The organism is Mesobacillus sp. LC4 (genome assembly GCF_053543455.1).
Window position 1 is genome coordinate 56,506 of record NZ_JBGCUB010000007.1, and the last position, 97,004, is coordinate 153,509.

The following is a 97,004-nucleotide window of genomic DNA, read 5'->3' on the forward strand; positions in this document are numbered from 1 at the left end:
GGCAAAAGCGGTGCCTGCCTTCCAGACGGCTGTAGATGCGATGACCAATATACCTGGAAGCCCATTGATTGGGGCGGCAATCGCTGTCAGCGTCATTGCCGGAATGACTGGTTCAGCATCCGGGGGCCAGGCCATTGCGCTTCCATTGCTTGCACCTCACTACATGGATATGGGCGTCAATCCAGAAGCATTGCACAGGGTAGCCGCCATTTCCTCAGGAGCGCTTGATTCCCTGCCGCATAACGGTTACGTGGTCACGACGGTCAGGGCAATCTGTGGCGAGTCCCATCAGGATGCGTACAATCCAGTCGCCGCTGTGACTGTCATAGTGCCATTGATTGGTGTGGCAATCGCGATTGTTCTATTCTCTCTAGGATTAGGTATTTAAGAAAGGAGTTTCGGAATGGTAAAAGATAAAGCTGTCCTGATTACCGGTGCCGCCCAGGGAATCGGGTATGAGATCGCCAAGAGTTTTGCTGAGCAGGGCGCGAAAGTATTTTTAACAGATTTACAGGAAGAAGCCGTGGCAAAAGCGGCTGCCAGTCTGCAGGAATCAGGATATGAAGCGGCTGGTTTGAAATGTGATGTGACCAACGAAAAAGACATTGAGCAGACCGTTGCAAAATGCGTCGAGCATTTTGGCCGTGTTGATGTTCTGATTAACAATGCAGGCCTGCAATATGTCTCCATGATCGAAGACTTCCCGACGGAAAAATTTGAACTGTTGATAAAGGTGATGCTGACGGCTCCGTTTGTAGCCTTGAAACATGTGCTTCCAGTCATGAAAAAGCAGGGTTTTGGCCGGGTGATCAATATGGCTTCCATAAATGGGCTAGTCGGATTTGCTGGTAAGGCAGCCTATAACAGTGCCAAGCATGGAGTCATTGGGCTGACTAAAGTTGCTGCCCTTGAAAGTGCTGAGCATGGGATAACCGTCAATGCCGTCTGTCCCGGCTATGTTGATACGCCTCTGGTCCGCAATCAGCTATCAAGCCTTGCAGAAACAAGGAATGTCCCGCTTGAAAAAGTGCTCGAAGAAGTCATATTTCCGCTCGTGCCGCAAAAGCGGCTGCTGGATGTCGAAGAAATCGCCAGCTATGTGATGTTCCTTGCCAGCGATGCTGCGAAAGGAATCACCGGCCAGGCTGCGGTCATTGATGGAGGCTATACGATTCAATAATCCACAAAAGCTGGTTTCCTTTTTCACCGGAAGCCAGCTTTTTGTTTGATATGGTTTGAACTCTAATTTTCAGACTGGTTCATATATTTATGGAGAATAATTTCGACGTTCTCGATATGGCTGAGCATCACGCGTCTTGCCTCTTCTGCATTCTGTTCTTTTATCGCGTTGAAAATAGCATAGTGTTCCTCATAGAGGCGATCTGTTGTAGTTTGTTTCGAATAGAGCCAAAGCCGGCGGGTTTCCTTCATTGTTTCTCCCATCAGGCCGGAAACATGGTTCATCAAGCTGATCAATAGTGGATTATGCGAGCTTTCAGCAATGGCCATATGAAACTGGAGATCCGCTTTTTCACCAAGCTCCTCATCGCCGCTAGCACGCTTCATTTCTTCGAGCGCTTCTTTCATCGTCTGCAGCTGTATGTCAGTCCGTTTCTTTGCAGCAGAAAAGACAGTTCCAGTCTCAAGAATTTTCCGCACTTCCAACAGGTGAGCTGTGTCCTGTGCATTCATCAAGATGGCTGTCGATAAAGGAAAACTGATTTGCTCAGACTCGAACTGCTTCACATACGTTCCTTCTCCCTGCCTGATTTCAATGAGCCCCATTGCTCTCAAAGCAGTCAATGCTTCTCTGATGGCAGATCGCCCTACCTGGAAGTTCTCCGCCAGCTGCTGGACAGAATCGAGTTTATCGCCAGGCTTCAGTTGACCTGAACTGATCATAGTATGGATGGCTTCCGCAACTTCTTCATATATCTTTTTAGGTTTTATTTTATTGTATTGCAAGGTAGATCCTCCAAAGTTTGTTCTTTAGACTTCCATTATACAGTTTTATCCTAGTTCGATTATATTCTTTACCATTTTAAAAACTTCAAAAGACATTCCAAGAGCTTAACAATATTTTACTAAATGTAAATAAATATTGAAATTGTCCTTATCCACATCCTATAATTTAAGGTATGGTCATCTGATGACCATACCACATTTTTTGTAAGCGATTCCTATCAGCTTTTTTGGGGGATTTGTTTTTATCTAAAAATGTTTATCCTGCAAAATGGCTATTGTTCAAGAATGATTCCGTAAGGCCGATTTTGCATTGTTTAACTAACGGAGGGGGAACACTCATGTTTTCAAACACGGTCAAAGAAAAAATCATTTCAATCGTCAGTCCTGCTAATTTTGATGATTCCAAAGCGGGACGGCTAGTCTATTCATATGATGCAACACCTAACTTTCAGTCAATGGCGGATGCCGTTGTAAGTCCGCGAAATAAAGAAGAAATCTCACAAATTGTGAAAATATGCAATGAGAATCAAATTCCGATTGTCCCTCGTGGATCTGGAACGAACCTATGTGCAGGCACTTGTCCAACAGAAGGCGGTATCGTAATTCTTTTTAAACACATGAACAAAATCCTTGAGGTGGATGAAGAGAATCTTACCGCTACTGTTCAGCCTGGGGTAGTGACCCTTGATTTGATCAATGCAGTCGAGCCAAAAGGGTTGTTTTATCCACCTGATCCAAGTTCTATGAAAATATCCACTATCGGCGGCAATATCAATGAAAATTCTGGCGGTCTCCGCGGATTGAAATATGGAGTCACAAGGGACTACGTGATTGGGCTTGAGGCAGTACTGCCAAACGGGGATATCATCACCACAGGCGGGAAATTGGCGAAAGATGTTGCCGGATATGATTTTACCAGGCTTTTGGTTGGCTCGGAGGGGACATTGGCTGTCATCACTGAAGCAACTCTTAAGCTAATTCCGATGCCAGAAACAAAACAAACCATGCTTGCTTTATATCAAGATCTAGAAGCAGCTGCTAAATCAGTATCCAAGATTATCGCCAGCAAAATCATTCCGGCTACCCTTGAATTCCTGGACCAGCCGACATTGAAGGTAGTAGAGGATTTTGCGAAAATCGGGCTGCCAACAGATGTCAAAGCCGTGCTATTGATTGAGCAGGATGGCCCCCTCGAAGTGGTCGAACGTGACATGGCCAGGATTGCCGAAGTTTGTAAACAGGAAAACGCTGTATCTGTGCAACTGGCGCAAACGGAAGCAGAGGCTGAAGCACTGAGGACTGCACGCAGAAGTGCATTGTCCGCACTCGCGAGATTAGCACCGACGACAATATTGGAGGACGCGACCGTACCAAGGTCTGAGATTGCGAGAATGGTGAATGCCATCAACGATATTGCGAATAAGTATAGTTTGAATATCTGTACCTTTGGCCATGCAGGAGACGGAAACCTTCACCCTACATGTGCGACAGATTCACGTAACCATGATGAAATGGAAAGAGTCGAAAAGGCATTTGCTGAAATTTTTGAAAAGGCCATCGAATTCGGCGGGACGATTACTGGTGAGCACGGCGTCGGCGTCATGAAAGCACCGTACCTCGAGTTGAAATTAGGCGAAGCAGGAATTGCGGCAATGAAGGCAGTGAAAATGGCCCTGGATCCCAACAATATCATGAATCCTGGTAAGGTTTTTGCGAAGGACAGCAGGAAACGGGTGGTGGTTTAAAAATGACAACGATTCAAGAACAGCAGAGAATCCAAGCAGAATTCCAGGGAAAGATGAACCAGGACGAACTATTGAACTGCATGCGCTGCGGGTTCTGCCTCCCTACCTGTCCGACCTATATCGAATCGGGCTATCAGGAATCACATTCACCACGCGGGCGGATCGCTTTGATGAAGGCGGTCGTCGATGGGATTATTGAACCGGATGAGGACTTTGAACGATCACTAGACCTTTGCCTTGGCTGCCGTGCGTGTGAACCGGTCTGTCCATCAGGAGTGAACTATGGACACCTTCTTGAAGAGGCCCGTGATATTGTCAATCAAAACAAGAAGTTTTCAATGCCTGTAAAAGTGGTCAGAAATGCAGTCTTCAAAGGGCTTTTTCCGCATCAGGAGCGCATGAGGGGACTGACTGGACTCATTGGATTCTATCAACGTTCCGGCCTCCAAAAATTGGCGCGCGGAACAGGTGTGATGAAGCTGTTTCCTGAGTCTCTCGCCACGATGGAAAAGGTCCTTCCCCAGGTGCCGACAATGAAGGAAATGAAAAATCGTCCTGAGCACCTTGAAGCAATCGGGACAAAGACGCATAAGGTCGCATTCTTTAGCGGCTGCTTGATGGATACCATGTTCCTGGAAACAAACAATGCAACGATGAAGCTTTTGCAGCTTGCAGGCTGTGAAATTATCATTCCGAAAGACCAGGCTTGCTGTGGAGCGCTTCACGGGCATAGTGGTGAAAAGGAAGATGCGAAAGCACTTGCACGCCGGAATATTAAAGCATTTGAGGATTCCGGGGTCGATTTCATCATCACCAATGCTGGAGGCTGTGGCGCGTTTTTAATCGACTATGATCATTTGCTTAAGGATGATCCGGAATGGAAGGTAAAGGCCCAGGAATTTTCCGATAAAATCATGGATATCTCGCAAATATTGGTCGAAGTCGGCTTTCATGAAAAAGTGAACCTCGAACTGCACCATCAAATCATTACGTATCAGGATTCATGCCATCTTCGCAATGTCATGAAAACAGCTTCAGCACCAAGGACATTGCTGCAGTCCATCAAGGGAGCACAATACCAAGAGATGGAGAATGCTGACCGTTGCTGTGGTTCAGCAGGAATCTACAATATAGTCGAGAGTGAAATGTCCATGCAGCTCCTAGATTCCAAAATGGTCCAGGCAAAGGCCACACATGCAACAACGATTGTTACCGCTAATCCAGGCTGTCTTCTTCAAATGAAGCTCGGAATTGAGCGTGAAGGACTTTCTGGCAAAATGAGAGGCGTGCATATTGTTGACCTGCTTTTGGAGGCAGCACAAACTAAGTAATCGATAAGGCCTTTCTGAAATTTTACAGATTGGCCAGAAGGATGGTTGCTGGCTGCCGGCATAGAAAAAGCCTGCACCAGCAGCAGAAACCATCATATAATACTCTCTATATCATTTATTTCATCTACGCTTGCATATAGAAGGGAATTTTATTACAATATCTCTATATTCATAACGAAAGACTTCGACAAGGAGTAGTAGTGGTGCAAAACCTGATTAGAGAGCTGGCGGTTGGTGCAAGCCAGACGGGTCCATCATGAACTCGCCTTTGAGTCGCAAGCGCGAACTCTTCAGTAGTGCTTGCCGTTTTCCGCGTTAAGGATGAATGAAGCGAGTGTTGCACACTAATTTGGGTGGTACCGCGGGAGATCATACATAACCTCTCGTCCCTTTTACAGGGACGGGAGTTTTTTATTTTTTAAAAGAAATTCCATCCGCAAAAATAAATCGAAACCAAACAGGAGGATATTGACGATGAGTTTTAACCATCAGGAAATCGAGAAAAAATGGCAAACGCATTGGGAAGAAAACAAAACGTTCAAAACAACTGAAGATAAAGGTAAAGAGAAATTCTACGCGCTGGATATGTTCCCGTATCCATCTGGTGCCGGTCTTCACGTTGGCCACCCGGAAGGATACACGGCGACTGACATCCTATCCCGCATGAAAAGAATGCAGGGCTTCAATGTCCTTCATCCAATGGGCTGGGATGCGTTCGGGCTTCCTGCAGAGCAGTACGCTCTTGATACAGGGAATGATCCGGCAGAATTCACGGAGCAGAACATCAACACGTTCCGCCGCCAGATCAAGGCACTAGGTTTTTCATACGACTGGGATCGTGAAGTCAACACAACAGATCCGGAATACTACAAGTGGACGCAATGGATTTTCTTAAAGCTATATGAAAAAGGCTTGGCGTACATTGATGAAGTAGCGGTTAACTGGTGCCCGGCACTTGGAACGGTTTTAGCGAATGAAGAAGTAATCGACGGAAAAAGTGAGCGCGGTGGCCACCCGGTCGAGCGCCGTCCGATGAGACAGTGGATGCTTAAAATCACTGCTTATGCAGATCGCCTGCTTGAGGATCTGGATGTGCTTGATTGGCCGGAAAGCTTGAAAGATATGCAGCGAAACTGGATCGGCCGATCTGAAGGTGCTGAAATCACGTTCAACATCGAGGGCCATGAAGGAACATTCACAGTTTTCACAACGCGTCCTGATACACTTTTCGGTGCAACTTATGCGGTGCTTGCACCAGAACACCAGCTTGTTGATTCAATCACGACAGCTGAACAGAAGGCTGCAGTCGAAAAATATATCGATGAAATCAAGAGCAAGAGCGACCTAGAGCGTACGGACCTTGCGAAGGACAAAACAGGGGTCTTCACTGGCGCTTACGCAATCAATCCAGCAAATGGCGAAAAAATGCCAATCTGGATCGCCGACTATGTTCTGGCTTCATACGGAACAGGAGCAATCATGGCAGTACCTGGCCATGACGAGCGCGACTACGAGTTTGCGAAAAAGTTCGATTTGGAGATCAAGGAAGTCGTTGCCGGAGGAGACATTGAAAAAGAAGCTTACACTGGCGACGGGGACCATGTTAATTCTGAATTCCTAAATGGCATGAACAAAGAAGAGGGCATCAGCAAGATGATATCCTGGCTTGAGGAAAAAGGCATCGGAACGAAGAAGGTCACTTACCGCCTTCGTGACTGGCTGTTCAGCCGCCAGCGTTACTGGGGCGAACCGATTCCGATCATTCACTGGGAAGATGGCACAATGTCAGCAGTTCCAGAAGACCAGTTGCCTTTAGTTCTTCCTAAAACGAAGGATATCAAGCCATCTGGTACAGGCGAGTCTCCACTTGCCAATATCGATGACTGGGTGAATGTCGTTGACCCTGAAACAGGTAAAAAAGGCCGCAGGGAAACGAATACGATGCCGCAATGGGGTGGCAGCTGCTGGTACTACCTTCGCTATATCGATCCAAAAAACGACAAGGCACTTGCTGATGAGGAAAAATTAAAGCAATGGCTTCCGGTTGATATTTATATCGGTGGAGCGGAACACGCAGTATTGCACTTGCTTTACGCTCGTTTCTGGCACAAAGTTCTTTACGATGTAGGCGTCGTCCACACGAAAGAGCCCTTCCAGAAGCTTTTCAACCAGGGAATGATCCTTGGTGAAAACAATGAAAAAATGAGCAAATCAAAGGGCAATGTCGTCAATCCGGATGAGATCGTTGAAAGCCATGGAGCAGATACGCTTCGTCTTTATGAAATGTTCATGGGACCTCTTGAAGCTTCCATCGCTTGGTCAACCAACGGACTTGATGGATCACGACGCTTCCTTGACCGCATCTGGCGCTTGTTCGTCAACGAAAATGGCAGCTTAAGCGAAAAAATCAAAGATGCAGATAACGCGAATCTCGAGAAGGTCTACCACCAGACGGTCAAAAAGGTGACTGAGGATTACGAAGGTCTTCGTTTCAACACAGCGATTTCTCAGATGATGGTCTTCATCAATGAAGCATATAAAGCGGAAGAGTTGCCTAAAGCATACGTTGAAGGCTTTGTGAAAATGCTGGCGCCAATCACGCCGCATATCGCTGAAGAACTCTGGGCAAAGCTAGGACACAGTGAATCCATCACTTATGCAGCATGGCCTGCTTATGATGAAGCCAAGCTTGTTGATGACGAAGTAGAAATCGTGGTCCAGGTGAATGGAAAAATCAAGGCGAAGATGATGGTACCGGTAGATGCAAATAGAGAAACATTAGAGCAGATCGCAATGGGCGATGATGCCGTTAAGGAACAAATCGACGGCAAAACAGTCCGTAAAGTGATTGCGGTTCCTGGAAAGCTCGTTAATATTGTTGCTAATTAAATCGACGCAAAGGATCGCTTTGGCGATCCTTTTTTTAATGGTATAAATACCCCGTTAGGTTTTTTCTTTGTATTATAAAAAGAGTTTTTATATAATAAATAGGGGAAAATAAAATATAGTATTGAATCCTTTAATAAGGGTTAATTATACTTTAAAAATTGGAGGAAATGACTTATGAATAAAGTTGAAACAATCACAACAGAAGAACTTCAAAAGAAGCTGGAAGCAGGCGAAAAGCCAGAAATGGTTGATGTACGTGAACATGATGAAGTGGAATCCGGCATGATTCCTGGAGCTAAGCACGTACCAATGGGCGAAATCCCTGAAAGACTGAACGAATTCGACAAAGATAAGGAATACATCTTCATCTGCCGTTCAAGCGCACGCAGCGGGAACGTCTGCCACTACATGAATGAGCAGGGCTACAAAACACGCAACATGGTTGGCGGCATGATGAGCTGGGGCGGAGAAACAAAACGTCCATAATTATAAAATTCTGAAAATCTGGCCAGAATGGATGCTAAAAAGGAAGGACGACTTACCTTGATCCAGGTCAGAGTATTTGATCACGAACATGAAAAAGATTTAGAACAGGATATGAACCGGTTTCTGGAAAAGCTCGATGAAAAAAAGCTTTTAGACATTAAATACAATGTCGCGGTACTGCCTGAAGAAGAGGACGAAGAACAAATCTACTGTTTTTCAGCCATGGTTGTGTACAGAGCCTGAGTGTTATCACTCAGGCTCTGTTTTAGTTTGTGATCGTTATGGGTAAAAACAACTGGAACGTGAGCAAAAGAGTTCGTCGTGGAGGCTATGATGGACAAAAACAGATGGATGAAAAACAAAAGTGTCCATCATGGACGCTATGATGGACAAAAATAGAAGGAATATGAGCAAAAGTGTCAATCAGGGCGATGACGGACAAAAATAGGTGGAATATGAGCAAAAGTGTCCATCATCAGGGCCATGACGGACGAAAAAAGCTGGAAAACAACTTAAAGTGTCCGTCACCATGACGGACACTTAGTCATTTACTCTATTTCTGCAGCGCGAATTCTGCGGCATTGGTTCCGGCGAGACGTCCGGTGACAAGGGCGGAGGTAATATTGTAGCCTCCTGTATAGCCGTGGATGTCGAGGATTTCTCCGCAGAAATATAGACCATCAGCTTTTTTTGAAGCCATTGTTTGCGGCTCGACTTCTTTGACGGACACGCCGCCTCCGGTAACGAAGGCTTTATCAAGCGGGAGGGTGCCGTTGACTTTGAATTCGAATTGCTTGGCTGACTTGGTGAAGTTTCTTATTTTTTCATGGCCGAGCTGTCCTCCCTGCATAGTAGGATCGATCTCATTGCGCTCCAGCAGGAACATCAAGTAACGTTCAGGCAGCAGCCCTTTAAGCAAATTCTTCACGGCTTTTTTTGGCTCGGCTTTGATCAGTTTATTGATCTCCTGGAACAATTCTTCCTCTTTCATGTCAGGAAGGGCATCCAGGGACATGACAACTTCTTTCAGGTTCCATTTCTGCATCGCTTTTACGACGAACTGGCTGCAGCGAAGAACCGCAGGCCCGCTGACACCAATGTGTGTAAAAATCATATCCATTTTATGCGTAATCAGCGCTTTCCCTTTTGGATTCAGGACGCTAAGCGCCACTCCTCTCAGCGATAGCCCCTGCAAAACCTTTTCTTTTATAAATGGTTCAGACGAGGTCAATGGAACTTCAGTTGGGAACAACGCAGTGATTGTATGGCCCGCTTTTTCCGCCCAGGCATACCCATCACCAGTTGAACCAGTATGGGGCACAGATTTTCCGCCGACAGCGATAATGACGCTTTCAGCATAGAATCTTTCACCATTTTTCAGTTCAACCGACTCAGCTTTGCCATCCTTGTAATGTACATGAGCAACTGGAGTGTTCGTCTTGATTTCTACCTTTAATTCTTTCAGCTTTGATAAAAGGGCGTCAACGACAGATTGTGCTTTGTCACTGACTGGGAACATCCGGCCGTGATCCTCTTCTTTCAGCTGGATGCCGAGCCTTTCAAAAAATGAAATAATATCTTCATTGCTAAAAATCGACAGGGCGCTGTATAAGAACCGTCCATTTCCGGGTATATGTTTAATGATTTCATCTACAGGCAGCCGGTTGGTCACATTACAGCGCCCGCCGCCGGAGATCGCCAGCTTTCGACCAAGCTTGTCTCCTTTGTCAATCAGCAGCACCTTCGCTCCCTTTTCACCAGCAGCAATAGCTGCCATTAAGCCAGACGGACCGCCGCCAAGGACGATTACATCGTATTTCATTGCTTCACCAACTTTTCGTATTACTTTTTAAAATCATTTGAGCACTTTTATTATTATAATGTATCTCTTCATTAAAAACATTGCCATGAATGAGATCCTTCAAACGAAATCCAACCGGAAAACTGGCAGTCAGCACCGAGAAGGAGTAAACTAGGGAATGCAGGAAAACTCTGCAGCATGGATACAGGGAAATTCTGCATCCATTGATAAATATCACTGTATCGGAATGTGTTTATGGTAAAATACAAGTTTGTAATCTGTTTTTATTATATAGATTGAAAAGTAGGGATCTTATGTCATCAAAGCTTTTAAGAGGGACGTTCATACTGACGCTTGGTACGATCTTATCCAAGGTCCTTGGACTGTTTTATGTTATCCCTTTTTATGCGATTATCGATAAATACGGGACGGTACTATATTCTTATTCATATATTCCATATACAATTTTCATTAGCGTGGCAACAGCTGGAGTGCCGCTCGCGGTTTCAAAATTCATTGCCAAGTATAATGCTCTTGGTGAATATGCGGTCGGGAGGAAGTTATTCAAGTCAGGTATAGCTGTCATGTTGGGAACGGGAATATTGTCGTTCCTGGTGATGTATTTGACAGCACCGATTTTAGCGGATATTACCATCAGTTCAAGTGACAGCAATGTTAAAATTAGGCCAGAGGATGTCACTACTGTAATCAGGGCTGTTAGCTTTGCGTTAATAATTGTGCCATTCATGAGTTTGATCAGAGGCTTTTTTCAAGGACATCAATCAATGGGGCCATCTGCTGTTTCACAGGTTGTTGAGCAAGTTGTCAGGATTGTCTTTTTGCTGGCAGGTGCTTATATTGTTTTAGCCATCATGAAAGGAAGTATGGTTACGGCTGTCAGTGTCGCAACTTTTGCTGCGTTCATTGGGGCAATTGGCAGCCTTGGTGTTCTTGGATGGTACTGGTTTAAACGTAAGCCGCATCTCGATGAATTGTTAAAAGAAGACAAGGGCACAATGGATATCTCCTTAAAAGAAATTTATAAGGAAATATTGATTTACGCTGCTCCTTTTGTCTTTGTCGGCATTGCTAATCCATTGTTCCAGTTCATTGATATGATCACTTTTGAAAAGGCGATGGTTTCTACAGGGTTGGACCCGAATGACGCCCAGGCAGCCTTTGGTGTATTGAATTTCCAAACACATAAACTCGTCATTATTCCAGTATCGCTGGCTACCGCATTTTCTTTGACTTTGGTTCCTAGCATTACGAAGGCATTTACTGACAATGACCGCAAAGGGATGAGAAGGCAGTTAGACCAAACTTTCCAAGTGCTCATGTATTTGACGGTTCCCGCAGCTATTGGACTGTCTTTACTTGCACAGCCCATGTTTACCGTGTTCTATGAAAATGATCCTTTAGGAACTGAGATTTTGAGAACCTATGCGCCAGTAGCCATCTTATTTGCACTTTATTCCGTTACAGCAGCTATCCTGCAAGGAATAAACGAACAGCGTTTCACGATCTTGAGTTTGCTGACGGGACTATTGGTGAAGCTTACTCTCAATATTCCAATGATTAAAATGTTCGAAACGCAAGGTGCTGTTTTTTCAACTGCGTTGGGTTATGTGGCAGCGATCCTCATCAATATGTACGTAATCAAAAAGTACGCAAGGTATCCAATGGGCTTTGTGACCAGAAGGGTTATACTGATTCTTGTGTTTTCAGGTTTGATGGCAGGTGTAACATTGGCATTCTATGAAGTGCTCGTACAATTCCTGTCACCGGCTGCGAAGTTCCAGTCAATAATTATTATTGGAATTTCTGCACTGGTAGGAGCTGCGGTATACTTTTACCTTGGTTTCCGGACCAAACTGGTGGACAGGCTCTTCGGGGACCGTGTCACCAAGATCAAGCGCAAATTAAGGCTGCCGGTATAATAGGAAAATGGCCTTCGGTTATGAAGGCCATTTTTAATGCAACCTAATAAAAAAACTGTTGGTCATCGCGGATATTCAAACGGCGCTCAATTCTGTCGACCCTGCGGTCCAAGCGGTCGATTTGATTGTTCAGCCTCTGGACTTGCCGTTCCAGCCGGTCGAGTCTTTGGTCAAATTGGCCGCCTCCGCCAGGGTAACCGCCACCTGGGTATCCACCACCCGGGTAACCTCCGCCTGGCAGGCCGGGAAGCGGAATGTACAAGCCTTGTCCTTGCTGTCGATGGTTCATTCAGGTCATCTCCTCATATCTGTAGTAAAGTATGATATTAGTCTATGTATGGAAACTAGAAATGGAATGGGCACCTGCCCATATGAATATAGGAGGTACAGAAATGCGAATCGATAAAGTGCTTTCCAACCTAGGATACGGAAGCAGGAAAGACGTGAAGAAACTTTTAAAAGACGGTGCTGTAAAAGTGAACAATGCAATAGTCAAGGATGCAAAGCACCATGTAAATCCTGAAAATGATTCGATCACATTAAACGGGGAAGAGATCCATTATAGAGAATTTATTTATTTAATGATGAACAAGCCTCCTGGTGTCATCTCAGCAACGGAGGACAACCGTGATGAGACGGTGATTGATTTACTGGAAATCGAAGACCAGGTATTCGAGCCCTTCCCGGTAGGGAGGCTTGATAAGGATACCGAGGGCCTGCTGTTGATCACGAATGATGGACAGCTATCTCACAGGCTTTTATCACCAAAAAAACATGTTCCTAAAACCTATTTTGCGGTAATAGAAGGAGAAGTGACGGAAGAGGATATAGAGGCATTCAAGAAAGGTGTCACTCTCGATGATGGTTATGAAACAAAACCGGGTGAACTCGTTATTTTAAAATCCGGCTTAACTTCTGATATCGAGCTGACGATTACCGAAGGCAAATTCCATCAGGTGAAGCGGATGTTCGAAGCAGTCGGGAAAAGAGTCATTTACCTGAAGCGATTGTCTATGGGACCGCTTAAGCTCGATGACACGCTGGAGCTCGGGGAATACAGGGAGCTGACGGACGAAGAAGTGGAAATGCTGCAAACTTATGTGGTATAAAAAAGAAATCGCCGAGACAAGCTCAGGCGATTTCTTTTTATTAGTAAGCATACATTTACTTCGAGTGTTGTCCAGCTCCAGCGCCTAGACCCTCTAGACGCTTCGATCCTGCCAATGAAGTCAAAGAACGACTTCACGGTCAGGACCTCCAGCGCTTGTCGGGTCTGATCAAGGCACTTCCGCTTTTCGTATTATGAAGACATCTTCACCTTTTTCTGGGTCGTTGTCCATTTACCTCGGCTCGGACTTTTCACTAAGTCGTTATAAGCCAGGACATTCAAATCCCTCTGGATGGTTCGAGGAGTAATTCCGAATTCCTCTACAAGATCTTGAGTTGTGACAGTACCATTCTGACATATATACATGTAGATGGATTTGATGCGGTTTATCATCCGGTTAGTCGAAGGTTTCAAACAACCACTCCCTATCCTTTTTTAAACCCCTTTGTCATTTTCCTGCAACCGACTATAGATTGAAGACGAATCCTCAAGTATGTAGTTTTCTTCTTTCCAGACAGCTCCTTTTGCGTCCATTTTTAAAAGGCAATCATAAGATGTCTTACCTTTTGGACTATTTTACACTTTAATAAGATAAAATTCCAGATTATTAACTGTTTTTTATGAAAAATTAATAATTTATTAGATAACTGCCTCCTTTGTAATCGTTTATATACTTAACAATATGGTTTTAAACAGGTTAAATATGACAGTTGTTAGAAAATTAAGAAAAAATATCTAAAGTGACTTTGTTTACGGAATGTGTTAAACAGGAGTAAAATATAAAACAAGTTTTCAACTGGCTATTTAAGGTACAATAATGATATTGCAGAGCTTAAATGTACTGCTTAAGGGAAATACATATAGAACAAGATATGGAGGTTTGGATGAATGACTTCAATTAATTGGATGAAGGAAGTAGAAAAAAGAGAATCGGACTTAATTAAGGATGCTCAGGACCTGCTGAAAATCAAGAGTGTTTTGGATGAGGAAAACTCTACAGATGAGGCACCGCTTGGTGAGGGGGTAAGAGAAGCATTGGATTACATGCTGCAACTTGGTGAAAAGGATGGATTTACGGCTAAGAATGTCGGTGATCTGGCCGGTCACCTTGAATTCGGGCAAGGAGACGAAATCGTCGGTGTCCTCTGCCATGTGGATGTCGTGCCAGAAGGGGATGGCTGGACAAGTGACCCTTATGGAGCAGAAATTCGCGACGGGAAAATTTTCGCTCGAGGAGCCATCGACGATAAAGGGCCAACCATGGCGGCATATTATGCGATGAAAATCGTTAAAGAATTAGGTTTGCCACTTAATAAGCGAGTCCGAATGATCATTGGTACTGATGAGGAAAGCGACTGGCGCTGTGTAGACCATTATTTTGAACATGAGGAAATGCCGGCAATGGGCTTTGCTCCGGACGCTGACTTTCCGATCATTTACGCTGAAAAAGGGATTGCGGATTATGATATAGTTTCAAAAGCAGCCGGAATGGAAAAAGAAGATTTCGATGCGGAGGTAATCGAGTTTTCTTCTGGACGCCGCTATAATATGGTACCTGATTTTGCAAAGGTTGAACTGGTTGTTGAGCAAGGGCAAACGGATATTGTCCAGCGATTTGAGGAATTCAGAAGGAACAACGAATTAGACGGCAGAGCTGTAGTTGAAAGCGGCAAGCTGATCCTTGAACTTGAAGGTGTTTCAGCCCATGGCATGGAGCCAGACAATGGGAAAAATGCCGGCCTTTATATGGCAAGCTTCCTCTCCGAGATGAAGCTGGATGGAAGCAGTGAAAAGTACTTTCAATTCGTTGCCAAGTTCCTGGGCAAGGATTCACGCGGCAGAGCGCTTGGAGTTGCATATACCGATGATATTACCGGGGATTTGACAATCAATGTCGGGAAACTTTCCTACTCCAAGGAAAAAGGCGGCAGAGCGGGATTGAACATGCGTTATCCGGTAACGACTGACCTTGAGAAGACAAAGGGAATATTGAATCAGGTGTTAGAGGCTGAAGGGTTAGTGATCGAGAACTTCTCAAACTCCAATCCGCACCATGTCGATGAAAATGACTTCCTGATCCAGACTTTGAAAAAAGTTTATGAAGAGCAGGTTGGTGAAAAAGCAGAACTTATTTCAATAGGCGGCGGAACATATGCAAGGTCTCTGAAATCAGGTGTCGCATTTGGCCCGCTTTTCCCAGGAAGACCTGACATTGCTCACCAGAAGGATGAATATATGATTATTGAAGACCTTCTCAGAGCAACTGCGATTTATGCACAAGCAATTTATGAACTGGCTAAATAAAGAAGGGTGACCGAACAACAAGGAGGGGAAAAGGATGGAATATGTAATTGTAGACGGAGAGATTCTTGACAGGACGGCTGCCAAGGTCGACATCGAAGATAGAGGCTATCAGTTTGGCGATGGTGTATATGAAGTGATTAGGGTTTATAACGGTAAGATGTTCACTGGAAAAGAGCATTTGAACAGGCTTGTCGAAAGCGCCGGAAAAATCAGGATGGAGCTTCCATATAGCCCTGAAGAGCTTGAATCCAAAATGGAAGAGCTGATTTCGAAAAACGAACTGGACACGGGTATTGTTTATATGCAGTTTACAAGAGGAACTTCACCGCGTAATCATGTTTTCCCGGGAGGAGATGTGGTTCCAACTTTTGTCGCGTATACGCGTAAAGTGGTACGACCAGTGGAATCCATGGAAAAAGGGGCCAGATCCATCCTTGATGAAGACATCCGATGGCTTCGCTGTGACATTAAAAGCTTGAATCTGCTAGGGAATTTGCTTTCGAAACAAAAGGCAGCAGAGGCCGGCTGCTTCGAGGCAATCCTTCATCGCGGAGAAACCGTCACAGAGGGAAGCCACTCTAACATTTCAATTGTTAAAGACGGCGTGATCATCACGCATCAGGCAGACAATTTAATCCTTAATGGAATCACAAGACAAAAGGTGCTCGAGATTTGCAGCAACGAAAACATTGCATTTGAGGAGCGAGCCTATACCCTTGATGAATTGTCATCTGCTGATGAAGTCTTTTCCTCTGGCACGACCGTCGAAGTCATGCCAATCGTAGAAGTCGATGGAAAATCTGTTGGAACAGGGAATCCTGGACCCGTCACAAGGAACCTGCAAAACCTTTTTAAAGCAGAAATTGAACGCCAGTGCGGCAAACTATAAGTATAATTCTGAACCTGCAGCTGTATGCTGCAGGTTTTTTACTTTTTGAACATGGTCTTGAGGGAGGAAGTTGGCCAGAACCTTTCTTTGTTTTTTCTCAGTAGTAAATGGGTATCATAAAAATATTTAAATCATCCGGAAACCTGCTTTTTGTTCAAAGTACAACACAATACAGCAGAATACCGAACAGGGGGAACAGAAATGAAATTCACTTCTGAACAGCATATAGAATTGCATGGATTCAATAATTTGACGAAATCATTAAGTTTTAATATGTATGACATCTGTTATACGAAAACAAAAGAAGAGCGTGAAGCTTATATTGAATATATTGATGAACAGTATAGTGCCGATCGGCTGACGAAAATACTTACCAATGTATCCGACATCATTGGTGCCCATGTACTTAATGTGGCCAAGCAGGATTATGTGCCTCAGGGAGCGAGTGTGACAATCTTAGTTTCCGAAGGACCGGTCGTCGAGGTTCCTGATGAAGCGTATGATGAGTCGCCTGGACCGCTTCCGGACAATGTCGTGTTGCAGTTGGATAAAAGTCATATCACTGTTCATACGTATCCGGAATTCCATCCGGATGAAGGAATCAGTACATTCCGCGCGGATATCGATGTTTCCACTTGTGGCGAGATCACGCCGCTGAAAGCCTTGAATTACCTGATTCACTCATTCGAAACAGATGTCATGACGATTGATTATAGGGTGAGAGGCTTCACGAGGGACAAAGATGGCAACAAGCTATTCATCGATCACGACATAAGTTCCATTCAAAACTACATCCCGGAAAATGTAAAAGAACAATATGATATGGTCGATATCAATGTTTATCAGGAAAATATCTTTCATACGAAATGCAAGCTAAGAGAATTCGATTTAGATAATTATCTATTCGGGTATACGAAGGATTCGCTTTCACCAGAAGAACGAGAGGAAATCGCCGAGAGAATCCAGGCTGAAATGGAAGAAATCGTTTCCGGAGTAACGCTCCACTCAGGAACCATTTTTGATGAGGAAGACGGAGATGAAGGTGAAGTAGAAAAATAAAACAATAAAGGCATAAGAAGGGACTGCAGACGAACTGTAACGTTGAGTTTGTCTGCAGTTTTTTTGAATTCAAGGATAGATACCTTAATAGAAGTGGAACCCATTGCATAAGGGTAAGAAACTGTCCGAATGGTAACCTTATGGGGGAGAAACCGGACGCATAAGGATACGAAACCGAGCGAACGGTACCCTTCCTGCCGCATAAGGATACGAAACCGCAAGAAAGACTCCTTTCAAAAGGGTCTTCTTTTAAACAGTAAAAAACTCGCCATCAAAGGGCGAGTCTCTTAAAGTTTAGTCTTCAAACTTGAACAAATCACTTGATAGATATCTTTCGCCTGTATCGCAGGCAATGCAGATGACAACTTCATCCGGCTTGAGGTTCTTGGCGACATTGATGGCGGCGAAGCATGCGGCTCCTGATGACGGTCCTACAAGGATGCCTTCTTCTCTGGCGAGTCTACGGGCTGTTTCGTATGCGTCCTCGTCCTCAATTTTATGGATTTTTTCATAGACATCCTGATTGAGGATTTTCGGGATGAAGCCTGGACTTGTGCCGACCAGTTTGTGTTTCCCAGGCTTGCCGCCGGAAAGTACAGGCGACCCGGCAGGTTCGACGACGTGTACGGCCAATTCAGGGAACTCTTCTTTCAGCGCTTCGCCTGTTCCTGTAATTGTTCCGCCGGTTCCAGCTGTGGCTACGAAAGCGCTGAGCGGCTTTTTCAGCTCTTCCATTGCCTCTATGATTTCTCTTGCTGTTGTTTGCCTGTGAGCGTCTGGATTCGCTCCATTTTCAAACTGCATTGGCATGAAGCTGTCCGGGATTTCTTTTACTAGCTCTTCTGCTTTCTTGATTGCACCAGGCATTTTCTCATCGCCAGGTGTCAGCACGACTTCTGCTCCATATGCTTTTAACAAATTGATTCTCTCTTCTGTCATCGTGTCCGGCATGACGAGGATGGCTTTATATCCTCTCGCCGCAGCGTTCATTGCCAGGCCGATGCCAGTGTTGCCGCTTGTAGGCTCAATGATTGTTGAACCAGGTTTCAGCTTTCCTTCATTTTCTGCAGAAACAATCATGTTGAATGCAGCCCTGTCTTTTACGCTTTTGCTAGGATTGAAGTATTCAAGCTTGAGGTAGATCGATGCCCCTCCCTCAGGTGCCAGTACGTTCAATTTAACAAGAGGTGTCTCCCCGATTAATGCTGCGATATTATTAACGACTCTCATGTGATAGCCTCCTTGATCGTTGTTGCCTTGCTTTAGTATTCCAATTAAGTGAATAATTGATGATTAGCAACTGAAAAATAACTTTAGCTTCTTTTTATCATATAAAAAAAGACTATTCCTATCAACTTGAATGGATTATAAATGTTTATAAGGAATTTCTGCCAATATGACAAACCATTTGCTACAATAAATTCAAGTGGACACGAAAGGGTGTATTTCTTTGCATACGCATTATTTCTATGCTCTTGAACTTCCCGGTGAGATAAAAGAAATACTGAAGGACACAATCCACGTTTTAAAAGGGGAAATGCCTTTTAAAACATGGGTACATCCACAGGATTTACATATTACACTTGCATTCCTCGGAAATGCACCTGAAGTAAAAATAAAGGCTGCCAATGAATTGATTGGGGCAGCACTTAATAATACAACAATATTTAAACTGGAGATCAACCATTTGGGCATATTCGGCCGAAAGGATTCTCCAAGAATTTTTTGGGCAGGATTGGAAAAATCCAGCGAATTGACCGAAGTAAGAGAAGCGGTGTTTTCTTCTTGTACGACCGCTGGTTTTTCCCTGGAAACAAGGCCATTCAGTCCGCATATCACCATCGCCAGAAAGTGGCTTGGGGAGGAAGCATTTGAGGCTGGCCAGCTGGAGGCCGTCAACCCTTTTAGAAAAGAACTGGCTTTTCATGCTGAAAGGGTCGTTTTGTACAAGACTCATTTGGGGAAAAGTCCAAAATATGAACCCATCACACTATTCCCGCTTGCTAAGCAGGAATAAAAGGCAGGTACAACAATGGCACAATTAATCAAACTCCAAGACTATGTATCCCGCTATGCCCAGGACATTTACCTTTATCCCTCCAGATACGTCCGCCTGAAGAAACAGCAATGGGAGGGGATTAAGGCAAAATGGGAGAATGGTCCTGAAGAACCCATTGGGAAACTAATTGATTCACAACAGGAGGAGCAGTCAAATACGAATATCCTTCATAAACTCAAAAGCATGGTCCGCCAGCAAGAGCCTGTCAGGGAGGATGCACCACAAGAGCTCGAAGATCAGGACGATATGATGGACGACGGTAGTTTGGATTCCATCAGCAACTTAAAATCCATTGAGGAATTAAAGCAGCATTTCCTTGACGGATTGCTGCCATTCCAGCTGAAATGGGCTAGCTCGACTTTGACGGAAAGGTCATTCATTGCAAAAGAATTCGTCAACGATCCTACACTGAAATTCCTGCTGCAGCGCTTTCCCGACACCTTCCTTATTTTATATAAACCTATATTTTTACTAAAAAAAGCGCCTGTCGAGGCGGAGTTAATCATCATCACTCCAGCGGCAGCGATGTGCATTTCATTCATTGAAGCTGAAGAGGATGCAGCTTTTGTCGGCTTAAAGGATCGCTTTTGGATCAAGAAAACGAGAAATAAGGAAAAGAAAATCCTCAATCCGCTGATCGCGCTCAACCGGACGGAAAAAATCGTCAAGACCCTTTTTGACATGTACGGAGTGGATCTTCCAGTCCAAAAACTATTGATCAGCAGGAATGGGTTCATCGACTATCCCCTTCCGCCATATGGCGTACAATTCATTGAAAAACGAAATTTCGAGGAATGGTTCATGACCCTAAGAGGCATGAAATCTCCATTGAAGCATATGCAATTAAAAGCAGCGCAGGTTCTCTTGCAGTACGGCCAGACAACATCTGTCAGAAGGCTTGAGTGGGGGAACAATCCGAAGGGCCAAGAATAAAGAACCTATTAAATAGATAAAGGTTGATCATATGGAGAAGATCTATTTTATCGTCAATCCCAATGCGAAAAATGGGAGTTGCCGGGAGATTTGGAGAAACATAGAGATAGAGCTGGAAAACCTGGACATTGCGTATCTTGCTTTTTTTACTGAATATCCAGGACATGCCAAAGAGCTGGCAGAGTCACTGGCCCGGAAGGCTGCAGGTAACCCGGGAGTCATTGCGGCAGTCGGAGGGGACGGCACTCTGCATGAAGTGGTGAATGGCACGGCATCCTATCCAAACATTACGGTTAGCTTCATTCCAGGCGGTTCAGGAAACGATTTTTCAAGAGGCTTCTTCATCCCTAAAAAGTCAGCTGATGCATTACGTTTGATCATTGATAAACGGAATGGTAGTCCGGAAGAAATCGATATTGGAAAAATTCTTCACGACGAATTACAGGAAACCTATTTTATGAATAATATGGGAGTAGGCTTTGATGCTGCGGTCGCAAAGGATTCTAATGAGTCCCGGATGAAAGCGCTTCTGAACCGTGTCTCGTTGGGAAGGCTGGTCTATGTTTATATTCTCGTCAAAAAACTGCTCACATTCAGGACATTTCCAATCGAAGTGACGGTTGATGGCAAAATGTATAAATATAGCAATGCCTGGTTTGTCACAGTTTCGAACCAGCCATACTACGGAGGGGGCATGAAGATTGCTCCCGCTGCTCTCCCGGATGACGGTATTCTCGACATTACGGTCGTGCACCGGATTTCCAGACTGAAACTGCTTTTGGTTTTCATCAGTGTATTCTGGGGAAAACATACAAAGTTTCAGGAGGTAGAGCAGTTTACCGGAAAATCGATCACGATTAAATCCACTTCAAAGGTTTTAGCGCACGCAGACGGTGAAGCAATCGGACATACACCGCTGAAAGTCCAGGCATGTCCAAAAGCCTTGAACATTATATCTGGAACAAGCAATCCAGGACATACCGAGGAGTTGAAAATGAATGATTGCCATTGAAAGGGAATTTAACGCCTATCTTGATCAAATGGATGTTATTACCGTTCTGCTTCCTTATTCTTATTTTGAAGGGGACTCCAGTGAATTTCGTCTTAAAGGAGAAGGCGTTGATTTGCCATTGGCGATCCAAGAGAAGGTATTGCTGGAGGATGCAGTAAAATACATTTGCTTATGTAGTTTCAAGCCTGATTTAGGCAAAATATATACAGTTTTAGATGAGCACGGCGGTCAAACGGACCTCCAAATCGGTGCAGTCATCCGAACGGATGAATTTGATTCTTTATTTTTTTACGGTGGGAATGACCTCGGTGTCAGTTACACCCCTGAAAATACAAATTTCAAGTTATGGGCTCCGACCGCTACAAAAGTAAAACTGAGATTGTTTAAAGAAGATGCCCAAAGCCCTGAGATATTCGAGATGGACCGGGGAGATAAAGGCGTCTGGAGTATCAAGGTAGGCCGGAACCTGGAGCTTTATAGGTATTCGTTCCTCGTTTGCATCAACCTTGAATGGAGAGAAGCAGTCGATCCATATGCAACGACATTATCGGTCAATGGCGAATATGGTGTCGTCATCGATCCAGTAAAAGCGAAAGTAAACGACCATGTTGGTCCAAAATTAAGGAACCCGGTTGACGCCATCATCTATGAAGTTCATATAAGAGATCTTACGATACACCCGGGGAGCGGGGCTGTCAGGAAAGGAACTTATCTGGGCGCCGCAGAAACGGGAACACAAAGTCCAGCCGGGGTTGAAACGGGCCTTTCCTATATTAAAAATCTTGGTGTCACACATATAGAACTTCTTCCAGTCCACGATTTTGAGGGAGTAGACGAATTGGATAGGGAGCGGGACTATAATTGGGGATATAACCCTGTTCATTACAATGTCCCGGATGGAAGCTATGCGTCTGATCCGAGGGCACCTTATAACCGGATCATCGAGCTGAAGCAGTTAATTTCTGCGATACACTCCCTGGGGATGGGCGTTATTATGGACGTGGTCTATAATCATGTATACATCCGTGAGGATTCTCCTTTTGAAAAAATCGTACCAGGCTACTTTTTTCGCCATGATGCATATGGCCTTCCTTCCAATGGAACTGGTGTGGGAAACGATATTGCCTCTGAAAGGCTGATGGCGAGAAAATACATTGTTGACTCTGTCATGTACTGGCTGAACGAATATCAAGTCGATGGCTTCCGCTTTGATTTGATGGGCATTTTGGATATCGATACAATGACGGCAGTCCGGAATGCAGTGAATAGCGTGAGGTCCGATGTGTTGATCATAGGGGAAGGGTGGGACCTGAATACTCCGCTCCCGCCTGATCGGAAGGCCAATATCTCGAATCAGGCAAAACTCCCTGGAATCGGCCAGTTCAATGATTGGTTCCGCGATTGTATCAAGGGCAGTACCTTTAATATTTATGATAGAGGCTATGCTTTAGGCAATGAGCGCTATCTGGAGGCGGCGAAGCAAGTGATGGCGGGCAGCATCGGAATAGGCAAAAGGAAGAATGGATTATTCTTGCAGCCGGGACAATCCGTCAATTATATTGAATCGCATGATAACCATACATTGTGGGATAAGCTGAAAATCATTGAACCAGACAAAGATGAAGCCTTTTTAAAAAAGCAGCACAGACTTGCGACTTCAATGGTCTTGCTGGCACAGGGGATTCCCTTCCTGCACAGCGGACAGGAATTTTACAGGTCAAAAAAAGGGGTTGGCAACAGCTATCGGTCACCTGATGATATAAATTGGCTGGATTGGGACCTGCGTGATGCCAATTTAGATAATGTGCAATACATCAAGGGACTCATCGATATTCGCAAATCAAATGAGGCATTTCGCCTACAGGATAACGAACAGATCCGAAGGCATATGGAATTCTTGCCAGTGCCAGCTCCGCTAGTGTGCTATTCGCTGAAGGAAATAAATCCAAAAGGGGATTGGGAAAAAATATTGGTGTTTTTTAACCCTTCGCCGGATCAACAGCTTGTTCAACTGATCGAAGAGGGGAGATGGAATGTCCTGGCTGACCATGAAAAAGCTTCAGCCCAGCCATTTCGCCATATAGAGGGAGATAAGCTCCTGCTTGAGCCATGCTCTTTGTTTGTGGTGGCAAAATAGGAAGTGAACTGTGCCGGGAACCTTGGTTGTTCAATCGATGACACTGAACGGTTGTAAGATTATTTCTGGAGTACTTTTTCGCAATATTAATTTAGACATGATGGGGTTGACGTAGTAAGCATCTAGGAGATAAAATTTATAAGATAGCTATTGTGTGTGTTTTACTATCAATAGCTGTCTTTTTATTTCCGATAATAAAGACAACAGTGATTATAAAATCCATTTCCGGTTTTTAGCATAAGGGAAATAGTGATAAATGAAGGTGACTAACTTTGGAACATTTATTTGGACAGGATTGGGAGATCGTTCCTGCAGGCGGTGCAACCGGTGCCGCTTATTTTGCACAGCATGAAGAACAAAGGCTGTTTCTAAAACGTAATTCATCCCCTTTTCTTGCTGTGCTCTCCGCAGAAGGAATTGTACCCAAGCTTGTTTGGACAAAAAGGTTAGAAAACGGAGATGTCATTACGGCGCAGCAATGGATGAACGGACGAGAGCTGAAGCCCGGGGATATGAACAAAGACCGTGTGGCCAAGCTATTGAAAAAAATCCATGCGTCAGAACCACTTCTTGGGATGCTTACCAGACTGGGGAAAAGCCCGCTGAAACCTGAGATGTTCCTTCACGCCCTGAACGAGGAATTGGATGAGGAGCTTCGTACAAAGCAGGCTGTCATAGATTCAATGGAGTTTTTAAATGCAAACGTTGGCGATATTGATGTTGACGAAAAAGTTGTCTGCCATTGTGATGTGAATCATAACAACTGGCTGCTTACTGAAGACAACCAGTTGTATTTAATCGACTGGGATGGCGCGATGATCGCCGACCCTGCCATTGACCTTGGACTTCTCTTGTATTCCTATATACCAGTAGAAGAATGGGAGGACTGGCTGGAGAAATACGGCATCATCCTGACCGAAAATCTCAAGCTGCGCATGAAATGGTATGCACTTGCACAGTCACTTTCAGCGATTCAATGGCATAAAAACCAGAATCGCATTCCAGAGATGGAAAAATGGATTGATTTTCTAAAAGCACTTATTTAATTAATATCATGAAAACTGACCGATATCATCGACCCATTGGGTTAACTGACCCCGGTTTGTCTGGATGTGCTGTTCCAGGTCAGAGGCATTTACACCGTTCTGGCTATACTGGTAAACATCCTGCAGAATCGATTTGATGTTGCCGTCGACATTTGTGTTGACCATCAACGACTTAATGAGGCGCTCCAATTGCTGATACTCCGCAACCGAACCGCAGCAGTCAGTCTGCTGGTTGCTTAATATATCCTTTAATAAATTTACCTGGTCATGGTGGCTTAAAGGCACAATGATCACCCTTTCTTTTAAAAGGAATTCACCTATAGATTGTGGATTCCTTTTTGTGTTTATGCAGCACCGATAAATTTCACCTTGAAAACATATGGTTTGCATGATATTGTTTGAAACGAATGAAAATAGTACAGAGGTGTCGGTATGAGACTAAGAAACAAGCCTTGGGCTAAAGATAAATTACTTCAGTATTCGAATTTTGTGATTCATGAACCTGAACAGCACCGTGGGAATTGGGGAAAAGTGTTTGAAAAAGATCAGCCCCTCCACATTGAGATTGGTACGGGAAAAGGGCAGTTCATCACGGGAATGGCCAAAGCCAATCCGGACATTAACTATATTGGCATCGAACTGCAGGAAAGTGTCATCGTCAGTGCACTGGACAAGCTGATTGAAGTAGATTTGCCAAACTGCAAGCTGATGAACGTTAATGGAGCAGAGCTTGCCAAGTACTTTGAGAGCGGAGATGTCAGCCGTGTTTATTTGAACTTCTCTGATCCATGGCCAAAAACTCGCCATGAAAAGAGAAGATTGACTTTCAAATCATTCCTTGAAGTATATGAATCCATACTTGTGAAAAATGGAGAAATCCACTTCAAGACAGATAACCAGGGATTATTCGAGTACTCCCTAGTCAGCTTCTCACATTACGGAATGAAGCTGAACTATGTCAGCCTCGACCTTCACAACAGTGATTATGAAGGCAATATCATGACCGAATACGAAGAGAAATTCTCCTCACGCGGCAGCCGCATTTACCGCTGTGAAGTCCAATTCCTTTCTGAATAATGAAGATGAACAAACCGGCCGATTTTTTTGCATCGACCGGTTTTTTAATTGGAAAAAAAGAGCGAGAATTTCCAGTTCGCCAATAAATAGGTGAATATCGCCAATAAAAAGATTTTTTCGCCAATAAAAATTTTATTATCGCCAATAAAAATAAAATTTCGCCAATAAAATTGTGAACTCCGCCAATAAAATTGATTGATAATAAAGGTATGACCATATTTTTCGCTAATCGATCACATTAGAAGCTGAATTATTTAAAAATTTCAAACACGAGTGGTACAATCAAGTAAAAAAGGGGGCTGAAAGATGGAAAAGCTGGAACTTCGGAATGTAAAACTGCAGTGGCTGAATGGCGGGGTCACTCATCTTGATGGCGGCGCGATGTTCGGGGTTGTTCCGAAACCGTTATGGTCGCGAAAATATGCTGTGAATGACAAAAATCAGATTGAACTGCGTACAGATCCAATCTTAATCCAGGCTGAGGGAATGAATTTCCTTGTTGAAAGCGGCATGGGGAATGGAAAATTGAATGAAAAGCAAAAACGCAACTTTGGAGTCCTTGAGGAATCTAGCCTGGAGTCAGAGCTGGAAAAGCTGGGCTTGAAGCCTGAAGATATCGATTACATATTGATGACTCATATGCATTTTGACCATGCCTGCGGGTTAACGAAGGATTTTAAAGGAGAATTTGTCTCCGTTTTTCCGAATGCGAAGATCATTACTTCCCAGGTCGAGTGGGATGAAATGCGCAATCCGAATATTCGGTCCAAGAGTACATACTGGAAAGAAAATTGGCAAGGTATAGAACATCAGGTCGCGACTTTTGAGAAGGAATGGTCTTTTGGTCCGATCAGAATGATCCATACCGGTGGCCATAGTGATGGACATTCCATCCTGGTCATTGAAGATGAAGACATAACAATTGTCCATATGGCTGATATCATGCCTACTCATGCCCATCAAAATCCGCTTTGGGTGATGGCGTATGACGATTACCCAATGAATTCGATTTTTGCAAAAGAGAAATGGCTTGAGTTTGGAATCAGCAAGGACTCCTGGTTCACTTTTTACCATGATGCAGTTTATCGTGCAGTAAAGTTTGATCGGGATGGGAAAATAACACAGACAATGGAACGAAAAAAATAGACCTGCGCTAAGCAGGTCTGAATTTCAACTGATGTTAATTTAGCGGATAGGCATCGAGAATGGCTCCTGTGGCTGCATCCGCGATAAATTCATATTGCTCCACCTTGCCGTCGACATTGCGGGAAATCCCACCTTTATATACCTGGTAATCAACCGGTGGTTTTGAATAAGGTTCAGCAGTCATATTAATCCATGAGCCACTGATTGGCCCTGATTTTTTAAACGCTGCCTTCGCTTGATTCAGTACTTTATCAGCTGAAACGGTTTCTTTTTGTGACGCAAGTTCCTTTACAGCATACGCACCAGCCAGTCCGGCGCCAACGCCAATGAAAAAGGCTTTCCAGTTCATAGTCAAGGACCTCCAAGATTATATATGGAATTTCATGTTAACTTCATCATAACAAATCACACAGGTGGAGCAAAGGAATAATGCCCGCAAAAAATGCGTATGACAGGATTAAGACTGGCAAGCATAATGAATGTTCTGTAAAATGGAATGTATAAATACATAATCTTTAGTAAAACTAAATTTTTCATGAGAAGGAGAAGTTATATGAACGAGCAAACATTGAGTCTGTTTAAAACACTGACAGAATTACCAGGAGCCCCAGGCAACGAGCATGCAGTCCGCAAATTCATGCGCGAGCAATTGGAACAGTATTCTGACGAGCTGATCCAGGATAAACTGGGCAGTGTGTTCGGCGTTAAAAAAGGGGATCCAAACGGTCCGAAAATCATGGTTGCCGGCCATATGGATGAAGTTGGCTTCATGGTTACATCCATTACGAAAAACGGGATGATCAGATTCCAGACTCTTGGCGGCTGGTGGAGCCAAGTCTTGCTGGCACAGCGCGTGCAAATCATGACGAACAATGGACCGGTAACAGGTGTAATCGGCTCGATTCCGCCTCATCTGCTGGATGAGTCAAAGCGCAATAAGCCGATGGAAATCAAGAACATGCTGATTGATATTGGTGCAGATGATAAGGAAGATGCCATCAAGATCGGCATCAAACCAGGCCAGCAAATCGTGCCAATCTGTCCGTTCACTCCAATGGCAAATGAAAAGAAAATCCTTGCTAAAGCATGGGATAACCGATATGGCTGCGGACTGGCAATCGAGCTGTTGAAAGAAACGAAGGATATTCAGCTGCCAAACATGCTGTACTCAGGCGCTACAGTCCAGGAAGAGGTCGGCTTAAGAGGAGCACAGACAGCGGCTAACATGATCGACCCAGACATCTTCTTCGCAATGGATGCAAGCCCGGCTAATGATATGTCAGGTGATAAGAACGAGTTCGGCCAGCTAGGGAAGGGAACTCTGTTAAGGATTCTTGACCGTTCAATGGTCACGCACAGGGGCATGAGAGAGTTCATCCTCGATATGGCGGAAACTCATGATATTCCATACCAGTACTTCGTTTCCCAGGGCGGAACGGATGCAGGAAGAGTTCATACATCCAATCAGGGAGTTCCGAGTGCTGTAATCGGCATCTGCTCACGCTACATCCATACAGCAGCTTCCATGATCCACGTCGATGACTATGCGGCTGCCAAGGAACTTCTTGTCAAGCTTGTAAAAGCAGCAGATAAAACAACTGTTGATACAATCAAGCAAAATAGCTAATCAAGATTGAAATGAGGGGCAGGTGTAAACTGCTCCTTTTTCATGGAATGAAAGGTGGCAAAAATTATGAGAATAGCGGTAGGTTCAAAGAATCCGGCTAAAATCAATGCAGTGAAGGCTGCGTTCCTGGGCGATCCATACGAAATCGTTCCTGTTGATGCTGAATCAGGTGTCAGCGACCAACCGATGTCTGATGATGAAACAATAAAAGGGGCAGTCAACAGGGCAATACAAGCAGCAGAACTCGGGGAGGCAGACATTGGTGTTGGCCTCGAGGGTGGCGTCCATCAAACTCCGTACGGATTGATGCTATGCAATTGGGGAGCTCTTGCTGTCAAAGGGATGGAGCCAATCATTGCCGGAGGCGCAAGGATTCCACTCCCAGACGAGATCGCCAGACAGCTATTGACGGGAGCCGAGTTGGGACCAGTAATGGACGACTACGCCAAAAAACAAAATGTCCGCAAAAACGAAGGTGCAGTCGGTATTTTCACGAATGGACAAATCAACAGAAGTGAAATGTTCACACATGTAATGAAACTGCTGGCCGGACAATATGAGTATCAAATAGGACAAGGTAAAAAGACAGTCTAATCGGCTGTCTTTTTGCTTGACTACTTTTATGCATTCAGACTCTCAGAAAAAGGCCTAAATGCGTATTGGCGCCCTAAAACTCCAGATAATGGAAAAACAGGTCACCAATAAGAGGTATCGGCGCCCTAAAACTCCAGATAATGGGAAAACAGGTCACCAATAAGGGGTATTGGCGCTCTAAAACTCCAGATAGTGGAAAAACAGGTCACCAATAAGGGGTATTGGCGCTCTAAAACTCCAGATAATGGGAAAACAGGTCACCAATAAGGGGGATTGGCGCTCTAAAACTCCAGATAGTGGAAAAACAGGTCACCAATGAAAACAATATTGGAAAATAAACCTCTGACAAATTTTACGAAATTATCCTAAAAACAAAATTTCTCGACAAATTTCTGAAAAATGTCTTAATTTCCAACAAAAAATGCTTGCGAAGCCTTGTCACCCATTAAATAAGAAAGGTATGATAGAAAGGGAGTGGTTAAGTCCTTAGCAAGGGGGAAAAAAGTATGATAAAGTTCAGAAGGGCATTTGGGCTTGTTATTGCAGGAGTATTCCTGCTGAGCGCTTGTTCTGCCTCGTTTTCCGAACAGAAGGCTGAAATAAAAGAGGAAGTAAGTACTAACTTTGAAAGCCAACCAGAAAAAACAAACACTAGTTCAAAAGATATAGAGTATTACTTGCCATCGGGTGTCGATGTAGAAAAAGAAACGCCTAATAATGTACTGCTCAAAAACGAATCAAAAACATATATTCTTTTTTATAATCAGCATGAAAGTGAAGACAGTAAAGTCGTTTATGAGTCTACTGTGAACCAGCAGAAGGAATGGGATGCTAACGAGACTTTCAGTAAAGATGGTAAATTCGGCTATATGCTAGTTAAGCAGCTGAAAGAAGACCAATATCAGCTGATCGTCGGAATTGGCGGAGTCAAGTTGACTACCGAAACGGAGAATGTTAAAGAAGACGCAGAAGCTATGATGGAAATCGCCAACTCTGTTAAAATTAAGTGACGCCATCCAATATGATGGCGTTTTTTTATACCAGTTTAAGATCTTTCCCATGATCTTGTTTCCTTGTCCAGCAATAAGCTAAAGCTGTTTTAGCATTGATTGTTGCTTTTTGTACACTAATTGAATTATAAAAGCTGTCGGGGTCCTTTTCGCAGGAGACTTCAGAATACAGAGTGCTCTCATACTCGCCGGTTTTTACTCTTATTTAAGAAAGCATGAAAGAGCCATCCAATCAGATTAGTTTCTTTTTTAACAGCGCATGGGTAAAATAAGTGTAGTAAAATGAGATTTTCCCAGGAGGATTCGTGATGAAAAACTTAGAATCAATGGAACAGTTTGAGGCGTTGAAAAACGATGGTAAACATATATTCTTATTTACGGCTGGCTGGTGCCCGGATTGCCGTGTGATCGAACCGGTGCTGCCTGAAATCGAAAGCAAATACAGTGATTACGGATTTGTATCTGTTGACCGTGATGATTTTATCGATCTTTGCATACAGCTTGATGTTTTCGGCATCCCTAGCTTTGTCGCTTTTGAAAATGGCAAAGAGCTTGGCCGTTTTGTCAGCAAGAACAGAAAGACACAGACTGAAATCGAAAACTTCATTGAAGGTCTTGCTTAAATCTTTCCCTCCATCTTTTGAGGTGGAGGGAAATTTCATGTAAAATGAGTGGCAGAAACTCCTGAAGAAATGGAGGGGAGCAGTATGGATAGCAGAAAAATGCGAAAAGAGCTGGAGAATCGCCTTCAACATCCCGACCGTACTTTTTCCTACGACCGGGAAAAGGACCAGCTGAGAATTGAAAATAAGAATACTGGCCGCGGCATCACCATCGCCTTACCTGGTATTGTTGCCAAATGGCAGGATCAAAAGGAAAAAGCGATTGATGAGGTAGTCTATTATGTGTCAGAGGGCCTGAATGCAATGGATAGCCAGCTCGAGTTGTCAGGAAAGGAAAAAAATATCTTTCCTGTCATCCGTGCGACGTCATTTCCATCCGAAGCTGAGGAAGGGGTCCCTTTCCTTTACGATGATCATACAGCGGAAACAAGGATCTACTATGCTTTGGATTTAGGCACAACATACAGGCTGATTGATTCAAAGCTATTGAAAAAAGAAGGATGGTCAGCTGACCAGGTTCGCGAAACAGCTTTGTTCAATGTCCGTTCACTCTCCGTCAAACTGAAAGAGGACCGTGTGGCCGAGAACACTTTTTATTTCCTTAATTCAAATGACGGTTATGATGCGAGCAGAATTTTGAATACGAGCTTCTTGAATGAAATGAAGAAAAGAATGAAGGGAACCATGGCTGTGGCCGTACCGCATCAAGATGTCTTGATCATCGCCGATGTGGAAAATAACACTGGTTATGATATTTTGGCACAGATGACAATGAGCTTTTTTGCGAGTGGGAGAGTGCCAATCACGGCCCTGAGCTTCCTATATGAAGATGGAGAACTGGAACCAATCTTTATTTTAGGAAAAACAAAAAAGGAATAGCAAGGAATGAAGCGAAAGCCCGGAATTATCGGGCTTTTTCCTTTTTGTCCATCTGATGCCATGTTTTGTAAAAAACTGAGCCTAAAGTTGATTGTTCCAATAAATTTCTTCTCGTAAAAAATGCTCATTCTTTCAATTTATCTCGAAAAATATGGATTTACTGTTAAAATAATAATGAAATGCGAAAGAAAGAGTGATTTAAATTGAGTTGGATTAAAAGAATTTTTACTATGTTCCAAAACGATAATGATGATGAAATTACTGATATCGACCGTGAGAAGCCTGCTTCAAAGCCCATAATTAGAGAGCAGAATGAAAAAAAGAATGTAGAAGCAAAAGTTTTATACCAATATCCAAAAGGGCAGTTTCGTTTCCCTCTGATTCCGGATGAGAAAACCACTCCTGAAAAAACAAAGCCAAAAAAAGGGCGACAGGAAAAAGCCAGCCAAGTTGATGAAATCAAACCTTTCATTAAAGAGCAAGGCTCGTTGAGAATGACGAAATTTGAAAATGATCTACTTCAAGATCCACACGGGAATTCTGTTGTGGATGCTAGAACCACATTCAAACGTGAACCTGACAGGAAGACTAATGAAGTATCCAGGACCAAAAAGGCCAAGGAACCTTCACCGAAATTCCATTACGAACCAAGGAAGGACAACGGACCTAAATTCAGGCAGCCCTTCAAGCCAACAGAAATCCCGTCACCGATTTATGCATTTAACAGGCCTCCTAGAAAAAGCCAGACTCAAACGGATCTGGAGGATGTTGAATATGAACTGACTGGTTTCGAAAGAAGTCAGGCCAGTATGGTGGAACAATCGATTCAAACCAATAGAGCTCCTGCTGTAGAGGAACAGCCTGAATCAACTCAAGTGCATAATGAGGAACTGATGCAAGAATTATACATAGAAGATGATCTTGCTGAAACACTAGATCCAGAATCCAGTGACATTATGGAGGCTCAGCTAGAACAGGCGGAATTGGAAACTGAGGCACTTGAAATGATCCTCAATGATCGTTCTGAGCTAATTAGTGAAGAGTCTCAAATGGAAACACAGACTGATGCCAAACATCGTCTCGAAGTATCAGAAGAGAACGACTTCGAACAAACCGAAGTACATCGAACAATAGATTTCGAACAAACCGAAGTACATGGAACGATAGACGTCGAACAAACCGAAGTACATGGAACGATAGACTTCCAAACCGAGGAAAGTTCTGAAACAAATGAATCAGAACAAAGTGATTTCCTACAAACTGAAGAAGTGCATGAACCGACAGACTTCCCACTAACCGAAGAAAGTTCAGGAACATCGGCACATCTAGAAAAAGCAAGAGAGCTAAGTGCCCTGTCTTCAAATGTGGATTCTCAAGAAAACCAGGAAATAGAAGTTTCATATGAGGAGCCACAAATAGAACAAAGTCTTGACGCTGAACCAATAGAGGCTAAACCTGCAGAACCTAAAAGGCAGCTTCCATTTAATGTTCTCATGCTTAAGCAGGACAAGAGGAAATGGGAAGCGCGCAATATGTCTAAATATCCCTCCTTTATGACGGAGGAAAGAAAGACGGGTGCTTCTGAACAGTCAGAAAGGGATCAGCAATCTGATGTTGATCAGATTTCAGTTATTGATCAGATTCATTCATCTTCAGACGAAAATCCATCAGATGTTCAGCTTATTCAGCAGGAAGAGCCGTCAACGGCTTATTCATCTGCTGCAGCAGCGCCAGTGAAATCTCAAATCGAACCGGCAGAAAACCGTTCACATACCCAAGATGAGCCTGTGCAGACAGAAGTTCATCCAGCTGCGGTATACGATTTCCCTCCGCTGGAATTGCTGAGTCCTCCTGTATTCAAGGCACCGGATCCTGAATGGCTTTCAGAGCAGGAGCAGATGCTGAATGATACGCTAAGGAATTTCAACGTAGGCGCAAGGGTGGTCAATGTGACACAGGGGCCGTCCGTTACCCGCTTCGAGGTGCAGCCGGAGCCTGGAGTGAAAGTAAATAAAATTACTAATCTATCAGATGATATTAAACTAAGCCTGGCGGCGAAGGATATCCGGATCGAGGCACCAATTCCCGGAAAGCATACCATCGGGATCGAAGTGCCGAACCATTCGAGCAGGCCGGTATTATTAAGTGAAATTTTACAATCGGCAGATTTCATGGATCTTGAATCTCCATTATCGGTGGCTCTGGGACTTGATATCGCCGGAAATCCAATTGTGACTGACCTGAAAAAGATGCCACATGGATTGATTGCCGGTGCCACTGGCTCGGGAAAAAGTGTCTGCATCAATACGATGCTTGTCAGCTTGCTTTATAAAGCACATCCAGATGAGGTGAAGCTGTTGCTAATCGACCCGAAAATGGTTGAATTGGCACCATATAACCGCATTCCGCACCTTGTCAGCCCAGTCATCACAGATGTAAAAGCAGCGACAGCCTCGCTGAAGTGGGCAGTTGAGGAAATGGAAAGACGTTATGAATTGTTCGCTCATACAGGTGTTCGTGATATAGGCAGGTTCAATGAACTTGCTGAGAAGCACCGCAGATTTTCTGAAAAGCTTCCATACATCGTCATTGTGATTGACGAGCTTGCGGATCTGATGATGATGGCACCAGGTGATGTAGAAGAGGCTATTTGCCGGATCGCTCAAAAAGCACGTGCATGTGGCATCCACTTGATCATTGCAACACAGCGTCCATCCGTTGATGTTATAACTGGTCTGATCAAAGCGAATGTTCCTACAAGAATTGCGTTCTCTGTTTCCTCACAGGTGGATTCCAGGACGATCATTGATATCAGCGGGGCAGAAAAGCTTCTTGGCCGTGGGGATATGCTGTTCCTGGAAAATGGGTCATCAAAGCCATTCCGTCTGCAGGGAACCTACGTGACGGACAATGAGATCGATGCCATTGTTGCCTTTGTAAGGGAGCAGCGAGCTCCGCAATACTTGTTTGAACAGGATGAACTGCTGAAGAAAGCTCAGGTGACGGAAGACGAAGATGAACTTTTCTATGAAGCCTGTGAATTTGTCATTGATCAGGGCGGCGCTTCTACTTCAAGCGTCCAGCGCCGTTTTAAAATCGGCTATAACCGCGCGGCGAGACTGATTGAAATGATGGAGCAACAAGGGTTCATTTCTGAAGGAAAGGGAAGCAAGCCAAGGGATGTCCTTATCACTGCTGCTGACCTTGAGGCCTTCCAGGAAACTAGTGCATTCAATTAATAAGTGGTATTCTTTATTTGCATGTACTTATAATAAGGAAAAATGACTATAGATGTTGGGTTGTTATTGAAGGAGCTTTTTGGATGAAAGAAATAGAATTGAAAATGCAGGGGAAAATCAGCCGCCTGACCAATCATACATTTAAATTTGATGAAAGGATCCGGGATGGCTGGTTTTCAGCCGTGTATTTTCTTAAGACGCGGGAGCTTGTGAAGAAATACCATGAAGACAATGTCATCACCATGCAGTTCTTCCAGAAGGACGAAGCTGTTTTGTGCGGCACAGATGAAGTGATCGCCCTGGTAAAAACATTTGCGGATCGCCCCGAGGAACTAGAGATCCATTCACTTAAGGATGGAGATAAAATTTCTCCATTTGAAACGGTCTTGACCATTACTGGCCCTTACCAGAGTTTTGGCTATCTTGAGGGAATTATCGATGGCATTCTGGCAAGAAGGACTTCTGTCTCGACGAATGTTTATAATGTCGTCAAAGCAGCCAGTTTTTCAGGTCAGCAAAAGCCGGTCATCTTCATGGGAGACCGTGACGATCATTATACTACACAGGCTGGTGATGGATATGCTGCCTATATTGGCGGCGCTACTGCCCAGGCCACACATGCGATGAATGAATGGTGGGGCAAGCAAGGTATGGGGACGATGCCGCACGCCTTGATCCAAATGTTCAATGGTGATATCGTCGCAGCAACCCGGGCTTACCACGAAACCTTTCCAAATGATGATTTGATCGCTCTTGTTGATTATAATAATGATGCCATTACTGACTCCTTGAAGGTGGCAAGAGAATTTGGCGCAAAGTTGAAGGGTGTCAGGGTAGACACATCCCGTACACTGATCGACCAGTATTTCCTGCGCAACCAGCACTTGCTCGGAACATTCGATCCTCGCGGTGTGAATGCAGAATTAATTTTCGCGCTAAGAAAAGCACTGGATGACGAAGGTTTTGACCATGTTAAAATTGTTGTCAGCGGCGGCTTCAGTGAAAAAAGGATTCTCGAGTTCGAAAAGCATAATGTGCCAGTCGACATGTATGGGGTAGGCGGCAGTCTGTTAAAATTACAGATAGGCTTTACTGGTGATAATGTCATGTTGAACGGAAAACACCAGGCAAAGTCTGGCAGAAAGTTCAGGCCGAATCCACGACTTGAAAGAGTTGAGATTTAACAAGTTTGAAAGTTACTGACTAAGGGAATAAGTAATTTTATTCATGATTGCGGTATTAAGGTAGAGCATGACCATATTTGGAAGATCCTGCGGAAAAAAGCTGAACCTTTTGGAAGCAGCATCGATGAAACTGTGTTATTTACCGTAATGATGTTATAATGATTCAATACATGAAAGACAGATACAAATTTTTATTGAATTTGCTCTGTTTGATACAGTGAATAGGCGAAATGAGCAAATCAGGATATCTGTCATATACTGTGTTACATACAGACGTTGTTGGAGGTTCTTTATATGACTATTTACCATTTTGTAGGTATAAAGGGGTCTGGAATGAGTGCGTTAGCTCAAGTTCTCCATGATATGGATTATCAGGTACAGGGCTCCGATTATGATAAGCACTTTTTTACCCAGGTAGCCCTTGAGAAATCTGGAATAAAGATCCTTCCGTTTAACAAGGAAAATATACAGCCTGGAATGACGATCATTGCAGGCAATGCCTATCCGGATACTCATGAGGAGATCCAGGAGGCAATGAAGCATGGCCTTCCGATCATCAGGTACCACCGATTCCTGGGTGATTTCATGCAAAACTTTACGAGTGTTGCGATTACAGGGGCTCATGGAAAAACTTCGACTACGGGATTGCTCGCGCATGTGATGAGGGGCGCTAAGCCTACATCCTTCCTGATTGGCGATGGAACTGGAAAAGGTGACAGAGATGCTCAATACTTTGTGTTTGAAGCTTGTGAGTATCGCCGTCATTTCCTTTCTTACTTCCCGGATTACGCCATCATGACGAATATCGATTTTGACCACCCGGATTACTTTGCCAATATTGAGGATGTTTTCTCTGCATTCCAGGAGATGTCATGGCAAGTCAAAAAGGGGATTTTCGCATGCGGTGACGATGAGCAGCTGCAAAAAATCCAGGCCAAGGTACCGGTCGTATTTTATGGCTTTGGCGAAGAAAATGATTTCCAAGCTCGCAATATCGTCAAGTCAACTGAGGGCACTACGTTCGACGTTTTTGTGCGGAATACATTCTATGATACATTCTCGATTCCGGCTTATGGGGACCATAATGTCCTGAATTCACTGGCTGTCATCGCTTTATGCCATTATGAAAACATCGAATCAAAAGTGATCCAGGCCCAGCTTGAAACATTCGAAGGCGTGAAAAGGAGATTTTCTGAAAAGAAAATTGCCGAGCAGGTCATCATTGATGATTACGCGCATCATCCTACAGAAATCAAAGTAACAATTGAAGCGGCAAAGCAGAAGTATCCTGATCGAGAAATCGTCGCGGTCTTCCAGCCGCACACATTCACCAGGACTCAGGCCTTCCTGAATGAGTTTGCGGAAAGCTTGAATAAGGCTGATAAGGTGTATTTGTGCGAAATCTTCGGTTCAGCCCGTGAAATTCATGGGAAACTATCGATTACCGATTTAAAAGAAAAGATCGACGACGCTGAAATCATCGCTGAGGAAGATACATCACGTCTGAAAGAGCATGACAATGGCGTCATCCTGTTCATGGGCGCTGGTGATATCCAGAAGTTCCAGGAAGCATATGAAAAGCAATTGCAAGCTTAAAACAAAGAAGGATGCGGCCAAATGGTCCGCATCCTTTTGTATGTCTTATTTAAGATTCTCTGGGTTCAATCCTTCTAGTTCAGCAATGACAAAACGTCCATCTTTACGAATCAGTACGTCATCGAAATAGATCTCACCTCCGCCGTATTCAGGGCGCTGTATGTTGACCATATCCCAGTGGATATTTGAATGGTTGCCATTGAAAGCATCGTCATAACATTGACCAGGTGTAAAATGGAAGCTTCCATCGATTTTTTCATCGAACAGGATGTCCTGCATTGGATGGAGGATATAAGGATTCACGCCAATCGCAAATTCTCCGACAAAACGAGCTCCTTCATCTGTATCGAAAATCTTGTTGATGCGCTCAGAATCATTTGCAGAAGCTTCAACGATTTTTCCATCCTTGAAAGTCAGCTTCACATTTTCAAAAGTGAATCCCTGATATGGAGACGGCGTATTGTAGGTAATGACGCCATTGACTGAATCACGGACAGGGGCAGTGTAAACTTCGCCATCAGGAATATTTAGCTCGCCGGCACATTTCACAGCCGGGATATCTTTGATGGAGAAAGTCAAATCAGTTCCTGGTCCGGTGATCCGTACCTTATCTGTGCGGTTCATCAAGTCTGCCAGGCTGTCCATTGCCTTGTCCATTTTTCCATAATCAAGGTTGCAAACATCGAAGTAGAAATCTTCGAAGGCTTCAGTACTCATCTTCGCCAGCTGTGCCATTGCAGAGTTAGGGTAACGAAGGACAACCCATTTTGTTTTTGGAACACGAATACCCCTGTGGACTTTTTTGCCGATCGTGTTGCCGTGGATTTTCATTTTGTCAGCCGGAACATCCGCGTGTTCATTGATGTTATCTCCAGATCGAAGGCCTATGTATGCATCCATTTTGCTCATCACATTTGCTTCGAACTCAGCAATCATCTCGAATTGCTCCTCCTGGGCACCCATGAGCAATGAACGATCCACCTGGTGATCCTTCAAGGACACAAATGGATAGCCGCCAGCTTCGTATGCTTCTTTCACTAGAGCCGTAACAAGCTCACGCTGAAGCCCAAAGTTCTCAATCAGTACCTTTTCCCCTTTTTGAAGCTTGACCGAGTAATTGATCAGATTCTTTGCCAATTTTTGAATACGAGGGTCTTTCATCAAAATCACTCCTATGTATAAAAATAAAACACATAACCATATTGTAACCGAAACGGTAATGTTTGTACCCATTTCCTTTCAGGAGATTGAGGATAATCAATTTAGTTTAGCTGCTAAAAGATTTGAACGATTGCCGGTTGACGCCCAGGAATAGAAGTAAATAGAAAAATAGGTCATCAATAAATTCTATATTTGCTGGATTCTTAATTTGTAGAAAGATATTCTTATTCAGGAAGGAAAAGGGTATGCTTATATTGAAATACATATTAGACAAGGTGGTTTATGTCGCTTACTGCGGGGTAAAATGTACATATGCTAACGGAGGTGTTCAACAGTGGAAATTATTTTGTATTTAAGTGTTGCTGTTATAGCAATCGCATTTTTAGTTTTGGTAGTGTCGTTGTCCAAAACTCTTAAATCCTTACAAACAACTTTAGACAGTGTATCAGGCACACTTGATGGCCTTGAGAAACAGTTGGATGGAGTGACTCGTGAAACGACGGAGCTTCTGCACAAAACAAACAATTTGGCAGACGATATTTCCAGAAAATCTGAGAGCTTGAACGGTGTGGTTAATGCTGTGAGGGATATAGGGAATTCTGTTCAGAGATTCAATCAATCTATTCATAATGTCCAAACAATGGTGGATCTTCAGATTGACAAGAATAAGGACAAGATTTCACAGGTTGTTCAGTGGAGCAACGTATTCCTAGAGTTGAAGGATAAGTGGCAATCAAAAAAAACAGCCAAGATTGACCATCAGCTAGAGGGCGAAGAGATGGTTACCAGGCAGCGTGAACGTGTTCGGTATTAATGAAAGGTGGAGATAAAATGAACAGAGAACAAAGCCAGTATGATGTTAATGGATCAATGAGGGAGACAAACAGCAATTCCAAGGACTTTGTAGCTGGAGCCATTGTTGGCGGACTTGCAGGGGCATTAGCGGCACTATTGCTTGCTCCTAAATCAGGAAAAGAGTTAAGAGGCTCTCTTAATGAGCAAACCTCTACACTCAAGAACAAGAGTGTGGATCTTGCTTCTGTAGCCAAAGAGAAAGCAAGCGGCTTAAAAGACACTGTATCCCAACAGTCTTCAACCATTGTCAACAAAGTGAAGGACATGAAGAACAAGAGCGAAAATACTTCAGAGAATTCAAATGGCGAGGAAGTTCTTGAAGAAGTACCTACTTCAATGGCAGAGACAAGCTCTATGGAAAACACGCATACTGCCACTGGGGAAGAAATTCAAAAGAAGCTTGAAGAAACACAAAAAGCTTTCGATGATACTGAAAGCAAGCTGAATCAGTAAAATTGTCAATGAAACGGTGAAGTGGTAAGATAACTTCACCGTTTATTTTTTTAGGAGATTGTTCCAGAAAGAGTAAAACAATATATCTAAGGAGGAAGTTGGATGAAAAAGATAGATTCAATTGAACAATTTGATCAGCTTGTCGATTCTGCTGAAACGTTTTTTATGTTGAAGCACAGTACGACTTGCCCAATCAGTGCCGCAGGATATGATGAATTTGCAAAGTTTGAAAACAATGGAAACGATCATTTATATTATCTAACGGTCCAAGATTCACGTGACCTTTCCAATCATATTGCTGAGAAATTCCATGTTAAGCATGAGTCTCCGCAGGCTATTTTATTTGCGAATTCCGATGTTGTATGGCATGCTTCCCATTTTAAAATCACCGCGAAATCATTGGCGGCAGCTAAAGAAGAAAATGTAAAGTAAAAAAACATCCATGTGGATGTTTTTTTACTTTAGGCCTATAGGGCTTTCAAAGGTTATATTCAACTCATCTCCCGGTGCCAGGCGGTCGTCAAACGCGGCTTTTTCCCCATTTTTTAGTAAGGAGAATCCTCGGCTGTCCTTTGGGATGTCAAACTGAACAAAGTTGAATACATCCTGGAAGATGAAGTGCTGAGTATCCTTCTGTTCAGTGGAAAGCTCATCCCCGCTATGGATGCGGTCGTCCATTCCCAGTTTAATGCCCTCTCGGGTGAATTGGATTAGTTCCTGCTGCAGATGGATCTGCTGGCCGTTGAAAAAAATCGGCATGGATTCAGCGGCAGGTACCTCAAGTGTTTTTACTAGACTTCTAAGTGAAGGTTCCATTCCTTTTTCAATACGGATATCGTCGAGATGGTCTATTCTAGTTTGTAGATTTGCTGCCAGCCCGTTTATATACATTTTGCCCATGAAATCTGTAACCTTATGTTCCATTCCATCGATCTTGATAAAAAATGGGCGAGCATCGCTTAACATTTCTGCGAGATTCAGTTCCTTCAGAACGCTTTCGGTTGTATCCGGCATTTCAAAAATGATCTCATCCCTATCCTCAACTGGCTTAGACAAAGAAGCAGGAAGGCTATTGCAGGTCATCTTCGCGCTGACTTCATGCCTTTGGCCATTGATGATCACCGTTTTGGTTGGAAGTTCGCCGATCAACTCGCCAAGAGTCAATTCTGGTCTGACTCCATCCTCTCCCTTTTGGACAGTGAGTTGATCTCCTCCATTCACATGATCATCGAATGAGCAGGCGATCCCATTTTTTAAAAGCACAGGCTGTTGTCCATGCTTTCCTGGTATCGTCACATTTTTTCCGTTCAGGCTGACAATCATGGCGAGTCCTGGCCTGCCGTAAAGCTTGTTCATCTTTATCCCGGCAGCAAGCAGACAGTCTCCCACAGTCAATTTGTTCACTTCGAAAAGCCTTACCGGCTGGCCATTCACATAAACAGTATGATATTGGACAGGAGATTGCTTGGCGGCGATGGCAATTCCGATTGGTGTAACAAGTTCCGGCCCTTTCGTCATATGTTCTGCAAATGAAACCGAGTTAATGGCATCAAGCCCACGGATGGCGACCCTGTTTTCCGGGAGGTTCAATATAGCGGCAAGCCTCCTGGGTAAATCAGGCGTCTGGCTTCCACCGCCCACAAGCATGACTGCTTTAGGCGGCTTATTGCCATTCAGCTTCAGTATTTCTTCTCCAATGGTTCCTGCCAAACGATCAATCGCAGGGGCAATTCGTTCAACGGCTTCATTTTTGCTGACCATTGTTTCAAATCCTAATATGTCTGTGATCGTGATTGATTGGTTTTCTAGCAGATCCCGCTTTGCTTTTTCAGCAAGAGGGAAGTCAAGCAAAAACTCATCACTGACAGCTTCAGTGATTTCATCTCCTGCAACTGGAACCATTCCATATGCAACGACTGTTCCAGAGTCAGTAATCGCGATATCTGAAGTCCCGGCGCCTATATCAACAAGAGCGACATTCAATCTCCTCATCGAGGCAGGGATCAGAACATTGATCGCAGCAATCGGCTCCAGAGTAAGGGCGTCCATTTCAAGTCCGGCTCTGTCCAGAGCAGCCAGCAATGATTCAACGACTACTTTAGGCAGGAAGGTCGCAATGATTTCCACAGAGGCTTCATTTCCTCGCTGGTCAATCAGGCTTCCGATCACTTCTCCATCAAGCTGGTAATAAAGAACCGAGTATCCGACACAATAATAGTGATGCTCATTGTTTTTTTCACCAGCAACAGCAGCCTGTGCCTTTTGGACAGCACTTAATTCTAGGTGGAGGATATCTTGCTTGGAGAACATCGGCTTGCCGGAAATATCGATGACCGCTTTTGTCTGTTCTGTTTTCAGGGCACGGCCAGCAGCAGCGACACAGACCTTATTCAAGGGACCATGTGTCACTTCCAGCGCCTCTTTAATTTCAGCGATGATTTCGGATACTGACAAAACATCATGGATCTGGCCATCCAGCATCGATCTTTCCTTATGTTCCCGGACCACGATGTCGACTGCTTGATAGCGATCATCAGATTCTTCCAGGATGATCCCTACAACAGACCTGGTTCCTATATCTAATGCAAACAATTTATTATTCACATGCACTTCATGCACCCTCTAACTTAATTTCTCATACGATGCTTTATCACTTAAAAGCGTTTAATTATTAAAGAATTTTACGTGACAATCCAAATTATTTCAGATATAATTACCCTTATCATATTATACAGCTTGATTTATCACTCTGTAACTGCATTTCATCTCGGGCATCCATTCTTACTATCGGCTTTGGTATGACATTGCTTTAGGCTGGAGCCAAAGAAAGCTATTTTTAAAAATCGTGATGGAAAAAATCAGCTTACACACAATACTGCATGCCGTTACAGTCTTTTGCTTCGCACCTCTTTATTTGAAAAGTCTCAGTGTCAGGGCTAAAATGAATTCCGAAAGGACGGGACAGAAAATGAGTAAAAATCTTGACCAGCTTAGAAATCGTGTGGATGAATTAAATTTAGAGCTTTTATCATTAATTAATGAAAGAGCCCTGCTCGTCCAGGAAATTGGCCGTGCAAAAGAAACTCAGGGTGTGTATCGTTATGACCCTGTGCGTGAGAGGGAAATGCTTGATTTGATCAAGGAACAAAACAACGGCCCATTTGAAAATTCGACAATCGAACATATTTTCAAAGAAATTTTCAAAGCTGGACTGGAGCTTCAATCGGATGATCACCGAAAAGCACTTCTTGTTTCCAGAAAGAAAAAGCCTGATGATACAATCATTGATATCAAAGGTCTCAAAATCGGCGATGGTACACCGGACTTTGTTTTCGGTCCTTGTTCAGTTGAGTCGTATGAACAAGTGGCAACTGTTGCTGAAGCCGTCAAAGCGAAGGGCTTTAAATTGTTGCGCGGCGGAGCCTTCAAGCCTCGTACTTCACCATATGACTTCCAGGGACTAGGTGTGGAAGGACTTAAAATTTTGAAGAGAGTTGCGGATGAGTATGATCTTGCTGTCATCAGCGAAATTGTCACTCCAGCTGATATCGAGATTGCTGTCGACTACCTTGATGTAATCCAGATTGGTGCCCGCAATATGCAGAACTTCGAGCTTTTGAAAGCGGCAGGAGCCGTGAATAAACCGATTTTACTAAAACGTGGACTTGCCGCTACAATTGAAGAATTTATCAATGCGGCTGAATATATCATGGCACAGGGCAATGGACAGATCATCCTGTGTGAACGCGGAATCCGGACATACGAAAGAGCTACACGGAACACACTTGATATTTCTGCAGTGCCAATTTTGAAAAAGGAAACGCATCTGCCAGTCATGGTTGACGTTACCCACTCAACAGGCAGAAGAGACCTGCTCCTGCCGGCTGCTAAAGCCGCACTTGCCATTGGAGCAGATGGAGTCATGGCTGAAGTTCATCCAGATCCTGCAGTTGCATTATCCGATAATGCCCAGCAAATGGATCTGAAGCAGTTCGATGAATTTTTAGAAGGGTTAAAATCCACTCCCTTTGTAAGAGTATAGAGTTCTGAAACCTTCCTATTTGTAGGAGGGTTTTTTTATGGACGATTTCAGGGTAACTTATAGAAGAGGACAAAACTACAGGGGATAAGTAATTTAAACAGGCTTTTGTGATAAAAATGTATGAATTTAAGCTGTTCAGATTGCGGGATTGATAAGGATGTCGTATGATTAATAACATAATTATGCTTGTACATATAATCACAAACTTAAAATATGATTATTGTGGCAATTTTTGCTGTAAACTAACTGAAAAGCGCCGTTTATTACCTGAAGGAGTGAAATAGATGAATATTACAATATATGATGTAGCACGGGAAGCGAACGTTTCAATGGCAACGGTTTCACGTGTCGTCAACGGAAATCCGAATGTGAAGCCTGCTACAAGGAAGAAAGTCATGGAGGTCATTGACCGTCTTGGATACCGTCCGAATGCCGTAGCTAGGGGACTTGCCAGCAAAAAGACAACGACTGTCGGCGTGATCATCCCTGACATTGCGAGCCCATTTTTTGCTGAGCTGGCAAGGGGAATTGAAGATATCGCGACAATGTACAAATACAATATTATCTTGAGCAACTCTGACCAAAATATCGAAAAAGAACTGCATTTGCTGAATACCATGCTTGGCAAACAAGTTGATGGAATTGTATTCATGGGCGGAAATATCAAGGCCGAGCATGTGGAGGAATTCAAGAAATCCCCTGTACCAATCGTCCTGGCTGGATCAATCGAGGAAACAGGTGAAATCCCATCCGTCAATATTGATTACGAACAGGCAACTTTTGATGCTGTATCTACTTTTATCGAAAAAGGCCATAAAGATATTGCCTTCGTTATTGGACCTCAGCTCGAGCCAATCAACAAGGATAAAAAGCTCGAAGGCTATAAGCGCGCATTAAAAGATGCGGAAATCCAGTACAACGAAGAGCTTGTGGTCGAAGGAGATTACACATATGACTCAGGCCTCGAGGCTATTGAAAGAATCCTTGAGCTTGATTCTAAGCCAACAGCCATCCTTGTTGGCTCGGATGAAATGGCACTGGGCGTAATCCATGGTGCATTTGACGCAGGCTACAGCGTTCCTGATGATTTTGAAGTAATCAGTTCAGACAACACAAGACTTACGCTTATGGTTCGTCCGCAGCTTACAACAATTGTCCAGCCTTTATACGATATCGGAGCAGTTGCCATGCGTTTGTTGACGAAATATATGAACAAAGAAAACGTTGAAGAGAATATCGTCGTACTGCCGCACAGAATCGAGAACAGAAAATCTACGAAGTAATTCAGGAGCCGTTTGCAGTTGATGCAAGCGGCTTTTTTTATAGAGAATGAAGACTGGTAATGCTATTAAGACTAAAATTAAAAAATAAATGGTAAAATCATTAATTTGAAGGAAGAAATTGACCTCTTTATCCATACAACATTTTTGCCCTTTTGAAAAAAACACAAAAAAAACCGGGTCAAATACTCCCGGTTTCTAACTTACACAGTTTCAGATTTTTTATTTGATCTAATTGGATACAAGGCTTTCTCCACTGTATGGGCATTTTTTTCCGTGATTTCCGGTTTGCGCGGAATTGGCGGATATAAATCTTCAGGATCGTCCCACTGCAGTGGCAATTCCACAGGTGCTTGATCCTTCCATTCGTCTAACCATTCCTGCGGCAAGCTGCCATAACAGTTTGAGTTTTCAATCATTTCAAGCCAGATCAGTGACCAGGCTCTTGGCACTACACGCCAAATATCGTAGCCGCCTCCGCCTACGGCTATCCATTTGCCGCCGCAATATTTATGGGCAACTTCATGGGCAAGCTTGGGGATTTCCCGGTAGATTTTCATCGTACTTGATAAATGCGTCAATGGATCGAGATAATGTGCATCTGCGCCATTCTGAGTCAGAATCACGTCAGGTTTGAAAAACTCAGCCACTTCCATCAGTGCATGTCTATAGGCATCGAGCCATGACTCATCCTCTGTGAAGGCATCGACAGGGATATTGAATGAATATCCATAGCCTTTGCCCTGGCCGCGCTCATTCACATTGCCAGTCCCCGGAAAAAGGTAGCGTCCCGTTTCATGGATCGATAGAGTGCAGACATTCGGATCATCGTAAAATGACCATTGTACACCATCGCCGTGATGGGCATCTGTGTCGACATATAATACGCGGGCATTGTATTTTTCCTGCAGGTATTTTATGGCCACAGAACTGTCATTATAAATACAAAAGCCCGATGCTTTTCCGCGGAAGCCGTGATGGAGGCCGCCGCCGAGATGAAGTGCGTGATTGGCCTTGCCGGTCATGACATAGTCTACGGCTGTCAGGGTGCCCCCGACAAGCAGTGCGCTTGCTTCATGCATATTAGCGAAAATAGGTGTGTCTTCCGTTCCCAATCCATAGCCTTCCGCTGATTCACCCTTAAGCTTTCCCTGGCCAGCAAGCTTAACAGCGTTTACAAAATTGGGATCATGAACGAGGTGCAGTTCCTCATCCGTTGCCATCCGAGGCGCGACAATCTGTTGATCTTCAATTGCACCAATCTTGCGCAGCAAATCCAGCGTAAGCTTCAACCGCATCTGGTTGAAGGGATGGTGGCTGCTGAAGCGATAGTTCAGCAGCTCTTCTGAAAAGACGAATACAGAGCGATCGCTCATGATGAGACACCCGGCAGGTTCGGCCAGAGTACATGATGACCGGCTTTCTTCAAGTCCTCGATCACCGCGATTGGATTCATCGTCTGGATCCTTACAACGAGGATTTTGTAACGCTCATCCTTTTGGTCAGGGTATACAAGCACGCTTTGGATATTGGCTTTCCTCATGCTGATGACAGAAGCGATTTCACAAAGCATGCCCGCTTTATTTGGCACCTTAACTTCTATTTGAGATCCCGGCTGATGGGCACCAGTAAGCTCAACAAGAGTATGGAGCAGGTCTGTTTCAGTAACGATGCCTACCAGCTTCTTATCCTTGATGATTGGCAGGCAGCTGATATTATGTTCATAAAAGATTGCCGAAATTTCCTCGACAAAATCGAGAGGGTGACCAGTGATCACATTAGTCGTCATAATGGACTTGACTGGATTCTCAAGTTCACCCTTATGTTCATCCCAATGAAAAACCGACGGAGCGGCATCCTTGATATCCCGGTCAGACACCAGGCCAATGACACCTTGATCCTTATCGACAATCGGAATATGGCGGATCTTTTTATCTGACATTAGCTTGATTGCATCCGCGATTGTATTTTCAGGGAAAAGTGTTGTGACCTCTCTTTTCATAATTTCCTCGACGATCATGATTCCTTCCTCCTTGCATGATGAGGCTTTTATTAATCATCAATACATAAAACGGTTCATGAACCGCAGCTGGTCGAATTTCTGAACGGATTCAGGCGGAATTCTTTTTCCAATCCGTGCCATCAGACAGTTTGCTGGATGGGAGCTGATTTCCGGATCATCTGTCGCGTACCAGGTTAGGCCGCCGGCATTCATCATTTTTTCCATTACCTTGCGATATTCCCAAACATTCAAGCCGGTTCCTTTCAGGTCCCAATGCCAGTAGTATTCAGTCGTGATAATGATATAATCTTCCATTGCGTCATCCATCATGGAAACGATCAGCAGGTTTTTGCCGACCGAGCTCCCCCGGAATTCAGGAATGACTTCGATAGCACCAAGTTCGATTAAATCTTCCATTTTTCCTTCAGACCATCTTTCAAGCGGGTCTGGGTACAGATAAGTAACATAGCCGACAATCATATGGCCTGAACGCGCTACAATGATCCTGCCCTCCGGCAGACCGGCAATCTCTACCAGCGCCTTGTGCTGTTGAGCAGGAGGCCGGAAAGCCACCAGATCTTTGTGGAATTCATAGCTTGCGAGTTTTTCAGGAGAAATCGGGCCTTCAATGATCAAACGGCCATGGGGAGTTTTTAATTCTTTTGCGTTATAAGTCTTTTTATGTTCCATTCAGTCACCACCCGTCAACATTTCAAACGATAACTCTATTATACATAAAATCTAACAAATAAAAGCGCTTTCACAAAATTTTCTGTATTTAGTTTATGACTTTTCAGTGTGGAAAAGCAAACCAAAAGTAGTCTTTTATCTACTATAAATATTTTAAAAATTGAGAAAATCGAATTTTTATACTATAATATATTTTAAATATAAAGCCAAGGGGGATGGATATATGAAAGTGGAAGCGCTACCAGTTACACAAGGGGATCATAATTTAAAGAATTATCAAGAGCTTCATGGCCAATTTGATTGGAGTGAAGCAGAGAAAGAGTTTTCCTGGTCTGAGACAGGCAGGGTCAATATGGCTTATGAAGCGATCGACCGACATGCTGAAGGATTCAGGAAAAATAAAGTTGCGCTTTATTATCAGGACGGGGTACGCAAAGAAAAATATACTTTTAAAGAAATGAAGGAGCTTTCCAATAAAGCAGGAAATGTCTTCAAAACTTATGGTGATGTAGAAAAAGGAGACCGCGTGTTTATCTTCATGCCTCGTTCTCCAGAACTGTATTTTGCAGTTCTCGGGGCAGTCAAGCTAGGCGCGATAGTTGGCCCTCTTTTCGAAGCATTCATGGAAGGTGCTGTACGTGACAGATTGCAGGACAGCGGGGCAAAGGTACTAGTAACGACGCCTGAGCTTCTTGAGCGTGTTCCTGTGGATGAGCTTCCTGACTTGAAGCATATTCTTCTTGTTGGTGACAATATTGAAGAAAACGATAAGTATGTTGATTTTAAGCAAAAGCTAGCTGAAGCCAGCAAAAAGCTTGATATCGAGTGGGTTGACCGTACAGACGGCCTGATCTTACATTATACTTCCGGCTCCACTGGAAAACCTAAGGGCGTACTTCATGTACATAATGCGATGATCCAGCATTATCAAACGGCCAAATGGGTACTTGACCTTAAAGAAGATGATGTTTACTGGTGCACCGCGGATCCTGGCTGGGTAACAGGAACATCATATGGAATTTTTGGTCCATGGCTTGCGGGAACATCCAATGTCATCATTGGCGGACGTTTCAATCCAGAGACATGGTATAAGATGATCGAAGAGTACGGAGTGACGGTTTGGTACAGTGCTCCAACAGCTTTCAGAATGCTGATGGGTGCAGGGGATGAGGTAGTGAAGAAGTTCGACCTTAGCTGTCTTCGCCATATCCTGAGTGTCGGCGAACCATTGAACCCAGAGGTAGTAAGATGGGGAATGAAGGTGTTCAACCTGCGTATCCATGATACTTGGTGGATGACAGAGACTGGAGCACAATTAATCTGTAACTATCCAAGCATGGAAATCAAGCCTGGATCAATGGGGAAACCAATCCCGGGCGTAAATGCTGCCATCGTCGATGATCAGGGCAATGAATTACCGCCATACAGAATGGGCAATTTGGCGATCAAAAAGGGCTGGCCATCGATGATGCATACAATCTGGAACAACCCGCAGAAGTATGAGTCTTACTTCATGCCTGGTGACTGGTACGTTTCCGGTGACTCAGCGTATATGGATGAAGATGGCTACTTCTGGTTCCAGGGGCGAATTGATGATGTCATCATGACTTCTGGTGAGCGTGTCGGACCATTTGAAGTTGAAAGCAAGCTTGTTGAACACCCTGCAGTAGCTGAAGCTGGTGTCATTGGCAAGCCGGACCCGGTCCGTGGTGAAATTATCAAGGCGTTCATCGCATTGCGTGACGGTTATGAGCAGTCGGATGAATTGATCGAAGAGATTCGCCAATTCGTTAAAAAAGGCCTTGCTGCACATGCTGCTCCACGCGAAATTGAATTCCGTGATAAGCTGCCTAAGACACGAAGCGGTAAGATTATGCGCCGTGTATTGAAGGCATGGGAATTGGATCTCCCTACTGGCGATCTGTCTACAATGGAAGATTAATAAAAGGTGGAGAAGAGCGTGAAACCGAGTTTCACGCTCTTTTTATGCCTGAAAAAGAAGAACACCGCTCCAATTTGGATGCGGTGTTTCTTTACTTATAGGCTAATTTCCATCGCCATTCCCATCTCCGTCTCCTTCTCCATCTCCGTTCCCATCTCCATCTCCATCTCCGTTCCCATCTCCATCTCCATCTCCAGGTGGTGGCGGCGGTGGCTTAGGAGGATCCTTTGGTTTAGGGTCAGTTGGCGGCGGGTCTTTCGGTTTAGGATCGGCCGGAGGATCCTTAGGCTCTGGCTTCTGCCCGATTTCAATGATATTGGATGGTGCTGATTCTTTTCCGGCAATATCGACTGCCGTAACATAGAATGATCCGTCACCTGCATTGAAGCTCAGGGCTTCTCCTGCCTTGATGCTGCCGACTTTTTTCTTGTTGTTATAGATTCTGTATCCGACAATATCATTTTCTGGGTGCTTGCCCCATGTAATAGTCTTGCCGGAAAGCTTGATTCCCAATGCTCCAGGAGTCTTGCCATTCTCACTCAGCTTATCGTCCGCAACAAGAATTTTGTTCCATGCATCCTTTTTAGGAATGAGTTGCTGCGGATCTCTTATTTTATGGCCGATGATGCTTTCCATATATTCTGGATTCAATATTACTCCAGTATCAGTGAATTCAGCCGGAGTTGAATCAAGTGCTATATAGCGCTTATCGCCGACAGTGACAAATTTGTTTTCAACGAGACTGTCGTCCACTTTAGTTGGTGCATATTTCGCTATGAAGTAATCTGATTCAACAAGTCCTGCTTTGGAGCAAGCACTTGAAGGGAGCAATCCGGATACTGCACAGTAAGATCTCTTGACGATTCCGCCAGGCATCTTGAATCGTTCTTCAGGATCGACTAGCTGTGGAGCAACGTCATAAGCGTCGTTCATCAGGTCTGCCCAGATGTATTGAGTACGGACTCCATAACTCAGTCCTTTGTAACTTCTTTGAAGGGCTTTTGGCGTATCGTATCCAAGCCACACACCGAAAGACACATTCGGGTTGGTTGCCACAAACCATGAATCGATATACTCATGACCAGTCCCTGTTTTGCCGGCCCAGTCAGAACCGAACTTCAGCCTGCCTTTTACAGCAGTCGCAGTACCTCGGTTAATAACATCACGCATCATATCAATCGTTAAGTAAGAGGTCTGTGGACTGAACACATCTACCGGTTCAGATTTATGCTGGAATACGATCTCACCATTTTTGTCGACGATCTTCTCGATCATGTAAGCATCGATGAATTTCCCGCCATTAGCGAATGTACCAAATGCGTTGGTGTTTTCTTCGACTGTAACACCGCCGCGCAATGAACCGATAGCGGTAGCCTTGTTGGTATAATCATCAGGTTGCAAATTCGAAAATCCCATTTTATCAAGGAAGTTAGCCGGACGTTGGTTCAATATATTTTTATACGCAAGAACTGCTGGTACGTTGTAGGATTTTGTCAGCGCATGTCTTGCTGTTGTCAAACCGCTGTATCTCATATCATAGTTATTAGGCCATGCCTTGTTAGGGCCATTTAAAAATACCTGTACGTCTGGAAGAATTGACCCTGGATGCAATGTCCCTAGCTCCATCGCTGGTGCATAAACAAGAAGCGGCTTCATCGTTGAGCCATTCTGTCTAGGAGCCCTTGTGGCATGGTTCGTCTGTTCACGCTTAAAGTTGCGGCCACCGACAAAGCTGATGATTTTACCAGATTTATTTTCAATCAAAGTGGCACCGATTTCAACTGGCTCCTGGATTACAACTGTTTTGTTTGGATCATCCGGATCAGGAACTTCCTGAGGTTTTTCACTTCCATAGTAAGGGTAATTCTTTGCAGTTTCCTGCATCTTTTCATAAATCTCTTTATTGATGGTCGTATAAATCTTATAACCATTCTGGCGGATGTCTCGGTCTGCAAGTGCATGATATTCTGCCAGTAATTTCTCATCTTTTTTCAAATCTTCGAGTTCATATCCATCTCTTTCTGCGAGAATATTAGCCAGAATTTCAACGGAACGTGCCTCGATTTCAAACGTCAAAAATGGATATTGCTCAACTGTGTTATCGCTTGGAACCTCTTTTACAAAGTCCTTTGTGATATCATAGTTGATGGCTTCCTTGAACTCATCATCCGTAATGAAGCCTGCTCCATGCATTCTTGTAATGACAGTTTTGTATCTTGATAGGCCAGGCTCTAGACCTGCAGGATCCTTCAACTTACCGTGGTCACTGCTAAACGGTGTATAGCCGAATGGACTCTGCGGAAGTCCGGCAATGAAAGCTGCCTGAGGCAGTGAAAGGTCCTTCGCATTTTTTCCGAAGATTCCCTTTGCTGCGGCCTGGACACCGGCAATGTTACTGCCGTTTGCGTTTCGACCGAATGTAGCGACATTCAGATAGGCTTCAAGGATTTCCTTTTTATCGAAAAATTTCTCGAGACGAAGTGCGAGCAGGATTTCTTTCGCTTTTCGCTCGAAGGAAACTTCATTCGTCAGGATTTGGTTCTTGATGAGCTGCTGTGTCAGTGTACTTCCCCCGGAGGATGTCGCTGAGTTTGTGACCTCCTGGAAAAGCGCACGCATGATTGCTTTTGGTACAACGCCATCATGCTCGTAAAAATACTCATCTTCAGTTGCGACTACAGCATTTACCAAATGCTTCGACATATCATCAAGCTTGACTTCCTCACGATAGAGATCCGTTCGGAGCTTGCCAAGATAAACATCATTATCAAAATATAAATCCGAGGTTTCTTCATAGTTGTATATATCTTTCCTCATGTTTTCATAAGGTCGGATTTGTTCATCTTTGACAAGGGATGCGAAGTAGCCTGCACCTGCACCTGCGGCGAAACCACCGCCGAGAACCAATACAATGATCAATAACAACAGCATGTTCCAGACAACCGAATAAGTAATCCTGGCTCCTTTTACGGTCTTTTTATTCGTAAAAAAAGCACCAAAGGATTTAAGCTTCTCTTTCCAAGCCTGTTTTCCTTCATGCATTCATATCATTCCCCCTAAAATCACATACATTATAGCATAAACAGGCTGTCGAATAGATGTTAATGTGAATTTTTCTGAAAATTAATGTCGAATTTGACAATATATATCGCTTTATGGTAAAAATGCTTTATTAACTTTATAGCAAAAAGCTGTGAAGGGAACCAGTAGTGCTTCTGTCAATGTTTCAGAAAGCCGGCGGGTGCTGTGAGCCGGTACAAACAGAAGGATGAATTACCTCCCTGAGCGCCGCAGTGAATTGAGTATATAGTAGCCGCGGCCGGTTTAACCGTTATTTTATTGAGTGGAAGACATTTTTTTATTTTGTTTTCAAGCCGGGTGGTACCGCGCATACAGCGCCCCTGCATTTATTGCAGGGGCGTTTTTTATTTTTCGCAAAAATCCGGTTACGAAATATATTTTTGAATGGAGGAAGAAAATATGGAATTACTAAAAGACCTCGAATGGCGCGGGATTATTTACCAGCAAACAGATGAAGAGGGAATGAAGGACCTGCTTTCGAAGGAGAAAATTTCACTATACTGTGGTGTCGATCCGACAGCGGACAGCATGCATATTGGTCATCTTCTTCCGTTTTTAACATTGCGACGCTTCCAGAATGCAGGCCATCGTCCGATCGTCCTAGTCGGAGGCGCAACTGGATTGATTGGTGACCCAAGCGGAAAGAGTGAGGAACGCAAGCTGCAGACACTTGAGCAAGTTCAACTGAATGTAGACGGCATCAGGAAGCAGCTTGAGCAAATTTTCAGCGTTGAAGGCGAAAATGGAGCGATGATGGTCAACAACTACGATTGGGCCGGTTCCATGGATGTCGTTACATTCCTGCGTGACTTCGGTAAGCATGTTGGTGTGAATTACATGCTGGCCAAGGATACAATCGCTTCGAGGCTTGACACAGGTATTTCGTTCACAGAATTCACTTACACAATCCTGCAAGCGATGGATTTCTTCCATCTATACGAAAAGCACGACTGCAAGCTCCAGATTGGCGGAAGTGACCAGTGGGGCAATATTACAACAGGTCTCGAATTAATCCGTAAAATGTCAGCAGAAGGATCCAAGGCATTTGGCCTGACAATCCCGCTTGTGACGAAGGCAGATGGAACAAAATTCGGGAAGTCAGAAAGCGGCGCTGTATGGCTCGATCCGGAAAAGACCTCTCCATACGAGTTCTACCAGTTCTGGATCAACACAGCTGACGCCGATGTTGTGAAATACTTGAAATTCTTCACATTCTTAGAAAAAGCAGAAATCGAGGCTTTGGAAAAAGCAGTTGAGGAAGAGCCACATTTGCGCAAAGCACAAAAAGCACTCGCTGAAGAAATGACACGCATGATCCATGGCGAAGAATCCCTTCAGCAGGCAATCAGGATCTCAGCGGCCCTTTTCAGCGGCGATATCAAAAACCTGAGTGCTGATGAAATCAAACAAGGCTTCAAGGACGTTCCTTCTTTTACAGTTGAAGGGGAAGAGGAGCAAGGGTTAGTCGACTTATTGGTCGCAGCAAAAATCTCTCCATCCAAGCGCCAGGCACGTGAAGATGTATCAAACGGCGCTGTCTCCCTGAACGGAGAACGTGTAACCGATACTGCATATGTCCTAAGCGATGCAGATAAGATCGAAGGACAATTCACCATCATCCGCCGAGGCAAAAAGAAGTACTTTATGATTAAATACTAGAGATTGATGTGGGAAACAGCTTATATAGATGAAGAAACAGCCATCCTGGAACCCAGGTGGCTGTTTCTTTTATCAATTAGATACCTGATTTTAGCTTTATCGACCACATTTTCGAATATATCAGCGGATTTTTCAATATATCGACCACATTTTCGATTATATCGACCAAATTTAAAAGTAGAGGTCAGGAAATGATGAGCAAGAAAACAAACAAAAACCCCAGCCAAGTCGGCTGGGGTTCTTTAAGCACTCTATTAACGAGAGTAGAATTCAACGATAAGAGCTTCGTTGATTTCAGCTGGAAGTTCTGAACGCTCAGGCATGCGAGTGAAAGTTCCTTCTAGCTTGTCTGCATCGAAAGTCAAGAAGTCAGGTACGAAGTTGTTTACTTCGATTGCTTCTTTAACTACGTCAAGGTTGCGAGACTTTTCACGAAGTGTGATTGTCTGGCCAGGAGCTACGCGGTAAGATGGGATATCTACGCGTGCGCCATCAACCATGATGTGGCCGTGGTTTACTAACTGGCGAGCTGCACGACGAGTGCGAGCAAGACCAAGACGGTAAACAACGTTGTCAAGGCGTGCTTCAAGAAGAATCATGAAGTTTTCGCCGTGCTTACCAGGCATTTTGCCTGCTTTGTCGAACAAGTTACGGAACTGGCGCTCAGTAACTCCGTACATGTGGCGAAGCTTTTGCTTCTCTTGAAGTTGCAATCCGTATTCGGATAGCTTTTTACGCTGGTTAGGACCATGAGGACCTGGTGCGTAAGGGCGTTTTTCTAATTCTTTACCTGTACCGCTTAGTGAAATTCCAAGACGGCGGGATAGTTTCCAGCTTGGGCCGGTATAACGAGCCATGAATGACTCCTCCTTAGTTTTTATTTTGTAAAATAAAAACAGATTGTGATTAAACATTTATGGGTATTTTGTTTTCATGTACCTTCGCCCTAGCAGCAGCGGGTTACGAGATACACCATCAAACACGGTTTGAGGAACAAAATACATACATAATGTAGACCACATAGGCTGCGATATTTTACACAAAGAGTATTATATAATTTTTGTTCGTGAAAAGTCAAGGGTATATTAAAAAATCAATCCTATCTTATCTAGCTTTCTTTGCTAAAAAGTTTGTCTTTTATATCATACTAATATACTAGGTCTATGGTATAATGAATAGTAATTGTTTTATTTTTCAAATATTTGGATATTACCTTGCCACGTGATAGATCATGTTCGTTTATTCAGGCTGCTGCCTGTCAAAACAGCTACTTACAAATCGCTTTTAAGTGATTTTAAAACAGGTGATATATATGGAAGATTTATTAGAACGGGAAATAATATTGGAACTGAAAAGCAAATTTTTTGATTTGATCAGCACTGGCAGCTTCTCTTTTTCTTCCTCAGAGGTTCTCTCGAAAATGATGGCTATTTTAAAAGAACTTCTGAAAGCACATGAGGTCGACTTTTACAGCTGCCAGGAATGGAATCAAGGGATGTTCTTGGAGGCTACAACCCGTCTATCGGCTGATGACGGAGTTCCTCATTGCCTAGTGAATGAATTTGCAGCTGAACCGTATACCTTCATTAAATATCCGGAATCCATGCCCCAGCATGAATTGCTGCTGGTTTTGAAGGATAATGAAAAATTGAAGGGCTTGTTTGGCTTCCAAATGAACAGTGACAGCCTAAACCGATTGTCAGACCGCTTCCTCAATAAGCTATCATTTGAATGCAATGTGTTCATTGAGAAAGTGCGCAGCCTGGCGGAAACATTAGAGGAAGAAAAACGGTATAAGCAATTATTCAGGGTAACAAAGAAATTCCATTCAACCATGGATATGGATGCCGTGCTGGGTGAAATCATTTCAACCCTTAGGGACGTATATCCTTCCTTTACTTATTACCTGCTATTGTCCCATGACCATAAGGGGTACGGTGGATTACCGGTCAGAGACCTTGAATACGACAGCGATAACCTGACTGCTATGCAATCCTATGTAAGCGGACAGATTCAGTTCGAGGATTCTGTCATCGAAAAAAATTCTATCATGTACGCACCTTTAAAAGGAAAACAGGGTGTTTATGGTGTTTTGCAAGTCATTGCCCCTAACTCACAGGTTTTCCCGCAAAACGAAGTAGAGTTTATCAAGCTGCTCGCCAATACTGCTGGGAGTGCACTCGAAAATGCCAAGCTTTATGAGCAATCCAGGAAATTGATTGCCGATTTGCAGCTGATCAATGAAACTTCCCATCAGCTGAATACAAGTTTGCGGTTGACAGATACAATGAAATTTATCTGCGGACAAATCATTAAGTCCTTTAATGCTCAGGAAGTCGGATTCATTATGCTTGACGAAGAGCATGATGATTACTCGGTCCTCCAAGGAAGCACCAGCTTTTTCTTTTCAAAGGATGCGTCCAACTATATTTTGAGGGTCGCCAAAAGGGTCAGGCAGGATATGGAGCCACTGTTCCTCGGAGATATCTCAGTTGATCGGGAAGACTCTCCCCTGCACTTCCACTCGATCATGGGTGTGCCGATGATTCAAAGCGGAGAATTAAAAGGATTTGCGCTTGTCATGCATGAAGAGCCTTATCACTTTGCGTTTGATACATTCAAGCTGCTTCAGTCCCTTATCCATCATTCCACTCTGGCTTTCACAAATTCAATGCTTCGGGAAGAGCTGGAGAAAATGGTCGTGACCGATCATTTGACGAAGCTATATTCTCGTGGATATTTGGATGAAAAGATGAATCTATCCATGCTGGAAGATCAGCAGGGAACCTTTATATTAATTGATATTGATAATTTTAAAAGTGTCAATGATCAGTATGGCCATCAAATTGGAGACGAAGTACTCATTCAGCTGGCTCGACAGATTGTCAATAATATCCGCGGAACAGACATTGGTGCGAGATGGGGAGGAGAGGAGCTGGCGATTTACTTGCCAGGAGCCCCACTTGAGACCGGTGTGAGGATTGCGAATAGGCTGGTTGATAAAGTCGAGAAGAATACAAATCCGAATGTCACGGTTTCATGCGGTGTATCCACATGGATCAGGGGGCAGGAGGACACAACCAAGACTGTGTTCAAGAGGGCAGACCAGGCTTTATACGTTGCAAAAGGATCAGGTAAAAATAAAGTAGTCGTCCAGAATGAAGACAATTTAGACTTTAGTGGCACTCAGGAATGAGTGCTTTTTTCGTTTAGCAGACCACAGGACTTTTTGTCGAGGTGTGAGAGAAATTACTTTCAATAAAGGGGTAAATGTCATATCCTGATTATGGGGGTATTTTGTAAGCGTTTACAGAACTTATAGGAGGAATCATAATGGGAGAGAAAAGATTCGAAACAGAAGTAATCCATTCCGGATATAAATCGGACGAATTCAGGGGGAGTCTTGCACCTCCATTATTTCAAACTAGTACGTTCACTTTCGATACTGCTGAACAGGGTGAAAGGCGCTTCGCAGGAGAAGAGGAAGGATTCATCTATTCACGTCTGGGAAATCCTACAGTGGCGATGCTTGAAGAAAGGATGGCTACGATTGAAAAAGGGAAAAAAGCCCTTGCGTTCGCATCAGGGATGGCTGCTGTCTCTGCGATACTTGTAGCACTCACACGGACAGGCGACCATATTCTTTGTTCGCAGGGAGTGTATGGTTGTACATTCGGACTTCTGCAGCTCATGAAAGAAAAATATGAGATCAACCATGATTTTTCGATGATGTCGACGAGAGAAGAAGTATTGGCTGCCATTACCCCAGAGACAAGAGTCATCTATATCGAGACGCCGATTAACCCAACAATGAGACTTGTAGACCTCGAAATGGTAGCGGATGTAGCGAGGGAAAAAGGAATTCCGGTAGTTGTTGATAATACTTTCAGCTCACCTTATCTGCAGAATCCTCTTGAGCTTGGATGTGATTTCGTCATCCACAGCGCAACGAAGTATATTTGCGGACATGGTGATGTCATCGCAGGTTTAGCCGTCGGACCAAAGGAAATCATGCAAAAAATCGCCATGACGACCCAAAAGGACATTGGCGGCGTCATCTCTCCATTTGATGCATGGTTATTGCTTCGCGGCCTTAAAACATTGCCAGTAAGGATGGACCGCCATTGTGACAATGCTGAAAAATTGGCAGAGTATCTTTCTGGCCATCCAGCGGTTGAAGAAGTCATTTTCCCTGGCGATCCCAAGCACCCTGATTATGCCATCGCGAAAAAGCAAATGCGCAAGCCGGGCGGTCTTATTTCCTTCAATATCAAGGGAGGCCAAAAGGAAGCGCAGGCCTTCATCAACAAGCTGAAACTGATTAAAATTGCGGTTAGCCTTGGGGATGCAGAAACATTGATCCAGCACCCGGCGACCATGACTCATGCAGTAGTGCCGCAAGAAGCAAGAGAAAAAATGGGGATTAAAGACAATATGCTCAGGCTTTCAGTCGGATTGGAAGCATGGCAGGATATCAGGGATGATCTGGAGGCAGCATTCGAGGCTGTCAGGAAAGAAAGCACCTTGGAATCAGGAACGATTTAATATCTTAACAAAACCCTCCCGGAAGATGGGAGGGTTTCTATATGTTATATGCAAAGAACTAGTTTATATACTGTAAGAGCACTTCAACGAATTCCTCGAGTTTTTGCTGATCCAGCTCATCAAAGCGGTTCTTTTCCGGTGAATCAATATCAAGGACGCCGATGACTTGCCCGTCTTTCATCATTGGAACGACGATTTCGGATTGTGAAGCGGCATCACATGCGATGTGCCCAGGGAAGGCATGGACATCTTCAATTCTCAATGTTTCCTGTTTCGAAGCAGCTGTCCCGCAAACTCCTCTGCCGAGCGGGATTCTTACACAGGCTGGAAGGCCCTGGAATGGTCCTAGGACAAGCTCTCCATCCTCCATCAGATAAAAGCCGACCCAGTTAACACGATCGAGAAATTGGTTCAATAAAGCCGAAGCGTTGCTGAAATTCGCAATCGCATTTTTTTCATCCTCTAGCAGAGCTTTAAGCTGCTTGATCAATAAATCGTAATTTTTTTCACGGCTGTCACTGTATGTTTCGACTTTAAACACAGTTTTTCCCCCTCATTCATGAAGTTTTAATCTACATTGTATCAAAAATCGGCGAAACAATGGAGACTTTGTCGAGCTTTTTATAAAGGAAATTTAAATCATTTCCAGAAAGGTAAACAGTAAGGTTAATTGCGGAAAGTGAGGGGCGGAGCAATGAGAAAAAATTCAAAAGCTGCAATTATTGATGCGGCCATCTACTTATTCAATACAAAGGGGTTCAATGGGACATCAGTAAGGGATATTGCAGCAAAGGCAGACGTGAATGCAGCGAATATCTCATATTACTTCCGAAATAAGAATGGACTCCTCGAAAAATGTTTCACCGTTTTTTTCGAAAGCTATCTTGAAGAATTGGAAAAAGGGTTTTCACTGCTGGAATGCGGTGCGGAGTTATCCCTGAATGCAATGGCAGACAATGTTTTGAGATACCAATGCCAGAACACCCAATTGACAAGGTTCATATTAAGGGAGATGACGATTGATTCCCAGATTGTCAGGGAAATTATGTCCACCTACCACGTTAAAGAACGCTATATGTTTAAAAAAGTGCTTGAAATAGGGATGGAGAACGGAGAATTCAAGAAGCATTCCATCCAGTTCAGCATTTTACAGTTAAAAGGGCTGCTGTCGATGCCGTTCTTGAACACCCATTATGTGACAGAGGTTCTGCACGTGCAGCCACATGAAAAATACTTTGCTGATAAGTATAGCCATGAGGTCTCCCAATGGATCAAGGGAACCCTTTGTACAGGGCATCAAGTTCAGGGGAAAATGCTGATCAACATATAGGAAACCGGTATTACGCCGGCTTCCTTATTTTTTTGTCTCCATCATATCAAGTCCCTGTCCCAATTCCTTCGCCTGGTGTGCATCAGATCCGTACACAAGCCTGATCCCAAGCTTTTTGGCTTCGCTGATTACCCAATCTGGCGGATATGGCTCACGGCATAACGGTTTTGCCGTACCCGCTCCGTTATAATCGAGTTCATAGCCTTGCTTTGAAACTGTCTCCAGGATTTCAATGATCTCATCAGAACATTCCTGCACAATTGAATATTTTAAGCGGAACTTATTCGCCAGGGTTATATGTCCGATACGTTTTGGTTTATATGGACCCAAATCAGTACGAATGGATTTTAATACGGTTTGATAGTAGTGGTGATGGATATTTTCTGCAGATCCGTATTCTTTCACCATTTCCCCAAATTTGTCCGGGCTGTAATCAAGGCAATCGTATTTTCCAGCAGGATTTTTTAAAAAATGGACCGATAAAATGGCATCATCTAGCTTTGGTCCAAATTCGTTGAGGAAATTGGCCGTTTGAGTCTCGTATCCTTCGATAAAATCAATCTCGAAACCAGTATTGATTTTTATTTTCCCGCTGTATCTTCCCTTTGCTTCTTCGATACTTTGAAAGTATGATTCCAATTCCTCATACCGCATTGCGCTGTCCTTCATCGGTGTAGGGTCTATGAATCCTTCTGGCAAAGGGGCATGCTCGGCGAAGGTAATTTCCGTGTAGCCAAGCTGCAGTGCTCTCTGTATATAGTCATCTAATGAATCTTTTGTGCCATGAGGGCAAAAAGACGTGTGGACGTGGCCATCTTTCATGACTCCAGGCCTCCTATCGTGAGATCTTAAGCAAGATTTCAAGTTAAATCAGCTTAATTCGGATAATTTCAACAAAAAATATGAATTTAATAGTCAAAAATTGTCGTTTACATGGTAATATAAATACATTATACACGCATTTATCCATTCATTTTATATAGAAGGATTCAGAACTTGGAATTTGTGAGGCCAGGGGGATAACAATGGAGTACATAATTGGCGGAATTATTTTATTACTAATACTTTTTTTAATCGGATACTTTATGAAACGAAGGTATTACAGTGAGGTCGACCGGTACGAATCCTGGAAAATCGATATCATGAACCGGCCGGTACTGGATGAGATGTCAAAGGTAAAACAGCTGAACATGACGGGCCAGACAGAGGAGCTTTTCGAACGCTGGCGCCAGGAGTGGGATGAACTTGTGACATCCAAGCTGCCGGGCATCGAGGATTATCTGTTCGATGCGGAAGAATATATCGATAAATATAGGTTCAAAAAGGCGAAGGAATCTCTGGCAATCATTGACCGCAAGCTGACGGAAACGGAAGATAAGATCAAAAAGATCCTAGGTGAACTGAATGAGCTTGTCGGAAGTGAAGAAAAGAACCGCGAAGAAATCGATGGGCTGAAGGAACAATACAGAGAAAACAAGAAAAACCTTCTTTCACATCGCCACAGCTTCGGAAGCGCAGAGGCGAGTCTAGAAGAGATGCTGGAAAACATCCAGGCTAAATTCCTTGATTTTGATGAGAAAACGGAAAACGGCAACTACCTTGAAGCAAGGGAAACGGTGCTAGCCATCCAGGCATTGCTTGAAGAAGTATCCAGGAAAATGGAGTACATTCCAGCGCTGTTGCATGATTGCCAATCGGCCATCCCAACCCAGGTCAGCGAGCTAAAGGACGGAGTCAGAGAAATGACTGCGCAAGGATATGTTCTTGAACATCTGAACGCTACTCAAGAAGTTGAGGCAATCAATAAAGAATTGACGGATTGTATGGCCTCTCTGGAAAAAGGCGATGTCGAAATTGCTGAACAGGGTATTCAGGGGTTAAAGGAACGTGTTGAGAAGTTATTCGACCTCCTTGAAGAGGAAGTAATGGCTAAGCAATATATTACGCAGACGGAGCATGAGGCGAAGGAAATCCTTGTAAAAGCGATAACAGAAAGCAAGACGCTCAAAGAAGAGACAAAGCATATCCAGGAGAGCTATCACCTTAATGACAAAGAGCTCTCAGCACAGACAAATGTCGAGCAGCAGCTCAAGGGCCTTCTAAAGCGGTTTGAGCTGATCGACCACAGAATCACTGAAAATGATACAGCGCAAAGCTTGATCAAACAGGAGCTTGAAGAAGCAAAAGAGCAGCTTGATCAACTTGTCGAAGAGCAAAAAGTATTGATGGAAAAGTTGAGTGCCCTCAGGAAGGATGAAATACTGGCCAGGGAAAAGGTAAGGGATCTGTCGAAAAAGATTTCAGAACTGATCCGCACCGTTTCCAAAAGCAATATGCCTGGTTTGTCTCAGGACTACAAATACCTTCTTGAAGATGCCAATGAAAGCATTAAACAAGTCAATGAAAAGCTTGAGGAAAAACCGCTTGATATTCCTGTTCTCCAGCAGTACCTTGAAATTTCTGTGCTGACAGTTGATAAGCTGGAAGCGGCGACTGAAGAAATCGTCGAGACCGTTATGCTGGCCGAGCGGGTCATCCAATATGGAAACAGGTATCGAAGCCGCTATCCTTCGGTTGACCGCGGGCTACAAGAAGCAGAAGAGCATTTCCGCAATTATGATTATCGTGATGCACTTGAACAGGCGGCCACTGCAATTGAGGAAGTGGATCCTGGTGCTCTGAAAAGAATTGAGCAAATGTTATCTGAAAAAGAGTAATGTAAAACATGGGTCTCCGAAATGGAGACCTGTTTTTTTGCGGGATAGGTGACTCAGGGCATACTACAAAATATCAATAATGATTTTTCATTGATTATTTCTTATGGTAAGATTTTTAGTTAGCATGAACGACAGGGGGGATATGATGATTTATTTAGACAACAGTGCCACAACCAAACCCTATAAAGAAGTATTGGATTCATTTTTAAAGGTATCAGAGGAGTTTTTCGGAAATCCTTCCTCTCTTCATAAAATCGGCGGCCAGGCTGAAAAGCTGCTTCAACAGGCACGTTCCCAGGTGGCAAAGCTCCTGAATGTAAAAGAAACGGAAATCCTGTTCACATCTGGAGGAACAGAAAGCAATAATCTTGCAATAAAAGGGATCGCGTTGTCCCACAGGGAAAGAGGCAGGCATATTATTACGAGCGGGATTGAGCATGCTTCAATCCACAATGCCATGGTGCAGCTTGAATCGCTCGGCTATGAAATAACCTATGTAAAACCGGATGCTAATGGCTTCATCAGCGCGGATACGATAGAGAAAGAAATGCGTGATGATACCATCCTAGTGTCCGTGATCCATGTTAATAATGAAGTCGGCACGATTCAGCCAGTAAAGGAAATTGGAAAACTCCTTAGTAAGTATCCTAAAGCGTTTTTCCATGTTGACTATGTTCAGGGAGTAGGGAAGGTGCCGTTAAACTTTTATGAAGCCGGGATCCACATGGCTACCATTTCGGGCCATAAATTCCACGGACTTAAAGGGACGGGTGCATTGTTCATCAAAGAAGGTGTTAATTTGTCACCATTATTCTCCGGCGGGAATCAGGAATGGAAGCAGCGCAGCGGAACAGAAAATGTAGCAGGCATGGTTGCGATGGCAAAGGCACTGAGGATGACGCTTGAACAGAAAAAAGAAAAGCTGAATCAAATGGCAGCAGCTATGGAAAGATTAAGAAATGGCATAAGCCAAATAAAGGAATTAACCATTCACACTCCAAAAGAAAATCGTGCACCCCATATCCTGAATTTTTCAATTAAAGGATTGAAGGCGGAAACTTTCGTGCATGCACTGGAAGAAAAAAATATATATGTATCGACGACCAGTGCCTGCTCATCGAAAAAGAAGGCTGCGAGCAAAACATTGCTGGCAATGGGAGTTCCTCAGGACGAAGCGGAAAGCGCGATCAGGGTCAGCCTGACATTCAGTAATACAGTAGAAGAAGCAGAAATAGCCGCAAAGGCAATTGCAGATACAGTAAAACATTTAAGCGAGGTAGTAAAGAAATGATGTATGACCGCATTTTGGTTCGGTATGGAGAAATATCGACTAAGGGAAGAAACAGGAATAAATTCATCGATCGTCTAAGGAAAAATATCAAAAGGGCATTAAGCGACTATCCGGATGCATCCATCAAGGCAGAGCGCGATCGCATGTTCATCCTTCTGAATGGTGAAGATAGCGATGGGGTTGGAGAGAAGCTGAAAGGAATCTTCGGAATCCAATCCTTCAGCCCGGCAATGAAAGTCGAGAAAGATCTCGAAAAAATGAAAGATGCAGCGCTGGATCTTTTCAGGAAAATCCATAAGCCTGGCCAGACCTTTAAAATAACCGCTAAACGTTCGGACAAGACCTTTGAGTTGGATACGAATGGAATCAATTCTGAATTTGGCGGCCATATTTTAAGAAATGTGGAAGGTCTGAAAGTAGATGTACGGAAGCCTGATATAAATCTCCAGATAGAGATCAGGAAAGAAGCTGCCTATATTTCTGCTGAAACGATCAAGGGTGCCGGGGGGCTTCCTGCTGCATCTGGTGGAAAAGGAATGCTGATGCTATCAGGCGGGATTGACAGCCCTGTTGCTGGCTATCTGACGATGAAAAGAGGACTCGAAGTGGAAGGTGTCCATTTTTTCAGTCCGCCTTTTACAAGCGAACGCGCCAAGCAGAAGGTAATCGACCTTTCTGAAAAGCTTGCCGAGGTTAACGGCCATTTTGCGCTTCATATTGTGCCATTCACAGAAATCCAGCAGGCCATCCATAAGCAAATTCCGGAAAACTATACGATGACAACGACAAGAAGGCTGATGCTGCGCATAACGGATGCCATCAGGGAGAAACAGGGCGGCCTGGCGATAATCACGGGTGAAAGCCTGGGGCAGGTGGCCAGCCAGACGCTAGAAAGCATGTATGCCATCAATGAAGTAACAACAACGCCAGTCATTCGCCCATTGATAACAATGGACAAGCTGGAGATCATGGATATTGCCCATGAAATCGATACCCATGATATTTCCATCCGCCCATATGAGGATTGCTGTACCGTATTTGTTCCTTCATCTCCCAAAACAAAGCCGAAACTGGATAAGGTCCAGAACTATGAGAGCTTTTTCGACTTTGAGGAAATGATCCAAAGGGCTGTTGAAGGAACAGAAAGGATCATTCTCAAACCGGCTTCACAGCGTGAAGATGATTCCATGGATGATCTATTTTAAAAATGAAAAATTTGTGAACAATTACCAATTAAAGTTTTGAATTAAGCCATGTGTTTCTACACATTCTATACTCACAAGGAGGTGAAACACATGGCAAACAACAACAGCTCAAATCAACTTCTAGTACCTGGAGTATCACAAGCTCTTGACCAAATGAAGTACGAAATCGCTTCTGAATTTGGTGTACAGCTTGGCGGAGAAACTACTTCTCGCGCTAACGGTTCTGTAGGAGGAGAGATCACTAAGCGTTTGGTTCAAATGGCTGAACAACAACTTGGTGGCGGATTCTCTCGCTAATTAACAAATGAATAATATGGCTACAAGGAGCAGGGCAGATGCCCTGCTCTTTTTTTTATGCAGCAGAAAATTATTATATTAAAAAAGTGTTATCATATAATTTTAAATTTTTAAATAATTTTGTATAATAGGAAGTGGGGATAGACAGGCATAGCAGCCTAAAAATTTATGAGGGGGAAGAGTATGAACAAAGAACAATTGATTGCGCCGCAAAAGTATAATCTTGTGTCCGAAATGGAGCGTTACGCTCAGGATCCGGAAAGAAAAGCGATCATCTGGGAAAATGAGGCGGGCAGTACAAAAGAGATTACATACCAGGAACTTCTAAATAATGCGAATAAAATTGGAAACGTTTTCTTGAAGCATGGCTTGCAGCAGGGAGATGTCGTACTGGTCGTTGTGCCAAGATTGATTGAGGCCTACCAGGTGTACATTGCATCGTTGAAAATGGGATTCGTCGTCATTCCTAGTTCGGAAATGTTAAGAACGAAGGATTTCCAATATCGGATTAACCATGGCGATGTAAAAGCGATTGTCAGCTATGCTCCTTTTACAAAAGAATTCGCTGGAATCGAAGAAGCTGATAATCTGCCGAAATTCGTGATTGGAGACGAAAAAGAAGGCTGGATTCATCTTGATGAAGAAATGAAATCGGCATCGGAGGAGCTTCAGCTCGCAGATACACAGCGTGATGATATGGCCTTCCTCAGCTATACATCCGGCACGACTGGCAATCCAAAAGGAGTCGTCCATACGCACGGATGGGCATATGCGCATCTTCGCACAGCGGCGACAAACTGGCTTGGAATCGAAGATGGGGACACTGTCTGGGCCACTGCAGGTCCTGGCTGGCAAAAGTGGATCTGGAGCCCATTTTTATCCGTTATGGGTACAGGCGCTACAGGCCTGGTTTACCAGGGGAAATTCGAGCCGCAAAAATACTTGTCACTTTTACAAAAATATAATGTGAATGTCCTTTGTTGCACACCGACGGAATACCGTCTGATGGCGAAGGTGGAAAACTTAAGTGATTATAATCTCCCAGGCCTGCACAGTGCTGTTTCTGCGGGAGAACCGTTAAATCGTGAAGTAATCGATACATTTAAAAGGCACTTCAATGTCGAGGTGCGCGATGGTTATGGACAGACGGAAAACACTCTGCTTGTCGGTGTAACAAAAGGAATGGAATTAAGGCCGGGATCGATGGGCAAGCCGACTCCAGGGAACACTGTCGAGATAATCAATGAAAATGGAGAGCCTTGTGCTCCTGGCGAAGTAGGAGATATTGCTGTCCATGTTGATACACCTGCATTGTTCAAGAACTATTACAAAGATCCAGAGCGGACAGCCATGCAATTCCGTGGGGATTATTATGTAACGGGAGACAAAGCCAGCAAAGATGAAGAAGGATACTTTTGGTTTGAGGGACGCGGTGATGACATCATCATCAGCTCTGGTTATACGATTGGGCCTTTCGAAGTCGAGGATGCACTTGTCAAACACCCTTATGTAAAAGAATGTGCCGTCGTCGCATCACCGGACGAAATCCGCGGACATATCGTCAAGGCCTTTGTTGTCCTGCGTGACGGCGTCAGTCCTGATCAGGAGAATCTAGTGGCTGAACTTCAGCAGCATGTGAAGGATTTGACAGCACCATATAAGTACCCAAGAAAGATCGAGTTCCTGGAAGAACTCCCTAAAACCACTTCCGGTAAAATTCGCCGCATCGAATTACGCAAGAAGGAATTGGAAGGCGCAAAATAAATAGTACAAACAAAAGGCAGGCCATTGTGTCTGCTTTTTGTATTTAATTATGCGAAAATCAAAGAATGCGTTGAAGAAGAAAACTTGGGTATATTTTAAAATAGAAAGGGTGATCATCTATGGAAATCGAAGTAAGGGACGCTGCATTGGAAGAGCTAAGTAAGGTCCAATTCGGCGAAAGTGAAGGAATCAGAATTCTGGCAGAGTTTGTTGGGACATGTTCAATCGCAACAGACATCCAGCTGCAAGTAGAGGAGAAGCAGCCTGAAGATGAAGTCATCACAGAAAGCGGCATTCACTTCTTCGTGCCGGAAACATCTCTGGAATCACTGCCTAATAAAATATACCTGGATTACAAACCAGGATTCGGCTATAAAATTTCCTCTACTGAAGAGACATTTGGCTATAACTTCAAACTTAAACCACGACAAAAAAAATAACCCTGGGTGGGTTATTTTTTTTGGACCATTACATATTCAAAAAAAGTGACAACCAACGCCTAAAGGGAGGCGTAAATAGACGCAGCGTCGAAAGAAGCGAAATCCATAGTGCTTATGGAGACACCAAAAAGCGTAGATCAGAAAAAAAACGCCACCCATAGCGCTTATGGAGACGCGAAGAGACGGAGGGCCCGAAAAAAGCGTCATCCATCCACCTTATGGAGACACCAAAAGGCGCTGAATTAAAAGAATGCGTCATCCATTGGAATTATGGGGACACCAAAAGGCGCCGGACGAGAAGAGAGCGTCACCCATCACGCTTATGGAGACACAAAAAGACGCAGGACTGAAAAAAGCGCGACCCATCGTCGCATCAAAGCACGAGTAAAAGCCAAATCTGCATAATTTGTCTGTTATTGGTCGTAAAAAAAGATTGTCAGTCCGTAACTTCCACCTTTATAATGGATATTATTTCGAGTCTAGAAAGATTAGGAGGCTGTCCTGATGGATAAAAGGACTGAACAACAAGCTGGAGTACTGTACGCAGCTTTTTCTTATATATTATGGGGTATCCTTCCTATATATTGGAAGCTATTGCATCATGTAAATGCCGATGAAATTTTAGCAAACCGTGTATTCTGGTCGTTTTTCTTCATCGCTGCCATTTTAGTCCTTAACAAGAAATGGGGACTTTTCACAGGGACCTTGCGCGGACTGGCCCAGAACAAAAAGCAATTAGCTGCCCTTTCTGTGGCATCCATGCTAATCAGCATTAACTGGTTCATGTATATCTGGGCTGTCAATACAGATCAAATGATTCAAGCAAGCCTGGGTTATTATATCAATCCGCTGGTAAGCGTCCTGCTGGGAATAATTTTCTTGAAGGAACGTCTTTCCTTACTACAATATCTATCATTTGCGCTGGCGGCAATCGGTGTGCTGGTGATGACGGTTTCTTATGGCCAATTCCCGTGGATTGCTCTATCACTCGCCATTTCATTTGGCCTTTACGGATTGGCGAAGAAATTGATCAAGGTAGATTCTGCTGTCGGCCTCGCGCTCGAAACACTGGTCGTTATGCCGCTCGCAGCGATCTACATTGGCTACCTTATGGTTCAGGGGACGAACTCTCTGTTTGCTGGTTCATTATCGACTACGTTGCTGCTGGCTGGTGCAGGAGCAGCAACGGCAATTCCTTTGCTATTTTTCGCAAAAGGTGCGCAAAGAATCCCGCTGGCAACACTAGGAATCCTGCAATATATCGCACCTACATTGACGCTCATATTAGGTGTATTCGTCTATCACGAAACATTCTCGGCAGTCCATCTGCTGGCCTTTACATTTATCTGGTCTGCTTTGATCCTATATTCCTTATCAAGGACAAAGATGGCCGCTGCACTGTCAGTCAAGTGGAAAAAAGAAAAAGGTTTGCCCATGTAAAAGAAGAGAGCTGCGGGATTTTCCGCAGCTCTTCCTTTTTGAGCGAATAGGAAAAATATGTTAAAATGAAGTTAGGTTCTATATAACAGATTTGTTAGCTGAAAGGGAGTGGTGAAATGAAGGAAAATTTAAGGTTTGCTTGGATTGCAACTTGGTTTGCACTTGTTGGACAGCTTGTATTTTTCCTGGGTGTCTCCATATTCACAGGTGAATGGAGATATGTAATGTGGAGCTTTATGGTGAGTTTATTAGCGGGAATTCCCAGCTTGGTCAATACCTGGCAGGCTCAGAAAAGAATCAATCTTAGTAAACCCGATCAATAGTGTTGTTGCTGGTAGTTAACCAGTCCCATATCAAAAAGCCCAGAGATCACTCTGAGCTTTTTTTGCCTTAAAAACCTTCCGTTTAAAGGAATGTCCTCTTCACTTTTTCCCAGAAGGAGTTGTCCTTAAGTTTGACTGTCTTGATGATTTTATTGCTCAGCTTGACGTCGAATTTCTCGACATGCTGGATGCTTAGTGCTTCGTTATCCATTCCCATGATTGGATAATCATTGCCGTCCTGGGCAACCTTGAAGGTAAGCTTCCGGTCACCGCTGAGGATGAATGATGAGCCAAGCGTACGGAAGTCATTATTGTTCACTGAAGCAAGCTCACTCACCTGCATGCAAGGAAGCAGCGGGTCGACTACTGCGCCGTTGACCGATTTATTGTAAGCGGTGCTTCCTGTAGGGGTTGCGACGATCATGCCGTCACCACGGAAGGTTTCAAAATGCTTGTCATCAATATAGACATCCATTACAAAAGCCTTGATGATCGCTGAACGGACGCTGAACTCATTCAGGCAGCCAAATGTTGTATCTCCATCGATTGTTACCTCGATTGTCGGATAGCGCCTGACCTCGATTTGTGAATTTGTGATTGCTTCGATCATTTTATCTGTATCTTCTAGATGGAAATCGCAGTACATATTCAAGGAACCGGTGACCGAAATGCCGGCGTACAGGCAATCATCGCGGAAGCCTGTTTTTCTGACAGCCTGCAGGAATGTACCGTCATCCCCAACGCTGACGATGATATTAGCGTTACGATGATCATTTATGATATTGAAATTATACTGTTGTGCCAGTTTATAGAGGGGTTCAACTTTTTCCAGCATGGTTGTGTCTGGCGTATGGTGAAAATAAATATTGCGGCGATCTGGCATTATCAATTCCTCCAAACATTACTTTTTTCTTCCATATTTTTACCCACTTTTAAAAACTTTTGCTAAAATAAATGTTATTGACATCAGTTTATCATTTTTTCATAAGTTTTTGAAAGTAAAGAGAAATTCATAAGGGGGCTTCAAGATGAATGGGAAAAGGTGGGCGGCTTTAGGAATAGCCGTCGGATTATTCATTGCATCAACAGTTATTAATTTTCTGTCGACATTCGCTTTCAGTGACGCAGAAAATGCATTTACAGATATGTTTGCAGTATCGGAAGAGATGTTTGCGGAAGAAATTATCGAAGAAGGTGACATGCTGAGCAAAATAGCAGTATTGTCTATCAATGGAGTGATCCAGGATACAGGAGATGCTGAATCATTTTTCGAAAGTCCGCTCTATAATCATCAAGCATTCATGGAGCAACTTGATTATGTAAAAGAAAGTGACGATGTTAAGGCGATTATCCTTCAAGTGAACTCGCCAGGTGGCGGCGTCGTGGAAAGTGCGCAAATCCATGACAAGATCAAGGAAATCCAAAAGGAAACGAAAAAGCCGGTTTATGTGTCGATGGGGTCTATGGCCGCGTCTGGTGGTTATTATGTGTCTGCCCCTGCGGATAAAATATTTGCAAGCCCTGAGACGCTTACCGGATCGCTGGGTGTCATCATGCAGGGAGTGAACTATGCTGGCCTTGCGGAAAAGTATGGAGTTGAATTCACGACAATCAAAAGCGGGCCATACAAGGATATCATGAGCCCATCAAGACCGATGACAGAAGATGAGCGAAAAATCCTCCAATCAATGATTGACAACTCTTATGAGGGCTTTGTGAAAGTCATTTCGGAAGGGCGCGGTTTGTCTGTTGAACGTGTCAAGGAAATTGCGGATGGCCGAATTTATGATGGACGTCAGGCAAAGCAGCTGAAACTGATTGATGGATTTGGTTATCTTGAGGATGTCATCGACAGTGTCAGGAAGGATCAAAAACTCGGTGACGCTACTGTCGTAAAATACACAGAAAGCATGGGCTTTGGTTCGTTTTTCAGCATGAGCGCACAAAAAATCATGGGGAAAGACGCAGAAATGGCAGGATTGATGAAGATATTGTCCCAGCCTAATTCTCCACGACTCATGTACTTATATGCGGAATAAGGAGGGGAAGAAATGAATTCGGATGATTTTAAAAATCGGGACAATGAATCCTCTCAAACAAAAAATGGAATCGAAAGCATGGATAGTTCCCAAACCTCTGATAACAGATCGGATCTTCAAATGGGAACCGACACACCATTAGAACAGACTGAAACTAGCAAGTTACAAGATCGGGGCGAGCGCGACCCTGACGCTTATGTAAGCGGTAAAGTTCAGGGCAATCCCGAAGCTGATGCTTATGAAAATGGGAAAGGTCCCGTAACTGATGTAGATCGGAAGGGTGATTCAGAATACCATTTATACTCCGGGCTCTATGCCGGTTTTTGGACGCGTTTTTGGGCCTATCTGCTTGACTTGGTGGTAATCGGAAGCATCAACCGGATGATCATCAATCCGGTGTTTCGGGCGCTGGATGTATCGTTGATCGAAGACAGTATTTTTTCACCCGTGGCCATTGCCACTGCAGTCGTCTTCTATTTGTATTTTGTGTTAATGACAAAGTTCCTCGGTCAGACTCTCGGAAAAATGGTCTTTGGCTTGAAAGTAGTCGAGCTGGATGGCAAAGGGCTATCTTGGGGAACTGTTATTTTCCGTGAATGGATTGGCCGTTTCATTTCAGCGACCATCATGGTTTTGTATGTGGTCGTTGCTTTTACAAAAAAGAAACAGGGACTGCATGACCTGTTCGCCGATACAACCGTCATATATGAACCACGTTAAAATGGACCTGCTTCGGCAGGTTTATTTTTTTGCCTTTTTGTTGATAATAATAAGCTGAAAGGTTGTGGAGATGATGAAATGGGTGCTGCTTTCCATACTGCTTCTCACGGTGCTTGTACTTATAATTCTTTTTACTAAAGTTAAGATTTTTTTAGATTATTTCCATGGCAATGATAATGATCATTTTAAACTGACGATTAGAGCCTGGGGCGGGTTGATCAAATTCAAAATCGAAGTACCGGTCATAAAAATCGATGATGATTCTCCCACAATCGTGGCCGAGCAAAAAATTAAATCGGGGCCCGATGAAAATATGAAACAACAAAAAACCACTCAGGTTGATAAAAATGATTTACTCAGCAGCCTTCATGATTTCAAGCAGCTGATCACCCATATTGCCGGATTCCATAAAATCATCCGGAATTTTTTAAAAAAGGTGACAATCAGGGATATAGAATGGCATACGATGGTGGGCGTATCGGATGCAGCAGCTACAGCCGTTTTAACGGGTGCCTTTTGGGCAGTCAAAGGCGGACTGATTGGGTTATTAAGCAACTATATGAAAATGAAAAACATGCCAGTGATGAAGATTACACCAAGCTTCCAGCAAACCGTATCAATTACTAGCTTTAAATGTATGATACAAGTCAGAGTCGGGCATGCTATTTTAGCAGGAATAAAGCTGGTTAAATATTGGAAAGGCGGCTGGCCTGAATTTAAATCAAAGCCATTATCCGCTCTTTCCGGTGAAAATACTAATTCTGTTTAAAATAAGGAGGAAACAGGAATGTCCGACCATCCAATTCAAGGATTAATGACAACTGCCATGGAAAGCTTGAAAGAAATGATTGATGTCAACACAATCATTGGGGACCCTGTAGAAACACCGGATGGAAGTGTAATCCTGACAGTTTCTAAGGTAGGTTTCGGTTTCGCTGCTGGTGGAAGTGAGTTCGTGTTGGAAAGCTCGAAGGGAGGTTCCGGAGGTTCAGGTGGCTCAGGTGGGTCTGGGGGACAATCCGGAGGAGCGCAGCACCCATTCGGAGGAGGTAGCGGGGGCGGCGTGTCAATCACCCCAATTGCTTTCTTGATTGTCAACTCCAAGGGTGTAAAAATGCTTCATCTTGATGAAAACACACATTTGTATGAGAAGATTCTAGACCTTGCCCCTCAGGCAGTGGAAAAAATCCAGCAAATGATGTCTAAGAAGGATCAGAACAGCCAGGATAACAGCAGCCAGAACAAAGATCAAAAGCAAAATGACTATAATGGACCGAAAACGGATCTTGATATTTAGGACGATGCTGCCTTTTCACCCTGAAGAGGCAGTTTGCTTGTGTCAGAGACTGGCAGGGCCGATGCAATTTTAAGCTTTATTTTAAAATAATTGCAAAAAAATTCTTTAAAAGATATATTAACACTGTACATAAAATGGATAAGGAGGATGAGCAGGTATGGCATCTGTTACATTTAAGGGGAACCCAGTTACATTGCTAGGAAATGAAGTAAAGGTAGGAGACCAGGCACCAGATTTCAAAGTGCTTGCAAACGATCTTTCAGAAGTAACTCTTCAAGATTCAAAAGGGCAAGTACGTTTAATCAGCGTTGTTCCTTCACTAGACACAGGAGTTTGTGATGCACAGACTCGCCGTTTCAATGAAGAAACTGCCAACCTTGGCAACGTGAAAATCCTGACAGTCAGCGTGGACCTTCCTTTCGCGCAAAAGCGCTGGTGTGGAGCGGCTGGAATCGATAAAGTCCAAACACTATCAGACCACCGCGAGCTTTCTTTCGGAGAAGCTTACGGAGTAGCAATCAAAGAACTTCGCCTGCTAGCTCGCGCAGTATTTGTTGTTGACTCAAACGACAAAGTCACATACGTTGAGTATGTAAGCGAAGCAACAGACCACCCTAACTACGAAGCAGCAATCGAAGCTGCAAAGCAAGCGAACTAAACACAACTTTGGAAACAAGCCGCAGAAAATACTGCGGCTTGTTTTGCTTTGAGGATCATTCCTATCGGACAAAGAGAGTGCGGAGAACAATGAAAATGTCCGATAGGAAGGCTCTATCGGACAAACAGGAGGCGGAGACCGGTAAAAGTGTCCGATAGGAAGGCTCTATCGGACAAACAGAGCGCGGAGAACAATGAAAGTGTCCGATAGGAAGGCTCTATCGGTCAAACAGAGCGCGGAGAACAGTGAAAGTGTCCGAAAGCAAGGCTCTATCGGACAAACAGAGTGCGAAGAACAATGAAAGTGTCCGATAGCAAGGCTCTATCGGACAAACAGCAGGTGAAGACCGGTGAAAGTGTCCGATAGGAAGGCTCTATCGGACAAACAGGAGGTGAAGAACGGTGAAAGTGTCTGATAGGAAGGCTCTATCGGACAAACAGAAGGCGGAGAACGGTGAAAATGTCCGATAGAACCCCAGCAATAGATTAGGCATGAATCCAGTCCAATTCCTTTCCAGCCATATGCCTTGTACACAAAGCAAAACAGGGCTAAAATATATAAATATCCATTGAAATCAGGAGGAAGAAAAGTGAGTGTAACTCCGGTCGAACAATTATTTACTGCGTTCAATACGAGTGCAGATATTTTAAAAGAAGAGTTGTCATGTACATATTTGGAGGCGCTGGCCGAAAGCGGCGAAAACATGTTCCAGGGTACAGTGCTCCAGGATGAATTGAATGAAGTTACAAAGAAACGGCTTGAAAAAGTATACAAGGAAATCAACCTTGACTCCTTTAGCAAAGAAGAAATCCGGAAGGGCTTCCAGCTTGCAATCTTGAAGGGCATGAAGGAGCATGTGCAGCCGAATCATCAGATGACACCTGATTCTGTCGGCATGTTCATCGGCTACCTGGTCAATAAGTTTGTCGACAAGAAGTCATTCAGGCTGCTTGATCCTGCAGTCGGAACCGGAAACCTGCTGGCTACGGTTTTGAACCAGCAGACAGACAAAGAAATTGACTCAATCGGTGTCGAGATTGATGACCTCTTGATCCGGCTGGCCTTCGTCAATGCCAATTTACAAAAGCATCCGGTAGAATTTTTCAATCAGGACAGTCTTGAACCACTATTTGTCGATCCAGCAGATGCCGTCATTTGTGATCTTCCAGTCGGTTACTATCCTAATGATCTCCGCGCGGAGCAATATGAGGTAAAAGCAAAAGACGGTCATACGTATTCTCATCATATGTTCATCGAGCAAAGTACGAACCATGTGAAAGAAGGCGGCTACTTGTTTTTCATGATTCCAAACGGTCTTTTTGAGAGCGAACAAGCCCCGATGCTTCATGAATTCATTAAAAACCATCTGATTGTCCAGGGAGTATTGCAGCTTCCTGCGTCTTTGTTTAAAAATAAGCAGGCATCTAAAAGCATTCTTATTCTGCAAAAGAATGGTGAAGAAGTGAAGCCGCCAAAACAGGCACTCCTTGCCGAGCTTCCAAAACTATCGGACGGAGCAGCCGTTAACAGGATGCTGAATAAAATCGATCAATGGTTTACCGAAAATAAGTCTAGCCATAACTAGGACCGGATTTTTTCCGGTTCTTTTCATTTGTTTCGGGTATATAAACCATGTCAATATTTTTTTCTAATCCTTAGAAGTATCTGAATAAAAACTCATTTTCCTTTTGGAAAAGCTTTGCTTGAAATGTGAAAAAGACAGTGTTTAAATGGGAAAATGAGAGATATAATTGCGGCCAGTGGCACACAATAAATGTGTACTATTCTACTGTAATTTTAATCAGGTTGTTATATAAAAGGAGCGGTACAGAATGTCTAAAATCATTGCAATCAATGCCGGGAGTTCGTCACTTAAGTTCCAATTATTCGAAATGCCTAGCGAAGAAGTCATCACCAAAGGGATCGTTGAAAGGATCGGTCTGAAAGATTCCATTTTCACTATCTCTGTTAATGGCGAAAAGAACAAGGAAGTTACGGATATCCCGAATCATGATATTGCGGTAAAAATCCTTCTTGATAAATTAACGTCTTTGGGAATCATTCAGTCACTTGATGAAATCGAAGGAATCGGCCACCGTGTTGTTCACGGCGGTGAGGAATTCAGTGATTCTGTTTTGATCACGGAAGAGGTTCTACAAAAGATTGAAGAGCTATCAGAGCTTGCGCCACTGCACAACCCAGCTAACTTGACTGGAATCCGTGCATTCCAGCAGGTACTTCCGAATGTCCCTGCGGTTGCTGTGTTCGATACAGCTTTCCACCAGACAATGCCTGAGAATTCGTTCTTGTACAGCCTTCCATACAATTATTATAAAGAGTATGGAATCCGTAAGTACGGCTTCCATGGTACTTCACACAAATATGTTTCCCAGCGTGCAGCGGAAATGTTAGGCCGTCCGGTTGAGCACCTTCGCTTGATTTCCTGCCACCTTGGAAACGGTGCAAGTATCGCAGCGATCGAAGGCGGTAAGTCAATCGATACATCAATGGGCTTCACTCCGCTTGCGGGCGTGACGATGGGGACTCGTTCAGGTAACATCGACCCAGCTTTGATTCCATATATCATGGAAAAAACAGATAAATCTGCGGATGAAGTATTGGATGTCCTTAATAAAGAAAGCGGTATGCTTGGCGTATCCGGTTTTTCAAGTGACCTACGTGATATCGAAGACGAAGCAGAAAAAGGAAATGAACGTGCTGAGCTTGCGTTGAAAGTTTTCGCAGACAGAATCCATAAATACATCGGTTCTTATGCAGCACGCATGTGCGGTGTTGACGCAATCATCTTTACGGCAGGTATTGGTGAAAATAGTTCCGCAATCCGTGCCCGTGTCCTTCAGGGCCTTGAGTTCATGGGAATCTACTGGGATCCAGCATTGAACAAAGTGCGCGGTGAAGAAGCTTTCATCAGCTACCCACACTCTCCAGTAAAAGTAATGGTCATCCCGACAGATGAGGAAGTCATGATCGCTCGTGACGTCGTTCGTTTGTCATAATAAATCATGATCCCAGGCAGAAGCGAATAGGCTTCTGCCTTTTTTATGCTGGTCGGTAATTTTGGTTTGTTATTTGCTGAACGTGCTAGTCTGGGCGGACCGAGGCGCTTCTGCTTTTCTTGTGCTATACTGGAAGAAAATTCAGATATGCTGGAGGTTTTTCGATGCCTTTGACTCAACGGGAACAAAAGGTGCTGGATGAATTAAGTGCTTGGGAAAATAATCTCTATGACTATGAACCGAATGACTTTGAATTAGCGTATGACCGATACCTTGAACGATCTTTTTCGCTATTGCCAGAAGAGGTGCAGGACCGCTTTTTCACCTTATTCGACAGCTGGCTTTTCCATCTACACTCCTTAATTCAGGGATCTCAGCTGCAGATGGATGCCAAAGAACGCATTCTATCTGCTGGGCGTGTTTTTCAGCCGAACCTCGAAACAATTGAGGATTTAAGGGAGCTGCCGATTGAACAGCTTGAGTTCATTGCCAGGCAGCAAATCGCCAGACACAGACTCTATTCCTTTGTCCAGGGCGGCATGTCGGGAAGCGGTGGAAATCTTGTGCTCGGGGCAGATATGCCGGCGATGGCCGTGATAAATCTGAGGATTGTCCAGCTGGTTGCCATGACATATGGATTCGAAGTGAATACACCATTCGAAATGATGGTCGCTTTGAAGGTTTTCCATACGGCAACAATGCCTTCTAGGATGCAGAGTGCGGGCTGGGAAGAACTGAAGAATGACATCGTACAGGCAGAAGACTTTTATTTCTACGAAGGCAATGATGACCTGACAGACGTGACTTGGCTTGAACAGCCAATCAAACAGCTTTTCAAAGGAATGGCGATCCTGATGTTCCGCAAAAAGCATGTCCAAGGCATACCTCTGATCAGCATGGGGATCGGCGCAGGAGCGAATTATCAATTGACGAGAAGAGTTACGGATTTCGCCCATAAATTTTATCAGATGAGATATTTTAAAGAAAAAGGAGCTCTATAGGCTTATGAGTACACAGGAACACAAGAAGGCTGCACCGAGCCAGGTGCGCTGTAAAGTCATAACCGTAAGCGACACAAGAACACCCGAAACAGATAAAAGCGGCAAGTTAATGATGGAAATGCTTGAGGCTGCAGGTCATAAGATCGTCGATTATGTCATTGTCAAAGATGAGGCAGAACCGATTAAATCCGAAGTCTTGAAAGGCTGCAGCAATCCTGAAGTGGATGTAGTCTTGACAAACGGCGGAACGGGGATTGCCAAACGAGACGTAACGATCGAAACAGTCCAGGGCATCTTCGAAAAAGAAATACCAGGATTCGGTGAGATTTTCCGCATGCTCAGCTACACTGAAGATATAGGGTCGGCTGCTCTGCTATCGCGTGCCGCAGCCGGAGTCGTGAATGACCGGGCCGTCTTCTCAACACCAGGTTCAACAGGTGCCGTTCGCCTGGCAATGGAAAAGCTGATTATTCCCGAAATCGGACATGTGGTGAGAGAACTGACGAAGGATTTATAGATGAATTGCACGGATGGAATCTTAACAGATTTCATCTTTTTTTGTTCTTAAAAAGGAAATTGGGTTGATTGCTTGAATAACTATAAGGAGTTTCCGGAGATAAGGGAGATTATGTATAGTGCGTTAGTAACTGCTTCAACTTTGGACAGGTTTAAGAGGAAAACGAGAAAAGCTGTCAGAAGAAGAGCCAACTTAAGACAGGTTTGGGAGGAAAACAAGAAAAGCTGTCAAAAGAAGAGCCATCTTCAGACAGGTTTGAGGGAGAAACAAGAAAAGCTGTCAAAAGAAGAGCCAACTTAAGACAGGTTTGGGAGGAAAACAAGAAAAGCTGTCAAAAGAAGAGCTAGCTTAAGACAGGTTTGAGAGGAAAACAGGAAAAGCTGTCAAAAAAAGAGCCAACTTAAGACAGGTTTGGGAGGAAAACAAGAAAAGCTGTCAAAAGAAGAGCTAACTTCAGACAGGTTTGAGAGGAAAACAGGAAAAGCTGTCAAAAGAAGAGCCAACTTAAGACAGGTTTGGGAGGAAAACAAGAAAAGCTGTCAAAAGAAGAGCTAACTTCAGACAGGTTTGAGTGGAAAACAGGAAAAGCTGTCAAAAGAAGAGCCAACTTAAGACAGGTTTGAGAGGAAAACAGGAAAGCTGTCAAAAGAAGAGCCAACCTAAGACAGGTTTGAGGGAGAAACAAGAAAAGCTGTCAAAAGAAGAGCCAAATTAAGACAGGTTTAAGAGGGAAAATAGAAAAGCTTTCAAGAAAACAACAGAATCGTGACAGGTTTGGTGCAACCACGAGAAAAGCTGTCAAGAAAACAACGGAATCGTGACAGGTTTGGTGCAACCACAGGAAAAGCTGTCAAATAAAATAAGGGGAATCCTAAAAATGTTCGAGTATAGAGAAATTAATAGAGATGAAGAGTTATTAAACCAAGTAGCGAACTTATACCAACAAGTATGGGAGCAAGAAGATAGTTCCATTAGAGATCGAGTGATGAGGCATGCAGGATATGATGGTTATAAAGGCTTTGTGGCTATTTCTGAGCAGGGGGAAGTGGCTGGTTACGCTTATGGTTACTTTTCTCAACCGGGTCAGTATTACCACGGATTACTGGAGAAGGCGTTCACTCCTGAAGAGTATCAAAATTGGTTAACGGATTGCTTTGAACTCGTTGAATTAGGGGTGCATCCAGCATTTAGGAATCAAGGGCTGGCAAAACAATTGGTAACTATGCTGGTAGATGGTGCACAACATCAGACAGCGGTTTTAACCACTCAACGCAATAATGCTTCTGCCCGCAGTCTATATGAAAATCTGGGATGGTCTGTTTTAAATGATGCCTTTTATCCAAATCGTGACCAAGAATCTTATGTCATTATGGGTAAAAAACTTCAAAAGGAGTATACATGAGGTTATTAATCGCGATTTTTTTAATATTTATTGGCAGTATTCTGGTTGGCTCAACCATTCATCAACTCAGTCCATTCGGGAACGGTGTCCTGAGATTAACAGGGGCTGCTTTGATCATAGGTTCCGTATATTCTTTTAATAAAAGTAAAAGCAAAAAATAGCCTGGAGCAGCTCCGGGCTATTTTTTATACATAGGAAAGTATTATCGATGCATTTTCTCGGAGGAAATGTCCTGCTGGGTGCGATACCAGAGCCAGAGGTCATTAATGATGGACGCGAGCTCGGCGATTTCGCTGTTCAATTCGCAGGAACGGATGAAGTCGCTTTCATCGGAAAGCTGCGCTTGCTTCAGGTTGATTGTTTTTTCAAGCTCTGCAATCCGGTCAGGAATGCTGCCGCGAATTTTTTCCCAGTGGAGGAGGATGCCGTGCCTTGTATCAAGGTCATACTCTTCCCAGTTTGCTTTTAGGTCTGGCAGGGGAATGCCCAGTCGGCTGTTAAAAAGAAAGAATCGTTCCATTTCTGATGGTGCCCCCATTCCGGTAATCTTGCTTACATTCTACTATACTTTTAAGCCTTCTTCCATCTTAGTCTGGATTAATGCAAAATCAGCGGATTATTAAAAAATCATATTTTATCTTGAAATGTGCCTAGAAACCTGTTAACTTTATACACATGAATAAAAATTAACTGATATGAATAAATATTCGAACGCGAAGGAGTATGAAAAAAATGGCTGAAAATAAAGTGGTGCTTGCCTATTCCGGCGGGCTTGATACATCTGTTGCAATTAAATGGCTGAAGGACCAGGGATACGCGGTAATAGCGTGCTGCCTTGATGTTGGTGAAGGAAAGGATCTAGATTTCATTAAACAAAAAGCGTTGAAGGTCGGGGCGATTCAATCATACGTATTGGACGTCAAAGAAGAATTCGCCAATGATTATGCACTTTATGCCCTTCAGGCACATGCACTTTACGAAGGCAAATATCCTCTGGTATCAGCGCTGTCACGTCCATTGATTTCTAAGAAACTAGTAGAAATAGCAGAAATGGAGGGGGCAACAGCTGTTGCGCATGGCTGCACAGGAAAAGGAAATGACCAGGTACGGTTTGAGGTTTCGATCAAAGCATTGAATCCGGATCTTAAGGTCATTGCTCCTGTCCGTGAGTGGAAATGGTCACGTGAAGAAGAAATTGCTTATGCAGCCAACAATGGTATTCCGATTCCAATCAATCTCGACAGCCCGTTCTCCATCGACCAGAATCTTTGGGGAAGAAGCAATGAATGTGGAATCTTAGAGGATCCATGGCAGGCGCCTCCAGTTGAGGCCTATGAACTGACATCCGAGCTTGAAGATACGCCGGATACACCTGATCTAATTGAAATAGAATTTGTTGAAGGTGTTCCAACCGCGATTAATGGCAAATCATATCCTTTATCAGAATTGATTTTGGAGCTGAACACTGTTGCAGGCAAGCATGGTGTCGGGAGGATTGACCATGTGGAAAACCGTCTTGTCGGAATCAAGTCTCGTGAAGTATATGAAGCTCCTGCCGCCATGACATTGATCAAGGCTCACAAGGAACTTGAGGATATCACGCTCGTAAAAGAGGTAGCCCATTTCAAGCCGGTAATTGAGAAGAAGATGACCGAACTGATTTACGAAGGGCTATGGTTCTCTCCGCTAAAAGATGCTCTGGCAGCGTTCCTGAAATCGACACAGAAGCATGTAACAGGAACAGTTCGAGTCAAGCTTTTTAAAGGGCATGCGATCATTGAAGGCAGAAAATCTCCGTATTCCCTATACAATGAAAAACTGGCTACTTATACAGCTGATGATGAGTTCGACCATAATGCTGCCGTTGGATTCATCAATCTGTGGGGACTGCCAACTGTTGTCCACAGCATGGTACAGGGCAAGAAGGTGACAGTGTGAAGAAATTATGGGGAGGCAGATTCACCGGATCCGCTGAGGATTGGGTCGATGAATTCGGTGCATCAATCGGCTTTGATCAGGAACTGGCGGAGCAGGATATTGAGGGCAGTATCGCCCATGCGACAATGCTTGCAAAGTGCGGAGTCATAACAGAAGCTGACGCCGAAAACATCATTCAAGGACTACAAAAACTAAAGCAGCAAGCAGCAAATGGAGAACTGAAATACTCTTCCAAACTTGAGGATATCCATCTGAATATCGAACATCACCTGACTGAGTTGATCGGTCCTACGGGCGGCAAACTCCATACGGCTAGAAGCAGGAACGACCAGGTTGCGACTGATATGCATTTGTACCTGAAGGAGCAGGTATCGGAAATCATCGAGTTGATCTCTGAGTTCCAAAGGACTTTGGTTGATCAGGCGGGACAAAATATCGAGACACTTATGCCCGGATATACTCACTTGCAGAGGGCGCAGCCGATTTCTTTTGCCCATCATCTCATGGCGTACTTCTGGATGCTGGACCGGGATAAACAGCGTTTCGCGGAAAGCATGAAAAGAATCAATTTGTCACCGCTGGGTGCTGGGGCGCTTGCGGGAACTACTTTTCCGATTGACCGCCATATGACAGCAGAACTTCTCGGGTTTGAGGGAATCTATGAAAACAGCCTTGATGCTGTGAGCGATCGTGATTTCATCCTTGAGTTCCTTTCAGACAGCTCGATTTTAATGATGCATCTTTCACGATTATGCGAGGAACTTATCCTTTGGTCGAGCCAGGAATTTCAGTTCATCGAGCTTTCGGATGCTTTCACGACGGGCAGCAGCATCATGCCTCAGAAGAAGAATCCGGATATGGCCGAATTGATCCGCGGAAAAACTGGCCGTGTCTATGGAAGCTTGATGGGACTTTTGACTGTATTGAAAGGATTGCCTCTGGCATATAACAAGGATATGCAGGAAGATAAAGAAGGTATGTTTGATACGGTGAAAACCGTGAAGGGTTCATTGAAGATTTTCGCTGGCATGGTCAGTGAGATGAAGGTGAAATCGGAGGAAATGGCTCAATCAGTGAAAAAGGATTTTTCTAATGCAACAGAGCTGGCTGATTATCTGGCAGCGAAAGGCGTACCTTTCCGTGAAGCGCATGAAATCGTCGGCAAGCTTGTCCTAGAGTGTATCCAAAAGGGCTGTTATCTCGCAGACCTGCCATTGGAAGCTTACCAATCAACGAACTCATTGTTTGAAGAAGATATTTTCGAGGCATTGAATCCTTATAATGCCGTTAAAAGACGAAACAGCGCTGGAGGCACCGGTTTTTCACAAGTAGCACTTCAGATCGAAAGAGCAAAAGCATCATTATAAATGAAAAAAGCACGAAGTATCAATAGAAAGATACTTCGTGCTTTTTGTATGTTTAGTAAGGTTAACTTTCTTGGTCTGTCCGGACAACCAGGACATCACAGGATGCATAGCGGGTAATATGCTCTGAGACACTTCCGATGAAGAAGCGTTCCACTGCGTTCATTCCTGTTGCTCCGCAAATAATCAGGTCGGCGTTGTATTTCTTTGCAACATCTTTCGCAATCTTGACCTTTGGTGAACCATAATCGATGTCATACTCTACGTCTTTGATACCGGCTTCAATTGCCTGCTGCTTGTAGTTTTCCATCAATTCTGTAGCAAACTGTGTCGCACGCTCTGAAATCGTGCGGTCATATGCCTCAACAGTAGCAAAGGTGCGTAAATCGATTATGTGGGTCATGACCAGACTCGCATCATTTCTCTTTGCGATCTCAATTGCTTTTTTAAAAGCCCATGCTGCTTGTTTAGAACCATCCACGGCAACTAAAATGTTCTTATAGTAAAGTGCCATAGTTCTCGCCTCCTTTACCTATATTATACAACAGTTTCCTGGGTATAGCTGTGACAATCCAACGAAAACTATATATGCAAGCATCATATTGAAGGAGGGTTTTCCATGGATAAAAAGGAACAGCGCGGCCAGTCATATTATGATTACGACGATCAAGGTGTCATGCAGGTAAACCAGCAAATCATGGATTCATACAACAGTGGTATAGTCCCCCAGGAACAGATGAAATCAGCAGCAGAAAACAACGAGGATTATAAGTAGAAGCTGTTTTCGAATAGTATTTGGCTGCCAATTCTCCTGCTCCTTTCTCTATTAAAAATGAAGAGTTGTCTGGTTGAATGGATAAAGAGGCTTGCTGGAATCAATGCTCAGCAAGCCTTTTTATATTCTATTATTACTTCCTTAAAAATTAAAAATATACAGAATAGTATATTTTAGGGAAATTTGTACGAATTGTTTTGCCAAAAGCATTTTTTTCTACTAAAATGAAAGTGTTTTCATCTTGCCTTCAGTATTTTTTTACTCACTGGAAAAATGATATAGTGGTGGCATGGCTGAAATGGTAGTGCAATTATAATTATAGGAGGTATGCAATAATGCGTATCGGTGTACCTAAAGAGATAAAAAATAATGAAAATCGTGTGGCTATGACGCCTGCAGGTGTAGTTAACCTTGTTAATTTCGGACACGAAGTTTTCATTGAGACTGGAGCAGGAATCGGCTCAAGTTTTACAGATGAGGACTACAAAGCTGCCGGTGCTCTGATCGTTGGAAGTGCAGAAGAAGCATGGGCACAGGATATGGTCATGAAGGTTAAAGAGCCACTTGCAGAAGAATACGGATATTTCCGCGAAGGTTTAATTTTATTTACATATTTACACCTTGCTCCAGAACCAGAGCTTACAAAGGCTTTGATCGAGAACAAGGTTGTCGGTATTGCATATGAAACAGTGCAGCTGGCTAATGGTTCACTTCCGTTGCTTACACCTATGAGTGAGGTTGCTGGCCGTATGTCCACACAAATCGGTGCGCAGTTCCTTGAGAAAGTTCACGGTGGAAAAGGAATCCTGCTTGGTGGCGTTCCAGGTGTACAAAGAGGAAAAGTTACAATCATCGGTGGTGGAGTAGCTGGCACAAACGCTGCGAAAATGGCTGTAGGCCTCGGTGCTCAGGTCACAATGATCGACTTGAACCCAGACCGTCTTCGTCAGCTTGATGATATCTTTGGTTCTGACATTACAACGCTGATGTCTAATCCTTTGAACATTGCTGAAGCAGTTAAAGCATCTGACCTCGTAATCGGTGCTGTATTGATTCCGGGCGCGAAGGCTCCTAAGCTTGTGACAGAAGAAATGATCCAATCTATGAACCCAGGTTCAGTTGTTGTCGATATCGCTATCGACCAGGGTGGAATCTTCGAAACAACAGACAGAATCACGACACATGACAATCCTACTTATGAAAAGCATGGCGTCGTTCACTATGCAGTTGCCAATATGCCTGGTGCTGTCCCTAGAACAAGCACAATTGCATTAACAAATGTAACAGTGCCTTACGCTGTTCAAATTGCGAACAAAGGCTACAAGCAGGCTTGCCTGGACAACGAAGCTTTGTTGAAAGGAATCAACACGCTTAATGGCTATGTGACTTACCAGGCAGTAGCAGAAGCGCATAACCTTGTATACTCTGAAACAAAAACATTGTTAGAGCAAATTTAATTTTTCGGGATCCGGATGAAATATTCCGGATCTTTTATTATTGAGCTGGATAAAGCAACTCTATTTATCACAAAGCTGTTTAAAATCTTTCAATTTTAGCGTATATTATTTATGGGATATACGGGTTCTAGTTGCTAGAATGTCCGTGTTAATTTGTTATTGAGGAGTGTCATGATGGAAAAAGTACTTATTTTTGGACATAAAAATCCTGATACGGATACAATTTGCTCTGCCATTGCCTATGCTAACTTGAAGCAAAAGCTTGGTGTCGATGCCGAAGCTGTGCGTTTGGGCCATGTTAATGGAGAAACTCAGTATGCTCTTGATTACTTCAAAACTGAAGCACCACGCCTTGCGGGTAGAGTTTCAGAAGAAGTGGATCAGGTCATCTTGGTTGACCACAATGAACGCCAGCAGAGCGCTGATGATATTACGGATGTTCAAATCCTCGAGGTTATCGACCACCACCGTGTGGCAAATTTTGAGACGAGCGATCCGCTCTATTTCCGTGTTGAGCCAGTAGGCTGCACGGCGACAATCCTAAATAAAATGTACAAAGAAAACAATGTAGAGATCGACAAGAATATCGCAGGATTAATGCTGTCGGCAATCATTTCTGATTCTTTATTATTCAAGTCCCCGACTTGCACAGACCAGGACGTTGCAGCAGCACGTGAATTGGCTGAATTCGCAGGTGTGGATGCTGAGGAATATGGTCTTGAAATGCTGAAAGCTGGCGCGGACCTCAGCAGCAAAACAATCGAAGAGCTTATTTCACTTGACGCCAAGGAATTCCAAATGGGAGAATCCAAGGTTGAAATTGCACAGGTAAACACAGTTGATGTTAATGACGTTCTTTTACGCAGAGTGGAGCTTGAAGAAGCATTGATCAATAAAGTGACCGAAAAGAATCTTGGTCTTTTCTTGCTGGTCATCACAGATATTTTGACGAATGATTCTGCAGCGCTTGCGATTGGTGAAAAGGCAGCTGCTGTTGAAGAAGCATTCAATGTAACTCTTGAAAATAACACAGCGACTCTTAAAGGTGTCGTCTCCCGCAAGAAACAGGTCGTTCCAGTATTGACAAACGTACTTGCGAAGTAACAGTTAACAAAAACCGTCCTGCCTAATTTGGCAGGACGGTTTTTTTAGATCTTATGCGAATTTCTCGGTTCTGGCAGAAGCCTTCTTCAACCGTAATGTGATATAAGCAAAGTAGAGAAAAGCAGCAATTGAGAAGTAAATCCAGGCATTGGCAACCTGTTCCGTTTTCCATAGTCCTGTCATGGACAGCAGTGCCGGGAAGGTCAATGTCAGCCATGACTGAACCATCGCAACCTTTCCGATATAAACGTCAATCTTCTTGCCCATTCCCATTGATAAAAAGAACAGGAACCATAGATAGGCCCACATCAGCCATGTAAGAGCGCTGACTATGTCTTCGAAATGAATGAAGGCAACCGCCGCATAAATGACGGCGAGGACTGCAACCCAGAGGGAGTACCACCCAAGCCCGGTGCCATCAAGTTCTTTCCATAATGTCAACCCGACATATAAATAGGTGAAACCAAATAAAAAGATGCTTGCAAGGCTGTAGACCGTCCAGTTGTTCTGGTCTGATACAGCAATCAAGTAAAAGGGCACAATGACTTGCAATGCCCCGATGAATAAATTGAATACTGCCACGCTTTTCGCGTTAGCCTTCCCTAAAAGCATCAAGCTGTTCAGGAAAAGTGCTGCGCCTGATAATAATAAGCCTGCGTCTCCCATGATGTATGCCGACCAAGTTGATCAGCTCGTTCCTCCTTTACTTGCAAAAAATAGGGTGAATAAGAAAGAGCAACCCCATTATCCATTCAGGATAACGAAATTGCCCCCTTGTTAATTTTCAAATAATCAATTAAACCATTTTCTTGGATATATCTACCTTATCCATATCCTTGGATGTAAAATAACCTGGAAGAATTTCATCGATTGTCGTTTCCTTAACATCCCCGTTAAGGTTGGCAAGGTAAATTTTTGTATCGTCAGTTGCGAACTCAGCAATTACCTGGCGGCAGGCACCGCAAGGAGAAACAGGACCTTCAGTATCAGCGACTACTGCAATCGCCTTGATTTCGGTGTCCCCTTCAGAAACGGCCTTGAAAATGGCTGTTCTTTCGGCACAGTTCGTCAGGCCAAACGAGGCATTTTCTATATTGCAGCCAAGATAGACATGATCATTACTTGTGATAATTGCAGCGCCAACCTGAAACTTAGAATATGGAACGTATGCTTTGCTTCTTGCATCAATAGCTTTTTCAACAAGCGTTTTTTTATCCATCGTCCATTCCCCATTCCCGTTTGATATTTTTATGCTTAATATGAAGACTCAGATGTCAGGCCGTTAACGATTGCCACACCAGAGCTTGCGCCAATTCTTGTTGCACCAGCTTCGATCATGTTCTGTGCATCCTCAAGGCTTCTGACTCCGCCTGATGCTTTAACGCCAAGATCAGGGCCAACTGTTTTTCTCATAAGGGCGATATCTTCAACAGTCGCTCCGCCAGTTGAGAACCCAGTTGAGGTCTTCACGAAATCTGCTCCTGCATTGACAGAAAGCTTGCATGCCATTTCTTTTTCCTCATCAGTAAGAAGGCAAGTTTCAATAATGACCTTAGTCAATGCCTTGCCTTTTGCAGCGTCAACTACAGCTTTGATATCTTTTTCAACCAAGTCATATTGCTTGTCTTTCAATGCGCCGATATTGATGACCATATCAACTTCAGTTGCGCCATTTTCGATTGCATCCTTCGTTTCGAATGCTTTTACTTCAGAAGTTGTAGCTCCAAGAGGGAAGCCAATTACTGTACATACTTCAACACCCTCAACATCCTTAAGGATTTCAGATGCCTTCTTTACCCAAGTAGGGTTAACGCAAACAGAAGCAAATTTATATTCTTTTGCTTCCTCAGCCAGCTTTACAATCTCCGCTTCAGTTGCATTTGCTTTAAGTAATGTGTGGTCGATCATTCTTGCTAAATCGTTCGTCATTAAGTTCAAACCCTTTCTGTATAAAAATTAGTTGAAACGCTTTCATCCAAAATAAAAATATATAACCCAAACATATTATGTGTCACTTACATGAATAATATATCAGGTAGGTGAACATATGTAAATAACCATATGAACAAATGTAAAAATAAAAAATGGAAATACATGAATTTGTCATAATTCCTCTCGAAATTTTCTTTTGACTTTAATAGGGGATTTCATTATAGTTGCTATATAAAATTCAATAAAATCATCCTGTATTCGCGGGAGAGGTTCATAGCGGACACCCTCTATAAAAAACTATGGCTTTGAAAAATTTCAACCATATCCCAGAGGATATGGTTTTTTATTTGATAAGCAAAGTTCCTGGGCCTCGAAAGCGTTGCAGATCAAATAGGAGGCTTTTAACATGGCTGGAAGAAAAGATGAGGAAATGAAAGATTTGACATTGCTTGGCAATCAGGGAACAAAATATTTATTTGAGTACTCTCCTGAAATCCTTGAAACGTTTGAAAATAAACACCCGTACCGCGATTACTTTGTAAAATTCAACACACCGGAATTCACAAGCCTTTGCCCGATCACAGGACAGCCTGACTTTGCATCGATATATATCAGCTACATTCCCGACAAATTGATGGTTGAAAGCAAAGCGCTGAAACTATATCTATTCAGCTTCAGAAACCACGGTGATTTTCATGAAGATTGCATGAACATCATCATGAATGACCTGATCAAGCTGATGGATCCAAGGTATATTGAGGTGTGGGGCAAATTCACGCCAAGAGGCGGCATCTCAATCGATCCGTATACCAACTATGGCAAGCCAGGAACGAAGTATGAAGAAATGGCAAACTACCGGATGATGAACCACGATATGTATCCGGAAAAAGTGGATAATCGCTAAATCTGAAAGAGCAGCTGCACATGCTGCTCTTTTTAATTGGAACAAGACACGGATATTTTCCAGTTCGCTATAAAAAGTTGAAAGTTGCTATATAAAGTTGAAAGTCGCTATAAAAAGTTGAAAGTCGCTATAAAAAGTTGAAAGTCGCTATAAAAGAGTGAAACTCGCTATAAAAGATAAAAACTCGCTATATAAAAATAAAAGTCGCTATAAAAAAATCAAAGCCTTATTTTCGTTATGGAAATTAGCTTTTTCAACCAAAACAAACCGCCTGGATCAGATGATCTCAGGCGGTTTTGCGTATATTTTACGATACATATACCAATTCTTTAGGGAATTTCGTTAAGATTTCGATTCCATCCTCGGTAATGACGACATCATCTTCAATTCTTACGCCCGCAACGCCTGGTACATAAATTCCCGGTTCAGCAGTGAACACCATTCCTTTTTCCATTAATAAAGGATTCGTGCTGGTCAATGATGGATACTCGTGGACGCTGACTCCAAGCCCGTGTCCGAGGCGGTGAGGGAAGTAGTCGCCATATCCAGCTTCTTCGATCACTTTACGTGCCGCAAGGTCGACTTCTGAACAGGCAACACCAGCTCGTGCAGTATCCAGGGCTTTCAGCTGTGCTTTCAATACGGTGTTATAAATTTCTTCCTGCTTGTTGTTAATCTCACCGTAAGCAACGGTCCTTGTGATATCTGAGCAGTAACCATCCATTACAACGCCAAGGTCGAACAATACGAGGTCACCTTTCTTGATTTTTGTCAGGCCTGGTGTCCCGTGCGGAGCTGCGGCATTTGCCCCCGTAAGGACCATCGTTGAAAATGACATCTGCGTTACGCCTTTTTTCTTCAATTCGTATTCAATCGCTGCAAGGACATCCAGTTCGGTTTTGCCTTCCTGGATTTCATTAACCCCTGTCTGGATGGCAAAGTCGGCTAGCTCACACGCTACTTGCAATTTCTGCAATTCTTCTTCACTTTTGATCATCCGCATCAGGCGAAGTTTTTCTTCTGCCGAAACAAATTCGGAGCCACCAAACAGTGCAGACATCTTTTCATAGCGTTCTACATTCAATTGTTCCTTCTCAATCGCTGTTTTCTTAATGGAAGGAACGCGCTTCTTGATCGCATTGTAAGCTAGCTCCATTGAATCATCGGTATCGCTGTAGCCGATAATTTCAAGCTCCCATCCTGCATTTTTCGCATTTTCCTTATCCATTGCCGGACAAATCATGAAAGGCTCGGCATCCTGGAATACCGCTACAGCCAGCAGTCTTTCGTGGGGATCGCTTAAAAATCCGCTAAGGTAAAATACATTGTCAGGAGATGTAACAAAAGTGACGTCGACACCATTGTCCTTCATCCATCCTGATAACGCAGTCAATCTCTCAGTCATATAAATTCCTCCTCTGATATGTACATCACACTATGAGAGTAGCAATTCGCTGGTGAAAAGTAAAACTTTTAACGAAAGAGGTTGTTGGGTATAAAGAAAATGGAAGAAGGAGATAGACAAAGGGTGTTGAAATAATTTAGTAAGATGGCTTTTTTCGCTAAAGCTGCTTGAGAAGTCTTTAGCCAGAAAAGTCTTGAATGAAAGGAGAGAGAATATGAAAGTATCTTATCACGGCCATTCTGTTGTTAAAATCGAAACAAATGGGAAGACCATCCTCATTGATCCATTCATTACAGGCAATGATTTGACCGATCTGAAAGTGGAGGATGTGAAGCCGGATGTCATCATCCTTACACATGCCCATGGGGACCATTTGGGGGACACGGTTGAGCTGGCAAAAAAGCATGACTCACTCGTCATCGCCAACTTCGAAGTGGCTACATACTTAAGCTGGAAAGGCTTGAACACGCACGGCATGTCGATTGGCGGAGCTTATGAATTCGATTTTGGCAAGGTCAAAATGACGCCTGCCTTCCATGGAACAGGCATGGTCACTGAAAACAATGAAATCATTTATGGCGGCATGCCTGCAGGGATTCTGTTCATGGCAGAAGGGAAGACGGTGTTCCATGCAGGTGACACGGGGCTGTTTTCAGACATGAAGCTGATTGGGGAGAGACATCCAATTGACCTGGCATTCCTGCCGATCGGCGACAATTTTACAATGGGTCCGGAAGATGCGGCATTGGCGGCGGAATTCCTGGATGCAAAGCAAGTGGTGCCGATCCATTTCAATACATTCCCGCCAATCAAACAGGATCCGCATGCTTTTGTAAATATGCTTAAGAAAAATAAAGGCACCGTTCTCGAAGCAGGAGAGGCAATTGAATTATAAGGAAGTGACAAGGCTGCACATAAAGTTGTGCAGCTTTTTCTATTTAACATGCTAATTTTAGCAAAGAAAGCATAGATATTAACTAAGACAACCTGTAGGAGGGAAATAATGAAGAAAAACCGTTACTTGCTATACCTGCTGTTATGCGGCATGATGCTTTACATAGGAATGCCGGAGCTCAACTTCCAGATGGGAGGAAAAGAAGCATTGTTTGCCGGTTCATGGCTCTTCCTGGCGCTGCTCGTCTTCGCAGGGAACCTGGCAGCCTTTCTTTACACACCAAAGAAACGTTCCAGGCTGGCTAACAGGAAAATGGAGAACAACTTGAAAAGAAAATCAAGAGTGTACACTGGCTGAGTGGTTCAGCCAGTTTTTCTTTTATATAAAGGACTTCCTTCCTAATTAAATTGAATCCAACCCTTATAAACCTTATAATAATAATGGATAGAACTACTTTGAACGGAAAATTATTAAAAAGGGTGAAAGTCTTGGCAACTAAGCATGAACAAATACTTCAATATATAGATGAATTGCCAATAGGAGAAAAAATATCGGTACGCCAAATAGCCAAGGCGCTGAACGTAAGCGAAGGAACTGCATATAGAGCCATTAAGGATGCTGAGAATAAAGGGTATGTCAGCACGATTGAGCGTGTCGGCACCATCCGGATTGAACGAAAAAAGAAAGAGAACATAGAGAAGCTTACCTTTGCGGAGGTTGTCAATATCGTTGATGGCCAGGTCCTCGGCGGACGTGCCGGGCTTCATAAAACATTGAACAAATTCGTCATCGGGGCAATGAAGCTTGAAGCGATGATGCGTTACACCGGTGCGGGAAACCTGCTCATCGTCGGGAACCGTGACAAAGCGCATGAGCAGGCGCTCAGGGCAGGTGCCGCTGTGTTAGTGACTGGGGGCTTCGATACCGAGGACCATGTGAAAAAGCTGGCAGACGAGCTGCAGCTGCCGATTATTTCAAGCAGCTACGATACTTTTACGGTCGCGACAATGATCAACCGTGCGATTTATGATCAGCTGATCAAAAAGGAAATTATCCTTGTGGAGGATATCCTGACACCTGTTACTGAGACGATTTTCCTTAAGGCCAATGAGCGTGTATCAGATTGGTACCGGCACAAGGATGAAACACTGCACAGCCGCTTCCCGGTAGTAGACCAGAATATGAAAGTCATCGGCATGATCACATCGAAGGATGTTATGGGGCATGAACAGGACACCTTGATTGAGAAAATCATGACGAAGAACCCGATGACCGTTAGCGGGTCTACGAGTGTCGCTTCATCCGCCCATATGATGGTGTGGGAAGGGATTGAAGTACTTCCCGTTGTGGATGATGCCAACAGGCTTCAAGGGATTGTCAGCAGGCAGGATGTGCTGAAGGCTCTCCAAATGATCCAGCGGCAGCCGCAGGTGGGGGAGACGCTTGATGACACGGTTACAAACCAGCTCGTCCTGGCAAAAGGAAAAACAAAGGATGAAGACATTTTCCGCTGCCAGGTGACACCGCAGATGACGAATCATCTTGGAACGATTTCATATGGCGTGTTTACAACCATCGTTACTGAAGCCGCGAACCGTGTGCTGCGGGGCTATAAAAAAGGTGACCTGGTTGTCGAGAATATGACGATCTATTTTATTAAGCCAGTGCAAATTGACAGTGTGATTGAGATTTATCCGAAGGTACTTGAAGTAGGGAGGAAGTTCGGGAAAGTCGACATCGAAGCTTTCAATGACGGAATTCTTGTAGGCAAGGCGATGATGATGTGCCAGCTGATTGACAGGCATTGATAAGAGCAGATCGATAGGCAACAATGGACGTAAAAGCCGAACCTTAACTGGGTCGGCTTTAGTAATACTGAAAGTTGATTTTCACAGTGTTTGAAAAATAAACGGACAAATTTCTCTTAAAATGAAAACGACCCTTATTTTCTTGAAAATAAGAGTCGTTTTTCCGTTTATTTAATCCAAATCGTTGAATTTTGTCTTATTTTTAATAGTTAACCGGAATATCTCCGCTTATTTCTGCTTCATTGGCGTCCTCAATATACAATAGCCGGAAATCCTCCGCTAATGAATTCTCACACCTACAGGAAAATCAATAATGAAGCCTGTGTTTTAGTTTTCCTGTGCTTCCTTCGCAGCGTGCGGGAGATAGAACTTATATGCTTTTATACCCGCCCATACACTCATCGAACCCATAATAATGAATATGGCACTTACGATGTAGGTAACAGTCGTCTGGAAAAGAAAGAGCTGGTTGATTCCAAAGAGTCCGACGAACAATCCAAGAGCGATGCTTGATTTGGCCGAAAGCCAGCTGCGCTCTGCAGGCCTTTTACTGCGGACATATTTAATCTTGTAAAAGATATAGAAGACAAATGAAAGAACGATCAAAAATACGAGAATAGGCATTGCAATTCCTCCAAATTCATAATCCACTCTATTTTACAGCTTATCACGGGGGATTGCCAGGCAAACATTGGAGAATGGGATGCAGAAATTTTGCCAGATGATGTTCTGCTTTTCTTTTCCAAAAAATATGTTCATAATTAAGATATGAAAAAGATGGAGGAGCATTTTGATGAAAGAGCAAATACTTGAAGCTATTGAAAATTATGAAACAATCATTATCCATCGTCATGTGAGACCAGACCCTGATGCATACGGTTCACAGGGAGGGCTGGCTGAAATTCTGAAGGCATCGTACCCTGAAAAGACAATCTACGCTGTTGGCGCTGAGGAGCCATCGCTTCATTACTTAAGAAGGCTTGATTCTATTTCGGACGATACCTTTAAAGGGGCGCTAGTCATCGTCTGTGATACAGCGAATGCTGAGCGGATTTGCGATGAGCGCTACCGTTTAGGCGAGCAGCTTGTGAAGATCGACCATCACCCGAATGAAGATCCATACGGTGATCTTCAATGGGTGGATACTTCGGCAAGCTCTACGAGTGAGATGATCTATGAGTTTTACCTCACTTTCAAGGATAAGGGACTGAAGATGTCAGACGAGGCAGCCAGATTGCTGTATGCGGGAATTGTTGGCGACACTGGCCGATTCCTGTATCCGAGTACGACTAACAAAACTTTTGCCTACGCAGGAGAATTGATTCACTATAACTTCTCACGTACAGAGCTTTATGACAGAATGTATGAGCTAGCTCCAAACGTGGTGAAGTTGAACGGATACATCCTCCAGAACTTCGAGTTGCTGGAAAATGGTGCGGCCAAGGTAGTGATGAAGCGTGAGCTGCTTGATCAGTACTCAGTTAAGCCCTCTGAAGCTTCATTGCTTGTGAGTGAACTAGGAAATGTCAGGGGAATCAAGGCTTGGGTATTCTTCATTGAGGAAGAGGATCAAATCAGGGTCCGCCTACGTTCAAAGGGGCCTGTAATCAATACGATCGCCAGAAATTACAATGGCGGTGGCCATCCGCTGGCTGCGGGAGCGTCCATTTATTCGTGGGACGATGTCGACCGGGTTCTTGATGACCTGATTAATGCATGCAAGGAATAACAAGATTAAGGTGCGCTTCAGCTTTGAAGCGCACCTTTTCAATCCACATTATCTATTATTAAAATAAACCTGTAAGGCATCCGTGATTTCCGCATTCGAACCATCTGTTTTGATATCGTAGTGATCACCATTAAGGGAAGCAGTAAAATCGGTGATGCCTTGCTGTTTTAAGAAGTCATCGATGTCAGAAAGATTTTCACCCTGACTTTTAAGGCTTTTTTGACCGACAAAATCATCATTCACATAAATATCGTACTGATCCTCATTTAATTTTACCTGGTTTTCACGGTCATTGTTGTTCATGGCGTAAGCCGGGAATAAACCACCTCCGACACCGCTGCCGCTATTTCCTGCTCCATTGTTAAAGCTCATCTGAATCCCTCCTGTCTTCACATTTCATATGCTTTATAATTCCCGTATCTTACAGGAGTCACACAAATTGATAATAACTGGAGGGAATTACCTATTTCTGATTAAGGCAGTTTCGTGAGGAACGCTCCAAAGCGGTCGGAAAAAAGCCGGAATGAATCGTGACAACTTTGGAGTGGAAAGCTTCAAAGCTGTCAAGAAAACGCGGTTATTGTGACAGGTTTTAGGGTTCAGAGGCCAAAGCTGTCAAGAAAACGCGGTTATTAAGACAGGTTTTAGGGTTCAGAGGCCAAAGCTGTCAAGAAAACCCGGTTATTGTGACAGGTTTCAGTGATCAGAGGCCAAAGCTGTCAAGAAAACGAGATTATTGTGACAGGTTTCAGGGTTCAGAAGAGTCAAGCCCATTATTCTGTGTAAATTCATTCCTTATGAAAAACAAGTTAAACAGCTTATATGTTTTTGATGTTCTGGAAGGGG

89 protein-coding genes, 1 pseudogene and 2 other annotated features (1 of these 92 running past the window's edge) are annotated in these 97,004 nt (G+C 43.7%); of the genes and pseudogenes, 65 read left to right on the forward strand and 25 right to left on the reverse strand.

The genetic code is table 11. The annotated features are described in order from the left end of the window. On the forward strand, positions 1-388 hold the 3' end of the coding sequence (locus AB5I83_RS19360) for a GntP family permease (protein ID WP_448977736.1). It extends 932 nt beyond the left edge of the window; only the last 388 of its 1,320 coding nucleotides appear in the window; its start codon lies off the left edge, out of view; its stop codon occupies positions 386-388. A 15-nt stretch (positions 389-403) separates the two neighbouring features. Then, positions 404-1,180, forward strand: coding sequence for a 3-hydroxybutyrate dehydrogenase (locus tag AB5I83_RS19365; RefSeq protein ID WP_448977738.1), 777 nt, complete (start codon positions 404-406; stop codon positions 1,178-1,180). Positions 1,181-1,242: 62 nt separating this feature from the next. Here AB5I83_RS19365 and AB5I83_RS19370 read toward each other — a convergent pair whose 3' ends face one another. Beyond that, positions 1,243-1,965: a FadR/GntR family transcriptional regulator gene (locus tag AB5I83_RS19370; protein ID WP_448977740.1), complete on the reverse strand. Its 723-nt coding sequence runs from the start codon at positions 1,963-1,965 to the stop codon at positions 1,243-1,245. Positions 1,966-2,303: 338 nt separating this feature from the next. On the opposite strand from AB5I83_RS19370, the gene glcD reads away from it, so the two are divergent. From glcD to AB5I83_RS19395, 5 genes are all read left to right on the forward strand, one after another. After that, positions 2,304-3,710 (forward strand): glycolate oxidase subunit GlcD, encoded by a 1,407-nt coding sequence (glcD, locus tag AB5I83_RS19375; protein ID WP_448977742.1) that lies wholly within the window; start codon positions 2,304-2,306, stop codon positions 3,708-3,710. 2 nt (positions 3,711-3,712) lie between these two features. Further along, entirely contained in the window at positions 3,713-5,041 is a 1,329-nt protein-coding gene (locus AB5I83_RS19380) for a (Fe-S)-binding protein (protein ID WP_448977744.1), read from the forward strand. Positions 5,042-5,216: 175 nt separating this feature from the next. After that, positions 5,217-5,435 (forward strand) — a binding site (T-box leader). Positions 5,436-5,515: 80 nt separating this feature from the next. Then, complete coding sequence (gene leuS / locus AB5I83_RS19385; RefSeq protein ID WP_448977745.1) at positions 5,516-7,930, forward strand: leucine--tRNA ligase; 2,415 nt, start codon at positions 5,516-5,518, stop codon at positions 7,928-7,930. Positions 7,931-8,104: 174 nt separating this feature from the next. Then, entirely contained in the window at positions 8,105-8,416 is a 312-nt protein-coding gene (locus tag AB5I83_RS19390; RefSeq protein WP_448977747.1) for a rhodanese-like domain-containing protein, read from the forward strand. Between the two features lie 57 nt (positions 8,417-8,473). After that, entirely contained in the window at positions 8,474-8,659 is a 186-nt protein-coding gene (locus AB5I83_RS19395) for a sporulation protein Cse60 (RefSeq protein ID WP_167834517.1), read from the forward strand. Positions 8,660-8,969: 310 nt separating this feature from the next. Here AB5I83_RS19395 and AB5I83_RS19400 read toward each other — a convergent pair whose 3' ends face one another. Then, complete coding sequence (locus AB5I83_RS19400; RefSeq protein WP_448977749.1) at positions 8,970-10,238, reverse strand: NAD(P)/FAD-dependent oxidoreductase; 1,269 nt, start codon at positions 10,236-10,238, stop codon at positions 8,970-8,972. A 293-nt stretch (positions 10,239-10,531) separates the two neighbouring features. Here AB5I83_RS19400 and AB5I83_RS19405 point away from each other — a divergent pair, with 293 nt between their 5' ends. Beyond that, positions 10,532-12,157 (forward strand): putative polysaccharide biosynthesis protein, encoded by a 1,626-nt coding sequence (locus AB5I83_RS19405; RefSeq protein ID WP_448977751.1) that lies wholly within the window; start codon positions 10,532-10,534, stop codon positions 12,155-12,157. Positions 12,158-12,200: 43 nt separating this feature from the next. On the opposite strand, the gene AB5I83_RS19410 is transcribed toward AB5I83_RS19405, so the two are convergent. Beyond that, positions 12,201-12,446 (reverse strand): hypothetical protein, encoded by a 246-nt coding sequence (locus AB5I83_RS19410; protein ID WP_448977753.1) that lies wholly within the window; start codon positions 12,444-12,446, stop codon positions 12,201-12,203. 103 nt (positions 12,447-12,549) lie between these two features. Between AB5I83_RS19410 and AB5I83_RS19415 the strand changes: the two genes are divergently transcribed. Beyond that, the gene (locus AB5I83_RS19415; protein WP_448977755.1) at positions 12,550-13,266 is read left to right on the forward strand and encodes a pseudouridine synthase; all 717 of its coding nucleotides are present in this window, start codon (positions 12,550-12,552) and stop codon (positions 13,264-13,266) included. A 191-nt stretch (positions 13,267-13,457) separates the two neighbouring features. Here the strand turns inward: AB5I83_RS19415 and AB5I83_RS19420 are convergent, their stop codons facing one another. After that, positions 13,458-13,679: a DeoR family transcriptional regulator gene (locus AB5I83_RS19420; RefSeq protein ID WP_023626930.1), complete on the reverse strand. Its 222-nt coding sequence runs from the start codon at positions 13,677-13,679 to the stop codon at positions 13,458-13,460. Between the two features lie 474 nt (positions 13,680-14,153). On the opposite strand from AB5I83_RS19420, the gene pepV reads away from it, so the two are divergent. The 3 genes from pepV to speD all read left to right on the forward strand — a co-directional run bounded on the left by pepV (position 14,154) and on the right by speD (position 17,517). After that, positions 14,154-15,569, forward strand: a complete 1,416-nt coding sequence (gene pepV / locus AB5I83_RS19425) for a dipeptidase PepV (protein WP_448977757.1) — start codon at positions 14,154-14,156, stop codon at positions 15,567-15,569. 34 nt (positions 15,570-15,603) lie between these two features. Continuing rightward, positions 15,604-16,458 carry a D-amino-acid transaminase gene (dat, locus tag AB5I83_RS19430; protein ID WP_448977759.1) on the forward strand — a complete coding sequence of 285 codons (855 nt, stop codon included), beginning with the start codon at positions 15,604-15,606 and terminating at the stop codon, positions 16,456-16,458. Positions 16,459-16,659: 201 nt separating this feature from the next. Then, positions 16,660-17,517 carry an adenosylmethionine decarboxylase gene (gene speD / locus AB5I83_RS19435; RefSeq protein ID WP_448977761.1) on the forward strand — a complete coding sequence of 286 codons (858 nt, stop codon included), beginning with the start codon at positions 16,660-16,662 and terminating at the stop codon, positions 17,515-17,517. A gap of 294 nt (positions 17,518-17,811) precedes the next feature. Here the strand turns inward: speD and cysK are convergent, their stop codons facing one another. Further along, the gene (cysK, locus tag AB5I83_RS19440; protein ID WP_448977763.1) at positions 17,812-18,747 is read right to left on the reverse strand and encodes a cysteine synthase A; all 936 of its coding nucleotides are present in this window, start codon (positions 18,745-18,747) and stop codon (positions 17,812-17,814) included. Between the two features lie 220 nt (positions 18,748-18,967). Between cysK and thpR the strand changes: the two genes are divergently transcribed. The 5 genes from thpR (at position 18,968) to AB5I83_RS19465 (ending at position 24,704) form a co-directional block, all read left to right on the forward strand. Continuing rightward, a complete protein-coding gene (gene thpR, locus AB5I83_RS19445) occupies positions 18,968-19,534 on the forward strand; it encodes an RNA 2',3'-cyclic phosphodiesterase (RefSeq protein ID WP_448977765.1) in 567 nt (188 codons plus the stop codon). 15 nt (positions 19,535-19,549) lie between these two features. Then, on the forward strand, positions 19,550-20,509 hold the full coding sequence (locus AB5I83_RS19450) for an NERD domain-containing protein (RefSeq protein WP_448977767.1): 960 nt from the start codon (positions 19,550-19,552) through the stop codon (positions 20,507-20,509). 31 nt (positions 20,510-20,540) lie between these two features. Further along, the gene (locus AB5I83_RS19455; RefSeq protein WP_448977769.1) at positions 20,541-21,521 is read left to right on the forward strand and encodes a diacylglycerol/lipid kinase family protein; all 981 of its coding nucleotides are present in this window, start codon (positions 20,541-20,543) and stop codon (positions 21,519-21,521) included. Beyond that, entirely contained in the window at positions 21,508-23,658 is a 2,151-nt protein-coding gene (pulA, locus tag AB5I83_RS19460) for a type I pullulanase (RefSeq protein ID WP_448977771.1), read from the forward strand. Before AB5I83_RS19455 ends, pulA begins: the two co-directional genes overlap by 14 nt. A 272-nt stretch (positions 23,659-23,930) precedes the next feature. Continuing rightward, positions 23,931-24,704: a phosphotransferase gene (locus tag AB5I83_RS19465; RefSeq protein ID WP_448977772.1), complete on the forward strand. Its 774-nt coding sequence runs from the start codon at positions 23,931-23,933 to the stop codon at positions 24,702-24,704. A 6-nt stretch (positions 24,705-24,710) separates the two neighbouring features. On the opposite strand, the gene AB5I83_RS19470 is transcribed toward AB5I83_RS19465, so the two are convergent. Beyond that, complete coding sequence (locus AB5I83_RS19470) at positions 24,711-24,989, reverse strand: YtzH-like family protein (RefSeq protein WP_192472506.1); 279 nt, start codon at positions 24,987-24,989, stop codon at positions 24,711-24,713. 147 nt (positions 24,990-25,136) lie between these two features. Here AB5I83_RS19470 and trmB point away from each other — a divergent pair, with 147 nt between their 5' ends. Both trmB and AB5I83_RS19480 read left to right on the forward strand, forming a co-directional pair. Further along, on the forward strand, positions 25,137-25,781 hold the full coding sequence (gene trmB, locus AB5I83_RS19475) for a tRNA (guanosine(46)-N7)-methyltransferase TrmB (protein WP_448977774.1): 645 nt from the start codon (positions 25,137-25,139) through the stop codon (positions 25,779-25,781). 306 nt (positions 25,782-26,087) lie between these two features. Then, on the forward strand, positions 26,088-26,927 hold the full coding sequence (locus AB5I83_RS19480) for a YtnP family quorum-quenching lactonase (RefSeq protein ID WP_448977776.1): 840 nt from the start codon (positions 26,088-26,090) through the stop codon (positions 26,925-26,927). Positions 26,928-26,961: 34 nt separating this feature from the next. Here the strand turns inward: AB5I83_RS19480 and AB5I83_RS19485 are convergent, their stop codons facing one another. Further along, positions 26,962-27,276, reverse strand: coding sequence for a PepSY domain-containing protein (locus tag AB5I83_RS19485; RefSeq protein WP_448977778.1), 315 nt, complete (start codon positions 27,274-27,276; stop codon positions 26,962-26,964). Positions 27,277-27,480: 204 nt separating this feature from the next. Here AB5I83_RS19485 and AB5I83_RS19490 point away from each other — a divergent pair, with 204 nt between their 5' ends. The 8 genes from AB5I83_RS19490 to murC all read left to right on the forward strand — a co-directional run bounded on the left by AB5I83_RS19490 (position 27,481) and on the right by murC (position 37,679). Continuing rightward, a complete protein-coding gene (locus tag AB5I83_RS19490) occupies positions 27,481-28,554 on the forward strand; it encodes a M42 family metallopeptidase (RefSeq protein WP_448977780.1) in 1,074 nt (357 codons plus the stop codon). A 66-nt stretch (positions 28,555-28,620) separates the two neighbouring features. Then, complete coding sequence (locus AB5I83_RS19495) at positions 28,621-29,148, forward strand: DUF84 family protein (protein ID WP_448977782.1); 528 nt, start codon at positions 28,621-28,623, stop codon at positions 29,146-29,148. A 506-nt stretch (positions 29,149-29,654) separates the two neighbouring features. After that, positions 29,655-30,158: a hypothetical protein gene (locus AB5I83_RS19500; RefSeq protein ID WP_448977784.1), complete on the forward strand. Its 504-nt coding sequence runs from the start codon at positions 29,655-29,657 to the stop codon at positions 30,156-30,158. Positions 30,159-30,466: 308 nt separating this feature from the next. Next, positions 30,467-30,781, forward strand: coding sequence for a thioredoxin family protein (locus AB5I83_RS19505; protein ID WP_448977785.1), 315 nt, complete (start codon positions 30,467-30,469; stop codon positions 30,779-30,781). 84 nt (positions 30,782-30,865) lie between these two features. After that, complete coding sequence (locus AB5I83_RS19510) at positions 30,866-31,660, forward strand: DUF1444 domain-containing protein (protein WP_448977786.1); 795 nt, start codon at positions 30,866-30,868, stop codon at positions 31,658-31,660. 203 nt (positions 31,661-31,863) lie between these two features. Next, positions 31,864-34,899 (forward strand): DNA translocase FtsK, encoded by a 3,036-nt coding sequence (locus AB5I83_RS19515; RefSeq protein WP_448977788.1) that lies wholly within the window; start codon positions 31,864-31,866, stop codon positions 34,897-34,899. Positions 34,900-34,982: 83 nt separating this feature from the next. Beyond that, positions 34,983-36,083: a nicotinate phosphoribosyltransferase gene (locus AB5I83_RS19520; RefSeq protein ID WP_448977790.1), complete on the forward strand. Its 1,101-nt coding sequence runs from the start codon at positions 34,983-34,985 to the stop codon at positions 36,081-36,083. 294 nt (positions 36,084-36,377) lie between these two features. Then, the gene (gene murC / locus AB5I83_RS19525) at positions 36,378-37,679 is read left to right on the forward strand and encodes a UDP-N-acetylmuramate--L-alanine ligase (protein WP_448977792.1); all 1,302 of its coding nucleotides are present in this window, start codon (positions 36,378-36,380) and stop codon (positions 37,677-37,679) included. A gap of 45 nt (positions 37,680-37,724) precedes the next feature. Here the strand turns inward: murC and AB5I83_RS19530 are convergent, their stop codons facing one another. Then, positions 37,725-38,840 (reverse strand): aminopeptidase, encoded by a 1,116-nt coding sequence (locus AB5I83_RS19530; RefSeq protein WP_448977794.1) that lies wholly within the window; start codon positions 38,838-38,840, stop codon positions 37,725-37,727. Between the two features lie 334 nt (positions 38,841-39,174). Between AB5I83_RS19530 and AB5I83_RS19535 the strand changes: the two genes are divergently transcribed. From AB5I83_RS19535 to ytxJ, 3 genes are all read left to right on the forward strand, one after another. Beyond that, on the forward strand, positions 39,175-39,654 hold the full coding sequence (locus AB5I83_RS19535; RefSeq protein WP_448977796.1) for a DUF948 domain-containing protein: 480 nt from the start codon (positions 39,175-39,177) through the stop codon (positions 39,652-39,654). 17 nt (positions 39,655-39,671) lie between these two features. Further along, a complete protein-coding gene (locus tag AB5I83_RS19540) occupies positions 39,672-40,148 on the forward strand; it encodes a YtxH domain-containing protein (RefSeq protein ID WP_448977798.1) in 477 nt (158 codons plus the stop codon). A 102-nt stretch (positions 40,149-40,250) separates the two neighbouring features. After that, positions 40,251-40,580: a bacillithiol system redox-active protein YtxJ gene (gene ytxJ / locus AB5I83_RS19545; protein ID WP_448977800.1), complete on the forward strand. Its 330-nt coding sequence runs from the start codon at positions 40,251-40,253 to the stop codon at positions 40,578-40,580. A gap of 24 nt (positions 40,581-40,604) precedes the next feature. Here the strand turns inward: ytxJ and AB5I83_RS19550 are convergent, their stop codons facing one another. After that, positions 40,605-42,758 carry a cell division FtsA domain-containing protein gene (locus AB5I83_RS19550; RefSeq protein WP_448977802.1) on the reverse strand — a complete coding sequence of 718 codons (2,154 nt, stop codon included), beginning with the start codon at positions 42,756-42,758 and terminating at the stop codon, positions 40,605-40,607. Between the two features lie 358 nt (positions 42,759-43,116). On the opposite strand from AB5I83_RS19550, the gene AB5I83_RS19555 reads away from it, so the two are divergent. Together AB5I83_RS19555 and ccpA are read left to right on the forward strand one after the other, a co-directional pair. Then, on the forward strand, positions 43,117-44,190 hold the full coding sequence (locus tag AB5I83_RS19555) for a bifunctional 3-deoxy-7-phosphoheptulonate synthase/chorismate mutase (protein ID WP_448977803.1): 1,074 nt from the start codon (positions 43,117-43,119) through the stop codon (positions 44,188-44,190). Positions 44,191-44,474: 284 nt separating this feature from the next. Next, complete coding sequence (ccpA, locus tag AB5I83_RS19560) at positions 44,475-45,473, forward strand: catabolite control protein A (RefSeq protein ID WP_448977805.1); 999 nt, start codon at positions 44,475-44,477, stop codon at positions 45,471-45,473. A gap of 200 nt (positions 45,474-45,673) precedes the next feature. Here ccpA and AB5I83_RS19565 read toward each other — a convergent pair whose 3' ends face one another. From AB5I83_RS19565 to AB5I83_RS19575, 3 genes are read right to left on the reverse strand one after another with little or no spacing between them, the layout of a single operon-like run. Beyond that, the gene (locus AB5I83_RS19565) at positions 45,674-46,846 is read right to left on the reverse strand and encodes an acetoin utilization protein AcuC (protein ID WP_448977807.1); all 1,173 of its coding nucleotides are present in this window, start codon (positions 46,844-46,846) and stop codon (positions 45,674-45,676) included. Beyond that, a complete protein-coding gene (locus AB5I83_RS19570) occupies positions 46,843-47,490 on the reverse strand; it encodes an acetoin utilization AcuB family protein (RefSeq protein WP_226646362.1) in 648 nt (215 codons plus the stop codon). Before AB5I83_RS19570 ends, AB5I83_RS19565 begins: the two co-directional genes overlap by 4 nt. Before the next feature lie 39 nt (positions 47,491-47,529). After that, positions 47,530-48,162 (reverse strand): GNAT family N-acetyltransferase, encoded by a 633-nt coding sequence (locus AB5I83_RS19575; RefSeq protein WP_167834616.1) that lies wholly within the window; start codon positions 48,160-48,162, stop codon positions 47,530-47,532. 223 nt (positions 48,163-48,385) lie between these two features. On the opposite strand from AB5I83_RS19575, the gene acsA reads away from it, so the two are divergent. Beyond that, positions 48,386-50,104, forward strand: a complete 1,719-nt coding sequence (gene acsA, locus AB5I83_RS19580) for an acetate--CoA ligase (protein WP_448977809.1) — start codon at positions 48,386-48,388, stop codon at positions 50,102-50,104. 102 nt (positions 50,105-50,206) lie between these two features. Here the strand turns inward: acsA and AB5I83_RS19585 are convergent, their stop codons facing one another. After that, positions 50,207-53,146 (reverse strand): transglycosylase domain-containing protein, encoded by a 2,940-nt coding sequence (locus tag AB5I83_RS19585; RefSeq protein WP_448977811.1) that lies wholly within the window; start codon positions 53,144-53,146, stop codon positions 50,207-50,209. A 142-nt stretch (positions 53,147-53,288) separates the two neighbouring features. Continuing rightward, positions 53,289-53,510, forward strand: a binding site (T-box leader). 74 nt (positions 53,511-53,584) lie between these two features. On the opposite strand from AB5I83_RS19585, the gene tyrS reads away from it, so the two are divergent. Continuing rightward, entirely contained in the window at positions 53,585-54,844 is a 1,260-nt protein-coding gene (tyrS, locus tag AB5I83_RS19590; protein ID WP_448977813.1) for a tyrosine--tRNA ligase, read from the forward strand. 254 nt (positions 54,845-55,098) lie between these two features. Here the strand turns inward: tyrS and rpsD are convergent, their stop codons facing one another. Next, on the reverse strand, positions 55,099-55,701 hold the full coding sequence (gene rpsD / locus AB5I83_RS19595) for a 30S ribosomal protein S4 (RefSeq protein WP_079510073.1): 603 nt from the start codon (positions 55,699-55,701) through the stop codon (positions 55,099-55,101). A gap of 455 nt (positions 55,702-56,156) precedes the next feature. Here rpsD and AB5I83_RS19600 point away from each other — a divergent pair, with 455 nt between their 5' ends. Then, on the forward strand, positions 56,157-58,040 hold the full coding sequence (locus AB5I83_RS19600; protein ID WP_448977815.1) for a diguanylate cyclase: 1,884 nt from the start codon (positions 56,157-56,159) through the stop codon (positions 58,038-58,040). Between the two features lie 137 nt (positions 58,041-58,177). Beyond that, positions 58,178-59,389 carry a methionine gamma-lyase gene (gene megL, locus AB5I83_RS19605; RefSeq protein ID WP_448977817.1) on the forward strand — a complete coding sequence of 404 codons (1,212 nt, stop codon included), beginning with the start codon at positions 58,178-58,180 and terminating at the stop codon, positions 59,387-59,389. A 58-nt stretch (positions 59,390-59,447) separates the two neighbouring features. Here megL and AB5I83_RS19610 read toward each other — a convergent pair whose 3' ends face one another. Then, a complete protein-coding gene (locus AB5I83_RS19610; protein ID WP_226646381.1) occupies positions 59,448-59,930 on the reverse strand; it encodes a GAF domain-containing protein in 483 nt (160 codons plus the stop codon). A 153-nt stretch (positions 59,931-60,083) separates the two neighbouring features. Between AB5I83_RS19610 and refZ the strand changes: the two genes are divergently transcribed. Continuing rightward, entirely contained in the window at positions 60,084-60,719 is a 636-nt protein-coding gene (gene refZ / locus AB5I83_RS19615; RefSeq protein ID WP_448977820.1) for a forespore capture DNA-binding protein RefZ, read from the forward strand. Between the two features lie 24 nt (positions 60,720-60,743). On the opposite strand, the gene hisJ is transcribed toward refZ, so the two are convergent. Beyond that, positions 60,744-61,541, reverse strand: coding sequence for a histidinol-phosphatase HisJ (hisJ, locus tag AB5I83_RS19620; RefSeq protein ID WP_448977822.1), 798 nt, complete (start codon positions 61,539-61,541; stop codon positions 60,744-60,746). A 203-nt stretch (positions 61,542-61,744) separates the two neighbouring features. Here hisJ and ezrA point away from each other — a divergent pair, with 203 nt between their 5' ends. The 8 genes from ezrA (at position 61,745) to AB5I83_RS19660 (ending at position 70,196) form a co-directional block, all read left to right on the forward strand. Then, positions 61,745-63,436: a septation ring formation regulator EzrA gene (gene ezrA, locus AB5I83_RS19625; protein ID WP_448977824.1), complete on the forward strand. Its 1,692-nt coding sequence runs from the start codon at positions 61,745-61,747 to the stop codon at positions 63,434-63,436. Between the two features lie 145 nt (positions 63,437-63,581). Continuing rightward, entirely contained in the window at positions 63,582-64,727 is a 1,146-nt protein-coding gene (locus AB5I83_RS19630; protein WP_448977873.1) for a cysteine desulfurase family protein, read from the forward strand. Continuing rightward, positions 64,724-65,932: a tRNA uracil 4-sulfurtransferase ThiI gene (gene thiI / locus AB5I83_RS19635; protein ID WP_448977826.1), complete on the forward strand. Its 1,209-nt coding sequence runs from the start codon at positions 64,724-64,726 to the stop codon at positions 65,930-65,932. The genes AB5I83_RS19630 and thiI overlap by 4 nt, the downstream gene beginning before the upstream one ends. Positions 65,933-66,022: 90 nt before the next feature. Next, positions 66,023-66,229 (forward strand): alpha/beta-type small acid-soluble spore protein, encoded by a 207-nt coding sequence (locus AB5I83_RS19640; RefSeq protein ID WP_023626976.1) that lies wholly within the window; start codon positions 66,023-66,025, stop codon positions 66,227-66,229. Positions 66,230-66,412: 183 nt separating this feature from the next. After that, the gene (gene mbcS, locus AB5I83_RS19645) at positions 66,413-67,993 is read left to right on the forward strand and encodes an acyl-CoA synthetase MbcS (protein ID WP_448977827.1); all 1,581 of its coding nucleotides are present in this window, start codon (positions 66,413-66,415) and stop codon (positions 67,991-67,993) included. Between the two features lie 119 nt (positions 67,994-68,112). Further along, the gene (locus AB5I83_RS19650; protein WP_448977828.1) at positions 68,113-68,433 is read left to right on the forward strand and encodes an iron-sulfur cluster biosynthesis family protein; all 321 of its coding nucleotides are present in this window, start codon (positions 68,113-68,115) and stop codon (positions 68,431-68,433) included. 504 nt (positions 68,434-68,937) lie between these two features. Continuing rightward, positions 68,938-69,873, forward strand: a complete 936-nt coding sequence (gene rarD, locus AB5I83_RS19655; protein ID WP_448977830.1) for an EamA family transporter RarD — start codon at positions 68,938-68,940, stop codon at positions 69,871-69,873. Positions 69,874-69,989: 116 nt separating this feature from the next. Beyond that, a complete protein-coding gene (locus AB5I83_RS19660) occupies positions 69,990-70,196 on the forward strand; it encodes a hypothetical protein (protein ID WP_448977832.1) in 207 nt (68 codons plus the stop codon). A gap of 82 nt (positions 70,197-70,278) precedes the next feature. On the opposite strand, the gene AB5I83_RS19665 is transcribed toward AB5I83_RS19660, so the two are convergent. Next, on the reverse strand, positions 70,279-71,079 hold the full coding sequence (locus tag AB5I83_RS19665; protein WP_448977833.1) for an NAD kinase: 801 nt from the start codon (positions 71,077-71,079) through the stop codon (positions 70,279-70,281). 145 nt (positions 71,080-71,224) lie between these two features. Here AB5I83_RS19665 and sppA point away from each other — a divergent pair, with 145 nt between their 5' ends. The 10 genes and pseudogenes from sppA (at position 71,225) to AB5I83_RS19715 (ending at position 80,847) form a co-directional block, all read left to right on the forward strand. Further along, positions 71,225-72,235, forward strand: a complete 1,011-nt coding sequence (gene sppA / locus AB5I83_RS19670) for a signal peptide peptidase SppA (RefSeq protein WP_448977834.1) — start codon at positions 71,225-71,227, stop codon at positions 72,233-72,235. Positions 72,236-72,547: 312 nt separating this feature from the next. Continuing rightward, positions 72,548-72,955 (forward strand): annotated as a pseudogene (locus AB5I83_RS19675) (RDD family protein); the annotation flags it as partial. 70 nt (positions 72,956-73,025) lie between these two features. Then, the gene (locus tag AB5I83_RS19680) at positions 73,026-73,724 is read left to right on the forward strand and encodes a DUF2953 domain-containing protein (RefSeq protein ID WP_448977836.1); all 699 of its coding nucleotides are present in this window, start codon (positions 73,026-73,028) and stop codon (positions 73,722-73,724) included. A gap of 18 nt (positions 73,725-73,742) precedes the next feature. Next, on the forward strand, positions 73,743-74,252 hold the full coding sequence (gene ytfJ / locus AB5I83_RS19685) for a GerW family sporulation protein (RefSeq protein ID WP_448977837.1): 510 nt from the start codon (positions 73,743-73,745) through the stop codon (positions 74,250-74,252). Positions 74,253-74,409: 157 nt separating this feature from the next. Next, positions 74,410-74,910 carry a thiol peroxidase gene (gene tpx, locus AB5I83_RS19690; RefSeq protein WP_167832681.1) on the forward strand — a complete coding sequence of 167 codons (501 nt, stop codon included), beginning with the start codon at positions 74,410-74,412 and terminating at the stop codon, positions 74,908-74,910. 589 nt (positions 74,911-75,499) lie between these two features. Beyond that, on the forward strand, positions 75,500-76,495 hold the full coding sequence (locus AB5I83_RS19695; protein ID WP_448977839.1) for a class I SAM-dependent methyltransferase: 996 nt from the start codon (positions 75,500-75,502) through the stop codon (positions 76,493-76,495). A gap of 247 nt (positions 76,496-76,742) precedes the next feature. Then, entirely contained in the window at positions 76,743-77,927 is a 1,185-nt protein-coding gene (locus AB5I83_RS19700; protein WP_448977841.1) for an acetate kinase, read from the forward strand. 164 nt (positions 77,928-78,091) lie between these two features. After that, entirely contained in the window at positions 78,092-78,928 is an 837-nt protein-coding gene (locus AB5I83_RS19705; RefSeq protein ID WP_448977843.1) for an EcsC family protein, read from the forward strand. A gap of 4 nt (positions 78,929-78,932) precedes the next feature. Beyond that, on the forward strand, positions 78,933-79,445 hold the full coding sequence (locus AB5I83_RS19710) for a MogA/MoaB family molybdenum cofactor biosynthesis protein (RefSeq protein WP_226085491.1): 513 nt from the start codon (positions 78,933-78,935) through the stop codon (positions 79,443-79,445). A gap of 877 nt (positions 79,446-80,322) precedes the next feature. After that, a complete protein-coding gene (locus AB5I83_RS19715; RefSeq protein WP_448977845.1) occupies positions 80,323-80,847 on the forward strand; it encodes an N-acetyltransferase family protein in 525 nt (174 codons plus the stop codon). Positions 80,848-81,049: 202 nt separating this feature from the next. Here the strand turns inward: AB5I83_RS19715 and AB5I83_RS19720 are convergent, their stop codons facing one another. Continuing rightward, positions 81,050-81,367 (reverse strand): hypothetical protein, encoded by a 318-nt coding sequence (locus tag AB5I83_RS19720; protein ID WP_448977847.1) that lies wholly within the window; start codon positions 81,365-81,367, stop codon positions 81,050-81,052. Positions 81,368-81,579: 212 nt separating this feature from the next. Between AB5I83_RS19720 and AB5I83_RS19725 the strand changes: the two genes are divergently transcribed. Together AB5I83_RS19725 and argH are read left to right on the forward strand one after the other, a co-directional pair. Beyond that, positions 81,580-82,785: an argininosuccinate synthase gene (locus AB5I83_RS19725; protein WP_448977849.1), complete on the forward strand. Its 1,206-nt coding sequence runs from the start codon at positions 81,580-81,582 to the stop codon at positions 82,783-82,785. Further along, positions 82,782-84,152, forward strand: coding sequence for an argininosuccinate lyase (gene argH / locus AB5I83_RS19730; protein WP_448977851.1), 1,371 nt, complete (start codon positions 82,782-82,784; stop codon positions 84,150-84,152). Before AB5I83_RS19725 ends, argH begins: the two co-directional genes overlap by 4 nt. A 61-nt stretch (positions 84,153-84,213) precedes the next feature. On the opposite strand, the gene AB5I83_RS19735 is transcribed toward argH, so the two are convergent. Next, positions 84,214-84,663, reverse strand: a complete 450-nt coding sequence (locus AB5I83_RS19735) for a universal stress protein (protein WP_167832690.1) — start codon at positions 84,661-84,663, stop codon at positions 84,214-84,216. A 105-nt stretch (positions 84,664-84,768) separates the two neighbouring features. On the opposite strand from AB5I83_RS19735, the gene AB5I83_RS19740 reads away from it, so the two are divergent. The 3 genes from AB5I83_RS19740 (at position 84,769) to AB5I83_RS19750 (ending at position 87,485) form a co-directional block, all read left to right on the forward strand. Beyond that, positions 84,769-84,924, forward strand: coding sequence for a hypothetical protein (locus AB5I83_RS19740; protein WP_448977853.1), 156 nt, complete (start codon positions 84,769-84,771; stop codon positions 84,922-84,924). A gap of 335 nt (positions 84,925-85,259) precedes the next feature. Next, complete coding sequence (gene ald, locus AB5I83_RS19745) at positions 85,260-86,381, forward strand: alanine dehydrogenase (RefSeq protein WP_167832692.1); 1,122 nt, start codon at positions 85,260-85,262, stop codon at positions 86,379-86,381. A gap of 174 nt (positions 86,382-86,555) precedes the next feature. After that, positions 86,556-87,485: a manganese-dependent inorganic pyrophosphatase gene (locus tag AB5I83_RS19750; protein WP_448977875.1), complete on the forward strand. Its 930-nt coding sequence runs from the start codon at positions 86,556-86,558 to the stop codon at positions 87,483-87,485. 51 nt (positions 87,486-87,536) lie between these two features. Here the strand turns inward: AB5I83_RS19750 and AB5I83_RS19755 are convergent, their stop codons facing one another. The 3 genes from AB5I83_RS19755 to deoC all read right to left on the reverse strand — a co-directional run bounded on the left by AB5I83_RS19755 (position 87,537) and on the right by deoC (position 89,414). After that, positions 87,537-88,151: an AmiS/UreI family transporter gene (locus AB5I83_RS19755; protein WP_448977855.1), complete on the reverse strand. Its 615-nt coding sequence runs from the start codon at positions 88,149-88,151 to the stop codon at positions 87,537-87,539. Positions 88,152-88,281: 130 nt separating this feature from the next. Continuing rightward, positions 88,282-88,704 carry a cytidine deaminase gene (locus AB5I83_RS19760; protein WP_448977857.1) on the reverse strand — a complete coding sequence of 141 codons (423 nt, stop codon included), beginning with the start codon at positions 88,702-88,704 and terminating at the stop codon, positions 88,282-88,284. 35 nt (positions 88,705-88,739) lie between these two features. Beyond that, a complete protein-coding gene (deoC, locus tag AB5I83_RS19765; protein ID WP_448977859.1) occupies positions 88,740-89,414 on the reverse strand; it encodes a deoxyribose-phosphate aldolase in 675 nt (224 codons plus the stop codon). A 409-nt stretch (positions 89,415-89,823) separates the two neighbouring features. Here deoC and queF point away from each other — a divergent pair, with 409 nt between their 5' ends. Continuing rightward, entirely contained in the window at positions 89,824-90,321 is a 498-nt protein-coding gene (queF, locus tag AB5I83_RS19770; RefSeq protein ID WP_167832694.1) for a preQ(1) synthase, read from the forward strand. Positions 90,322-90,628: 307 nt separating this feature from the next. On the opposite strand, the gene AB5I83_RS19775 is transcribed toward queF, so the two are convergent. Beyond that, entirely contained in the window at positions 90,629-91,726 is a 1,098-nt protein-coding gene (locus AB5I83_RS19775; protein ID WP_448977861.1) for a M24 family metallopeptidase, read from the reverse strand. Positions 91,727-91,940: 214 nt separating this feature from the next. Here AB5I83_RS19775 and AB5I83_RS19780 point away from each other — a divergent pair, with 214 nt between their 5' ends. The 3 genes from AB5I83_RS19780 (at position 91,941) to AB5I83_RS19790 (ending at position 94,429) form a co-directional block, all read left to right on the forward strand. After that, a complete protein-coding gene (locus AB5I83_RS19780) occupies positions 91,941-92,621 on the forward strand; it encodes a metal-dependent hydrolase (protein WP_167832696.1) in 681 nt (226 codons plus the stop codon). Positions 92,622-92,729: 108 nt separating this feature from the next. Next, positions 92,730-92,978, forward strand: coding sequence for a hypothetical protein (locus tag AB5I83_RS19785; protein ID WP_448977863.1), 249 nt, complete (start codon positions 92,730-92,732; stop codon positions 92,976-92,978). 131 nt (positions 92,979-93,109) lie between these two features. Continuing rightward, positions 93,110-94,429: a CBS domain-containing protein gene (locus AB5I83_RS19790; RefSeq protein WP_226085482.1), complete on the forward strand. Its 1,320-nt coding sequence runs from the start codon at positions 93,110-93,112 to the stop codon at positions 94,427-94,429. 327 nt (positions 94,430-94,756) lie between these two features. Here AB5I83_RS19790 and AB5I83_RS19795 read toward each other — a convergent pair whose 3' ends face one another. Beyond that, positions 94,757-95,053 (reverse strand): YtpI family protein, encoded by a 297-nt coding sequence (locus AB5I83_RS19795; RefSeq protein ID WP_167832698.1) that lies wholly within the window; start codon positions 95,051-95,053, stop codon positions 94,757-94,759. A 169-nt stretch (positions 95,054-95,222) separates the two neighbouring features. On the opposite strand from AB5I83_RS19795, the gene AB5I83_RS19800 reads away from it, so the two are divergent. After that, the gene (locus AB5I83_RS19800; protein ID WP_448977865.1) at positions 95,223-96,158 is read left to right on the forward strand and encodes a DHH family phosphoesterase; all 936 of its coding nucleotides are present in this window, start codon (positions 95,223-95,225) and stop codon (positions 96,156-96,158) included. Positions 96,159-96,206: 48 nt separating this feature from the next. Here the strand turns inward: AB5I83_RS19800 and AB5I83_RS19805 are convergent, their stop codons facing one another. Continuing rightward, the gene (locus AB5I83_RS19805) at positions 96,207-96,530 is read right to left on the reverse strand and encodes a hypothetical protein (RefSeq protein ID WP_448977867.1); all 324 of its coding nucleotides are present in this window, start codon (positions 96,528-96,530) and stop codon (positions 96,207-96,209) included. Positions 96,531-97,004: the final 474 nt, after the last annotated feature.

Bases quoted from the DNA above. Each gene is read 5' to 3' on its own strand.
- AB5I83_RS19705 (WP_448977843.1), top strand. From the start codon at position 78,092: ATGCCTTTGACTCAACGGGAACAAAAGGTGCTGGATGAATTAAGTGCT.
- AB5I83_RS19555 (WP_448977803.1), top strand. From the start codon at position 43,117: ATGAGTAAAAATCTTGACCAGCTTAGAAATCGTGTGGATGAATTAAAT.
- AB5I83_RS19720 (WP_448977847.1), bottom strand. From the start codon at position 81,367: ATGGAACGATTCTTTCTTTTTAACAGCCGACTGGGCATTCCCCTGCCA.
- AB5I83_RS19400 (WP_448977749.1), bottom strand. From the start codon at position 10,238: ATGAAATACGATGTAATCGTCCTTGGCGGCGGTCCGTCTGGCTTAATG.
- AB5I83_RS19665 (WP_448977833.1), bottom strand. From the start codon at position 71,079: ATGCCAGATCGCCGCAATATTTATTTTCACCATACGCCAGACACAACC.
- tpx (WP_167832681.1), top strand. From the start codon at position 74,410: ATGGCATCTGTTACATTTAAGGGGAACCCAGTTACATTGCTAGGAAAT.
- AB5I83_RS19735 (WP_167832690.1), bottom strand. From the start codon at position 84,663: ATGGCACTTTACTATAAGAACATTTTAGTTGCCGTGGATGGTTCTAAA.
- ytxJ (WP_448977800.1), top strand. From the start codon at position 40,251: ATGAAAAAGATAGATTCAATTGAACAATTTGATCAGCTTGTCGATTCT.
- AB5I83_RS19725 (WP_448977849.1), top strand. From the start codon at position 81,580: ATGGCTGAAAATAAAGTGGTGCTTGCCTATTCCGGCGGGCTTGATACA.
- pepV (WP_448977757.1), top strand. From the start codon at position 14,154: ATGACTTCAATTAATTGGATGAAGGAAGTAGAAAAAAGAGAATCGGAC.
- AB5I83_RS19500 (WP_448977784.1), top strand. From the start codon at position 29,655: ATGATAAAGTTCAGAAGGGCATTTGGGCTTGTTATTGCAGGAGTATTC.
- AB5I83_RS19805 (WP_448977867.1), bottom strand. From the start codon at position 96,530: ATGAGCTTTAACAATGGAGCAGGAAATAGCGGCAGCGGTGTCGGAGGT.
- AB5I83_RS19415 (WP_448977755.1), top strand. From the start codon at position 12,550: ATGCGAATCGATAAAGTGCTTTCCAACCTAGGATACGGAAGCAGGAAA.
- cysK (WP_448977763.1), bottom strand. From the start codon at position 18,747: ATGAGAGTCGTTAATAATATCGCAGCATTAATCGGGGAGACACCTCTT.
- sppA (WP_448977834.1), top strand. From the start codon at position 71,225: ATGAATGGGAAAAGGTGGGCGGCTTTAGGAATAGCCGTCGGATTATTC.
- pulA (WP_448977771.1), top strand. From the start codon at position 21,508: ATGATTGCCATTGAAAGGGAATTTAACGCCTATCTTGATCAAATGGAT.
- AB5I83_RS19630 (WP_448977873.1), top strand. From the start codon at position 63,582: ATGATTTATTTAGACAACAGTGCCACAACCAAACCCTATAAAGAAGTA.
- AB5I83_RS19740 (WP_448977853.1), top strand. From the start codon at position 84,769: ATGGATAAAAAGGAACAGCGCGGCCAGTCATATTATGATTACGACGAT.
- AB5I83_RS19585 (WP_448977811.1), bottom strand. From the start codon at position 53,146: ATGCATGAAGGAAAACAGGCTTGGAAAGAGAAGCTTAAATCCTTTGGT.
- AB5I83_RS19600 (WP_448977815.1), top strand. From the start codon at position 56,157: ATGGAAGATTTATTAGAACGGGAAATAATATTGGAACTGAAAAGCAAA.
- refZ (WP_448977820.1), top strand. From the start codon at position 60,084: ATGAGAAAAAATTCAAAAGCTGCAATTATTGATGCGGCCATCTACTTA.
- AB5I83_RS19570 (WP_226646362.1), bottom strand. From the start codon at position 47,490: ATGATCGTCGAGGAAATTATGAAAAGAGAGGTCACAACACTTTTCCCT.
- ald (WP_167832692.1), top strand. From the start codon at position 85,260: ATGCGTATCGGTGTACCTAAAGAGATAAAAAATAATGAAAATCGTGTG.
- AB5I83_RS19390 (WP_448977747.1), top strand. From the start codon at position 8,105: ATGAATAAAGTTGAAACAATCACAACAGAAGAACTTCAAAAGAAGCTG.
- deoC (WP_448977859.1), bottom strand. From the start codon at position 89,414: ATGACGAACGATTTAGCAAGAATGATCGACCACACATTACTTAAAGCA.
- tyrS (WP_448977813.1), top strand. From the start codon at position 53,585: ATGGAATTACTAAAAGACCTCGAATGGCGCGGGATTATTTACCAGCAA.
- AB5I83_RS19775 (WP_448977861.1), bottom strand. From the start codon at position 91,726: ATGACTGAGAGATTGACTGCGTTATCAGGATGGATGAAGGACAATGGT.
- AB5I83_RS19755 (WP_448977855.1), bottom strand. From the start codon at position 88,151: ATGGGAGACGCAGGCTTATTATTATCAGGCGCAGCACTTTTCCTGAAC.
- AB5I83_RS19640 (WP_023626976.1), top strand. From the start codon at position 66,023: ATGGCAAACAACAACAGCTCAAATCAACTTCTAGTACCTGGAGTATCA.
- AB5I83_RS19410 (WP_448977753.1), bottom strand. From the start codon at position 12,446: ATGAACCATCGACAGCAAGGACAAGGCTTGTACATTCCGCTTCCCGGC.
- glcD (WP_448977742.1), top strand. From the start codon at position 2,304: ATGTTTTCAAACACGGTCAAAGAAAAAATCATTTCAATCGTCAGTCCT.
- AB5I83_RS19455 (WP_448977769.1), top strand. From the start codon at position 20,541: ATGGAGAAGATCTATTTTATCGTCAATCCCAATGCGAAAAATGGGAGT.
- AB5I83_RS19495 (WP_448977782.1), top strand. From the start codon at position 28,621: ATGAGAATAGCGGTAGGTTCAAAGAATCCGGCTAAAATCAATGCAGTG.
- AB5I83_RS19485 (WP_448977778.1), bottom strand. From the start codon at position 27,276: ATGAACTGGAAAGCCTTTTTCATTGGCGTTGGCGCCGGACTGGCTGGT.
- AB5I83_RS19800 (WP_448977865.1), top strand. From the start codon at position 95,223: ATGAAAGAGCAAATACTTGAAGCTATTGAAAATTATGAAACAATCATT.
- AB5I83_RS19780 (WP_167832696.1), top strand. From the start codon at position 91,941: ATGAAAGTATCTTATCACGGCCATTCTGTTGTTAAAATCGAAACAAAT.
- AB5I83_RS19750 (WP_448977875.1), top strand. From the start codon at position 86,556: ATGGAAAAAGTACTTATTTTTGGACATAAAAATCCTGATACGGATACA.
- AB5I83_RS19575 (WP_167834616.1), bottom strand. From the start codon at position 48,162: ATGGAACATAAAAAGACTTATAACGCAAAAGAATTAAAAACTCCCCAT.
- AB5I83_RS19480 (WP_448977776.1), top strand. From the start codon at position 26,088: ATGGAAAAGCTGGAACTTCGGAATGTAAAACTGCAGTGGCTGAATGGC.
- AB5I83_RS19510 (WP_448977786.1), top strand. From the start codon at position 30,866: ATGGATAGCAGAAAAATGCGAAAAGAGCTGGAGAATCGCCTTCAACAT.
- ytfJ (WP_448977837.1), top strand. From the start codon at position 73,743: ATGTCCGACCATCCAATTCAAGGATTAATGACAACTGCCATGGAAAGC.
- AB5I83_RS19795 (WP_167832698.1), bottom strand. From the start codon at position 95,053: ATGCCTATTCTCGTATTTTTGATCGTTCTTTCATTTGTCTTCTATATC.
- rpsD (WP_079510073.1), bottom strand. From the start codon at position 55,701: ATGGCTCGTTATACCGGCCCAAGCTGGAAACTATCCCGCCGTCTTGGA.
- mbcS (WP_448977827.1), top strand. From the start codon at position 66,413: ATGAACAAAGAACAATTGATTGCGCCGCAAAAGTATAATCTTGTGTCC.
- megL (WP_448977817.1), top strand. From the start codon at position 58,178: ATGGGAGAGAAAAGATTCGAAACAGAAGTAATCCATTCCGGATATAAA.
- hisJ (WP_448977822.1), bottom strand. From the start codon at position 61,541: ATGAAAGATGGCCACGTCCACACGTCTTTTTGCCCTCATGGCACAAAA.
- speD (WP_448977761.1), top strand. From the start codon at position 16,660: ATGAAATTCACTTCTGAACAGCATATAGAATTGCATGGATTCAATAAT.
- AB5I83_RS19710 (WP_226085491.1), top strand. From the start codon at position 78,933: ATGAGTACACAGGAACACAAGAAGGCTGCACCGAGCCAGGTGCGCTGT.
- acsA (WP_448977809.1), top strand. From the start codon at position 48,386: ATGAAAGTGGAAGCGCTACCAGTTACACAAGGGGATCATAATTTAAAG.
- dat (WP_448977759.1), top strand. From the start codon at position 15,604: ATGGAATATGTAATTGTAGACGGAGAGATTCTTGACAGGACGGCTGCC.
- ezrA (WP_448977824.1), top strand. From the start codon at position 61,745: ATGGAGTACATAATTGGCGGAATTATTTTATTACTAATACTTTTTTTA.
- AB5I83_RS19680 (WP_448977836.1), top strand. From the start codon at position 73,026: ATGATGAAATGGGTGCTGCTTTCCATACTGCTTCTCACGGTGCTTGTA.
- AB5I83_RS19380 (WP_448977744.1), top strand. From the start codon at position 3,713: ATGACAACGATTCAAGAACAGCAGAGAATCCAAGCAGAATTCCAGGGA.
- AB5I83_RS19505 (WP_448977785.1), top strand. From the start codon at position 30,467: ATGAAAAACTTAGAATCAATGGAACAGTTTGAGGCGTTGAAAAACGAT.
- queF (WP_167832694.1), top strand. From the start codon at position 89,824: ATGGCTGGAAGAAAAGATGAGGAAATGAAAGATTTGACATTGCTTGGC.
- AB5I83_RS19520 (WP_448977790.1), top strand. From the start codon at position 34,983: ATGAAAGAAATAGAATTGAAAATGCAGGGGAAAATCAGCCGCCTGACC.
- AB5I83_RS19565 (WP_448977807.1), bottom strand. From the start codon at position 46,846: ATGAGCGATCGCTCTGTATTCGTCTTTTCAGAAGAGCTGCTGAACTAT.
- AB5I83_RS19760 (WP_448977857.1), bottom strand. From the start codon at position 88,704: ATGGATAAAAAAACGCTTGTTGAAAAAGCTATTGATGCAAGAAGCAAA.
- thiI (WP_448977826.1), top strand. From the start codon at position 64,724: ATGATGTATGACCGCATTTTGGTTCGGTATGGAGAAATATCGACTAAG.
- AB5I83_RS19490 (WP_448977780.1), top strand. From the start codon at position 27,481: ATGAACGAGCAAACATTGAGTCTGTTTAAAACACTGACAGAATTACCA.
- AB5I83_RS19365 (WP_448977738.1), top strand. From the start codon at position 404: ATGGTAAAAGATAAAGCTGTCCTGATTACCGGTGCCGCCCAGGGAATC.
- AB5I83_RS19660 (WP_448977832.1), top strand. From the start codon at position 69,990: ATGAAGGAAAATTTAAGGTTTGCTTGGATTGCAACTTGGTTTGCACTT.
- rarD (WP_448977830.1), top strand. From the start codon at position 68,938: ATGGATAAAAGGACTGAACAACAAGCTGGAGTACTGTACGCAGCTTTT.
- AB5I83_RS19650 (WP_448977828.1), top strand. From the start codon at position 68,113: ATGGAAATCGAAGTAAGGGACGCTGCATTGGAAGAGCTAAGTAAGGTC.
- AB5I83_RS19530 (WP_448977794.1), bottom strand. From the start codon at position 38,840: ATGAAAGACCCTCGTATTCAAAAATTGGCAAAGAATCTGATCAATTAC.
- AB5I83_RS19700 (WP_448977841.1), top strand. From the start codon at position 76,743: ATGTCTAAAATCATTGCAATCAATGCCGGGAGTTCGTCACTTAAGTTC.
- AB5I83_RS19450 (WP_448977767.1), top strand. From the start codon at position 19,550: ATGGCACAATTAATCAAACTCCAAGACTATGTATCCCGCTATGCCCAG.
- AB5I83_RS19715 (WP_448977845.1), top strand. From the start codon at position 80,323: ATGTTCGAGTATAGAGAAATTAATAGAGATGAAGAGTTATTAAACCAA.
- leuS (WP_448977745.1), top strand. From the start codon at position 5,516: ATGAGTTTTAACCATCAGGAAATCGAGAAAAAATGGCAAACGCATTGG.
- AB5I83_RS19540 (WP_448977798.1), top strand. From the start codon at position 39,672: ATGAACAGAGAACAAAGCCAGTATGATGTTAATGGATCAATGAGGGAG.
- AB5I83_RS19785 (WP_448977863.1), top strand. From the start codon at position 92,730: ATGAAGAAAAACCGTTACTTGCTATACCTGCTGTTATGCGGCATGATG.
- AB5I83_RS19405 (WP_448977751.1), top strand. From the start codon at position 10,532: ATGTCATCAAAGCTTTTAAGAGGGACGTTCATACTGACGCTTGGTACG.
- ccpA (WP_448977805.1), top strand. From the start codon at position 44,475: ATGAATATTACAATATATGATGTAGCACGGGAAGCGAACGTTTCAATG.
- trmB (WP_448977774.1), top strand. From the start codon at position 25,137: ATGAGACTAAGAAACAAGCCTTGGGCTAAAGATAAATTACTTCAGTAT.
- murC (WP_448977792.1), top strand. From the start codon at position 36,378: ATGACTATTTACCATTTTGTAGGTATAAAGGGGTCTGGAATGAGTGCG.